91 protein-coding genes, 1 rRNA gene and 1 pseudogene are annotated in these 86,675 nt (G+C 70.2%); 44 read left to right on the top strand and 49 right to left on the bottom strand.

Annotated elements, in window-relative coordinates; all coding sequences use genetic code 11:
* Window positions 1-194 precede the first annotated feature (194 nt).
* Together ACFUO4_RS44875 and ACFUO4_RS44870 are read left to right on the top strand one after the other, a co-directional pair.
* Window positions 195-1,395, top strand: a pseudogene (locus tag ACFUO4_RS44875) (tyrosine-type recombinase/integrase).
* A 377-nt stretch (window positions 1,396-1,772) separates the two neighbouring features.
* Window positions 1,773-1,952 carry a hypothetical protein gene (locus tag ACFUO4_RS44870; protein WP_383496866.1) on the top strand — a complete coding sequence of 60 codons (180 nt, stop codon included), beginning with the start codon at window positions 1,773-1,775 and terminating at the stop codon, window positions 1,950-1,952.
* Between the two features lie 100 nt (window positions 1,953-2,052).
* Here the strand turns inward: ACFUO4_RS44870 and ACFUO4_RS44865 are convergent, their stop codons facing one another.
* Entirely contained in the window at window positions 2,053-2,814 is a 762-nt protein-coding gene (locus tag ACFUO4_RS44865) for a phosphoglyceromutase (protein ID WP_079308993.1), read from the bottom strand.
* Window positions 2,815-2,966: 152 nt separating this feature from the next.
* Here ACFUO4_RS44865 and ACFUO4_RS44860 point away from each other — a divergent pair, with 152 nt between their 5' ends.
* Window positions 2,967-4,226 (top strand): MDR family MFS transporter, encoded by a 1,260-nt coding sequence (locus ACFUO4_RS44860; protein WP_383496862.1) that lies wholly within the window; start codon window positions 2,967-2,969, stop codon window positions 4,224-4,226.
* 139 nt (window positions 4,227-4,365) lie between these two features.
* Here the strand turns inward: ACFUO4_RS44860 and ACFUO4_RS44855 are convergent, their stop codons facing one another.
* Both ACFUO4_RS44855 and ACFUO4_RS44850 read right to left on the bottom strand, forming a co-directional pair.
* The gene (locus ACFUO4_RS44855; protein WP_079308995.1) at window positions 4,366-4,590 is read right to left on the bottom strand and encodes a hypothetical protein; all 225 of its coding nucleotides are present in this window, start codon (window positions 4,588-4,590) and stop codon (window positions 4,366-4,368) included.
* A gap of 307 nt (window positions 4,591-4,897) precedes the next feature.
* Window positions 4,898-5,395, bottom strand: coding sequence for a DUF2000 family protein (locus ACFUO4_RS44850; protein WP_383496858.1), 498 nt, complete (start codon window positions 5,393-5,395; stop codon window positions 4,898-4,900).
* Window positions 5,396-5,444: 49 nt separating this feature from the next.
* Here ACFUO4_RS44850 and ACFUO4_RS44845 point away from each other — a divergent pair, with 49 nt between their 5' ends.
* Window positions 5,445-6,239 (top strand): AraC family transcriptional regulator, encoded by a 795-nt coding sequence (locus ACFUO4_RS44845; RefSeq protein WP_383496854.1) that lies wholly within the window; start codon window positions 5,445-5,447, stop codon window positions 6,237-6,239.
* Here ACFUO4_RS44845 and ACFUO4_RS44840 read toward each other — a convergent pair.
* Both ACFUO4_RS44840 and mshA read right to left on the bottom strand, forming a co-directional pair.
* Window positions 6,231-6,752 carry a YbjN domain-containing protein gene (locus ACFUO4_RS44840; RefSeq protein WP_383496851.1) on the bottom strand — a complete coding sequence of 174 codons (522 nt, stop codon included), beginning with the start codon at window positions 6,750-6,752 and terminating at the stop codon, window positions 6,231-6,233. The two genes, ACFUO4_RS44845 and ACFUO4_RS44840, sit on opposite strands and share 9 nt — an antisense overlap.
* Entirely contained in the window at window positions 6,745-8,082 is a 1,338-nt protein-coding gene (gene mshA, locus ACFUO4_RS44835) for a D-inositol-3-phosphate glycosyltransferase (protein WP_059195801.1), read from the bottom strand. Before mshA ends, ACFUO4_RS44840 begins: the two co-directional genes overlap by 8 nt.
* A gap of 198 nt (window positions 8,083-8,280) precedes the next feature.
* Between mshA and ACFUO4_RS44830 the strand changes: the two genes are divergently transcribed.
* The 3 genes from ACFUO4_RS44830 to ACFUO4_RS44820 all read left to right on the top strand — a co-directional run bounded on the left by ACFUO4_RS44830 (window position 8,281) and on the right by ACFUO4_RS44820 (window position 11,923).
* On the top strand, window positions 8,281-9,078 hold the full coding sequence (locus tag ACFUO4_RS44830) for a class I SAM-dependent methyltransferase (protein WP_079308998.1): 798 nt from the start codon (window positions 8,281-8,283) through the stop codon (window positions 9,076-9,078).
* 189 nt (window positions 9,079-9,267) lie between these two features.
* Window positions 9,268-10,347: a C40 family peptidase gene (locus tag ACFUO4_RS44825; protein ID WP_383496847.1), complete on the top strand. Its 1,080-nt coding sequence runs from the start codon at window positions 9,268-9,270 to the stop codon at window positions 10,345-10,347.
* A gap of 259 nt (window positions 10,348-10,606) precedes the next feature.
* Complete coding sequence (locus ACFUO4_RS44820; protein WP_079309000.1) at window positions 10,607-11,923, top strand: PP2C family protein-serine/threonine phosphatase; 1,317 nt, start codon at window positions 10,607-10,609, stop codon at window positions 11,921-11,923.
* Between the two features lie 112 nt (window positions 11,924-12,035).
* Here the strand turns inward: ACFUO4_RS44820 and ACFUO4_RS44815 are convergent, their stop codons facing one another.
* The 4 genes from ACFUO4_RS44815 to ACFUO4_RS44800 all read right to left on the bottom strand — a co-directional run bounded on the left by ACFUO4_RS44815 (window position 12,036) and on the right by ACFUO4_RS44800 (window position 14,695).
* Window positions 12,036-12,371, bottom strand: coding sequence for a DUF2516 family protein (locus tag ACFUO4_RS44815; protein ID WP_373559653.1), 336 nt, complete (start codon window positions 12,369-12,371; stop codon window positions 12,036-12,038).
* 131 nt (window positions 12,372-12,502) lie between these two features.
* Window positions 12,503-13,147 carry a hypothetical protein gene (locus ACFUO4_RS44810; protein ID WP_383496842.1) on the bottom strand — a complete coding sequence of 215 codons (645 nt, stop codon included), beginning with the start codon at window positions 13,145-13,147 and terminating at the stop codon, window positions 12,503-12,505.
* An 83-nt stretch (window positions 13,148-13,230) separates the two neighbouring features.
* Window positions 13,231-13,797, bottom strand: coding sequence for a helix-turn-helix domain-containing protein (locus tag ACFUO4_RS44805; protein WP_383496839.1), 567 nt, complete (start codon window positions 13,795-13,797; stop codon window positions 13,231-13,233).
* Between the two features lie 169 nt (window positions 13,798-13,966).
* Complete coding sequence (locus ACFUO4_RS44800; RefSeq protein WP_383496836.1) at window positions 13,967-14,695, bottom strand: class I SAM-dependent methyltransferase; 729 nt, start codon at window positions 14,693-14,695, stop codon at window positions 13,967-13,969.
* A gap of 224 nt (window positions 14,696-14,919) precedes the next feature.
* Here ACFUO4_RS44800 and ACFUO4_RS44795 point away from each other — a divergent pair, with 224 nt between their 5' ends.
* Entirely contained in the window at window positions 14,920-15,762 is an 843-nt protein-coding gene (locus ACFUO4_RS44795) for a nitroreductase/quinone reductase family protein (RefSeq protein ID WP_383496833.1), read from the top strand.
* Between the two features lie 24 nt (window positions 15,763-15,786).
* Here the strand turns inward: ACFUO4_RS44795 and ACFUO4_RS44790 are convergent, their stop codons facing one another.
* The 6 genes from ACFUO4_RS44790 to ACFUO4_RS44765 all read right to left on the bottom strand — a co-directional run bounded on the left by ACFUO4_RS44790 (window position 15,787) and on the right by ACFUO4_RS44765 (window position 23,619).
* On the bottom strand, window positions 15,787-17,814 hold the full coding sequence (locus tag ACFUO4_RS44790) for a HelD family protein (RefSeq protein WP_383496830.1): 2,028 nt from the start codon (window positions 17,812-17,814) through the stop codon (window positions 15,787-15,789).
* A gap of 58 nt (window positions 17,815-17,872) precedes the next feature.
* Window positions 17,873-18,481 (bottom strand): TetR/AcrR family transcriptional regulator, encoded by a 609-nt coding sequence (locus ACFUO4_RS44785; protein ID WP_383496827.1) that lies wholly within the window; start codon window positions 18,479-18,481, stop codon window positions 17,873-17,875.
* Complete coding sequence (locus ACFUO4_RS44780; protein ID WP_383496824.1) at window positions 18,478-20,610, bottom strand: phosphotransferase; 2,133 nt, start codon at window positions 20,608-20,610, stop codon at window positions 18,478-18,480. The genes ACFUO4_RS44785 and ACFUO4_RS44780 overlap by 4 nt, the downstream gene beginning before the upstream one ends.
* Window positions 20,611-20,908: 298 nt before the next feature.
* Window positions 20,909-21,781: a GntR family transcriptional regulator gene (locus ACFUO4_RS44775; protein WP_079309005.1), complete on the bottom strand. Its 873-nt coding sequence runs from the start codon at window positions 21,779-21,781 to the stop codon at window positions 20,909-20,911.
* Window positions 21,782-21,982: 201 nt separating this feature from the next.
* Entirely contained in the window at window positions 21,983-22,711 is a 729-nt protein-coding gene (locus ACFUO4_RS44770) for an HAD family hydrolase (protein ID WP_383496820.1), read from the bottom strand.
* Window positions 22,712-22,740: 29 nt separating this feature from the next.
* Window positions 22,741-23,619, bottom strand: a complete 879-nt coding sequence (locus ACFUO4_RS44765) for a winged helix-turn-helix domain-containing protein (RefSeq protein ID WP_079309007.1) — start codon at window positions 23,617-23,619, stop codon at window positions 22,741-22,743.
* 190 nt (window positions 23,620-23,809) lie between these two features.
* Here ACFUO4_RS44765 and ACFUO4_RS44760 point away from each other — a divergent pair, with 190 nt between their 5' ends.
* Window positions 23,810-23,998, top strand: a complete 189-nt coding sequence (locus ACFUO4_RS44760) for a hypothetical protein (protein WP_059195787.1) — start codon at window positions 23,810-23,812, stop codon at window positions 23,996-23,998.
* 35 nt (window positions 23,999-24,033) lie between these two features.
* Here the strand turns inward: ACFUO4_RS44760 and ACFUO4_RS44755 are convergent, their stop codons facing one another.
* Entirely contained in the window at window positions 24,034-24,942 is a 909-nt protein-coding gene (locus ACFUO4_RS44755) for a FadR/GntR family transcriptional regulator (RefSeq protein ID WP_079309008.1), read from the bottom strand.
* A 174-nt stretch (window positions 24,943-25,116) separates the two neighbouring features.
* Here ACFUO4_RS44755 and ACFUO4_RS44750 point away from each other — a divergent pair, with 174 nt between their 5' ends.
* Entirely contained in the window at window positions 25,117-25,299 is a 183-nt protein-coding gene (locus tag ACFUO4_RS44750) for a hypothetical protein (protein ID WP_079309009.1), read from the top strand.
* Window positions 25,300-25,524: 225 nt separating this feature from the next.
* On the opposite strand, the gene ACFUO4_RS44745 is transcribed toward ACFUO4_RS44750, so the two are convergent.
* Both ACFUO4_RS44745 and ACFUO4_RS44740 read right to left on the bottom strand, forming a co-directional pair.
* Complete coding sequence (locus ACFUO4_RS44745) at window positions 25,525-26,781, bottom strand: GNAT family N-acetyltransferase (protein WP_383496815.1); 1,257 nt, start codon at window positions 26,779-26,781, stop codon at window positions 25,525-25,527.
* A gap of 125 nt (window positions 26,782-26,906) precedes the next feature.
* Entirely contained in the window at window positions 26,907-27,560 is a 654-nt protein-coding gene (locus ACFUO4_RS44740) for an aerial mycelium formation protein (RefSeq protein ID WP_383496812.1), read from the bottom strand.
* A gap of 157 nt (window positions 27,561-27,717) precedes the next feature.
* On the opposite strand from ACFUO4_RS44740, the gene dtd reads away from it, so the two are divergent.
* Both dtd and ACFUO4_RS44730 read left to right on the top strand, forming a co-directional pair.
* Window positions 27,718-28,143, top strand: a complete 426-nt coding sequence (gene dtd / locus ACFUO4_RS44735) for a D-aminoacyl-tRNA deacylase (RefSeq protein WP_383496809.1) — start codon at window positions 27,718-27,720, stop codon at window positions 28,141-28,143.
* A gap of 479 nt (window positions 28,144-28,622) precedes the next feature.
* Window positions 28,623-28,844, top strand: a complete 222-nt coding sequence (locus ACFUO4_RS44730; RefSeq protein ID WP_079309012.1) for a hypothetical protein — start codon at window positions 28,623-28,625, stop codon at window positions 28,842-28,844.
* A 29-nt stretch (window positions 28,845-28,873) separates the two neighbouring features.
* Here the strand turns inward: ACFUO4_RS44730 and ACFUO4_RS44725 are convergent, their stop codons facing one another.
* The 6 genes from ACFUO4_RS44725 to ACFUO4_RS44700 all read right to left on the bottom strand — a co-directional run bounded on the left by ACFUO4_RS44725 (window position 28,874) and on the right by ACFUO4_RS44700 (window position 33,693).
* Window positions 28,874-29,839, bottom strand: coding sequence for a folate-binding protein YgfZ (locus ACFUO4_RS44725; RefSeq protein ID WP_079309013.1), 966 nt, complete (start codon window positions 29,837-29,839; stop codon window positions 28,874-28,876).
* Window positions 29,840-29,849: 10 nt separating this feature from the next.
* The gene (locus ACFUO4_RS44720; RefSeq protein ID WP_079309014.1) at window positions 29,850-30,296 is read right to left on the bottom strand and encodes a Fur family transcriptional regulator; all 447 of its coding nucleotides are present in this window, start codon (window positions 30,294-30,296) and stop codon (window positions 29,850-29,852) included.
* A gap of 32 nt (window positions 30,297-30,328) precedes the next feature.
* On the bottom strand, window positions 30,329-30,904 hold the full coding sequence (locus ACFUO4_RS44715) for an FABP family protein (RefSeq protein WP_079309015.1): 576 nt from the start codon (window positions 30,902-30,904) through the stop codon (window positions 30,329-30,331).
* 241 nt (window positions 30,905-31,145) lie between these two features.
* The gene (locus ACFUO4_RS44710; protein ID WP_079309016.1) at window positions 31,146-32,042 is read right to left on the bottom strand and encodes a hypothetical protein; all 897 of its coding nucleotides are present in this window, start codon (window positions 32,040-32,042) and stop codon (window positions 31,146-31,148) included.
* A complete protein-coding gene (locus ACFUO4_RS44705; RefSeq protein ID WP_383496803.1) occupies window positions 32,039-32,926 on the bottom strand; it encodes a hypothetical protein in 888 nt (295 codons plus the stop codon). Before ACFUO4_RS44705 ends, ACFUO4_RS44710 begins: the two co-directional genes overlap by 4 nt.
* A complete protein-coding gene (locus tag ACFUO4_RS44700; protein WP_383496800.1) occupies window positions 32,923-33,693 on the bottom strand; it encodes a hypothetical protein in 771 nt (256 codons plus the stop codon). The genes ACFUO4_RS44705 and ACFUO4_RS44700 overlap by 4 nt, the downstream gene beginning before the upstream one ends.
* Window positions 33,694-33,835: 142 nt before the next feature.
* Here ACFUO4_RS44700 and ACFUO4_RS44695 point away from each other — a divergent pair, with 142 nt between their 5' ends.
* Window positions 33,836-34,198 carry a DsrE family protein gene (locus tag ACFUO4_RS44695; RefSeq protein ID WP_079309019.1) on the top strand — a complete coding sequence of 121 codons (363 nt, stop codon included), beginning with the start codon at window positions 33,836-33,838 and terminating at the stop codon, window positions 34,196-34,198.
* Here the strand turns inward: ACFUO4_RS44695 and ACFUO4_RS44690 are convergent.
* The 9 genes from ACFUO4_RS44690 to ACFUO4_RS44650 all read right to left on the bottom strand — a co-directional run bounded on the left by ACFUO4_RS44690 (window position 34,192) and on the right by ACFUO4_RS44650 (window position 39,800).
* Complete coding sequence (locus ACFUO4_RS44690; RefSeq protein WP_383496796.1) at window positions 34,192-34,572, bottom strand: VOC family protein; 381 nt, start codon at window positions 34,570-34,572, stop codon at window positions 34,192-34,194. The two genes, ACFUO4_RS44695 and ACFUO4_RS44690, sit on opposite strands and share 7 nt — an antisense overlap.
* Window positions 34,573-34,582: 10 nt before the next feature.
* Window positions 34,583-34,843, bottom strand: coding sequence for a DUF3099 domain-containing protein (locus ACFUO4_RS44685; RefSeq protein WP_383496793.1), 261 nt, complete (start codon window positions 34,841-34,843; stop codon window positions 34,583-34,585).
* A gap of 74 nt (window positions 34,844-34,917) precedes the next feature.
* The gene (locus tag ACFUO4_RS44680) at window positions 34,918-35,205 is read right to left on the bottom strand and encodes a DUF1416 domain-containing protein (protein WP_007382995.1); all 288 of its coding nucleotides are present in this window, start codon (window positions 35,203-35,205) and stop codon (window positions 34,918-34,920) included.
* A 66-nt stretch (window positions 35,206-35,271) separates the two neighbouring features.
* On the bottom strand, window positions 35,272-36,111 hold the full coding sequence (locus ACFUO4_RS44675) for a sulfurtransferase (protein WP_383496789.1): 840 nt from the start codon (window positions 36,109-36,111) through the stop codon (window positions 35,272-35,274).
* A gap of 127 nt (window positions 36,112-36,238) precedes the next feature.
* The gene (locus ACFUO4_RS44670; protein WP_350310325.1) at window positions 36,239-36,319 is read right to left on the bottom strand and encodes a putative leader peptide; all 81 of its coding nucleotides are present in this window, start codon (window positions 36,317-36,319) and stop codon (window positions 36,239-36,241) included.
* Between the two features lie 198 nt (window positions 36,320-36,517).
* The gene (locus tag ACFUO4_RS44665) at window positions 36,518-37,246 is read right to left on the bottom strand and encodes a DUF2993 domain-containing protein (RefSeq protein WP_383496786.1); all 729 of its coding nucleotides are present in this window, start codon (window positions 37,244-37,246) and stop codon (window positions 36,518-36,520) included.
* 271 nt (window positions 37,247-37,517) lie between these two features.
* Window positions 37,518-38,624, bottom strand: coding sequence for a hypothetical protein (locus ACFUO4_RS44660; RefSeq protein ID WP_383496783.1), 1,107 nt, complete (start codon window positions 38,622-38,624; stop codon window positions 37,518-37,520).
* Between the two features lie 3 nt (window positions 38,625-38,627).
* Window positions 38,628-38,882, bottom strand: coding sequence for a MoaD/ThiS family protein (locus tag ACFUO4_RS44655; RefSeq protein ID WP_079309040.1), 255 nt, complete (start codon window positions 38,880-38,882; stop codon window positions 38,628-38,630).
* Between the two features lie 45 nt (window positions 38,883-38,927).
* Complete coding sequence (locus ACFUO4_RS44650) at window positions 38,928-39,800, bottom strand: alpha/beta hydrolase (protein ID WP_079309023.1); 873 nt, start codon at window positions 39,798-39,800, stop codon at window positions 38,928-38,930.
* A 127-nt stretch (window positions 39,801-39,927) separates the two neighbouring features.
* Here ACFUO4_RS44650 and ACFUO4_RS44645 point away from each other — a divergent pair, with 127 nt between their 5' ends.
* From ACFUO4_RS44645 to ACFUO4_RS44615, 7 genes are all read left to right on the top strand, one after another.
* Window positions 39,928-40,707 (top strand): response regulator transcription factor, encoded by a 780-nt coding sequence (locus tag ACFUO4_RS44645; RefSeq protein ID WP_079309024.1) that lies wholly within the window; start codon window positions 39,928-39,930, stop codon window positions 40,705-40,707.
* Window positions 40,708-40,801: 94 nt separating this feature from the next.
* A complete protein-coding gene (locus ACFUO4_RS44640) occupies window positions 40,802-41,824 on the top strand; it encodes a LacI family DNA-binding transcriptional regulator (RefSeq protein ID WP_383496778.1) in 1,023 nt (340 codons plus the stop codon).
* 182 nt (window positions 41,825-42,006) lie between these two features.
* Window positions 42,007-43,158 carry a S1C family serine protease gene (locus tag ACFUO4_RS44635; protein WP_079309026.1) on the top strand — a complete coding sequence of 384 codons (1,152 nt, stop codon included), beginning with the start codon at window positions 42,007-42,009 and terminating at the stop codon, window positions 43,156-43,158.
* 29 nt (window positions 43,159-43,187) lie between these two features.
* The gene (locus ACFUO4_RS44630) at window positions 43,188-43,358 is read left to right on the top strand and encodes a hypothetical protein (RefSeq protein WP_179143361.1); all 171 of its coding nucleotides are present in this window, start codon (window positions 43,188-43,190) and stop codon (window positions 43,356-43,358) included.
* 101 nt (window positions 43,359-43,459) lie between these two features.
* Window positions 43,460-44,200 (top strand): response regulator transcription factor, encoded by a 741-nt coding sequence (locus ACFUO4_RS44625; protein WP_383496773.1) that lies wholly within the window; start codon window positions 43,460-43,462, stop codon window positions 44,198-44,200.
* A complete protein-coding gene (locus tag ACFUO4_RS44620) occupies window positions 44,197-45,657 on the top strand; it encodes an ATP-binding protein (protein ID WP_383496770.1) in 1,461 nt (486 codons plus the stop codon). Before ACFUO4_RS44625 ends, ACFUO4_RS44620 begins: the two co-directional genes overlap by 4 nt.
* Before the next feature lie 106 nt (window positions 45,658-45,763).
* On the top strand, window positions 45,764-46,756 hold the full coding sequence (locus ACFUO4_RS44615; protein WP_383496767.1) for an immunity 49 family protein: 993 nt from the start codon (window positions 45,764-45,766) through the stop codon (window positions 46,754-46,756).
* A 71-nt stretch (window positions 46,757-46,827) separates the two neighbouring features.
* Here ACFUO4_RS44615 and ACFUO4_RS44610 read toward each other — a convergent pair whose 3' ends face one another.
* Window positions 46,828-48,630, bottom strand: coding sequence for a bifunctional metallophosphatase/5'-nucleotidase (locus ACFUO4_RS44610; protein ID WP_383496764.1), 1,803 nt, complete (start codon window positions 48,628-48,630; stop codon window positions 46,828-46,830).
* Window positions 48,631-48,812: 182 nt separating this feature from the next.
* On the opposite strand from ACFUO4_RS44610, the gene mshD reads away from it, so the two are divergent.
* The gene (mshD, locus tag ACFUO4_RS44605) at window positions 48,813-49,739 is read left to right on the top strand and encodes a mycothiol synthase (RefSeq protein WP_383496761.1); all 927 of its coding nucleotides are present in this window, start codon (window positions 48,813-48,815) and stop codon (window positions 49,737-49,739) included.
* Window positions 49,740-49,883: 144 nt separating this feature from the next.
* Here mshD and ACFUO4_RS44600 read toward each other — a convergent pair whose 3' ends face one another.
* The 5 genes from ACFUO4_RS44600 to ACFUO4_RS44580 form a co-directional block, all read right to left on the bottom strand.
* A complete protein-coding gene (locus ACFUO4_RS44600) occupies window positions 49,884-50,528 on the bottom strand; it encodes an ABC transporter (RefSeq protein WP_383496758.1) in 645 nt (214 codons plus the stop codon).
* Window positions 50,519-52,039, bottom strand: a complete 1,521-nt coding sequence (locus ACFUO4_RS44595) for an ABC transporter permease (protein WP_079309033.1) — start codon at window positions 52,037-52,039, stop codon at window positions 50,519-50,521. Before ACFUO4_RS44595 ends, ACFUO4_RS44600 begins: the two co-directional genes overlap by 10 nt.
* Window positions 52,036-52,899 (bottom strand): ABC transporter ATP-binding protein, encoded by an 864-nt coding sequence (locus ACFUO4_RS44590; RefSeq protein WP_383496754.1) that lies wholly within the window; start codon window positions 52,897-52,899, stop codon window positions 52,036-52,038. The genes ACFUO4_RS44595 and ACFUO4_RS44590 overlap by 4 nt, the downstream gene beginning before the upstream one ends.
* Window positions 52,896-53,714, bottom strand: a complete 819-nt coding sequence (locus ACFUO4_RS44585) for a zf-HC2 domain-containing protein (protein WP_383496752.1) — start codon at window positions 53,712-53,714, stop codon at window positions 52,896-52,898. Before ACFUO4_RS44585 ends, ACFUO4_RS44590 begins: the two co-directional genes overlap by 4 nt.
* Before the next feature lie 67 nt (window positions 53,715-53,781).
* Window positions 53,782-54,321, bottom strand: coding sequence for an RNA polymerase sigma factor (locus ACFUO4_RS44580; RefSeq protein WP_059195759.1), 540 nt, complete (start codon window positions 54,319-54,321; stop codon window positions 53,782-53,784).
* A gap of 144 nt (window positions 54,322-54,465) precedes the next feature.
* Here ACFUO4_RS44580 and ACFUO4_RS44575 point away from each other — a divergent pair, with 144 nt between their 5' ends.
* The 12 genes from ACFUO4_RS44575 to pstB all read left to right on the top strand — a co-directional run bounded on the left by ACFUO4_RS44575 (window position 54,466) and on the right by pstB (window position 67,045).
* Window positions 54,466-54,915 (top strand): GntR family transcriptional regulator, encoded by a 450-nt coding sequence (locus tag ACFUO4_RS44575; protein ID WP_079309034.1) that lies wholly within the window; start codon window positions 54,466-54,468, stop codon window positions 54,913-54,915.
* A complete protein-coding gene (locus ACFUO4_RS44570; RefSeq protein WP_383496747.1) occupies window positions 54,912-55,820 on the top strand; it encodes an ABC transporter ATP-binding protein in 909 nt (302 codons plus the stop codon). Before ACFUO4_RS44575 ends, ACFUO4_RS44570 begins: the two co-directional genes overlap by 4 nt.
* Complete coding sequence (locus ACFUO4_RS44565) at window positions 55,817-56,812, top strand: ABC transporter permease (RefSeq protein WP_383496745.1); 996 nt, start codon at window positions 55,817-55,819, stop codon at window positions 56,810-56,812. Before ACFUO4_RS44570 ends, ACFUO4_RS44565 begins: the two co-directional genes overlap by 4 nt.
* Entirely contained in the window at window positions 56,809-57,657 is an 849-nt protein-coding gene (locus ACFUO4_RS44560; protein ID WP_383496742.1) for a hypothetical protein, read from the top strand. The genes ACFUO4_RS44565 and ACFUO4_RS44560 overlap by 4 nt, the downstream gene beginning before the upstream one ends.
* Window positions 57,654-58,628, top strand: a complete 975-nt coding sequence (locus ACFUO4_RS44555) for a hypothetical protein (RefSeq protein WP_383496739.1) — start codon at window positions 57,654-57,656, stop codon at window positions 58,626-58,628. Before ACFUO4_RS44560 ends, ACFUO4_RS44555 begins: the two co-directional genes overlap by 4 nt.
* Window positions 58,629-58,789: 161 nt before the next feature.
* On the top strand, window positions 58,790-61,162 hold the full coding sequence (locus ACFUO4_RS44550) for an RNA degradosome polyphosphate kinase (protein ID WP_128112130.1): 2,373 nt from the start codon (window positions 58,790-58,792) through the stop codon (window positions 61,160-61,162).
* On the top strand, window positions 61,143-62,219 hold the full coding sequence (locus ACFUO4_RS44545) for a CHAD domain-containing protein (protein WP_383496735.1): 1,077 nt from the start codon (window positions 61,143-61,145) through the stop codon (window positions 62,217-62,219). The genes ACFUO4_RS44550 and ACFUO4_RS44545 overlap by 20 nt, the downstream gene beginning before the upstream one ends.
* Before the next feature lie 72 nt (window positions 62,220-62,291).
* Complete coding sequence (locus ACFUO4_RS44540) at window positions 62,292-62,714, top strand: NUDIX hydrolase (protein ID WP_079312969.1); 423 nt, start codon at window positions 62,292-62,294, stop codon at window positions 62,712-62,714.
* Between the two features lie 229 nt (window positions 62,715-62,943).
* Window positions 62,944-64,071 carry a phosphate ABC transporter substrate-binding protein PstS gene (gene pstS / locus ACFUO4_RS44535; RefSeq protein WP_079312967.1) on the top strand — a complete coding sequence of 376 codons (1,128 nt, stop codon included), beginning with the start codon at window positions 62,944-62,946 and terminating at the stop codon, window positions 64,069-64,071.
* Window positions 64,072-64,175: 104 nt separating this feature from the next.
* The gene (gene pstC, locus ACFUO4_RS44530; protein ID WP_079312965.1) at window positions 64,176-65,180 is read left to right on the top strand and encodes a phosphate ABC transporter permease subunit PstC; all 1,005 of its coding nucleotides are present in this window, start codon (window positions 64,176-64,178) and stop codon (window positions 65,178-65,180) included.
* Window positions 65,177-66,223: a phosphate ABC transporter permease PstA gene (gene pstA / locus ACFUO4_RS44525; protein ID WP_383496731.1), complete on the top strand. Its 1,047-nt coding sequence runs from the start codon at window positions 65,177-65,179 to the stop codon at window positions 66,221-66,223. The genes pstC and pstA overlap by 4 nt, the downstream gene beginning before the upstream one ends.
* Before the next feature lie 45 nt (window positions 66,224-66,268).
* Complete coding sequence (gene pstB, locus ACFUO4_RS44520; protein WP_079312961.1) at window positions 66,269-67,045, top strand: phosphate ABC transporter ATP-binding protein PstB; 777 nt, start codon at window positions 66,269-66,271, stop codon at window positions 67,043-67,045.
* Between the two features lie 128 nt (window positions 67,046-67,173).
* Here the strand turns inward: pstB and ACFUO4_RS44515 are convergent, their stop codons facing one another.
* From ACFUO4_RS44515 to ACFUO4_RS44505, 3 genes are all read right to left on the bottom strand, one after another.
* Entirely contained in the window at window positions 67,174-67,587 is a 414-nt protein-coding gene (locus tag ACFUO4_RS44515; protein ID WP_079312959.1) for a hypothetical protein, read from the bottom strand.
* A gap of 122 nt (window positions 67,588-67,709) precedes the next feature.
* Window positions 67,710-68,708 carry an inorganic phosphate transporter gene (locus tag ACFUO4_RS44510; RefSeq protein ID WP_079312957.1) on the bottom strand — a complete coding sequence of 333 codons (999 nt, stop codon included), beginning with the start codon at window positions 68,706-68,708 and terminating at the stop codon, window positions 67,710-67,712.
* A 7-nt stretch (window positions 68,709-68,715) separates the two neighbouring features.
* Window positions 68,716-69,336 (bottom strand): DUF47 domain-containing protein, encoded by a 621-nt coding sequence (locus ACFUO4_RS44505; RefSeq protein ID WP_015659485.1) that lies wholly within the window; start codon window positions 69,334-69,336, stop codon window positions 68,716-68,718.
* Window positions 69,337-69,548: 212 nt separating this feature from the next.
* Between ACFUO4_RS44505 and ACFUO4_RS44500 the strand changes: the two genes are divergently transcribed.
* A complete protein-coding gene (locus ACFUO4_RS44500) occupies window positions 69,549-69,875 on the top strand; it encodes a metal-sensitive transcriptional regulator (RefSeq protein WP_059196239.1) in 327 nt (108 codons plus the stop codon).
* Between the two features lie 33 nt (window positions 69,876-69,908).
* Here ACFUO4_RS44500 and ACFUO4_RS44495 read toward each other — a convergent pair whose 3' ends face one another.
* Window positions 69,909-70,088: a hypothetical protein gene (locus tag ACFUO4_RS44495; RefSeq protein ID WP_059195744.1), complete on the bottom strand. Its 180-nt coding sequence runs from the start codon at window positions 70,086-70,088 to the stop codon at window positions 69,909-69,911.
* 97 nt (window positions 70,089-70,185) lie between these two features.
* The gene (locus ACFUO4_RS44490) at window positions 70,186-71,010 is read right to left on the bottom strand and encodes a hypothetical protein (protein WP_383496724.1); all 825 of its coding nucleotides are present in this window, start codon (window positions 71,008-71,010) and stop codon (window positions 70,186-70,188) included.
* A 644-nt stretch (window positions 71,011-71,654) separates the two neighbouring features.
* Here ACFUO4_RS44490 and ACFUO4_RS44485 point away from each other — a divergent pair.
* Window positions 71,655-73,220 carry an FAD-binding oxidoreductase gene (locus ACFUO4_RS44485; protein WP_383496721.1) on the top strand — a complete coding sequence of 522 codons (1,566 nt, stop codon included), beginning with the start codon at window positions 71,655-71,657 and terminating at the stop codon, window positions 73,218-73,220.
* 16 nt (window positions 73,221-73,236) lie between these two features.
* Here ACFUO4_RS44485 and ACFUO4_RS44480 read toward each other — a convergent pair whose 3' ends face one another.
* The 3 genes from ACFUO4_RS44480 to ACFUO4_RS44470 all read right to left on the bottom strand — a co-directional run bounded on the left by ACFUO4_RS44480 (window position 73,237) and on the right by ACFUO4_RS44470 (window position 75,964).
* On the bottom strand, window positions 73,237-73,944 hold the full coding sequence (locus ACFUO4_RS44480; protein ID WP_079312637.1) for a phosphatase PAP2 family protein: 708 nt from the start codon (window positions 73,942-73,944) through the stop codon (window positions 73,237-73,239).
* Window positions 73,945-74,173: 229 nt separating this feature from the next.
* Entirely contained in the window at window positions 74,174-75,181 is a 1,008-nt protein-coding gene (locus ACFUO4_RS44475) for an NlpC/P60 family protein (protein WP_179143594.1), read from the bottom strand.
* A gap of 75 nt (window positions 75,182-75,256) precedes the next feature.
* A complete protein-coding gene (locus ACFUO4_RS44470) occupies window positions 75,257-75,964 on the bottom strand; it encodes a trypsin-like serine peptidase (protein ID WP_383496716.1) in 708 nt (235 codons plus the stop codon).
* 329 nt (window positions 75,965-76,293) lie between these two features.
* Between ACFUO4_RS44470 and ACFUO4_RS44465 the strand changes: the two genes are divergently transcribed.
* From ACFUO4_RS44465 to ACFUO4_RS44425, 9 genes are all read left to right on the top strand, one after another.
* A complete protein-coding gene (locus ACFUO4_RS44465; protein WP_383496713.1) occupies window positions 76,294-77,643 on the top strand; it encodes a peptidase S8 in 1,350 nt (449 codons plus the stop codon).
* A 171-nt stretch (window positions 77,644-77,814) separates the two neighbouring features.
* Complete coding sequence (locus tag ACFUO4_RS44460; protein ID WP_383496710.1) at window positions 77,815-78,099, top strand: hypothetical protein; 285 nt, start codon at window positions 77,815-77,817, stop codon at window positions 78,097-78,099.
* Between the two features lie 121 nt (window positions 78,100-78,220).
* The gene (locus ACFUO4_RS44455; protein WP_383496707.1) at window positions 78,221-78,412 is read left to right on the top strand and encodes a hypothetical protein; all 192 of its coding nucleotides are present in this window, start codon (window positions 78,221-78,223) and stop codon (window positions 78,410-78,412) included.
* A 405-nt stretch (window positions 78,413-78,817) separates the two neighbouring features.
* Entirely contained in the window at window positions 78,818-79,126 is a 309-nt protein-coding gene (locus ACFUO4_RS44450) for a hypothetical protein (protein ID WP_003991275.1), read from the top strand.
* A 196-nt stretch (window positions 79,127-79,322) separates the two neighbouring features.
* Window positions 79,323-80,135 carry a hypothetical protein gene (locus ACFUO4_RS44445; protein WP_079312629.1) on the top strand — a complete coding sequence of 271 codons (813 nt, stop codon included), beginning with the start codon at window positions 79,323-79,325 and terminating at the stop codon, window positions 80,133-80,135.
* Entirely contained in the window at window positions 80,125-81,471 is a 1,347-nt protein-coding gene (locus tag ACFUO4_RS44440) for a hypothetical protein (protein ID WP_383496702.1), read from the top strand. Before ACFUO4_RS44445 ends, ACFUO4_RS44440 begins: the two co-directional genes overlap by 11 nt.
* Complete coding sequence (locus ACFUO4_RS44435; protein WP_079312625.1) at window positions 81,468-83,027, top strand: SCO6880 family protein; 1,560 nt, start codon at window positions 81,468-81,470, stop codon at window positions 83,025-83,027. Before ACFUO4_RS44440 ends, ACFUO4_RS44435 begins: the two co-directional genes overlap by 4 nt.
* 14 nt (window positions 83,028-83,041) lie before the next feature.
* Window positions 83,042-84,472 (top strand): ATP-binding protein, encoded by a 1,431-nt coding sequence (locus ACFUO4_RS44430; protein WP_383496699.1) that lies wholly within the window; start codon window positions 83,042-83,044, stop codon window positions 84,470-84,472.
* Between the two features lie 18 nt (window positions 84,473-84,490).
* Window positions 84,491-85,945, top strand: coding sequence for a TraM recognition domain-containing protein (locus tag ACFUO4_RS44425; RefSeq protein ID WP_383496696.1), 1,455 nt, complete (start codon window positions 84,491-84,493; stop codon window positions 85,943-85,945).
* A 24-nt stretch (window positions 85,946-85,969) separates the two neighbouring features.
* On the opposite strand, the gene ACFUO4_RS44420 is transcribed toward ACFUO4_RS44425, so the two are convergent.
* Window positions 85,970-86,527: a GNAT family N-acetyltransferase gene (locus ACFUO4_RS44420; RefSeq protein ID WP_383496693.1), complete on the bottom strand. Its 558-nt coding sequence runs from the start codon at window positions 86,525-86,527 to the stop codon at window positions 85,970-85,972.
* 71 nt (window positions 86,528-86,598) lie between these two features.
* Window positions 86,599-86,675: ribosomal RNA gene (rrf, locus tag ACFUO4_RS44415) — 5S ribosomal RNA — on the bottom strand; the annotation flags it as partial.

Genomic DNA, 86,675 nt, shown 5'->3' with positions numbered 1-86,675 from the left:
CTGGGGCGGGACTGGGGAGTCTGCACTCATCCCGGCTCCGCGTTCGACGGTCGAGCCCGTTTTGAGCACGACGGTTGCGAGCTCTTCGCCATCCGAGAGGACGGTTCGTTCGGGTGAGTTCGCGCGGGTTCGGGCGATGCGCGGATCCGGCTTTTCGAACTCGTACGCCCCAACAGGCATACTCGTATAGACGAGTGGGCAAGTTAAGTGGCAGAGTGGTCCTCGCGAACCCGGAGATGGGGTTCGCAGGTTACGGCTCGGGCATGCGGTACCGGGCCCGGTACGTGGGGCCCGAGGGGACCGAAAAGTCGAAGAGCTTTCCGGACCGGCAAAAGCGGCTCGCTGGCGCACACCGAGGCGGACATGGCGCGGGGGCAGTACGTCGACCCGCGTGCGGCCAGGATCACCTTCCAGCAGTACGCGGAAGAGTGGGTCACTCACGCGCCCGACCCGAACACCCAGGCGTCGATGGAGTCGCAGCTTCGGTTGCACGCGTACCCGTACCTGGGTACGCGCCCTCTGGATTCCTTCCAGCCTGCGCATATCCGCGGCTGGCTGAGGCAGCTCAAGGAGAACGGGGTCCATGGGGCGTACGCCCGGACGATCTACTCCAACGTGCGAGCGGCGCTGAGTGCGGCTGTGGACGACGGGCACCTTTCCCGGAATCCGTGCGCCGCTCGGTCCGTACGGCCGCCGACCGTCGACGACAGACGGGTCACCCCGTGGACGCCGGAGCGCGTCTTCGCCGTCCGGGCCGGCATGCCTGAGCGCTTTCAGGCCATGGTCGACCTGAGCGCCGGATGCGGGCTGCGACAGGGCGAGATCCTCGGCGTCGCGGTCGACGCGATCGACTTTGAGGCGGGCACGCTGCACGTTGTCCAGCAACTGAAGCTGAGCCGAAGCAAGGCCGTCTTCGCGCCGCCGAAGGGTGGCAAGCTCCGAGACGTGCCACTTCCCGGGCCCGTCGCCGATGCGCTCCAGGCGCACATGAAGCGGTGCCCGCCAGTCGAGATCACCTTGCCCTGGAAAATCGCTGGCGGGCCTTCGGTGACCAAGCGGCTGATCTTCACCGGGCCTCGTGGCGGGCATGTCTGGCGTACATCCCTCAACGAGGAGGTATGGAAGCGGGCGCTTGCTGCGGCCGGGGTCATCCCCGAGCGGCAGCCAGGTGAGTCGTACGCCGAGTCTCGCGAGAACGGCATGCATGCCCTCCGCCACTTCTACGCCTCGGTGCTCCTGGACGCCGGAGAGAACATCAAGGCCCTCGCCGAGTACCTCGGCCACTCGGACCCGGGTCTGACCCTCCGTGTGTACGCACACCTCATGCCGTCCAGCCAGGAACGCACACGAAAGGCCGTCGCTCACACATACGAAGAATTTGGACGCAGAATCTGAGCGACTCGGCTTTCCTAGGCTCTAAAAGTGAGCCCAAAGCTCAGATTCCAAGCCCTAGTGCAATCTTGCACGCAAGCAAGGTTGGAAGGCTAAGACCAGGTGGAGTATTGCAATACAGGCACCCGAGAATCTCCCCCGCCAGGCAGAGTCTCCGCTGTTCAAGGCGCTGAACAAAGCGTCCAGCTCACAGAACGCAGCAGCCTTCTACTTTTCTACTGTAGAAGTAGAAAGCCTCCCCTAGCTGCGCGTTTGTCTCGCAACGCGCAGCTGTGAAAAAGTCTCACTACGTGCGAATGCCGCCCGAGCAGGGGCGGCATTCGCTTCCGTTTCTGTACTCAGAAACCCTTGCCAGGAACCCGACCACAGATGGAGGCCACATGGTCCCACGCGCAGGTGTCACCGTCGACATCTGTCCCCGCGACCTGCCGATCGCGCTCATCGGCACGGCCGGCGGTGCACTCGCCCTCTGGGCCAGCGCCCCCGCCGAGATCGTCATCCCGACGGCCTTGCTGATCGTCCTCGACGTCCGCATTCGCCGCTGGCGACGCCGCACCTGACGGCCCGATCCAGCAGCTGACGGCCCAGAGACGGCCCGAGGCCACGGAAAAGCCCCCCACCCGCAGGGAAACCGCAGGTGGGGGGCTTAATCGCGTCGAGTTACTTCTTCTTGCCCTGGTTCTTGACCGCCTCGATCGCCGCCGCTGCCGCCTCCGGGTCGAGGTAGCGGCCGCCCGGGGTCACCGGGTTGAAGTCGGCGTCGAGTTCGTAGTACAGGGGGATGCCCGTCGGGATGTTCAGGCCCGCGATGTCCGCGTCCGAGATGCCGTCCAGGTGCTTGACCAGGGCGCGGAGGCTGTTGCCGTGGGCGGCGACGAGGACCGTGCGGCCGGCCAGGAGGTCGGGGACGATGCCGTCGTACCAGTACGGGAGCATGCGGACCACGACGTCCTTCAGGCACTCCGTGCGGGGGCGCAGCTCCGGGGGGATGGAGGAGTAGCGGGGGTCCGCCGACTGGGAGAACTCCGTGCCGTCCTCGAGCGGGGGCGGCGGGGTGTCGTACGAGCGGCGCCACAGCATGAACTGCTCCTCGCCGAACTCCGCGAGGGTCTGCGCCTTGTCCTTGCCCTGGAGGGCGCCGTAGTGGCGCTCGTTCAGGCGCCAGCTGCGGTGGACCGGGATCCAGTGGCGGTCGGCGGCCTCGAGGGCCAGCTGCGCCGTGCGGATCGCTCGCTTCTGGAGGGACGTGTGGACCACGTCGGGCAGGAGATCGGCGTCCTTCAGGAGCTCGCCACCGCGGACCGCCTCCTTCTCGCCCTTCTCGTTGAGGTTGACGTCCACCCAGCCGGTGAACAGGTTCTTCGCGTTCCACTCGCTCTCGCCGTGGCGGAGGAGGATCAGCTTGTACGGTGCGTCGGCCATGCGTATGAGCGTAATCCAAGGGCTCGGCCGCTCGCGCCTGCGCTCGATGGGCGGACTCTTGACGGGATCTGTTAATTGAGTGGCCTCGCCGGAGCCCTGTTATGTAAGTTCTCATCGCCGCTTGGGACGCTTACATCACCGGGGGATTGGTCATGCCACTCGTCGCCGTCAGACGCGCCCTCCGGGAGACCGTCTCCGGGCTCCCCCGCGAGTTCTGGTGGCTGTGGACCAGCACCCTCGTCAACCGCCTCGGCGCCTTCGTCGCCACCTTCATGGCGCTCTACCTGACGCTGGACAGGGGGTACAGCGCCGCCTATGCCGGTCTCGTCGCCTCACTGCACGGGCTCGGCGGTGTCGTCTCCTCCATCGGGGCCGGCGTCATGACCGACCGGCTCGGGCGGCGGCCCACACTGCTCGCCGCGCAGGCCTCCACCGCCGCCTCCGTCGCCCTGCTCGGGTTCATGCACCACCCCGCCGCCATCGCCGCCGTCGCCTTCCTCGTCGGCCTGACCTCCAACGCCTCACGGCCGGCCGTGCAGGCGATGATGGCCGACATCGTGCGGCCCGAGGACCGGGTGCGGGCCTTCTCCCTCAACTACTGGGCCATCAACCTCGGCTTCGCCGTCTCCTCCATGGGCGCCGGGTTCATCGCCGAGTTCAGCTACCTCGCCGGCTTCCTCATCGAGGCCGCCATGACCGCCGTGTGCGCGGTCGTCGTCTTCCTGAAGCTGCCCGAGTCACGGCCCGAGCGCACGGCGAGCGAGGCGAAGGCGGACACCGAGGTCGGCCTCGGGACCGTGCTGCGCGACGGGCGGTACATGGGTGTCGTCGGGCTGTCCTTCCTCGTCGCCCTCGTCTTCCAGCAGGGCTCGGTCGGACTTCCGGTGGCGATGGGTGAGGCCGGGTTCACGCCCGCCGACTACGGCATGGCCATCGCCGTCAACGGCGTGCTGATCGTCGCGCTCCAGATCCCCGTCACCCGGTTCATCCAGCACCGCGACCCGCGCCGGCTGCTCGTCATCTCGTCCCTTCTCGCCGGGTACGGCTTCGGGCTGACCGCCTTCGCCGGGTCCATCGGCGTCTTCGCCCTCACCGTCTGCGTGTGGACCCTCGCCGAGATCGTCAACGCCCCGACCCAGACGAGCCTCGTCGTCCGCCTCTCCCCCGTCCACGGCCGCGGCCGCTACCAGGGCATGTACACCCTGTCCTGGGCCGTCGCCTCCCTCGTCGCCCCGCTGATGTCCGGTCTCGTCATCGACCACTACGGCGCCGAGTGGCTGTGGGGGATGTGCGCGGTCGTCGGGACGGTGGCCGGCGTCGGGTACGCGGCCCTGATGCGGCGGCTGCCGACCGAGGAGCCGGTCCTCGCGGAACCGCCGTCCCTGGCGAAGCCCGAGGTCAGCGCCGCCTGACAGGCAGACAGACACAGAGACACAGAGACACGGAACGGCGACGAGCCCCCTGCCCGGACGGATACGCGGGCAGGGGGCTCGGCTCGTCGTCACACGAGCAGCGGCCTGAGGCCGGAAACCTGACGTCGGAAGCCCTGGGTCAGAAGCTCGCCGTCACGCCGACCTCGTGCGGCAGCGCGCCCAGCGCACCGCCGACGGTGCCCAGGGCGGTGGCCTTCACCGAGTCGAGCTGGGCGAGGACGTCCGCGCTGCTGAGCGTGGTGTCACCGACAGTGGCGGTGATCTGGGGGGCCAGGCCACCGGAGACGGTGTCGAGGTCGGCGTCGGAGAGCTCGGCGGTCTGAACCTGGGGAGCGGAGTTCATGAGGAAACAGCCCTTCGCATGGGTGCACTTGGGGGGACCGCCCCGCGGGGGACAGCGGGCGGGGCGCGGTGCGCAGGATCAAACCACGGAGCGCGCCCGGCATCCAGCGCGTCCGCGCTCGTCGCAGTGCGGTTGAGCGCGGAGGTGACCCAACCATGAGGGCCTGTCCACGAATTGGGGGCAGGTTCTCTACACCCGGCACCCCACGGGCGGCCGACCGGGGCCGCGCTCACGCGCGCGAACGGGACAACTCCGCATCAACAGCGCCCGCCCGCGGCATGGTTGCGGACGGTCTGTGCAGATTCCGTCACGGATGCATCCGGGCGCCTTTCATGACCTTGTCGACGGCATTGCGGGGGCCGTGGACCGCGATCCCGACGAGGTCGAGGTCGGCCGTCCGTACGGCCCGTACCGCCGCCCGGTTGTCGCGGTCGTTGCCGGTGGCGAACAGGTCGCTCGTGAACACCGCGCGCGGCAGCGCGCGGGACAGCACGCGCGCGTGGGCCGCCTTCAGCGTCTCCTTGGCGCCCTCGAAGACCAGCACCGGCTGCCGGAACATCGGCAGACACCGCACCCCGTCCGCGTCCTCGTACGGCTCCCCGACCACCTCGGGGACCTCGGTGCCGAGGCCGCTGACGAGGAACGCGGTGACGTTCAGCCGCTGCCAGGACTCCAGGTCCTCGCGCAGCAGGACGGCGATCTTGGTGTCGAAACGGACCGGTTCAGCGCTGCGGGTCGGTTCAGTGCCACGGACCGGTTCAGTGCTGCGGACCGGTTCAGCGCTAGGGATCGGTTCAGTGCTCATGCAGGAAGCGTGCGGGCGGTCGTACGGTTTCGTCTTGTACGTTCTTTGCATGGCCACCCGGCAGGAAGTCACCGCCTGGCGCCCGGCCGTCCCGGGTGTCGTGGAGGTCTTCCACGCGCACTTCACGGGGTACGCCTACCCGATGCACGTCCACGAGGCGTGGACGCTGCTGATCGTGGACGACGGGGCCGTACGGTACGACCTCGACCGGCACGAGCACGGCACCCCGCACGACACCGTGTCGCTGCTGCCGCCGCACGTCCCGCACAACGGCTCCCCCGCCACGCCGGGCGGCTTCCGCAAACGGGTCGTCTACCTCGACACCTCACTGCTCGGCGCGGACCTCGTCGGGTCGGCCGTCGACACCCCCGACCTGCGGGACCCGGTGCTGCGGCGGCGCGTCGGGCAGCTGCACCACGCCCTCGACCATCCCGGCGACGAGCTGGAGGCGGCCAGCAGGCTGACGTTCATCGGCGAGCGGCTCACCGCCCATCTACGGCCGCGCCTGGTCACGGAGGTCCCGCGCGCCGACCCCGGACTCGCCCGGCGACTACGGGAGTTGCTGGACGCGCGGATCGTCGAGGGCGTCGCCCTGAAGGAGGCCGCCGCACTGCTGCACGCCCATCCCGCCCATCTCGTACGGGCGTTCAGCACCGCCTACGGCATCGCCCCGCACCAGTACCTCACCTCCCGCCGCGTCGACCGGGCCCGCCGGCTGCTGCTGGAGGGGCGGCGGCCCGGCGAGGTGGCCACGGCCACCGGGTTCTTCGACCAGGCCCATCTCACCCGGCACTTCCGGAAGTTGGTGGGGGTCACGCCGGGGCGGTACGCCAAGTCAGTCTGAGGGGCCGCCCGTCGGGCGTTGCGTGAGGTGGGCGAACGCGTCCAGGTTGCGGGTGGACTCGCCCCGGGAGACGCGCCACTCGTACTCCTTGCGGATCGCGCTCGCGAAGCCCAGTTCCAGGAGGGTGTTGAAGCTGTCGTCCGCCGCTTCCAGGGTCTGGCCGAGGAGACGGTCGATCTCGTCCGGGGTGACCGCGGCGAGCGGGAGCTTGGCGGTGACGTAGATGTCGCCGAGCTGGTCGACGGCGTAACTCACGCCGTACAGCTTGAGGTTGCGCTCCAGGAGCCAGCGGTGGACGCCCGGCTCGTTCTCGTCGGGGTGGCGGATGACGAAGGCGTTCAGGGAGAGGGAGTGCCGGCCGACGAGCAGGGAGACCGTCGTCTTCAGCTTGCGGGTGCCGGGGAGCTGGACGACGTAGGTGCCGGGGGCGGGGCTCTCCCAGTCGAGTTCGTTGTCCTTGAGGACGGTCTCGATGACCTGCGCCGCTTTCTCCGTTTTCGCCGTGTCAGCCATGGTGGGAGCGTACGTGACGGCGGTGGGCCTGGGTCGCTGCCGTGTAGACGTCGGCCGTCGCCGCCGCCGCGGTGTCCCAGCCGAAGGACTGCGCGTGCCGGGCCGCCGCGGCGCCCGCGCGGGGGGTGAGCTGCGGGTCGTCGGCGAAACGGGCGAGCACGCGCGCGTAGTCGGCGGGATTGTGGCCCCGTACGAGGAAACCGGTCTCGCCGTCGCGGACCGCCACCGGCAGGCCGCCGACCGCGGCCGCGAGGACCGGGGTGCCGGTCGCCTGCGCCTCTATGGCCACCAGGCCGAAGGACTCGCTGTACGACGGCATGACCAGCAGGGATGCCGCACGGAACCAGTCCGCGAGCTGGTCCTGGCCGACGGGCGGGCGGAAGCGTACGACGTCCGCGATGCCCAGGCGGGCGGCCAGCTTCTGCAGGCCCTCCGGCTTGGCCAGGCCGCTGCCGCTGGGGCCGCCGACCACGGGGACGACCAGGCGGGAGCGGAGTTCCGGGCGCTCGTCGAGGAGGACGGCGACGGCGCGCAGGAGGATGTCCGGGGCCTTCAGGGGCTGGATGCGGCCCGCGAAGAGGGGGATGAGGGCGTCCTGGGGGAGGCCGAGGCGGGCTCGGGCGGCCGCGCGGCCGTCGGCGGGACAGAAGCGGTCCAGGTTCACGCCGGGGTGGACGACGGCGACCTTGGCGGGGTCGGCGTCGTAGTGGTGGACGAGTTCGTCGCGTTCCTCGGTGGTGTTCGCGATGAGCCGGTCCGCCGCCTGCACGATCTGGGTCTCGCCGATGACACGGGCGGCGGGCTCGGGGGTGTCGCCGTCGGCGAGGTTGGCGTTCTTGACCTTGGCCATGGTGTGCATGGCGTGCACCAGGGGGACGCCCCAGCGCTGGGCGGCGAGCCAGCCGACGTGGCCGGAGAGCCAGTAGTGGGTGTGGACGAGGTCGTAGTACCCGGGGCGGTGGCCGGCCCAGGCCTGCATCACGCCGTGCGTGAAGGCGCACAGCTGGGCGGGGAGGTCCTCCTTGGCGAGGCCCTCGTAGGGGCCGGCGTCGACGTGCCGGACCAGGACCCCGGGGGACAGCTCGACCGTGGGCGGGAGGGAGGCCGTGGTCGCGCGCGTGAAGATCTCGACCTCGATGTTGATCGCGGCGAGGCGCTGCGCGAGCTCGACGATGTAGACGTTCATGCCGCCCGCGTCGCCGGTGCCGGGCTGGTGGAGGGGGGAGGTGTGCACGGAGAGCATCGCCACGCGGCGCGGGCGACGGTGCAGCCTCAGCCTGGGGGGCGTGGCCGGGGAACGACGCCCGAGCCTGCTGACGTACTGGCTCACGTGGCGTTTCCTCCTTGCTGCGGGCATGCCGGACGGAGGGTGTGGGGCGCCCTCCAAGGGGGTGCAACGTCGGAGGGGCTGGTTCCCATTCCGGGCGGGGCAGTTTTTGCCCTCGCATTACCGAAGGCGCTCAACTGTTCGGGCTTGCGTTGCGTTGTGCGTGAGGGCGGTGGCGAGTCGCCGCATACCCTCGTACGTATGACATCTCGTGCCAGTACCCGTCCCGTGGGCACTGTCACGCGCGGGACCACCAATCCCAATCGACTGCGGCGGATGGATCGCTGGATCGCCGCCACCCATGGGGCCGAGCTGCGGCGGGTCGAGGACCCCGTCGCCGTGGATCTCGGGTACGGGGCCGCCCCGTGGACCGCCGTCGAGTTGCTCGGCCGGCTGCGTACCGTCGCCCCGCGGGTGCGTGTGGTCGGGGTGGAGATCGAGCCCGCTCGGGTCGCCGCCGCCAAGCCCTATGAGCGGGAGGGGCTCGTTTTCCGGCACGGTGGGTTCGAGATCCCGATACCGCAGCGGCCGGTGCTGGTGCGGGCGGCGAATGTGCTGCGGCAGTACGACGAGGGCGAGGTCGCGGAGGTCTGGGGGCGGATCTGTGCGCGGCTCGCGCCCGGGGGGCTGCTCGTCGAGGGGACCTGTGACGAGATCGGGCGGCGGCATGTGTGGGTCGCGCTCGGGGCGGAAGGGGCGCGGACCGTCACGTTCGCTGCTCGGCTGGGGTCACTTGAGCGGCCGTCCGATCTCGCCGAGCGGCTACCGAAGGCTCTTATTCATCGCAACGTGCCGGGGGAACCCGTGCATGCCTTCCTGCGGGACTTCGACCGGGCCTGGGCCGCCGCCGCGCCCTATGCGTCGTACGGCGCCCGGCAGCGGTGGATGCGGGCCGTGCGGGAGATGCGGGCCGACTGGCCGGTGGTGGACGGGCCTGTGCGGTGGCGGCAGGGCGAAGTGACCCTGGCATGGGAGGCGTTGGCGCCCCGGGGCCGCTGAGCTGCGGGGAACGATCTCCGTGAGTCGTTCGTCACAAAGGCGGGGAGATCGTCGTCGGGGGTGGGAACGGGGGGCAGGAAGAGCGAAGCACCGCTGAAGCACGACCTCTGTCGCTTTTCGGTGGCACATGGCACGATCCCCCAAGCGTCCGTAAGTTACTGACGGTAAATCAGGTTTGGGGGCAGAGGTATGGGTGCGGGCAAGCGGGGGCTGTTGACGGCGGCCGTGACCGTGGTCTGTGCGGTCACCGTGCTGGCGGCTCCGGGTACGGCGTTCGCGGCACCGACTCCCACACCGACACCGACCCCCAGCGCCTCGCCCTCCGCGGCGCCCGGCAAGGACCTCGAGGCCGTACGCGAGAAGCTGGACGCCCTGTACCACGACGCCGCCGTGGCCACGGACCAGTACAACGCCGCCGAGGAGGCGGCCGACGAGCAGTCGGCCGCGATCGTGGCGCTGGCGAAGAAGATCGTCAAGGGGCAGGAGCGGCTCGCCGAGCTGAAGAAGCGGGCGGGTGCGGCGGCCGCCGCCCAGTACCGCAGCGGCGGACTGCCCGACGAGGCGCAGCTGATGCTCAGCGACGACCCGGAGGACTTCCTCAACGGGGCCGGACGGGTGCTCCAGGGACAGCGCGCCACCAAGGGGCTGCTGGAGGAATTGACCCGCACCCAGGAGGACTTGGAGCAGTACGCCGACGACGCCTCCGCGCAGTGGGAGAGGCTGGAGGCCAACCGGAAGGCCAAGGCCGCCGCCAAGAAGAAGGTCAAGCAGCAGATCGCCACCGCCGAGGAACTCGAGTCCAAGCTCGAGAAGAAGGAGAAGGAGCGGCTGGCGCGGCTGGAGCAGGAGGCCGCCTACAAGGCGCAGAGCACCTGGCTCGACTCCGGCATCCTCGACGAGATCAACGGCAAGGCCTCCGCGCAGGGCAAGAAGGCCGTGGAGTACGCGACCTCGCAGATCGGCAAGCCGTACGAGTGGGGCGCCGAGGGGCCGGGGTCCTACGACTGCTCGGGACTCACCTCGCAGGCCTGGGCCAGTGCCGGGCAGCCCATTCCGCGGACCTCGCAGGAGCAGTGGAAGCAGCTGAAGAAAATCGACATCAAGGACATGCGGCCCGGCGACCTCATCATCTACAACTCCGATGCCAGCCATGTCGCGATGTACATAGGCGACGGCGCGATCGTGCACGCCCCGCGCCCGGGGCGGACGGTGACGATCGCGGGGGCGGGGTCGATGCCGATCCTGGCGGTGGTGCGGCCGGACGCGTGAGGCCGCGTGGCGGGGGTCACGTGACGCAGGGCACCTCGGACGCCGCACAAACCCTTCCTGGACGTGACGTTCGTCATTCCCGCACTTCGGGCGGGGTGTCCAACTGCGGTAGGGAACGCGGCATATGACAGCGGCCGCCCGCCGAGCAGCGTGCCCCACGCCATTCCGTTGCGGCGCCGACTACCGCTATGGTCCCCGTCGGTGGGTCGAGGTCCCTCGCCCCACCATGCCCTCGGGGGGAGGGAAGGAACCCAAGACGATGCCCGTACCCGTACCGCGGCAGAGAGCGATCCCGGCCGTGGAAGGTGGTCAGGCGCAGGCCGCGACAGCACTCGGCGGCCCGGTCGGCGGCCCTCCGAAGGAGGAGACCCCGCGTAAGGACGGCACGGTCGAGAAGCACCACGGCACCCATCTGACGCTGCTGGTGATCGAGGACGATCCCGGCGGCTCCACGGTCGTGCCCGAGCTCCTGGACGCCGCCGGCAACCCCATCCGCGTCCGCACGGCCCGCAACCTCACCGAGGCCGAGCGCCTGCTCACCGACGACGTCCACTGCATCCTGCTCGACCTGGCGCTGCCCGCGCCGGTGCGCGCCGGAGAAGACGACGAGCTCGCCGTGCTCAAGCACGTGCTCCAGCTCGCCCCGCGGCACGCCGTGCTCGCCCTCACCGCCTCCGGCGACGCCGAGCGCGGCGCCGAGGCCGTGCGCGTGGGCGCCCAGGACTATCTCTTCCGGGACGAGCTGGACAGCCGGCTGCTGAGCCGCGCGATCCGCTACGCCGTGGAGCGGAAACGTTCCGACACCGCCGAGCGGCGGCTCGCGGAGGGCCGCGTACGGGCGCAGGAGAACCGGCGCCTGGAGCGCGGGCTGCTGCCCACGCCGCTCCTGGAGGGCTCCACGCTGCGCTTCGCCGCCCGCTACCGGCCGGGACGCTCGCGCGCGCTGCTCGGCGGTGACTTCTACGACGTCGTACGGACCTCCGACGGCACCGTGCACGCCATGATCGGCGACGTCTGCGGGCACGGGCCCGACGAGGCGGCGCTGGGTGTGGAGCTGCGGATCGCCTGGCGGGCGCTGACGCTGGCCGGGCTGTGCGGGGACGAGCTGCTGGGGACGCTCCAGCAGGTCCTGGAGCACGAGCGGGCCGACGACGAGATCTTCGCGACGCTGTGCACGGTCGACATCGCGCCGGACGGCCGCCGCGCCGGGCTGTGCCTGGCCGGGCATCCGGCTCCGCTGGTGGCCCGCCCGGGGCGGCCGGCGCGGCTGCTGCCGTACGACAACAACGGGCCCGCCCTCGGGCTGCTGCCCGGGGCCCGGTGGCCGCGGATGCAGGTGGAGCTGGGGCGGGAGTGGAGCCTGATGCTCTACACCGACGGGCTCATCGAGGGCCGCGTCGGTGCGGGACGGGAGCGGCTCGGGCAGGACGGCATGGTGGAGATGGTCCGGCGGCAGCTGGGTGAAGGGCTGCGCGGGGAGGCGTTGTTGCGGGCTGCCGTGAATGAGGTGCGGGAGCTCAACGGGGGCGAGTTGGCGGACGACGTGGCGGTTGTGCTGTTGGATCGGGCGGCCTAGGGCTACGCGCCGTTGCGGGGCCTGCGTGTGCCGCGCGCGCGTCCGTCGTGGCTGGTCACGCCCGCGCGGCCGAGCCGCACATCGAAACAGCCCCGCGCCTCTGAAGGCCTTTCTACCTGCCGCCGTTCCAAGGGCCGTAAGGGCCGTCGCTGCTCGAACCGCCGCCCCTGCGGCCCCGGCCGCCGCCGGACACCTGGCGCAGGGCCGGACGTACGTCGACGAAGAAGACGATCGACGCGACCAGGCCCGCGAGCTGGAGGAACAGCATCGGGACCAGCAGGTTCACGGCCACCGCGATGCCGAGGATGATCAGCCAGAAGCCCTTGCCCTGCTTGTCGGCCGCGCGGTACGCGTCCTCGCGGAAGAAGGCGGCCATCACGAAGGCCACCACCGCGAAGGCCAGCATCGCGAGGTAGAGCAGCCACATCAATCCCGCGAAACCCTGCATCAGCACAACGTCCACCACCTGACTCGGCTCGTCATTACGCGGTCACCGTACCCGTACAACGGGCCGGGCACCCCCGAGGTGCCCGGCCCACTGCCTGTTCCAGCTGTTCGTCTGTTCCGGCTGTCCGCCGACTACTTCGCGGGCGGCGTCGTCTTCTTGGCGGTGGTGGTCTTCTTCGCCGGGGCCTTCTTCGCGGCGGTCTTCTTCGCGGGGGCCGGAGCGGCGGCAGCGGCCGGCTTCGGCTCCTCCTTGACCTCGACGGGCTCGGCCTTCGGCTCGACGGCGATGGCCAGCTCCTCGATCTCCTCGGCGGCCTCGCCACGCCAGGTCTTGACGGCCTGCTCGCCGTGCTCGGCGACCTTCTCGTAGGTCTCACGCGCCTTCACGGCGTACTCGGCGGCGACGCCGACGCTGCGCAGGGCGAAGTCCTGGGCGCTCTCGCCGAACTTCTTCAGGTCGGCGTCGATCGTGCTGCCGAGCTTCTTGATGTCGCCGTCGAGGGTCGCGATGAACTCGCCGACCTTGGCCTGGATGCTCTCCTGGGCCTCCTTGGCCCGGGCACCGGCCTCCTTGGCGCGGGCGGCGGCCTTCTCCTGCACGGCCTTGGGGTCGGTGCCGCGGACGGCCTCGATCCGGGCCGGGGCCTCGGCGCGCAGCTGCTCGACGAGGCCGGGCACCTTCTTGGCCTCCTGGAAGGCCAGGTCGCCGGCGCCGGCGAGGAAGTAGAGCGGGGTCGGGTCGGTGACGGCCTTGCGGATGTCGTCGGTGATGGCCATGGTGATGGTCCTCCCGGGTCGCTTTCAGGTGAGGGTTTTGGGTCCCGCGGTCGGTCGGCTCTGACGTCCGTGGTGCATGGGCGTCAACTGGCCGTCTGCTGCCGGTCGGCATCGCTGCCGTCGGCCGTGCGGGGGGCCGTGGTCTCGGGCGCCGAGCTCTTCTTGCGGGTACGGCGCGTGGTAGTGCTGTTCCGAGTTCTCTGAGTGCTCTGAGTGCTCTGCGCGTCCTCGGCCGGGACATCGGCGGCGGGGGGCTCCGGCTCCTCGGAGCCGTCCTGCTTCCGCTCCCCGGCGTCGGTCCCGAATCCGTTCTCCTTGCGGAAGGACTCGTAGATCTGGAGCAGCACCTGCTTCTGCTGCTCGCTCAACGTGGGGTCGGCGAGGATGACGGCGCGCGTCTCCACCTCGTCCCGGTCCCGGTCCGCGTCGAGGATGCCGGCCCGGACGTACAGCGTCTCGGCGGAGATCCGCAGGGCCTTGGCGACCTGCTGGAGCACCTCCGCGCTCGGCTTGCGCAGCCCGCGCTCGATCTGGCTCAGATACGGATTGGACACCCCGGCGGCGTCGGCGAGCTGCCTGAGCGAGAGCTGGGCGTTTCGCCGCTGCTCGCGCAGGTACTCACCGAGATTGCCGACGTTGAGCGATGCCATGCCTCCACTGTGCCGCACTCTCGCTAACTATTGCAAGCACCCGCTTGCAAAAGTGCGCCACGCCACGTACGGGTTGGCCCGGGCGGGTGACGGCGATGTCCTCACCCGGGGAGCCGCGGAAGTCCGACTGCCCTGACCGGAGACCGGCGCCCGGGCCGCCCGCCCCTCGTCACCGCGGGCGCCGCGCCACGAAGACGAACTCCCGGCCCGGGCGGTCGGGGGCGTCGCGGACGGCGTCCAGGGCATAGCCCTCGGCGGCCAGCTGCTCTTCCACTTCCTCCCGTTCCCGGAACCGCAGCGTCGAGTCCGACGTCAGCACCTGCCCGTCCGCGGCGAACACGTAGGTCCACCGGAACGTCACCAACGGGCCCGACACGTCAAGAAGTTCGACCCAGCTCTCGACCGCCCCGGTGCCGGGTACGTCCGCCACGGTGTACGACGCCTCACGGTTCCACTCCTCCCACGCGCGCCGGGCCGGATCCCTGGTCTCGAAGACCAGACGGCCGCCGGGACGCAGTGCCGCATACGCCCCGCGCAGGGTCTCGCGCCAGGCCTTCGGCTCCACGACTTCCTGGGCGACGTTCGCCGTCATGGTGACGAGGTCCACGGCGAGCGGCGGCAGGTCCGTAGCGTCACCGCAGATCCAACGGACCCGGCCGGCACCGGGCTTGGCCCGGGCCACGTCCACCGACGCACCGGCAGGATCGACGGCCACGACCTCGATGCCGCGGTCCGCCAACCGGAGGGCGAGGACGCCGGTGCCGCAGCCGAGGTCCAGCACCCGGCGCGCCCCGAACTCCGCCGCGATGCGGACGTAGGCGTCGAGGTCGGCGCGGTCGGGGTCCAGGGGGTCGTAGAGCGCGGCCAGTCGCGGATGCTCGAAGCACTCGTCAGCCATGGGGCCAACGTACTCGCGGGAAATCCAGTGGCGGTCTTCCCGGGCCGCGACTACCGTCCCGCCCATGACTGCCGGGTTTGCGGCCACGCGCCGCGCGACAGTTGGGTACCCGGCCTCCGCGTGAGGCCCGTGCGGGCCAGAGGTCCGCCGCTTCCCTTCGCCATCGACTCCCCTCCAAGAGACCGACGAGATCGACGAGATCGACGACGAAGAGAAAGACGAGAATGCCCAACGACTTCAATCAACAGGTCATCGACGAGTTCCGTGCCAACAACGGCCGCGTCGGCGGCTGGTTGGAGGGTGGCCGGCTGCTCCTGCTGACCACGACCGGCGCCCGCACCGGCACCCGCCACACCACTCCCCTCGGCTATCTCCCCGACGGCGGCGACCGCGTCCTGGTCATCGCCTCGGCCGGCGGCTCGACCCGGCATCCGGACTGGTACCGCAATGTCCTCGCGCATCCCCAAGTGACGGTGGAGGCAGGCGCGTTCACGTACGAGGCGCAGGCCGTCGTGCTGGAGGGCGAGGAACGCGACCGGTCATTCGCGCGGGCCGTGGAGGCCGACCGGGGCTGGGCGGAGTACCAGGAGAAGGCTGGCGACCGGGTGCTCCCGGTGGTCGCCCTGTACGAGGTCGCCGCACCCGGCCCGCCGAACATCCGGGCCGGCTCGATGGGCGAGGCGATCAAGCTCGTCCACGACAACTTCCGCCATGAACTCGCCCGGATCCGCGACGAGATGAGGAAGAGCGGCGACGGTTCCCCGCTCGGCGCCCAGCTCCGCGTCAACTGCCTCACCTTCTGCCAGGGCGTGCACAACCACCACACCGGCGAGGACTCGGCCCTTTTCCCGTTCGTCGCCGCCCGGCATCCCGCCGCCGCCCCCGCGCTGGCCCGGCTGCGCGAGGAGCACGAGCGGATCGCCGAACTCGTGCTGGAGATGCGGCAGGTGGTGTGGACGGCCGGTGAACCCGGCACGGCCTTGGCCGAGTTCGAACGGCTGGCGACCGAGCTGAAGGCCCATCTGACGTTCGAGGAGGAGCAGTTGATCCCCTTGCTGGAAGGCTGACCCGGAACGGCATGGCCCCTCGGCTCAGAACGGCAACGGCCGTCCGTGCACCACCTCCAGCCCCGACACCGCCCGCGTGAGCACCACGTACAGCCGGTGCAGCCCTCGTTCCTCCGCCTCGGCGATCGCCGCGGGCTCGACGGCGACGACATGGTCGTACTCGAGTCCCTTGACCAGCGTGGCGGGGGTGAGGGTCACGCGGGCGGCCAGGTCGTCCGGCGCGGCCACCGGGACACCGGCCTTGTCGAGGGCGGCCCGCACCCGGGGCAGGTCCGCGTCGGCCGTGATCACGCCCACCGACCCCTCCCGGGCCAGGGCGTCGCGCACGGCGGCGACCACCGCGCCGGTGAGGTCCTCCCCCGCCTCCCGGATCCTCAACTCCCCGTCCCCGCGCAGGGATCGGGCCTCCGGTACGTCGACGTCCAGGTGCCGCAGCAGCCGGTTGGCGAGCCCCACGACGGCCTCCGGCACCCGGAACCCGGTGGTCAGCGGCACGACGGCGGCGTCGGCCCGACCCAGGTGCGTGAGCTGCTCGGCCCACGTCCGCGCGGCCCACGGCGTGGTGCCCTGCGCCAGATCCCCGAGCACGGTCAGCGAACCGAACACGGCCCGCCGCGCGATCGCCCGGCACTCCATCGGGGAGAGGTCCTGCGCCTCGTCGACGACGACATGGCCGTAACCCTCGGGATGCTCGATCAGCCCGCCGACCTCGTCGAGCAGCACGAGGTCGGCGGCCGACCAGCGCGCCGACTTCCACGACCGCGGCGGCTTGCGCCACAGCAACGCCTTCTGCTCGTCACCGTCGAGCAGGCCGCGCCCCGCAGCCTCCAACACCCTTGCGTCTGCCAGCAGTTCGGCGACGACCTCCTCCGCCCGCACCCGCGGCCACACGACATCGACGTACGGCCGGACCGCCGTCGCCATTTTCCGCACCCACGCGTTCGGCGGCGGACCCGCCCGCCGCTCGGCGAGCGCCTGGATGCAGGCGACCACCCGCGTCCGCACCCGCTCGCGCCCGACGGCGTACGGCGGCTCCTCCGCCCGCACCCCGGCCACGATCCGCGCGAACGCCTCCCCCGGCACCCGCCACCGGTAAGCCCCCTCGGGAATCGCGATCTCCCCGGCCCGCTCCGCCGACACGCGCGCGTACAGCGCCCGCCGCAGCACCTCGGCCATGCGCACGTCGTGCTTGAGCAAGGCGGCGGGTGGATCGTCGCGGCCCGTGACCGCATGCCGGCCGCCGATCTCCTCCGCCAGCGTGGACTGCCGTACGCCGGTCTCGCCGAGGGCGGGCAGGACCTGCGCGATGTAGGAGAGGAAGGTGCGGTTGGGGCCGAGGATCAGCATGCCGCCGCGCTGGACGCGCTGGGGGTGGGTGTAGAGGAGGTAGGCGGCCCGGTGCAGCCCGACGGCCGTCTTGCCCGTCCCCGGAGCACCCTGCACGCACACCGAGACGCCGAGATCACCTCGTACGAGATCGTCCTGCTCGGGCTGGATGGTCGCGGCGATGTCACGCATGGGGCCGACGCGGGGGCGTTCGATCTCGCGGACGAGGATGTCGCTGGCGCGGTCCTCGCCCCGGCTCAGATGCTCGTCCTCCAGGCTGGTGAGATCGTCCGAGGCTCCCCTGCTCCCCGGCGACCACCCGAACCGTCTCCGCACGGCGACGCCCTGCGGATCATGGGCACTCGCCTGGTAGAAGGCGCGGGAGACGGGGGCGCGCCAGTCGACGACGAGGGGTGGGGCGGCGGGGTGCTCGCTGATCCGGAGCCGCCCGACGTGGTAGCTCTGCCCGGCGTGCTCACTGCCGTCGAAGTCCAGCCGACCGAAGAACAACGGCCCCTCGGGCAGCTCCCGCATCTCCTTGGCCTTGCTGCGCAGCCGATAGCCGAGGACTTCGGCGTCGGCACCGGAGGCGGAGACGTCTTCACCGACGACGACCTGCTCCTGGGCGCCGTCGACCATGGCGGCGAGGGCGGCGCGGCAGGTGTCGTGGTGGGCGCGTTCGAGGTGGAGGGTGTGCGTGAGCGGGGTGGGGTCGGGTGACGTCATGGGACTGAGCGTACCTACATAACGTAACCGAGTTAAATTTTTTACCGGGCCTCAGCCGTCATGAGTACCGGGGCATGGCCGCCTCCAGCAGATCGAAGGCCCGCTCGGCATCACCGAGAGCTGCGTCCCTGACCTCGGCGACGGGCTCTCCCGCCCCGATCCGCCGCCAGTTCTCCTGAGCGAGGATGCGCCGCACGGCCACGATCTGCCCGGCGGCCAGCCGCGCGTCCAGATCACCGCCGAGGGCCGCGGCGAGGGCCTCCTCGGAACGTTCGAGGTGGAGATGCAGGCGGGCGACGAGGGCGGGCGTGCCGTAGAGGAGGTCGTAGAACGCACGGACGGCGGGGTGGTCACTGACCCCGGTGATGGGGTCGCCCTGCGCGATGCCCTCCAGGAAGTTCCGCCGCAGCACCTCGAGCGGCGCCCCCCGCCCTTCCCTCACCACCCGCGCGGCCTCGTCCTCGTGGTCGGCGATGCGGTGGAAGACGAGGTCCTCCTTCGCGGGGAAGTAACGGAAGAGGGTGGGTTTGGAGATGTCGGCGGCGGCGGCGATCTCGGCCACGGAGACTGCGTCGTAGCCCTTTTCCAGGAAGAGACGGATCGCGATCTCGGAGACGGTCTCGTACATCCGCTGTTTCTTGCGGGCGCGCAGGCCGGGGGTGGTCATGGGGTGAGGGTACGGGGGCCTCGCTTGACGAGCGTGCGGGCGAGATAGGGGTTGTGCATCCGGCGCAGCGGCATGCCGAGGGAGGCTGTTGCCGCCGTCAGGGTCATCGAGTAGGAGTCAAGCGCGCGGCGGACGTTCGGGGCGTCCAGGCTGGCGCCGGTCACCAGGCGGTCGAGGTCGATGTACGCCGAGCGCACGATCTCGATCCACCGGTACACGCCCCAATCACGCCGCCAGCCCTCGGTGTATTCGGGGGCTAGCCGGAGGGCCCAGCGGTTGAACATGCGGTCCCGGATCTCTGGCTTCGTGGGGGTGAGGTGCATATGCCGCACCAGGTCGTAGAGCGGATCGCCTACGACAGCCATCTCCCAGTCGATGATGGTCAGGGCCTGCCGGTCGGGGCGGCGCACCAGGTTCCACGGGTTGAGGTCGCCGTGCAGCAGGGCCGGCTTGCGATCGCCTACCTGGTGGCGGGCGAGGATCTGCCGGAGCCGCTCGGCATCCGGGAGCCCTAGCAGGCGGGCGAGCTGCTGGGACTCCTTCGGCAATTCGCTGACAAGAAGGACGAGTTGTTCGCTCAGGGCAGCGTAGAAGGACCCCTCCCCTGCGGCCGGGTCCAACACCTCGTAGTTCACCTGAGTAAGTGCGCACAGTTGATCGACGAGCGCGTTGGCTTCGTGCGGCAGCAGGCCCTGAACGGGGTGGCTGGGCGGTTGATCCGGGTCGGGGGAACCCTCATAGGTGTGAATGGCGAATGGTTCCCCCTGGTAACTCGTGCCCAGGGCCAGGAACCTCGGGGCTGCCACCATCGCCTTCGATTCCTCGATGGTGCGCAACACGGCGTGTTCGCTGAGAAAACCCCGCTCGCGCCGGTCGACGTTCGGCACCTTGCGCCGCACCACCACAGGGAAGTGGATGCCCGGCACATGCACGATCGTGTTGAGGTGCCCGGTGCCCTTGAGTACCCGGCTTGCGGGCGCCGCGCCTTCCGCACGCAGCGCCTCGTCCACGGCCGTATGCGGAAAGTCGGGGTGTTTGGGGAAGCGTGGGTCCCATGACCACTTGCCGATCTCGGCGATCGGGCCACGCCCGTCGTTCCGCGCAGCCAGCCACCTGAAGAGGATCCGCTCGATCTCCCGCGCGTCCGGAACGCTGCCGAGTCTCAGTGGGCCGGCGGCCGCCGTAAGCGCCCATGCCACCTTCACCTTGGCCTCGTCGAGGGTCTTCTGGTCGGGTGAGTTCTGCAGGGACTGCGCCGCCCGCATCACATCCGGATAGACCGACTGGGCTCGCTCGAAGTCGAGGTAATACTGAAGGTCCCTCGTCAGACCTTTCACCGCCGCAGGACGGACCCGGCGCATTGCGGCCGCCCAGGCATCGATGACCTCGTCCCACTGATAGGACGGGTACTGCATGCGAACCAGGTGCGTGGCGAGATCGTGCAGCGGGTCGCCGTAGGTCGCCAGTTCCCAGTCGACGCAGATAAGCGGTGGATCACCGGCGTACGACATGATCAGGTTGTCGCGGTGCAGATCGGCGTGGAGCAGACTGAACGGTCGACGGGACAGGACCGGCACCCGCTCGGCGAACCGCAGCATGGCGTCCTCGGGAATGCCCAGGGCGGCGAACAGGCCGCCGAAGGCAGCCCAATTGGGCTGCCTGATCTGCCGGTCCGCCATCAATGCCAACGCCCGCAAGAACGCTTGGCTGTCCGTGTGGTTACCGGGCCAGTCGGAGGGCAGATCCGGCAAGACCCCACTGCGCACCTGAGTCATCTGCGCGAGCAGCCCCGCCAGCGCCCGGATGATCATGGTGTCGACCGGCTTGCCGTTGCTGCATACCTTGGACAGCGGCACGCCCTCCACATAGCTGTGGATCGCGAAGCTGTCGCCCTTGTAGAGACACTGCGGAACGTGGGGCAGCACGCCTTGAATGGCATCGAGGATCTCCGCCTCGTCCGCCCAGGTTCTGATGACGACCGGCAGCGCCTCTTCGCGCCGGATACGCACGGTCACCGTCGTCCCGGCGTCCCGCCCGGCCAACCGTGCCGCGGGTTCCGTGAGAGGCAGGACGAAGTTCTTGTTGTGATGCCCGCTGGTCGCCTGCCCCAGCTGCTCGGCCAGACTCACGAACTCCTCGACCGTGCGTGCCCCGGGCGGGGTCTCTGGAAGAGGCGGTGCGCCCACAGGCCACACTCCGGATCGTTCGCGCGACAGACGGGAGGCACGGCAACACTAGGTGCCGTTTGTAGCAAGCACGACCAGAGCCCGGCTTGAGTAGCCATAACGAGTGGTTTTGCCACTCTTCGTTCGTCAGGCCGCGCGAGATTGGCTCTTTGCCACGTCCATACGGGCGAAACAGAGCGATTGCTCAGCGGTGCGGGAATGTTAGCGCACCGAACCATGTCCCCCGGTCACCGTTTGGCCGCTATTCCGAGAGCCGGGCCCAGACGGAGTCGAACCACGCCTGCATGTTGTCCACGAAGACAGATCCCGGCGAGTTCGCGTCGTCGTCTTTCACCTGATGGGTGAGTGTCGCGCCCAGCCCCAGGACGTCCAGCGCGGTGACCACATCGCCGTCGTCCAGCTCGATCTGACGCTCGATCACGTCGTACATGCCGTGCAGAGCTTCGGCGCGGTTGATGAGGTAGAGCTTGAACGGCGGGACCAGTGGCGTGTGGTGGATCTCGACGCCCACGGACGGAACCAGCCCCTCGGTCCGCAGATCTTTCAGCGACCCCTGCAACGACTCGGTATGACGATGACTAATGGCCCGCAGCCGATCCTGAAGACGCATGTCCTCCTTCTTGCCCTTCACCCGCGGATACGGCAGCGGCTGCGTGGTGTCCGGCAGCAGCAGCCGCAGAGCGATACGCTCGGGGGAGATCTCACCGGCGTGGATGCGCTCGGCCTGGACGCGGATGTGGGCGTCCAGTGACTCAGCGGTCAGCGTGTAGACGTCCAGGGTGACTTCGGGCGCTTCGAACGCCGATCCGATGATGTGGCTCAGCGTCGCCCCGTGCCGCGATCTGACCGCCTTGGGTGCCGCCGACTTGATCAGTTGGGTCTTGATCACCCGGGAACCGCTCCCCTGCCGGGAGGCGATCCAGCTCTCGTCTGCCAACTCCCGCAGAGCTCGCTGAACAGTGTCCCGCGACACTCCGAACTCCTCGGCGAGTTCCCGCTGCGGCGGCAGGAAGGACCCCACCGAGTAGGTGCCGTCCGTCATCCGGGTGCGCAGCGTCTCGGCGACCCGCTGGAACTCCTTGCCGCCGCTGTCGCCATTGCCCCGTGCGTCCACGCCTCGACCGTACCGCCTGCCGTCCACCGGCAAACCAATCTCCAGTCAATTCCACGAGTGGACTGCCCAGTTGGTTAAGGGATCAGTCAGGCCGGGCAGACCACCCACAAGTCAACCAGTCCAATTGGCCGGGCAGTTGAGGCCTTGGCGGTGAAGTGGAAGGGAGGTGGGCCAGAATGCCTCTGTTGCGGCGTCACCGGCTCAGACCCGCCCCAGCAGCACGTCCCGCACCACATCCAGCGAGTTGACCACCACCGAGGCCCCCGCCTCCCGCAACAACCGCTCCTTACGCCCGTTACGCGCGTAGCCCAGGAACGAGACGCCGGCGCTCTGCGCGGCCTCGTAGTCCGACGGGGTGTCGCCGATCATCAGGGCCGCCGAGGGGGCCGCGCCCATCGCGTTCAGGGCGTGGTTGAGGCAGTGGGGGTGGGGTTTGAGGTGGTGCAGGTTCTGGGTGCGGCCGTAGATGTGGGGATGGAAGCAAGCAGTCAGACCCCGTCCGGCCAAGTACTTGCGAACCACCCTCGGGGAGTTGTTCGTCGCTATCGCCAGACGTGAACCCACCGCGGCCCACGTCCGGATCAGCGGGTCGGCGTACATCGTCGGCATCGCCGACGTCGCAGCGTGCAGTTCCTCCTGGGTGAGACGTTCCTCCAACTCCGCCACCAGGTCACTGCCGGGGTGGCGGAGGTCGACGGCGCGCAGGACGACATGGGGGTCGAGGGACTTTCGTTCCTCGTCCGTCACCAGGCCGTGCAGGCCGCGGCTCTCCAGCCACTCGACCAGTTCCGCCGCCACCCGTTCCGCCGAGTGCCCCGCGAACAGCCGGCAGATCGGGCCGTCGAAGTCCCACAGCACGACTCGGGCGTGCCTGATCAGCTCCCGGAGGTCTTCCAGTGCTTCAGGATCGTTCTCTGTCTCTGCTGTCACCGAATCAGTCTGCGCCGTATCAGAAGTCACTAGGAGAGTGTCAGGTCCGTCGTGATGGTTTCCCAGAGGGCGTCGAACCACTTCTGGGATTCCTCCACGAACGCCGCGTCCCGCTGGCTCGCCGCCTTGACGAAGGAGAACAGGACAGACTGGGAGCCCAGGGCGTCGTACATCTCCAGGGTCCGGCTCTCGTACTCCTCCTCGCGCTTTTCGAGCATGTAGTAGCCGAGCAGCACTTCCTCGCCGTTGAGCAGGTACATCTTCACCGGCGGAGTGAAGGGCAGCGCGCGGAAGGTGATGCGGACGTCGATGCCGTGTGTGGAGCGGACGGCGTTGAGGTTGTACTTCAGAACGTGGGCCTGGGCGTTGCGCATCTCCAGCCAGCGCCGGTGGACCGGGTCCTCCTCGCCGTCGCGTTCGACCGAGATCGGGAAGGCGAGGTTGATGTCCCGGGACGGCAGCAGGACGCGGAACTCGATGGACTCGGGGTGGATCGTGCCCTCGTGGATGCGGCGGAGCGAGTCGCCGAGGGCCAGCATCAGGGTCTCGGAGGTGTGGCTGACGACGTCCACGCGCACGTGCGGCGCCGCGAACGCCTCCGTCAGCCGTGGGGCCAGCCCGACCATCGTCGGCTGCGGGGCCCCGCGCACCGGGGCAGGTTCCGCGATCCGCGGCGGGCTGCCCTTGCTCACGTTGCTGAGAAGGCCGTCCTCCTGGAGCGCGCGCAGGGCCTGGCGAACGGTGCCCCGTTCGACGTTGAACTCCTCGGCCAGTTCGGCCTGGGTGGGCAGGCGGTCGCCCGCCTTGAGGTCGCCGGAGCGGATTCGGTCCCGGAGGATGTCGGCGATCTCCTGGGGCGAGAGCTTTCTGCTGCCGTTCACTGCCACGTTCTCCTGGGTCACGACCAAACGGTACAACTCTGATCCATCTGGCGGGAGTTGTTGGAGAGTTGTTTCCGAGTTAGGACCAAGTGGGTACAAGTACAGCAGAGTTGGTTGCCAACTTAGACAAGTTGGCGGAAGTTTTGCCTCCTCATCGCCCAACCCCCCACATCCGCTCGCCCCGGATGCCCGCCTCACGCCCTAAGGGGGAATCACCGTGCCTGCCATCTATCTTCTCTCCGCCATCTTCGTCGTCGGCATCGAGCAGACCATCCAGTGGAAGTACGGCGCTGCCGGCATCCTCGGCCTGCTGCTCCTCAGTGTCGGCCTCAAGGCCAAGAGCCCGGCCCTGAGCTCCGTCGGTGCCGTGGTGCTCGCGCTCCTCGTCTCGGGGCAGGCCCTATGAAGAAGCACAGCCCGGATCCACCTCTGTGGGAGACCTCAGCTCGTGAGCGTCAGCTCCGAACTGATCGTCTCCCACAGTGCGTTGAACCACAGGTGCGACTGCTCGACGAAGGTGGTGTCCCGCAGCCCGGCCCCCTGCTCGAAGGCGAACAGCATCGACTGGGTGCCCTCCGCGTCGTACATCACCAGCTGCTCGTGGTCGATCTCCTCCTCGCGCTTGGAGAGCGTGTAGTAGGCGAAGAGCGCTTCCGTGTTGTTGAGCAGGTACAGCTTCACCGGCGGGGTGAAGGGCAGGGCGCGGAAGGTGACCTTGACGTCGATGCCGTGGGTGGCGCGCAGGGCGAGGAGGTTGTGCTGGAGCACCTGGCCCTGGGCGTTGCGCTGGGACAGCCAGCGGCGCTGCACCCTGCCGTCCGTCGAGGGGTCCACGGGGATCGGGAAGGCGAGGTCGATGTCCCGGCTCGGCAGCAGGACGCGGACGTCGACCTTGGCCGGTTTCAGTCGTCCGGCGTGGATCTGGCGCAGCGGTTCACCGAGGGCGAGGTTGAAGGAGACCGACGTCAGACACAGGGCGTCGATCTCCACGTGCGGGGCGGCGAAGGCGGCGGCGATGCGCGGCGCGAGGGCGACCATGGTCGGCAGCGGTGGGGCTCCGGGCCCGGTCAGCGCCCTGCCGAGGTCGGGGGCGACCGTCGCGGGGCTGCCCTTGGACACGTTGGTGAGCAGTCGCTCCGACTGCAGGATGCGCAGGGCCTGCCGTACGGCGCCACGCTCCACGCCGAACTCGTCCGCCAGCCGGGCCTGGGTGGGCATGCGCTGACCCGGCCGCAGCTCACCGGACCGGATACGGGAACGCAGCTCGTCCGCCACCTCGCGAGGAGACTTCTGTGACCGCTGCGCCTTCTCCAGCCCATTGACGGAGGCGGGTTTCGGGTCCACGACCAAACACTACAACTTCCCGCCATCTTTGGGCAGTTCAGTGAAAGGTGGTTATGAGACGCTTCCAAGCGGCATAACTACAGTGAAGTTGGTCGCCAACTTGCAGAACATGGTCAAGCTTCAAGGAGGTTGGCGCCAGCAGGCCGAGCACGAACCATGCTTCGCCCAGGGGGGATCGTCATGCCGTTCGCCATCGCAGTCGCCGCCATCGCCCTCGGATTCGAGCAGCTCGTCCAGTGGAAGTGGGGGCCGATGGGCATCATCGCCTTCCTCCTGCTCACGGTCGGCGTCAAGGCCAAGAACACCATGGTCGGCGGCCTAGGAGCGGCGATCCTCGTGATGCTGCTCGCCCAGTCCGGCTGACCGGACCGCCCACGTCCGAGGTCAGTCCGGCCGATCGGGCTCCCTTCCGGAGGGGAGCCGGGAGCCTGATCGGTCAGCAGAAGACAGCACAGTCACAACTGAACACCGACAACCGAACAGCGGCAGCGTTTGAAGCACAGCCACAACTGAACAGGCACCAGTGAACAGTCACAACGGAATACGCACAGCTACGGATTCGTCCTCGTCGCCCATCGGAAGGAGCGTTCAGAACATGTCCGGGCACCACGGTCGCCTGGACGTACGCAGCAGGGCGTCGGCCACTTGGGCGGCGCCCGCTCGTTCTTCCCGGACCCGGCCGAGCGCGGCCAGCCGTACGGCGGACTCGTCGCCCAGCCACAGGGCCGCCAAGTCGGCGATGTCCAGGGTGAGTTCGGGGCTCGCGCCGGTCGGCGCGCAGGACGCGCCGCCCGCCGCCGCCTCCAGCCGGTAACGCCCGCCGGCCAGCCCGGCCGCGTCGGCCACCTCCAGGACCAGGGCGCCCTCGCCGTCGTACGCACGCGCCTCCAGAGCCCGTACGACGTCCAGCAGCCGAACCCACAACCAGTCCGCCTGCGATGTGGTGGCCTTCGCGGCGCGCGGGTTGGGGAGGTGGAGGGGGAGCAGGTCGTCGGGGGCGCGCCAGCCGGTCTTCACCTGGGTGACCCAGTCGATGGAGCAGAGGTAGTGCCACAGGGCGCGCTCGGCGGCGGGGGTCGTCGCGATCAGCCACTTCACCTGGGCCGTGTCGTGCGGCTGCTTGTCGTGCCAGGTGTCGTCGCAGACGTACGACACCAGGCCCTGGGGCTCGCCGGACGGGGAGCGGTACAGGGCGTAGAAGGGCTCGGTCCAGGGGGTGCGGTCCAGGTGGACGACGCCCGTGTTGACCTGCCACCAGCGGTCGTCGCGGCTGACCGCGCCGGGCTGGGCGCGGCGCAGGCGGTCGTGCAGGTCGGGGCCGAGCTTGCGGACGTCCTCGCCGTCGACGAGGTCGATACGGCCGCCGTCGTCCGGGGCGGACCATCGGGGGTCGAGGCCGGTGCGCAGGACGTCGACCGTCCACTCGGTCATCGAGGTGGCGGGGCCGAAGCCGTAGCGGCCGTAGATCTGGTACTCGGCGGCGATGAGGGTGGCGGCGACGTCTCCGCGCTCCTTCGCGGCGGTGAGGTCCTGGTTCATCATGCGGGTCAGGAGGCCGCGGCGGCGGTGGGTGGCGGTGACGGCGACGTTCGAGATGGCGTCGGCGGGGACCTGGTGGCCGCCGGGGACGGTGAGCTCCTGGTCGAAGGAGCGGTACGTCGCCACGCAGCGGCCCGCGTCGAAGGCGCCCTGGGTGCGGTGGGCGAGGAGGTAGCCGGCGCGGGAGTCGATCTCCTCCTGGGTGGGGGTCGGGCTGCGGAGGAAGCCGGTGTGGAGGGCGCGGATCCAGTCGGGGATGTCGGCCTCGGTGATGGGGCGGACGTCGATGGCGGGGCGGGTGGTCATGGGGTCACGGTAGGGGGGTGATGGGTGCAGGTCACAACAAGTTTTCGCTCCCGCCGCCCCTACCCGCCCCTGCCCGTCCCTCCCCCACTCTCGGCTTCGCTCGAGCGGGGGGAACCCCGGGGCCTTCACATCAGCAGGTCATCCACCTGAGCCTCCCCCTCCCGGTACCGGCGCGCGATCTCCCCGCTGCACTCGTCCGTCGTGTGCTGAAGGCGCTGGCGGCGGCGGGAGACCTGCTGCTCGTAGCGGACGAGGCGGCCCATCGCGGCGTTCAGCTCGGCGTCCGTGCGGGCCGCGAGGTCGGACAGTTCGACCTCGGCGAGCATGTCGGCGGCCAGGCGGCGGTACTCCTCGTTGTGCGGGGTGCCCAGGGTGACGTGGCGGGCGGAGGAGCGCTGGCGGGCCGGGGCGTCGGTCAGGATCTCCGGGAGGCGCTCGACCACCGAGCGCTCCCCCGCGGGCGACCTGCGGGCCAGCTCCGCACGCAGGATGTCGATCCGGCCCTGCAGCAGGCGCCGTACGTAGCTGAGGTCCGCCTCGTCGCGCTGGGCGTCCCGGCGCACCGTGCGCAGCTCGGGCAGGCTCAGGACGGCCAGGTCGGGCTCGGGCGGGTCCGCGGCCAGGCGGTCCCCGGGCAGCCGGGACGCGGACAGCGGTGCCGGTGCCGGTGCCGGTGCTGGTCCTTGTGCCGGTGCCGGTGCCGGCCCGTCCGTCCGCTGCGTGGGCGGCCGGAACGCGGACCCGGGCGGCTGCGGCTGCTCGGTACTCGGTGTGCTCATGTGCCTCTACCGTCCCCTCGACCGGCGTGTGTGAGCATCGTGCCACCCCAAGTGGCCGCTATGTGACCGAGTGCCCCCGAACGGCCCAGATTGGGGGGTAAGGATCATTAAGAAGCCCCCGGTCCGTCGTCCTTTCCGCGCACGGCATCATGGGGCCATGCGTGCAGTGGTACAGCGGGTCGACGGCGCGAGTGTCGTGGTCGACGGCGAGACGGTCGGGGAGATCGCCGGTGAAGGGCTCTGTGTCCTCGTCGGGGTGACGCACGAGGACACCAAGGAGAAGGCGGCCCAACTCGCCCGCAAACTCTGGTCGATCCGCATGCTGCACGACGAGAAGTCCTGCAGCGACATCGACGCCCCGCTCCTCGTCATCAGCCAGTTCACGCTCTACGGCGACGCACGCAAGGGCCGCCGCCCCACCTGGAACGCCGCCGCCCCCGGCGACATCGCCGAGCCCCTGGTGGAAGAGGTCGTCGCCCAACTCCGCACCCTCGGCGCCACGGTGGCGACGGGCCGCTTCGGCGCCCAGATGAGAGTCACCCTGACCAACGACGGCCCGTTCACGGTCCTGCTGGAGATGTGAGCCGCCAACCAGTCCAGCACCGTCTGACTGCCGCTGCCGGGTTGAAGGGAAGGTGCCTGTTCGTTGTTTACGAGGAGGTGCCAGGTGGGCACAACTTGGGAGAGTTGGCAGTCCAATTGGGCTGTGTGACCGTTCAGCCACCCAGATGCCCTTCTCCCTGTCAGCCCAGGTGAGCCTGGTTCTCGGGGCAGCGGAAACCGACTCGCGGGGCTCGTGACAGCGGGCCCCCTCGACAGCGGTGGACCCCGCCGGGGCGAAGACCTCGGCGGGGTCCCCGTCGTACTTTCCCTACCGCATGCGCAGGAGCCGCGCCCCCTGCGCCTTCCTGTCCCAAATCCCGTATATCTGGGGTGTGTTGGCCTACCCGGCCGCTGGGAATCTCTCGGAGCACGGAACATCACGGAATATGCGGCTGTCACCGCGTCGTCCGTGGTCCGTCAATCACCTGGGCTGACGTGCTCGACGAAGGGAGAAGCGGCATGGAACACCACCCGCCCACAGGACAGGACCCGGGCGGCACCGGCATCGCACGGATCCCGATGTCGAACGCGATCACGGCGGTGATCATCGCGGTTGCGGCGCTGGCCGCCGGCATCACGGTGCTGATGCTGACGCCGGGGGTGCTGGAGGGTCTGGGCAGCGCCGTGACGATCACCGGCGGCGGCTTCACGCTCGCGGCGAAGATCGCCGTGCCGCGCTGAACCCATGCCGCCGGCTCCACGCGTCCCGCCTACGGCTCGACCACGACCTCCTGTGCCGCCGCCGTCTCCCCCGCCACCAGCGGCGCGTCCACCGACACGTTCCGCTTCACCAGCGCCAGGGCGACCGGGCCGAGTTCGTGGTGGCGTACCGAGGTCGTGATGAAGCCGATCTTGCGGCCGTCCGGGCCGTCGGAGGCGAGGCGGAGGTCCGTGCCGGCGGGTGGGAGGTGGACCTCGCTGCCGTCCAGGTGCAGGAAGACCAGGCGGCGCGGGGGCTTGCCGAGGTTCTGGACGCGGGCGACCGTCTCCTGGCCGCGGTAGCAGCCCTTCTGGAGGTGGACCGCGGTGCCGATCCAGCCCAGTTCGTGCGGGATGGTGCGGTGGTCGGTCTCGAAGCCGAGGCGGGGGCGGTGCTGTTCGACACGCAGGGCCTCGTAGGCGAGGAGGCCGGCCGCGGGGCCGGTTTTCTCGGCGTACGACTCCAGGTCCTCGCGGGGGAGGAACAGGTCGCGGCCGTACGCCGTCTCGCGGACCACCACGCCCTCGGGGACGTCGGCGATCGAGCCGGCCGGGAGGTGGACGACCGCGATGTCCGCGGTGCGGTCCGTGACCTCGACGCGGTAGAAGAACTTCATCGACTCCAGGTACGCCAGCAGCGCCTCCTGGGTGCCGGGCTCGACGTGGGCCCAGACCGTGGTGCCGTCGTCGACGAGGTACAGGGCGTGCTCGATGTGGCCGTTCGCGGAGAGGATCAGCGCCTCGGTGGCCTCGCCCGCCGGCAGCTCGCTGACGTGCTGGGTGAGCAGCAGATGCAGCCAGCTCAGCCGGTCCTCGCCGGTGACGGCGATGACCCCGCGGTGCGAGAGGTCGACGAATCCGGTGCCCTCGGCGAGGGCACGCTGCTCGCGGAACAGGTCGCCGTAGTGGGCGGCGACGTCTTCGTCCACGCCTTCGCCGGGGACGGCGCCGGGCAGGGACAGCAGAGGGCTCTTCATATGCACAAGCCTACGACTCGGTAGTTGAAGCCTTGAGGGCCTTTGCGGAGCAGTCCTTGCAGCGGCCGAAGATCGCGAAGTGCTTCATGTCCGTCTCGAAGCCGAAGGTCGAGCGCAGCTTCGCGGTGAACTCCGCCGCCACCTCGATGTCCGCCTCGATGACGTTCTGGCAGTCGCGGCAGACCAGGTGGATGTGGTGATGGCGGTCGGCCAGGTGGTACGTCGGCGCGCCGTGCCCGAGGTGCGCGTGGCTGACCAGGCCCAGCTCCTCCAGGAGCTCCAGGGTCCGGTAGACCGTGGAAATGTTGACCCCCGACGCGGTCTTCTTCACTTCCGTGAGGATGTCGTCGGGGGTCGCGTGCTCCAGGGTGTCCACGGCTTCGAGCACGAGTTGCCGCTGCGGCGTCAGCCGGTAGCCGCGCTGCCTGAGGTCGCTCTTCCAGTCGGTGCTCACCACACCGACGAGTGTATGACTACTTCAGCGGAGGCTTACTTGAAGAAGGCGATGCCGTCGTCGGGCATGTCATCCGGCAGGGCCTTCGCCCAGCGCTCGACATCCTCCGGGGTGACGACCTTCTTCAGGTGCGCCGACATGTAGGGGCGCAGCTCGACCTCGGGGGTCTGCTTCTCGCCGACCCACATCAGGTCGCTGTTGACGTAGCCGTACAGGCGCTTGCCGCCGCTGTACGGGCCAGAGGCCGCCGTGCGCGCGACCGCGTCCGTCACCAGGTCGATCTGCGGCTTCTGCTTGGCCAGCTCGCCGTACCAGATCTCGACGACACCGTCGTCGCGGACCATCGTGATCTCGACCTTGCGGTCGGCGTCGACGCGCCAGAAGCCGTGCTCGGACTCCAGCGGACGGACCTTGTTCCCGTCGTTGTCCAGGACCCAGGTGTGGGACTGGTACTCCAGGAAGTCACGGCCGTCGTGGCTGAAGGTGACCTCCTGCCCGAAGTTGCACTTCTCGGAGCCGGGGAAGTCGTGCACACCCGCGCCTGCCCAGTTGCCGAGCAGGAAGACGAGGGGGACGAGGTCCTTGTGAAGGTCGGACGGGATCTCGATCATGAGCTTCTACAGTTCCTGGTGTCGGGTCAGCGCTGGCCCTGGTACAGCTTCTTCACCGTCAGCCCGGCGAAGGCGAGGGTGCCGACGCAGACCAGGACGAGCAGGGCTTCGAAGAATGCCTCAAGCACGGGGTGCTCCTTGCTGAGCGGTTATGGGCGGTACTAGAGCCGGGCCCCAGCTTAGTCGGCCGGGGCCCGCCCTTCTCTGCGAGGTACGCCTCAGCGCCCGCGGGACCCGGATCTCAGCCCAGCAGCTGGCTCTGCAGCACCACCGTCTGCTGGAACGGCACGGCCGCCGCCCCGCCCTTCTTCGACTGCACGACCAGCCCCAGGACGTCGCCGGAGACCAGATACGCCTCCCGCACGTGCTCCGCCCCGTACGGCTCGGCCTCGCCGTACGCGTAGTGCCGTACGTTCTCCACGTCGGCCTTCTCCGGGAACTTCTCGTCGATGTGCACCTCGGAGGCGCCCTTCAGGGCGAACTGCGGGGCGTCGTAGCCGGTGAAGTTGTTCTCCTGGAGGGAGTCGACGACCCGCGCCGTCTCGAACTGCAGCAGGTAGATTCGGGTGTGCGTGCCGTCCGCCGCGGTCCAGCCGCGGGCGGCGACGTGCCGCAGCCCCTGGTCGGTCAGGAGCTGGTCGATGGCGTCCCGGTCGTCCTTGTCCTCGTAGACCGCGAGGAAGTCCTTCTTCGCCAGCCAGCCGTCCTGGCCGTCGAGCGCCTTGTCGGCCTTCACGCCCTCGGGCGCGGGCAGGAGCAGCTCGCGCAGGTCGGCGTAGTGGGAGTTGGCGGTGTTCGCCTTGTCGAAGGGCGCGGGGCTGCCGGCGGGCAGCGGCGGCTTGACGATCGCCGGGTACTCCCAGCGCCCGTCCGACTCGGTCGCGAGTCCCGGTACGTCCGTCCGCTCCATCCGCGTGATCCCGTACGCCGTCCCCGCTCCCGCGGCGGCGAACACCACGACGGCGGCGGTCCAGCGCAGGACGGCGCGCAGGACCCGGCGGTCCTTCTTGACGACGGCGACGGCGACCGGCTCCCCGGGCACCGTCGGCGGCTCCGCGGACACCGTCGGCGGCGCCTCGGGCATCGGCGGCGCCTCGGCCACGGGTGCCGTCGTCTCGGGCTGCTGCTCGGTGGTCATACGGCCTTCCCCGGGTCGTCGATGCGGTCGAGCTGGGCGGCGAGGAAGGTGGAGATCCCCTCCTTGTCCAGGGGGGCGACCCCGGACGCGTTGACGGCGACCAGGACGTCGCCCACATAGGCGGAGCAGAACATCCAGTCGATCTTCTCGTCCTTGTCCTTGGGCGACAGGAAGCACGTGGCGTTCTTGTGGCCGTCGATCTTCGGGCCCTTGCGCATGATGCCGAGGGCCTCGAAGAACTCGATCTCGGACGTCGAGCTGTTCCGCACGGCGGCCTGGCTCTCCATCTGCGTCAGGGTGACGCTGACGGCGGACACCTTGTCGGCGTAGGCCGCGTACCTGTCGTTGTTGAGGTAGCTGCGCATGACGACGCCCTTGATGTGCTGCCGGTCGAGCTGCTTCTCCAGCTTCCGCCGGTCGGCGGGCGGGAGGCCCTTGAGCGACTCCTTGCGCAGGGCGGTGGCCTGCCGGCCGCTGAGCTCCGCGTCCGCGCCGAACTCGTCGAGGTCGGGCCCCTGGGCGAACCCGTTCTCCTCGTACGGCATGAGCATCCCGCGCAGCCCCTTGGCCTTCGGGGCGTCCTGGTCCGCGGCGGCCTTCGGGAACTTCCAGCTCGGCTTCCCGGGGTCCCGGTCGGCGTCCTGGACGGTCACGACGGTGTAGCCGGTGCCGCCGACGACGGCGCCGAGGAGGAGGACGGCGCCGGTGAGGGTGGCGACACGGCGACGGGGGAAGCGTTTCTTCTTCGCGGGCGCGGGACTCTCAAGCACGGCGCTCCCGGGCGCGGCGCTCGCGGGCGCGGCGCTCTCGGGCGCGGCGCTCTCGGGAACCGCTGGAACCTCGGGGTGCTCCGCGCCTTCGACGCTCTCGGGGTTCTCGCTCACAGCCGCTCCATCTGCCGCTTGGCCAGGTCCATGATCTTCTTCTTGGGAATGGGCTTGGTGTCGTAGACCCAGACGGTCATGGCGATGTCGCCGCGCGTGGCCATGGCCTCGGCGGAGTACAGCGGCAGATAGCCGGGCTTCGTGTCGGGCCGGTTGTGGACGTACGCCCACCCGTCACCGGTCCCGGGGATCTCCCAGCTGTCGGTGTCGTCCTCGTCACCGGCGAAGCCCTGCTCGTTCGCGGTGTAGTCGGCGGCCGTCAGCCCCAGCTCCTGGCGGAACTGCGTGAGCACGATCTCCACGCTGTACGTGCCGCCCACCAGCCAGTCGGTGACGGCGGCCCGGCGGAACTCGTCGGTGGCGAGGTTGCCGAAGGCGTTCTGCGGCTTCTCGTAGAGGTCCGCGTACTCGGCGATGTCCATCCACCCGTCGACGCCCGCCGCGAACTTGGGCTCCCGGGCGCCCTTGGGCCGCTTCAGCAGCAGCTTGCGCAGATCGCCGTCCACCTTGACGTGCCGGTCCTGCGCGGCCGACAGCGGTTCGACCTCGCCCTCGGCCTGCTTGACGACCGGCTGCGACAGCGGCGGCAGCGCGGTGGGCTCACGGTTCGCCTGTACGACGAACCCGGTGCAGGTGCCGGCGACGACACCGAGCACGGCGGCTGCGGCGATGAGCAGCGTGGTGCGCCCGCGCCGGCGCGGCGCACGGGGCGTTTCCGACGCATCCGACGCATCCGGCGCTTCCGGTGCTTCCGACGCTTCCGGCACCTCGTCAGGTACCGGGTTTTCCTGAACTTCGGGTACTTCCAAGACGTCCCCCCACAGAACGTGAAGTGCACATTCCATATGTGCGCACAGGAGACTCACGGCCTGCGGCCTGGGTTGTAGCGGCGTTGATTACGATTCAGCCATGGCGAAGAAGCTCGTGATCAAGGTGACGGCGGGGGCCGATGCCCCCGAGCGCTGCTCGCAGGCGTTCACGGTGGCGGCGGTGGCCGTGGCCAGTGGTGTCGAGGTCTCCCTGTGGCTGACCGGCGAGTCCGCGTGGTTCGCGCTGCCGGGCCGGGCCGCCGAGTTCGAGCTGCCGCATGCGGCCCCCCTCCCCGACCTGATCGAGTCGATCCTGGCCGGCGGCACACTGACCCTGTGCACGCAGTGCGCGGCCCGCCGGGAGATCACGGAGAAGGACGTCATCGAGGGCGTACGGATCGCGGGCGCGCAGGTGTTCGTGCAGGAGGCACTCGCGGACGGCACGCAGGCGCTCGTCTACTGAGACCCGGGCGTCCACAGGCAGAACGGATGCCCCGCCGGATCGAGGAGCACCCGTACGTCGTCCTGGGGCTGGTGCTCGGCGAGCGTCGCCCCCTCGGCCACCGCCCTCGCCGTCTCCCCGTCCAGATCGTCGACCTCGATGTCGAGGTGCAGCATCATCTGCTGCTCGCCGGGCTTGCGCTCGGGCCACAGCGGCGGCACATACGCGGGTTCGGTCTGGAAGGCGAGCCCCACGCCTCCCCCGGGCGGCCCGATGACCAGCCAGTCGGGTTCCTCCTCGCGCACCACGTAACCGAGGAGGCGCTGATAGAAGTCGGCGAGCCGATGGGCGTCCGGTGCGTCGAGCACGACGGTCGACAGCTTCATGGGCGACATGGGCCCCTTCCTACTGCCGCCGCCTCTTCCCGTCCAGCTCGTCCCACCACTCGTCGGACTTGGGGTCGCCGGAGGGGTCGTCCCACCACCGGTCGTCGGGCCCGCGCCGGTTGGCCACCATGGCGGCGACGGGGGGAATCAGCATGGCGACCACGCACATCCCGACCGCGACCGGGACCGACCACAGCCGCACGACACCCCACGCCAGGACGAAGAGCCCGACACAGGTGCCCATCATGGCGAAATAAACGTGCCGTCGACGCGCCAGCATGTGTCCAGGGTAGGCCTGGACAGGACGAAGGGCCGTACCCGGAGAGGTACGGCCCTTCGTGCGACACAGCTCCGTCAGACGGCGATCGCGACCTCGGCGAGGCCGCCCTGCTGGGCGACGACGGTACGATCGGCGGTGCCGCCCGGCACCAGCGCGCGGACGGTCCAGGTGCCCTCGGCCGCGTAGAAGCGGAACTGGCCCGTCGCGGAGGTCGGGACCTCGGCGGTGAACTCGCCGGTCGAGTCCAGGAGGCGGACGTAGCCCACCACAGGCTCGCCGTCACGCGTCACCTGGCCCTGGATGGTGGTCTCACCGGGCTTGATCGTCGAGGCGTCGGGGCCGCCGGCCTTCGCTCCACACATGTCTTTCTCCAGATTCAGAGGGGTCTGACCGGAAGGAAGGCCGGTCGGGGTGGGACTTGGATCTGCTTACTTGTTGGCGCCGAGCTCGATCGGGACGCCGACGAGGCTGCCGTACTCGGTCCAGGAGCCGTCGTAGTTCTTGACGTTCTCGACACCGAGCAGCTCGTGCAGGACGAACCAGGTCAGCGCGGAGCGCTCACCGATACGGCAGTAGGCGATGGTGTCCTTGGACAGGTCGACCTGCTCCTCGGCGTAGAGCTCCTTGAGCTCCTCGTCCGACTTGAAGGTGCCGTCGTCGTTGGCGTTCTTGGACCACGGGATGTTGCGGGCGGACGGGACGTGGCCCGGACGCTGCGACTGCTCCTGCGGCAGGTGGGCCGGGGCGAGCAGCTTGCCGGAGAACTCGTCGGGCGAGCGCACGTCGACCAGGTTCTGCGAACCGATGGCCGCCACCACGTCGTCACGGAAGGCACGGATCGAGGTGTCCTGGGCCTTGGCCTTGTACTCGGTCGTCGGGCGCTCGGGCACCTCCTCGACCAGCTCGCGGACGTCGAGCTCCCACTTCTTGCGGCCGCCGTCGAGGAGCTTGACGTTCTCGTGGCCGTAGAGCTTGAAGTACCAGTACGCGTACGAGGCGAACCAGTTGTTGTTGCCGCCGTAGAGGATCACCAGCGTGTCGTTGGCGATGCCCTTCGCCGACAGGAGCTTCTCGAAGCCCTCCTGGTCGACGAAGTCACGGCGGACCGGGTCCTGCAGGTCCTTCGTCCAGTCGATGCGGATCGCGTTGCGGATGTGGTTCTTCTCGTAGGCGGACGTGTCTTCGTCCACCTCCACGATCGCGATGTTCGGGTTGTCGAGGTTGGCCTCGACCCAGTCGGCGTCGACCAGGACGTCGCTGCGGCTCATGCTCTTTCTCCTCCGGGGCAGTTACGGCGGGGCATACGGCTGTGAGGGTGCGCGGGCCGACGGGGCCGCGGCGCACGGGTGCCCAAGGTCAGGGCGGGGGGATGCGGACGGCGCTCGGCGCTTCCGCTCAGAAAGTGCGACAGAGCATGGCGGCAACGCGGCACAGGTCCACTGCCCGCCGCTTTGTGAGATCCGCCTGTCGCTTCATGCCGTCGATCGTAGGGACGGACTACCAGCCATGTCACCGGTGTGTCGTATTTTGAGACGCGATCGTCCGCGATGTGGGAAGGGAGCAGCGTCCGGCCCGCGTTCGCACGGGTTCCGGACGCTGACGGCCGTCACCGCACCCATGTCCACGGACGACCCGTCTCGCTCCTCGGACACTCCCCGTCCGCCGAACGCGGTCCTACCCGGCCAGCTCGACGTTCGAACCCTTCACCGTGACCTCCACCCCGTCCTGCGCGGCCTCGACCTTGTCCAGCTGGATACCGCCGGGCAGATCGTCGATCTTCTGCTCGAAGTCGGTGATCGACCGCACCTTGCCCTCGGCGACCTCGACGACCAGGTTCGGCAGGTTGTCGGCGTGCACCTTCACGGTGTCGCCGTCGACGGTGACCGTGCTGAGCACGGGATACGTGGTCGACTTGCCCAGGGCGGTGACCTTGACGTTCACCTTGATCTTCCCGTTGCCCCCGTCGGAGAGCCCGACGACCTCGGCGGTCACGCCGGTGAAGATCTCCGTCGGCTCCGACCGGGCGGCCTTGAGCAGCTCGTCGTAGGAGATGGACGCCGTACCCGTGGCCGTGGCGGCGGTCGCGGAGCTGTAGTCCCCGGAGAACGAGACGTCCTTGAAGTCGGCCTTGATGTCGTCGATCCGGATCTTCTCGCCCCCGGTCCCGGCGGCGGCCTCGTAGTCCTTGATCCCCACCTCCGCGTCGTCCAGCTCCCCGGACGCGACCTGCGTCAGAAACGGAAAGCCCTTGATCGACACATCGGGCGTACTGGCGAGGTTCTCACTGCTCCGCAGCTTGTCCGCGACCTCACCCTCGGCGAAATGCACGGCAACCCGGTCGGCGATGACGAAGAGCCCGCCCAGCACGACAACAACAATCAGCAGTATTCGCAGTGCGCGCATTCTTTGGTGTTCCCCCGACTAGGCGGTCTACGTCTCCGCCACCGTAGCGCCGCAGGCAGAGGCCCCCGCCAGATTGTCGATCACCTGTGACAGGACGCGCACCTCCACGCACCGGCAGCCGCGTACGGCGGGAAGGGGACGTGTCGGGGGGTGTCCGCCCGCAGCGGTTGACGCGTCAACACGGGCGCCTTTCATAGCTGACCGATTCCGCGCCGTTCCGAGGACGGACACCCCCCGGCGCGGCCCCGCCCCACAACGCACCGCCCGCGACCTACCCGAGCGCCCGCCCCAGCACATACACAGCCGGAGCAGCGGCGGCCAGTGGCAGTGCGACGCCCGCCGTGAAGTGCACGAACCGCGAGGGATAGTCGTAACTGGCCACCCGGTGGCCGATGAGCGCGCACACCCCCGCGCCCGCCCCGAGCAGCGCACCCTCCGTGCCCAGCCCGGTCATCCCGCCCACCGCGATACCGGCGCCCGCCGCGGCCAGCAGCGACACGACCACCGACGCCGGCGTCGGCAACGGCAACGCCCGCGCCAGCACCGCCACCGCGACCGACGCCGCGCCCACCGACACCGCGTCCGCCGACGCCGCGAAGTACCCCGCCGCGACGATCGCCAGCGCCGACGAGGTGACCGTCGCCATCAGGCCGTACATCCGCTCGTCGGGGTCGGCGTGCGAGCGCAGCTGCAGCACCAGGCACAGCAGCACCCACACCCCCAGCGTGCCGAGGATCGCCGACGGCGACCGGTCCGCGGCCAGCAGCGCCACGTCCGCGACGACCGCCCCGAGGAACGCCAGCGCGATGCCCTGCCGGGCGGGCCACATGCCGTTCAGCCGGAACCAGCCGGCGGCGGTGACGGCCTGGAGCAGAACGAGCGGCACGAGCAGCGCGTACGACCCGACGGCCGCCGCGCCCGAGAGCAGCAGTCCCAGCACCGCCGTGAGGGCGGCGGGCTGCATCCCGGGCTCGATGATCGGCGAACGCCCTTCGAGCCGGGCCCGCTGGGCGTCGGTGACACGGGCGTTGCCGCCGAGGGTGGCGGGACCGTAGTCACCGGAAGGAGCCGCGACCGGCTCGGGAGCCGGAGCGGGCTCCTGATACACGGGCTGCTGATACACCGGCGGCTCGTACCCCTGAGGGGCGTCGTACCCCTGCGAGGCGTCGTACCCCTGCGGCGGCAGATAGGCCGTCTCCGAGGGCGCCTGCGCGACCGGCGCCTGCATCTGCGTCTCCCAGGTCTGCCCCTGCCACTGCTGGGTGTACTGCTGGGCGGCGTGCGGATCGTCGTACGCCTGCTGCCAGTAGGGGTCGTACCCCTGCTGCCCCTGCTGTCCTTGCTGACCCTCGTACGGCTCGTACGGCTGGTTCGTCATCGCTCACCCTCCTGCGAACGGCGGGAGCACCTCGACCGTGCCGCCGTCGGCCAGCCGTACCGTCTCATGCCCGCGGGTGCCCACGGGGTCACCGTCGATGAGGAACGAGCATCGCTGCAGCACGCGCGTGAGTTCACCGGGGTGTCGCTCACGCACAGCGTCCAGCGCCTCGGCGAGGGTGTCGGCGTCGAACGCCTCCTCGGCGACCCCGGCCGCGGCCTTCGCGGCGGCCCAGTAGCGCACCGTGACCTTTGGCATCTGCTTCCGCTGCTTCCTCACTCGACCGTGTTGAACACCGTCAGGCTAGCTCTCCTGGGAGACGGCCCAAGCCCCGATGCGTCGCAGCAGTTCGTCCGGGGCCGCGTTCTCGGCGTGGCCCATGCCGTGCTCCAGCCAGAGTTCGGCGTGGCCGGGGGCGGCGTCGGCGAGCATGCGGGGGTGGTCGAGCGGGAAGTAGCCGTCACGGTCGCCGTGGACGATGAGGAGAGGGGTGGGGGCGATCTTCGGCACGGCCTCCACGGGGGACAGCGGGACCGGGTCCCACTCCTTGTGGTGGATGCGGGTACGGAATCCGTACCGGCCCACCAGCCGCCCCTCGGGCCGCGTTACCAGCCAGTGGAGCTTCCGCATAGGCGCCGTTCCCCGGTAGTACCACCGAGCCGGTGCACTCACCGAAACCACCGCGTCCGAGTGCGCATCCGTGCGCCCCTCACGCCCCGGCTCGTCCGCCCGGTACAGCGCCGCGTGCCGCAGCACCACGGAACCGCCCATCGAGAACCCCACCGTCACCACGCGCGTGTGCCCGAGCGAGCGCGCCCACCGCACCGCGGCGGCCAGATCCAGCACCTCGCGGTCTCCCACGGTCGAGGCCCCGCCGGACGCTCCGTGGCCGCGGAAGGAGAACGTGACCACGCCGCCGTACTGCGCGAACGTCTCCGCCACCCGGCGAACATGAGGACGATCCGCGTCGCCGGTGAAGCCGTGCGCGATGACGAACACGGGACCACGGGAAGGTGACGGGGAGGCGTCGTATACGGACGCCGGCGGATCGTATACGGAATCGATCGTCACCCCGTCGACAGTGTGCAGAAACGTCCGTATAGGTGTGCCTCTGTTCGTCTCAGAGTGCGGAATAGCCGTGGATCGCACCACACGACCTGCCGGATCAATGTGCATGTGGGCTATTCTCCTGAACAGAGGACTCGGGCAATGCAGCCCCCGGGTCCTTTTGTGCTTTCGGATCGTCTGTATACGAAAGATTCGAGAGCTACGACCTCGCCGGGACCGAGGAGGAACCAGCCGTATGAGTTCTCTGCTGCTCCTGACCAACGCCCTCCAGCCGTCGACGGAGGTGCTCCCCGCTCTCGGCCTGCTCCTGCACAACGTGCGAGTGGCTCCGGCGGAGGGCCCCGCCCTCGTCGACACCCCGGGCGCCGACATCATCCTGATCGACGGGCGCCGTGACCTGCCGCAGGTCCGCAGCCTGTGCCAGCTCCTGCGCTCCACGGGGCCGGGCTGTCCGCTCATCCTCGTCGTCACCGAGGGCGGCCTCGCCGCCGTCACCGCCGACTGGGGCATCGACGACGTCCTCCTGGACACCGCCGGACCGGCCGAGGTCGAGGCACGGCTGCGGCTCGCGATGGGCCGCCAGCAGATCGTCAACGACGACTCCCCGATGGAGATCCGCAACGGCGACCTGTCGGTCGACGAGGCGACGTACTCCGCCAAGCTCAAGGGCCGGGTCCTGGACCTGACCTTCAAGGAGTTCGAACTCCTCAAATACCTGGCCCAGCACCCGGGCCGCGTCTTCACGCGCGCCCAGCTGCTCCAGGAGGTCTGGGGCTACGACTACTTCGGTGGCACCCGGACCGTGGACGTGCACGTACGACGTCTGCGCGCCAAGCTCGGCCCCGAGCACGAGTCGCTGATCGGAACCGTCCGGAACGTCGGTTATCGATTCGTTACTCCGGAGAAGGGCGAGCGCGCCACCGACGACGCCAAGGCCAGGAGCGAGCGGCCAAAGGCGGAGGAGACGGACGAGACGGCCGCTCTGGACGCCGCTGAGGTCAGCGCCGAGGTCTGACGGGGTCCGACGCGCACAGGGGTCGCTCGGGCGGAGCACAGGCAAGACCGCTTACGCCCTGCCCAGAGCGGGTCCATCCGCGTAGACTCCGCGCGTGGCCAAGGTGACTCGAGATGACGTGGCGCGGCTGGCAGGGACGTCCACTGCCGTCGTCAGCTACGTCATCAACAACGGACCCCGGCCGGTCGCCCCGGCCACGCGCGAGCGCGTTCTCGCCGCGATCAAGGAGCTGGGGTACCGGCCCGACCGGGTCGCCCAGGCGATGGCGTCCCGGCGCACGGATCTCATAGGCCTGATCATCCCGGACGCCCGTCAGCCGTTCTTCGGCGAGATGGCGCACGCGGTGGAACAGGCCGCGGCCGAGCGCGGAAAAATGGTCCTGGTCGGCAACACCGACTATGTCGCCGAGCGCGAGACCCACTATCTGCGCGCCTTCCTCGGGATGCGGGTCTCCGGCCTGATCCTCGTCAGCCACGCCCTGAGCGACCTGGCCGCCGCCGAGATCGAGGCCTGGGACGCGCGCGTGGTGCTGCTGCACGAGCGGCCGGAGGCGATCGACGACGTCGCCGTCGTCCTCGACGACCTCGCCGGCGCGCAGACCGCCGTGGAACACCTGCTGGGCCACGGCTATCCGTACGTCGCCTGTATGGGCGGTACGGCGGACACCCCCGCCGTCGGCGACCCGGTCTCCGACCACGTCGAGGGCTGGCGGCGCGCGATGGAGGAGGCCGGCATCCCCACCGAGGGACGGCTCTTCGAGGCGCCGTACAACCGCTACGACGCCTACCAGGTGGCGCTCCAGCTGCTGTCGGGCCCGGACCGGCCGCCCGCGATCTTCTGCTCGACCGACGACCAGGCCATCGGCCTGCTGCGGGCGGCGCGCGAGCTGCGCATCGACGTGCCGGGCGAGCTGGCCGTCATCGGCTTCGACGACATCAAGGAAGCCGCGCTCGCCGATCCGCCGATGACAACGATCGCATCGGACCGCTCGGCGATGGCGCGGGCCGCGGTGGACCTCGTCCTCGACGACGGGCTGCGGGTGGCCGGGTCGCGGCGCGAGCGGTTGAAGGTGTTCCCGTCGAAGCTGGTCGTACGCCGGTCCTGCGGCTGCGAATGAGGCTCCGCGGGCCTTCATGAGGCTTGACGGGCCTTTATGAGGCTCGGCGGACCTTTATGAGGCTTGTCTGAGAGGGGCCCGGCCGGTCCCAGTACCGGCTTTATATCGGGCAAACGAGCTTCTGGCGGCGTTCTCAGGGAGCACTCAGGAAGCTCTCATGGTCGGGCGACAAGCTCAGTGTCATGACCGAGAGCTTCCGCCGCGACGGCGAGTACGAGCAGTACACGAACCCGTATCAGGGCGCCCAGCAGCACGCCTCCGCCACCCCCGCGCACTCCTCCCCGGTGAACCCGGAGTGGCCGCCCCCGCCGGCGCAGCCGCCCGCGCCGCAGCCGGTGACGGTGGAGCCGGGGACCACGGTGTGGCCGGCGCAGACTCAGGTCGCCGGCGGTGACGGCAACGACGGCGGTGGCGGTACCGCCGTCCTGACGGCGGCCCCGGAGGCCCCCGTACCGTCGCCGAAGAAGCGCGCCCGGGGCCCCTTCGCCCTCCTCGCCGCCGTCGCGATCGTCGCCGCGGCGATCGGTGGCGGCACGGCGTACGGCATCCAGGAACTGACCGGCAACGACACCGTCGCCTCCAGCAGCACCAGCACCAATGTGGTGCCGTCCTCCGCCAGGGGCACGGTCTCCGGGGTCGCCAAGGCCGTCAGCCCGAGCATCGTCGAGATCAACGCCACGCTCAGCAACGGCTCCTCCACCGGCTCCGGCGTGATCATCAGCAGCGACGGCGAGATCATCACCAACAACCACGTCATCGCCGGCGCCTCCTCGATCAAGGTCTCGACGAGCAACGGCAAGGAGTACACGGCGAAGGTCGTCGGCACCGACAGCAAGAAGGACCTCGCCCTGATCAAGCTGGAGAACGCCTCCGGCCTCACCCCCGCGACCCTCGGCAACTCCGACGGCGTCCAGGTCGGCGACGAGGTCGTGGCGATCGGCTCCCCCGAGGGCCTGACCGGCACGGTGACCAGCGGCATCGTCTCCGCCCTCAACCGCGACGTCACCGTCTCGACGGACGAGAGCCAGGGCCAGCAGCAACAGCAGGGCGGCGGCGGATGGCCGTTCGAGTTCGGCGGCCAGCAGTTCAACGGCGACACCGGCTCGTCCACGACGACGTACAAGGCGATCCAGACCGACGCGTCCCTGAACCCCGGCAACTCCGGCGGCGCGCTGATCGACATGAACGGCAACATCATCGGGATCAACTCGGCGATGTACTCCTCCAGCTCCGACTCCTCCAACGCCGGCAGCCAGGGCCTCGGGTTCTCCATCCCGATCAACACCGTCAAGTCCGACCTCGCGACGCTGCGGGCCGGCGGCACCGACAGCTGAACCACCTCTGAGCACCTAGGGAGTCCGTCATGATCCAGCAGGTTTCCCACACAGTGGCCGGTACCGACCCGGCGGGCCTCGCGCTGGCGCTGGAGGTGGCGCACGAGTTGCACGCGCCGACGGCGCCTTCGGTTCGCGCCCCCGAGATCTCGACCGTGGCCGCCCGCCGTACCGCCCGGCGCCGCAAGGTGCGCGCCTGACCTGGCCCGTGCCCACCCCGTCCGGTGCTTGACCCCACCGCCGACCGACGTGCGACGCTGAAGGCGCCCACGTCCCACCGCACCCCGAGGAACCGCGAGCGATGAGCCCCGCCGATGGCGACCGTGACCCCCAGCGCATCCTGATCGTCGACGACGAGCCGGCGGTGCGCGAAGCGCTCCAGCGCAGCCTCGCGTTCGAGGGCTACGACACGGAGGTCGCGGTCGACGGCGCGGACGCACTGGAGAAGGTGACCGCGTACCGGCCCGACCTGGTCGTCCTCGACATCCAGATGCCCCGCATGGACGGCCTCACCGCCGCCCGCCGGATGCGGGGCGCGGGCACGACGACGCCGATCCTGATGCTGACGGCCCGGGACACGGTGGGCGACCGGGTGACCGGCCTCGACGCCGGCGCCGACGACTACCTGGTCAAGCCGTTCGAGCTGGACGAGCTGTTCGCGCGCGTCCGTGCGCTGCTGCGGCGCAGCTCCTACGCGGCGGCCGCGGCCGGTGCGGGTGCGGTGGTGGAGGACGACGCGCTGACCTTCGCCGACCTCCGCATGGACCTGGCGACGCGGGAAGTCACTCGCGCCGGGCGGCCGGTGGAACTGACGCGCACCGAGTTCACGCTGCTGGAGATGTTCATGGCGCACCCGCGCCAGGTCCTGACCCGGGAGCAGATCCTGAAGGCGGTGTGGGGCTTCGACTTCGAGCCGTCGTCGAACTCGCTGGACGTGTATGTGATGTACCTGCGCCGCAAGACGGAGGCGGGCGGCGAGCCGCGGCTCGTGCACACCGTGCGCGGCGTGGGGTACGTGCTGCGACAGGGCGGCGCGGAGTGAGAAAGGTTCTGCGCCGGTTCCAGACGCTGCCGATCCGGGCACGGTTGTCGTTGCTGGTGGCGGCGGCGGTGGCGTTCGCGGTGGCGGCGGTTTCGGTGACGTGCTGGTTCATCGTGCAGGGGAAACTGTACGAGCAGCTGGACAACGACTTGCAACGGGGCATGAGCGACCCCGGTCCCGCGCAGCTCAAGCAGATCAACCAGGCCCAGACCGCGCTCAACAACTGCTCCAAGACTCCGCAGAGCACCCCCTTCTCCCGCGGTGACTACACCCAGGTGGTCACGGCGAGCGGCAAGGTCTGCGTGGTCAACGACTCGGCGGGCGCGATCGAGGTGACCCAGGCCGACAAGAACGTGATCGCGAAGGGCGAACCCAACCACGTCTACTTCCGCAACGGCAGCGCCGAGGACGGCACCGGGGTACGGGTGATGACGCGCTACCTGAGCGGCACCACGACCCCCACCGGAGAGGCCGGCCCCGACATCGGGATCATCGTCGCCGTCCCCCTGAAGGGCACCCAGAACACCCTCAACGACCTTTCCCTCGTCCTCCTCCTCGTCTCCGGCATCGGAGTCCTCGGCGCCGGTGCCGCCGGGCTCGCCGTCGCCCGCGCCGGCCTGCGCCCCGTCGACAAGCTCACCGAGGCCGTCGAACACGTGGCCCGTACCGAGGATCTGAGCGTGCGGATCCCCGTCGAGGACGACGCCGAGGACGAAGTGGCCCGGCTCTCGCGGTCCTTCAACTCGATGACCTCCTCCCTCGCCAGCTCCCGCGATCTCCAGCAGCAGTTGATCGCGGACGCCGGTCACGAGCTGCGCACTCCTCTCACCTCGCTCCGCACCAACATCGAGCTCCTCACCCGGAGCGAGGAGACCGGGCGGCCCATCCCGGAGGCCGACCGCAAGGCGCTGCTCGCCTCGGTCAAGGCGCAGATGACCGAACTGGCGGCGCTCATCGGCGACTTGCAGGAGCTGTCCAGGTCCGAGGGGCAGCGGGGTGAGCGCGTGCAGGTCGTGTCCCTCGAGGACACCGTCGAGTCGGCGCTCCGCAGGGCCCGGCTCCGTGGGCCGGAGCTGACGATCAACGCGCACCTGGAACCGTGGTTCAGCCGCGCGGAGCCCGCCGCACTGGAGCGGGCCGTCGTCAACATCCTCGACAACGCCGTGAAGTTCAGCCCGGAGGGCGGCACGATCGACGTACGGCTGAGCGAGGGCGTGCTGACCGTCCGGGACCACGGTCCCGGCATCCCCGCCGACGAACTCCCGCACGTCTTCGACCGCTTCTGGCGCTCCCCCAGCGCCCGCGCCCTGCCCGGCTCCGGCCTCGGCCTGTCCATCGTCGCCCGCACCGTGGAGCAGGCCGGCGGCCAGGTCACCCTCGGCCGCGCGGACGGCGGCGGCACGATCGCGACCGTACGCCTGCCGGGGGCGCCGACACCTCCCCCGGAGACGCCGTAGCCGGGCCACCGCGGTGAAGGGCCGCCGGCTCCTGGCGCCCTGCACTGTCCGAGCCCGTTGCTAATGTGCCTCGTCCAGTGATCACCTGCGGGAAGGGACGGGGCGCGTGCGGGACGTGACATGCCATCAGGTCGGTGAGCAGCGGTTGGCCGAGGCGCTCGACGACATCCGCGGGCGGGCCTACACGCGCTGGCACTCACTGCGCTACGGCAGCATCTCGCCGGCGCTGATACGGGCGATGGCGGACGAGCTCCTCGACCATGTCGCCGCGCGCGCGGTCACCCAGCCGGGGCTCGACGCCGCGGCCGCCACGGTCGCCGTCACCGCCGCGGAGTGTGTGCACGGAGTACTGAGCGTCATGTGCTACCCGAACGGGGACCAGGAGATCCGGTTGCCGCTCGTCGGGGAACGGCTCAGCACGGACCCCGACGACGACGAGTTCGGGGACGGGCCGATCACCTTCCGGGACGTCGTCAAGGAGGCGCCCACCGCGCGGACCTGGCTCGACATGTTCGAGGTGTGCGTGGTCAGCGGGCTGGTGTGGGACTGGGAGCGGGTTACCGGGCTGCTGCTGCGGGGCGACTACGCGCCCGCCATCCGCGACGGCGTGCCCTACAACCCGTACACCTCCGTCTCCGCGCCCGCCGACCTGGCCGCCATGGACGCGCTGTGCCTCTACCTGACCGAGGCGGCCGGGCATCTGCCCCGCGACTGGCCGACGGTTCCGCTGCGCAAGCCCGACGCCGGGGAGCGCGCGGAGGCCGTCCGGCGGCTCGAGGAGCTCGGCGACGCGCTGAGCGCCGACCAGCGGCTGCTCCGCGTGCTCCTCGACGACGACCAGGACGCCTTCGAGGCGGCGCTGGCCGCCCAGCTGGTGGCGTACCGGGAGGGCGTGGAGGCCGGCGCCGGTGATCCCGCGCCCCGTTCCCTCCTCCCCCTCGGCGCCCTCACCCTGGCCTGCCTCGCGGTGCAGGTGCACGGGTGGGAGCTCGGCGTCCGGTCCGGATATCTGCCGTACGGGCTGCTGGGGTCGACGGACGCACTGCGCCGGGCGGCCGACGGCAACCGGAACACCTTGGGTCTGTGGGCTGCCAAGTAGCGAGGCGGCCCCTACGCCAGGAGGCGGCCGCGTCCATGACGCGGCCGCCTCCTCCTGTCCGCCCCGAAGGGTTACTTCACGATCGTGATCCGGTTCGCGGCCGGAGGTGCGATCGGGCTCGCGGCCGAGGAGTTGGCCGTGAGGTACTGCTCCAGCGCCGCCAGGTCGTCCGTGCCGACGAGGTCGTTGGTGCCCTGGCCGAGCGTGGTGAAGCCGTCGCCGCCGCCCGCGAGGAAGCTGTTGGTGGCGACGCGGTAGGTGGCCGCCGGGTCGAGGGCGGCACCGTTGAGCTTGACGGAGTCGGCGACGATCCGGTCGGCACCGGTCTTCGTCAGGTCCAGGGTGTAGGTGAGGCCCGAGGACGGCTGGAGGATCTTCGGGGAGGCCGCGTTGCCGCCGCTGACCTGCTCCTTGAGGACCTGGATCAGCTGGGCGCCGGTGAAGTCCTGGAGGTTCACGGTGTTGGAGAACGGCTGGACCGTGAAGCCCTCGGCGTAGGTGACGACTCCGTCGCCTTCCGTGCCCTTCTGCGCGTAGGTCAGGCCCGCCCGCACACCGCCCGGGTTCATCAGCGCGAGGTCGGTCTCCGGGTCGAGCTGCTTGCCGTACGCCAGTTGCGCGTCCGCGATCAGGTCGCCCATCGGGGACTCGGTGCCGGTGTTCGGGATGTCGGCGGAGATGTAGCCGATCGCGCGGTTGCCGATGGGCGCCGCGAGGGTGTTCCACCGGCTGATCAGGTCGGTCATGTCCGGCGCCTTGGCGACGGTCCGGGTGACCACGTGGTTCGCCGACTTCACCGAGGTACGGGCGATGTCACCCGTCCAACGGTCGTACGTCAGCGTCGTGTCCGTGTACAGCCGGCCGAAGGAGGCCGCCGAGGTGACCGTGCGCGGGTGGCCCGCCGGGTCGTTGATGGTGCAGGCGTACGCGGCGTGGGTGTGACCCGTCACCAGCGCGTCGACCTGCGGGGTGATGTTCTTGGCGATGTCCACGATCGGGCCGGAGATGCCGTCGCCCGCGCCGGGGGAGTCGCAGTTGTAGTTGTACGCGCCCGAGGCCGGGGCGCCGCCCTCGTGGATGAGGGCCACGATCGACTTCACGCCCTGGGCCTGGAGCACCCGCGCGTACTTGTTGATCGTCTCGACCTCGTCCTTGAACTTCAGGCCCTTGACGCCCTCGGCGGAGACGACCCCGGGGGTGTCCTCCAGGGTGACGCCGATGAAGCCGACCTTGATGCCGTCCTTCTTCCACACCCAGTAGGGCTTGAGGATCGGCTTGCCGGTCTTCTCGTTCAGGACGTTGGCCGCCAGGTACGGGAAGTCCGCGCCCTCGAACTCCTCGTCCGTGTAGCAGCCGGCCGTCGGGTGGCAACCACCGTGCTGAAGCCGGGCCAGTTCCTTGGCGCCCTCGTCGAACTCGTGGTTGCCGACGGAGGTGACGTCCAGGTCCAGCTTGTTGAGCGCCTCGATGGTGGGCTCGTCGTGGAAGAGACCCGAGATCAGGGGCGAGGCGCCGACCATGTCGCCGCCGGCCGCGGTGATGGAGTACTTGTGGCCCGCGCGCGCGTCGCGCAGATGCGTGGCGAGGTACTCGACACCACCGGCGTCGATCGTCTTGGTGGTGCCGTCCGCCTGGAGCTCGGTGACGCGGCCGGAGGAACCGGACGGGGGCTCCAGGTTGCCGTGCAGGTCGTTGAAGGACAGCAGCTGCACGTCCTGGTAACGGCTGGGCAGCTTGCCCGGTTTGCCTGATTCAACCGGGGCGGCCGACGAGGGCAGCGCGGCGGCGAGAGCACCGGCGGTCGCGAGACCGGCGGCTGCGGCGAGCAGCCGGACGGTCCGTCTGCGGCGGTGCGGCTGGGATATGGCTGGCATACGCCCCCCTGTGGGTCGTCTGAGCAAGTGGGCCCCGTCCGGCGCAGCCTAAAGTCAACGCGCGTAGCGCGACAGGGGTTTCTTGGTTACATCCTGGTTTCCCTTTGCCCTCTCCTTTGCTGACGCTTTGCGGGGTTTACAGTGCCGCCACTTTGCTGGTCCTCCCCCGTACTCTCGTACGCATGACCAGCGACGACACCGTGCGGCCCGGCAGCACTCGCTCCATCCAGACCTGTTCGGCACTTTCCCCGGCCCAGACGGACGCCGTCCTCGCGCTCCTCGCGGCGGCCGCCGACAGTGACGGCCAGCAAGCCGTCTCGGAACAGGGCCGGTTGCAACTGCGCGGCGGCGCCCGCGAGGGGGTGGCCCATCTGCTGCTGACCGTCGACGACGAACTCGTCGGCTACGCCCAGCTGGAGGACACCGACCCCGTGGAGGCCCCGGCCGCCGAGCTGGTCGTCCACCCCGGGCACCGCGGTCGCGGCCACGGCCGGGCCCTCGGCTCGGCCCTCCTCGCCGCCTCCGGCAAACGGCTGCGGGTGTGGGCCCACGGCGGTCACGCCGCCGCCCGCCATCTCGCCCAGGTCCTCGGCCTGACCCTGTTCCGTGAGCTGCGGCAGATGCGGCGGCCGTTGACCGACCTGGACCTGCCCGACCCGGTCCTGCCGGACGGGGTGACGGTACGGTCCTTCGTCCCCGGCACCGACGACGCCGCCTGGCTCGCGGTGAACGCCGCCGCGTTCGCCCACCATCCCGAACAGGGCTCCCTCGTCCAGCGCGACCTCGACGACCGGATGGCCGAGCCCTGGTTCGACCCCGCCGGGTTCTTCCTCGCCTTCCGCGGCGACGAACTCGTCGGCTTCCACTGGACCAAGATCCATGCGGCGGAGGGGCTGGGCGAGGTGTACGTCCTCGGTGTGAAGCCGGGCGTCCAGGGCGGGGGGCTCGGCAAGTCCCTCACGACCATCGGGTTGCGGCACCTCGCCGCGCAGGGACTGCCGACCGCGATGCTCTATGTCGACGCGGACAACAAGGCGGCGGTGTCGGTGTACGAGCGGCTGGGGTTCGTCACGCATGAGACGGACCTGATGTACCGCACGGAGACGTGATGTGACGCCGGGGCCCCGGGCCCGTGGGGCTCAGGGTCCGGGGCTTGGGGCCCGGGGCTTGGGGCCCGGGGCTTGGGGCCCGGGGCTTGGGGCCCGGGGCTCACGTCCAGGCACCCACGTCCGGGGACCCCGGGCCCCGGCGACTCAGGCCCTGCTGGGCTTCAAGGCCACCCCGCGTCTGAGCGGCTCCGGCCCGCACACCCCCCACACCACCACCGCACCGGCCAGCACCATCCCCCACCGGTCATGCGCCTGCGCCCACCTCGGGTCCTGCGTGGCCACGAACAGTGCCCACCGCTCCGGCCACAGCAGCAGCCCCAGCACGGCCGTCGTCAGCACCGCGCCGGCCACCGCCTGCCCCGGTTCCGCCGCCTGGGTGAAGCGGACCGCCGCCGCCGACGCCGCGAGCGCCAGCGTGAACGCCGCGCCCGCCTCCAGGGTCACGTCGCCCACGGGCGGACGTATCCGGTCCGGCACGAGCAGCACCGCCGCCGTCCACCACACCGCGGTGACCGGCGCGACGAGCGCCACCCGCAGGGCATGACGGGCGGGCCGGCGGGTCGGCACCGGGGTCGTGGTGTGCCGGGCCGGGTCGTCCAGCACGAACGCCAGGCCCAGGGCGAAGGCGAGGACGGCGGCCCGCAGCAGGTTCAGCACCAGCGGCTCGTCGGCCGTGTCCGAAAGCCGCGCCGGCGAGACGATCAGCAGCCCCAGGACTCCGGCGGCACCGAGCGCCCGCCAGGGAAGGGTGCGCAGGACGGGAACCAACAGGGCACGCGTCACGTGCACTTGTCCGCCCCTACCTTCGCCTTGACCCCCAGCAGCTCCGCCACCCGTGCCGTCGTCACCTTCGGGGACGTCAGTTCCGTCCAGTTCGCCCGCACCTCGGCCGCCACCCGGTCCCGCGGCTGCTCCAGCAGCTTGCGCACGACCGTCGTCTGACCGGCCGTCATCGACAGCGGGTCGGTCTGGGACAGGACGATCGCCGAGCCGCTCGTGCTGTCGTCGAGGCGGACGTTCTTGAGGGAGCCGATCGGGTCGGGCTGCCCGGCCAGGGCCAGCCACATGACGGTGACCATCCGGCCGTCGCACAGCTCACCGGTCGTCTTCTCGTCGCCGGTGACCAGCACCCCCGCGACGGCGGCCGAGAACTCCGGGACGCGGTTACCGCCCCAGGCCGTGCCCACCGTCACCTGGTGCGGGGCCGTCGCGGGGTCGAGAGCGGCGTCGCCGTCGAGGCCGTAGCGCGCGTCGAGCCGCTGTCGGACGAGGAGACTCTGGTCGTGGGCGGTACCGCCGGCGAGGGACTGGACCTCGGCCACGGTCCGCGCCCAGTCCGCGGTCCGGCCCCGCCACTCGGGGAAGGCGCAGTAGCGCGACCCGTCCCGCTCCACGCATGTCTGCACCTGCTCGGGGTGGAGCGTGGCCCGCTCCCGCGCCGCCGTCACCTCGGGGGAGACGCCCTGGCCCTGCGCGACCGCGCCGAGGACCGTCAGCGCCAGCGCCCCGGCGAACCCGGCGTGCACGGACCGCGCGCGGTGGCCGCCGCCCGCCAGCACCGCGAGCAGCGCCACCGTCAGGCCGAGCGCGGCGAGATACAGCGCGTGCCAGGCGGCGGGGCGGCCGATCAGGTCGGAGGGCAGGGTGTTGCTGCTGGAGACGCCTATGACCGGGGTCAGCCAGCGCGTCCAGCCCTCGTCGATGCCGGCGCCGGTGCCGAGCAGGAAGAGGAACAGGAAGAAGACCACGACCAGCGGTGCCGTGAAGGCCGTCCTGATCACGCGGGCGATCAGCACCCCGGCCGCTCCGAACGCCAGCACCGTCAGCGGCCCGACCAGCAGTTCGCCCGGCGAACCGTGTCCGAGCGAGCCCGGCTTGAGCGCCTGCCAGCCGAACTGCCCGGCCACACACACCGCGGTGAGCAGGGCGGCGGGGACCACGGAGAGCAGATGTGCGGCCGTCCGGTGTGCCGTGCTCATCACCAGCACCGTGAAGTGCCGTTCGGTGTCGCGGCGGAGGGATCTCAGCACGGCCTGGTTCACGGCCAGCAGGACCGCGAGGCCGACGAGGAGAGGGCCGCCCTGGGTGGCGCGGTCGGCGTCCTGGAGGGCCGGGTAGCCGTCCGCGTAGTCCTGGGCGCGCCATGCGATCCAGGCCGCGTAGACGAGGAAGCCGAGGAGCACCGGGATGGTGACGAGGAGCCTGCGCGCCTCGAAAAGGGCCAGGGCGAACACGGCCGCCCAGGGGTTCTGCGCCTGCTTCTGCGTGGCGGCCGGGGCCGCCTCCATGACCGCGCTCATGCCGCCGCCACCTCCACGCCCGCGTCGTCCAGGGTCAGCAGGTAGCCGTCCTCCAGGGTGGGGTCGGTGAGGTCCGCGCCGGCGGGCGGATTGCCCACGTTGCGGAAGGAGCCGGTGCCGGTGCGCCAGCCCGCCTTCGCTCCCGGGTCGCGTTCCGCGCTGTTCCACACGCGGCCCGCGGCCACCGCGGTCAGCTCGGCGGGGGTGCCGTCGAAACGGATCCGGCCGCCGGCCATCACCACGACCCGGTGGCAGAGCATCGCCACGTCCTCGGTCTGGTGGGTGGACAGGAGCACGGTCCGGCCCTCGCCCGCCCGGGCGATCAACTCCCGGAAACGCATGCGCTGTTCGGGGTCCAGGCCGACCGTCGGCTCGTCGAGGACGAGGAAGCCGGGGTCGCCGACGAGCGCCGCCGCCAGCGCCACCCGCTGCCGCATCCCGCCGGACAGCTTCTTGATGCGCTTGCCGCGGACGTCGCCCAGGTCGACCTCGTCCAGCACCCGCCGCACCTCGCGATGGCGGGCGCCGCGGTCGGTGAGTTCCTTCAGGATCGCCACGTAGTCGACGAACTCGAAGGCGGTGAAGTCCGGGTGGAAGCCGGGGGTCTGCGGCAGATAGCCGAGCCGGCGCCGCACCTCCTGGCGGCCGCGCGCGGTGCCCGGGTCGTTCCCGAGCACCGTGAAGGCGCCGCGGTCGGCGGGGACGGCCGTGGCCAGCACCCGCAACAGGGTGGTCTTTCCGGCGCCGTTGGGGCCGAGCAGCCCGGTGACGCCTCGGGTCAGCCGCAGCGACACGTCGTCGAGGGCGCGGGTGCCGCCGTAATGGAGGCTGAGCCCCTCGGCGGAGACGGTGGGTGTCATACGGCACTCCTGTGGAAGACGTCGAAACGGTCACGTACGAGGAAGAGCAGGCCGACCGCGAGGGCGGCGACCGCCGCGGCGGCGCCCTGGCCGGCCGCGGTGAACGGCGCGAGCGGGCCGTCACCGGCCCGGTCGGCGGCGACGAGCAGCGCGACCCACGCGCCGCCCACCAGCGACGGCGCGAGCACCGGCCCCAGCCGGGGGGTGAGCGCGAGCCCGGTCGCGGTCAGGGCCAGCGCGGGCAGCAGCCAGGCCAGCGCCCGCAGGCCGTACGAGGGCAGCGCGAGGGTCGCCAGGCCGTTGAGGCCCAGTCCCGCGGCGAGCACCGCCACCGTGCGGATCATCAGCAGCCGGAAGCCGTGCACCGGGCTGACAACCGCCATCTCGTAGGTCGGGTCCAGCGCGGGGCCGTACGACAGCGCGACCCCGGCGAGCGGAAGGAGCGGGGCGAGGGCGAGGAAGAGGGTCGGCGAGTCGGCCGTGTAGACCACGCCCACGGTCGTCACCAGCAGGAACACCACCGCCGCGAGCCATGAGCGGCGCAGTACGGGGGTCGCCGTGAGCAGCCGGGCGACATGGTCGGCGACGCCGAGCCGCACGAGGAGCCCCTCCAGCAACCCCCTTCGGGGCACGTCGAGTTCGGCGTCGAGCCGCTCCCAGCCGGCGTCGAGGGCGACCGGGTCGCTCACCGAGGCGAGCGCCTCCCGGCAGTCCGCACAGGCCATCAGATGGGTGTCGGCGGACCAGAGCATGGGCGCCGCCAACTCGCCCCGGGCGTAGGCCCGTAGATCCTCGGCATCCACATGCCATGTCATGCCGTCACCTCCACTGTTCGCACCCGCACCCGCGGTCGCACCCACCGAGCCATCCCCATTCGCCCGCTCATGCCAGCGCCTCCCGCAGTTGCTTGCGGGCGCGTGAGGCCCGCGTCTTGACCGTCCCCGGCGGAATCCCCAGGACGACGGCGGCCTCGCGGGTGGTCAGCCCGTCGATGACCGTCGCCTGGAGGACCGCGCGGAGTTCGGGCGAGAGCCGGACCAGGGCGCCCGCGAGGTCTCCGTGCTCCACCCCCGCGAGCACGCGTTCCTCCGCGGACGCCTCGTCGCGGTGCCGCAGCCTGGCCAGGGCCTGCCGCAGCCGCCCCCGCGCCCCGTCCCCGCGCAGCGCGTCGACCAGCCGCCGCGACCCGATCCGCCACAGCCACCCGGCCACGTCGCCGTCCTCCCGGTAGCGGGCCTTGCCGCGCCAGATCGCGAGGAAGGTCTCCTGCACGACGTCGTCGACTATCCCGGCGTCGGCGCACCGGCCCCGCAGTCGCGCGGTCAGCCAGGGCGCGAACCGCCGGTACAGCTCCTCGAAGGCGCGCCGGTCCCCGTCTGCCGCGGCCCGCAGCAGCTCGCCGTCGCTTCTCGTCTCGCTCACAACCCCTCATCGCACGAGCCCCGCCGATCGGTTCACGGTTCGGCGAACGACTTTCCGCAGCCGTCCTCCCAAACCGCCGCTTGACTTTGCCACCCCCCTTCCACCACCCTTTCACTACTCAATTAGTGAAAGGGTGGTTCACGGGTGCTCGAGTACCGCATCGACCGGCACTCCGGGGTCGCCACGTACGTCCAGATCGTCCAGCAGACCAAGCAGGCCCTCCGGCTGGGCCACCTGGAGCCGGGCGACAAGCTCCCCACGGCTCGCGAGGTAGTGGAGGCCACCGCCATCAACCCCAACACCGTTCTCAAGGCCTACCGCGAGCTGGAGCGCGAGGGACTGGTCGAGGCCCGCCGCGGACTCGGCACCTTCGTGCGCCGCGGTCTCGGCGCCGCCCCGGCCGACTCCCCGCTCAACGCCGAGCTGGACGGCTGGACGGCCAGGGCCCGCGAGGCCGGCCTGGACCGGGACGACGTGGCCGCCCTCTTCACCGCCGTACTCGACAAGCACTTCTCGACGCCGTTCCCCGAACACTCGACGCCGTTCCCGGAACAGACCGCCGCGACCAAGCACAGCCAGGGAGACCCTTCATGACCGACACCGCCCTCGAGGCAGCCGCGCTGGGCAAGCGTTTCGGGCGGCTGCGGCGGAGCGCCGGATGGGCCCTGCGGGACTGCTCCTTCGCGCTCCCCGCCGGACGCGTGTGCGCCGTCGTCGGCCCCAACGGCGCGGGCAAGTCCACCCTGCTCACCCTCGCGGCGGGCCTCACGGCCCCGACCGAGGGCAGCCTCGCCGTCCTCGGCGGGCCCGCGGGCCGGGCACGCGCGCGGGTGGGCTTCGTCGCACAGGACAAGCCGCTCTACCCCCAGCTCACCGTCGCCGAGACGCTCCGCATGGGCGCCGACCTCAATCCCGGCCGCTGGGACGCGCGCGCCGCCGAGCGGATCGTGACGGACGGCGACCTGAACCCGAAGGCCCGCATCCGCTCCCTGTCCGGCGGTCAGCGCACCCGGGTCGCGCTCGCCCTCACCCTCGGCAAGCGGCCCGAGCTGCTGCTCCTGGACGAGCCGATGGCCGACCTCGACCCGCTGGCCCGGCACGAGCTGATGGGCGTCCTGATGTCCCAGGCGGCCCAGCACGGCACCACCATCGTCATGTCCTCGCACGTCGTGGCGGAGCTGGAGGACTCCTGCGACCATCTGCTGCTGATCGGCGGCGGACGGGTCCGGCTCGCCGGGGAGATCGACGAACTGCTGGAGACGCACGCGCGCGTGTCGGCCGACGCCGGCACCGACCTCACCCCGCACACGGTCGTCGAGTCCCGCACCACGGGCCGCCGGCTCACCGCCCTGATCCGCCCGGCCGCCCCGCTCCCCGCCGACTGGCGCACCGGCACGCCGTCCCTGGAGGAGCTGGTCCTGTCCTACCTGCGCAACCCCGAGGCGCAGGCGACCGCGACGGGCACCCCGGCGAAGTCCCGCGAGGAGTCCGTCGCATGACCACTCTCGCCCCGCCCGCCCCAGGCACCCCGCACCTCACCCGCTGGCTGATCCGCCTGCACCGCCCGGCCCTGCTGTTCTGGACGGCCGTGGTCGTCACCGTCTCCGGCGTCCTGTTGTGGCTGGGCGGTCCGCTCGCCGACGCGTCCGCGGCGGCCTGGCGGGCGTACGACGCCTGCCGGGCGTCCGGGTGCCGCTACGACCAGGCCGCGATCCTCCGCTACAAGGACGTCTACACGTACACGACGTACGCCGTGCTCGCCGCGCCCTTCCTGGTCGCCGCCTGGGCGGGCGCCGCCCTCACCGGCCGCGAGCTGGAGACCGGCACCGCGCGGCTGGCGTGGACGCAGAGCAGCTCCCCGCTGCGCTGGTTCGCCTCCCGGCTGGCGCTCCCGGCGGCCGTCGTCACCGCGGGCACCGGCCTGCTGGTCCTGCTGCACCACCTGGCGTGGTCGGCGGGCAAGGACCACATCGACAACCTCAAGAGCTGGTACGACCCGCCGACCTTCTACGCCAACGGCCCGGTCGTCGTCGCCCTGGCACTGGCCGGTCTGGTCGCGGGCGCCCTCGCGGGCCTGCTCCGGCGCGGTTCCCTGCCGGCGCTGGTCGCGGGCCTGGGCTTCACCGGCCTGCTCTGGTACGGCGTCCAGCTGGCCGTCCCCCACCTGTGGAGCACGTCCACCGCCGTGACCGGCCTGCGCCGCTTCGCCCCGGCCGGCGGCGGCCTCGGCGTCGACGAGGGCATCGTGACCGCCACCGGCGCCCACGTCTCCAACCTGACCTGCGGCAACTCGGAGAACGACGAATGCCTCGCGTTCTACGACAAGTTCGACGCCGTCGGCTGGTACCGCGACTACCACCCCGCCTCCCACTACTGGCCCCTCCAGCTCACGGCGACCGCCCTGGTCCTCGCCCTCACCGCGCTGCTGACCCTGCTGGCCTTCCGGCTGCTGCACCGCCAGACCGGCCTCCGCACGGGAAGGTCCGCATGAGCCCCTTCACGGCACAGCTCGCCACGGTCCTGCGCCTGCACCGCGCGGCCCTGATCGTGTGGACCGCCTTCGTCGCCGGCTGCGTCGGCTACCTGGTGTGGCTGACGCAGGTCACCGCCCCCTCCCTCCTCGGCCCCCGCGCGGGCTGCCCCGACGGCGGGACGGGCCAGTGCACGATCGGCCTGGACTACCTCGAGTACAGCAGCCCGATGGGCTGGGTCAGCACGTTCATGTACTACGGCTTCTGGGCCGTCGCCGCCTGGTCGGCCGCCGCGCTCGTCGGACGTGAACTGGAGTCCGGCACCGCCCGGTTGGCGTGGACGCAGGGCGTCACCCCGGCCCGCTGGCTGGTCACGAAGCTCACCGCTCCCGCCCTGGTCCTGATCGCCGGCGGCGCGGTGTTCGTGCCCGTCTACCGCTGGGCCTGGTCGGCGCATCGCGCCCTGATGGGCGACGACTGGACGTTCGCCGACGTGTTCGCCGCCCGCGGCCCGCTCGTCGTGGCGTACGGCCTGTGCGCGCTGGCCGTGGGAACGCTCACCGCGCTCGTCGTACGCCGCACGCTGCCCGCGGCCGCCCTCGCGGTCGCCGTGATGATCGTGCTCAACCGGTACGTCGAGAAGTACCGCGAGGACTACTGGCCCCCAGCTACCGGCACCCCGCACGGCGCGGTCATGCAGGTCGACTCGGCCTCGTACCACCCGCAGTCCCACTACTGGCCCCTGCACCTGGTCGAGACCGGCATCATCCTCACCGTCACGGCCCTGGCCACCACCGCCGCGTTCCTCCTGCTGGCCCACCGCACCGTCCCCGCCCGCACGCCCCGCCAGGAGTCCCCCGCATGACCGCGACCACCACCACCGCCCCGGCACCCGCCACGGGAAGACCCGCCGCCACCGGGCGGACCGTGCTGCGCCTGCACCGCGCCGCGCTGATCGTCTGGCTGGTCGCCGTGGCGGCCGCCGCGGGCAGCCTGCTGTGGGCGTACGGTCCCGGCGCCACCGAGGTCTATGCCAACTGGCGGCGGGGGTGCCCCGACGACATCGACGCCTGCATGTGGGACACCACGATCAACGGCTACTACCGGGCCGTACGCCTTCCCGAGCTGGTGATCTCCTGGCTGTGCCTGCCCGTCGCCGCCTGGGCGGGCGCCGCGCTGATCGGCCGCGAGCTGGAGAACGGCACCGCCAAGCTGGCCTGGACGCAGTCCGTGAGCCCCACCCGCTGGCTGGTCGGCAAGCTCGCCGTGCCGGCCGCCGTGCTCACCGCGGGCACGGCCGCGCTGGTGCTGGTGCACCGCCTGACCTTCGAGGCGAACCCGTTCCCGGTGTACCTGCGCTGGTCGGAACGGGAGACCTTCGTCGCCAACGGCTCCGTCGCCCTCGCCCTGCCCCTGTGCGCCCTCGCCCTCGGCGCCCTCACCGGCCTGCTGCTGCGCCGCACCCTGCCCGCACTGGCCCTCGGCACCGCGGTCACCTGGGGTGTCGTCCGCCTCGCCGCCCTGGTGAGCCCCGATCTGTGGCCGTGGAAGACCGCCACCGCGTCCCTGGAGTCCGAGTGGCCCAGCACGCGCGGCGACGTCCTGTTCGGCGACCAGGGCATGCTGACCGACGCCGGCGCCCGGATCCCCTATCCGAACTGCGACGACGACTTCGCACGGTGCATGGCCGACCACCACGCGGTCGCCTTCTACGCCGACTACCACCCCGCCTCCCACTTCTGGCCGCTCCAGCTCGTCGAGACCGGAATCCTGCTGGGCGTCGCCGCCGCGGCCGTCGCCGCCGCGTTCTGGGTGCTGCGCCGCCGTACCGCCTGACATCCGGCCGGCGACGGGCCACGACTTCCGGGCCGCACGTCCTCCCACGGGGGTGGGGGACGTGCGGCCCGGACCTGTGGATGCCCGGGAGCCGTCCCGCGATATCCCGCACGCCATGTCTCCGTAACCATTGGTTCAGACGGGCTTGCGACGCTCGGCGAATGAAGCCCGCCGTGCCAGAGCCTTCGCCGCCCTCCAGGGGGTCCGCGGGGAACGGGGACCTCCGCCTCGCCGCCGCGCTCCCGCCCGCGCTGTCCGACGCGCCTGTATCGCCCCTGGCGCGGAACAATGGGTCCATGAGCCAGCCCAACGCCCAGGCGTCCGCACAGGTCCAGCACGCGCAGCCCTCCGTGGGTTCCATAGCCGCGCACCGCCCGCACACCGTCGCGGCGGCCGTCTCGGATCTGGAACCCGACATCGACGCCGACCTCGACGCGTACGAGGAGGCGCCGTACGACGGCGTCGAGCTTCCGCAGGGTCGTTTCCTCGACCGGGAACGCAGCTGGCTCGCGTTCAACGAGCGCGTCCTGGAGCTCGCCGAGGACCCGAACACCCCGCTGCTCGAACGGGCGAACTTCCTCGCCATCTTCGCCAGCAATCTGGACGAGTTCTTCATGGTCCGGGTGGCCGGTCTCAAGCGCCGTATCGCCACCGGCGTCGCCACCCGCTCGGCCTCCGGCCTCCAGCCGCGCGAGGTGCTGGAGATGATCTGGGCCCGCTCCCGCGAGCTGATGGCCCGGCACGCCGCCTGCTACCACGAGGACGTCGCCCCCGCACTCGCGGAGGAGGGCATCCACCTGGTCCGCTGGAACGAGCTCCAGGAGAAGGAACAGGCCCGCCTCTTCACCCTGTTCCGGCACCAGATCTTCCCGGTCCTGACCCCGCTGGCGGTCGACCCGGCGCACCCCTTCCCGTACATCTCGGGCCTCTCCCTGAACCTGGCCGTGGTGGTACGCAACCCGGTCACCGGCCACCGCCACTTCGCCCGCGTCAAGGTCCCGCCGCTGCTGTCCCGCTTCCTGGAGAGCTCCCCCGGCCGTTACGTCCCCATCGAGGACGTCATCGCGGCCCACCTGGAGGAGCTGTTCCCGGGCATGGAGGTGCTGGAGCACCACGCCTTCCGCCTCACCAGGAACGAGGACCTGGAGGTGGAGGAGGACGACGCCGAGAACCTGCTCCAGGCCCTGGAGAAGGAGCTCATGCGGCGCCGCTTCGGCCCGCCGGTGCGCCTGGAGGTCGAGGAGTCCATCGACCGCGAGGTGCTCGACCTCCTGGTGCGCGAGCTGAAGATCTCCGAGGCCGAGGTGTACCCGCTCCCCGGCCCCCTGGACCTCACCGGCCTCTTCCGCATCGCCTCGCTCGACCGGCCCGAGCTCAAGTACAAGAAGTTCATCGCCGGCGTCCACCGCGACCTGGCCGAGGTCGAGTCGGCGTCCGCGCCGGACATCTTCGCGGCCCTGCGCGCCCGCGACGTCCTCCTGCACCACCCGTACGACAGCTTCTCCACCTCCGTACAGGCCTTCCTCCAGCAGGCGGCCGAGGACCCGGACGTCCTCGCCATCAAGCAGACCCTGTACCGGACCTCGGGCGACTCCCCCATAGTCGACGCCCTCATCGACGCCGCCGAGGCCGGCAAGCAGGTCCTCGTCCTGGTCGAGATCAAGGCCCGCTTCGACGAGCACGCCAACATCAAGTGGGCGCGCAAGCTGGAGGAGGCGGGCTGCCATGTGGTGTACGGCCTCGTCGGCCTGAAGACCCACTGCAAGCTGTCCCTGGTGGTCCGTCAGGAGGGCGACACGCTACGGCGGTACAGCCACGTCGGCACCGGCAACTACCACCCGAAGACGGCCCGCCTGTACGAGGACCTCGGCCTGCTCACCGCCGACCCCCAGGTCGGCGCGGACCTCTCCGACCTCTTCAACCGCCTCTCCGGCTACTCCCGCCGCGAGACGTACCGCCGCCTCCTGGTCGCCCCCAAGTCCCTGCGCGACGGCCTGATCTCACGGGTGAACAAGGAGGTCCAGCACCACCGTGCGGGCCGCCCCGCCTTCATCCGCATCAAGGTCAACTCGATGGTGGACGAGGCGCTCATCGACTCCCTCTACCGCGCGTCCCAGGCGGGCGTGCCGGTCGACGTCTGGGTGCGCGGCATCTGCGCGATCCGCCCGGGTGTGGAAGGCCTGTCGGACAACATCCGGGTCCGCTCGATCCTCGGCCGCTTCCTCGAACACTCCCGGGTCTTCGCCTTCGGCAACGGCGGCGAGCCCGAGGTGTGGATCGGCAGCGCCGACATGATGCACCGCAATCTCGACCGCCGTATCGAAGCGCTGGTGAGGGTCACCGACCCGGCCCACCGCGCATCCCTCAACCGCCTTCTGGAAACGGGCATGTCCGACACCACCGCCTCCTGGCACCTGGGCCCGGACGGCGACTGGGAGCGGCACGCCACCGACGCGGACGGCCAGCCCCTGCGCAACATCCAGGAGATGCTCATAGACGCCCGGAGGCGCCGGCGTGGCACAGCAACACCTTGAACCGACGGACGCCACGGCCGGGGCGGCCACGGCGGACGCCCTCGCGGGCTACCTCCGCGCCCAGGCCACGGAGTTCCTCCGAGCCCTGCGCCAGCACCGCGAGAACGGCGGTGCGGCGGCGGGCGGCTCGGAGGCGTCCGTCGCCGCGGCCCGGGCCCTGCGCCGTTCGGCCCGCCGCATCAGCGCCAGCCTCCACACCTTCCGCCCCCTCCTGGACCCGGACTGGTCAGAACGCATCCGCCCCGAACTTGCGTGGCTGTCAGGCACGTTGGCCTTGGAGCACGCGTACGAGGCCCGACTGGAACGCCTGTTGCTGGCGCTGCACAGGCTGTCGGGCGCGATGGTCCCCGCTCAAGCCGACCTGGTTGCGGGCAGTCGTGCCGGCAGTCATGCCGACCTGGTTGCGGGCAACCCCGGTACGCCAGCTCCAGACCGCGGCAACCTCACCGTCGGCGCAGCCAAAGCAGGTGCCCTGCTCGACCGCCAGCTGACCCTGGCCCGCACCCGCGCCCACAGCACCGCCCTCCAGGCCCTGGGCTCCAGCCGCTTCCACGCGGTCGCCGACAACATCGCCGTACTCGCCAGCGAAGTCCCCCTGTCCGCAACAGCCCAGGCCACCCCCCTCCACCCCCTCGCCGCCGCAGCCGAGGACCGCCTCAAAGACGCCGTCACCGCCCTCCCCCTCGTCACCGCAGGCCACCCCTACAACGCCGAGGCCCTCATCCACGGCCTCTCCCCGGACCCGTCCCCCCACCCCCAGGACGCCCCCTGGCACCAGGTCCGCCTCCTGCTGCGCCTGCACCGCTACGCCCGCGAGGTCCTCCAGGACGCCGAGATCGTCGACGTACGCCTGCTCGCGGCCGGCGAGGCCCTGGACCGGCACCGCGACGCGTCCGAGGCGGCGGCCGCCGCGGCACAGGCGGCGCGCACCCCGCGTATCGCCCCGGCCACGGCGTACGCCCTCGGCGTGCTCCATGCCGACCAGCGCCACGAGGTGGAGGCCGCGAGGTTCGCTTTCCAGCAGGCCTGGCAGAAGGAAACAGTCAGCACCCCCTAGCCGAGACAGCCGAGACTGCCGAGACGACAGCCGAAACAGCGGAAACAGCCGAGAAGGAACGGTGAGCACCCCGTGAGTTCTCCCGACACGACCACCGTCCACGCGGCCGGCTGCGTCCTGTGGCGCCGCTCCCCCGTCGACGGTGAGCTGGAGATCTGCCTCGTCCACCGGCCGAAATACGACGACTGGTCCCACCCGAAGGGCAAGCTGAAACGCGGCGAGGACGCGCTCGCCGGCGCGCTGCGCGAGGTGGAGGAGGAGACCGGTTACGAGGCGACCCCGGGCGCCAGGCTGTCCACCGTCCGCTACCTGGCGAACGCCCGCCCCAAGCAGGTCCGGTACTGGGCGGCGGAGGCCACGGCCGGGGCGTTCGCCCCGAATACCGAGGTGGACCGCATTCTCTGGCTCCCCCCGACGGCGGCCCGTAACCGTCTGACCCAGCTGCGGGACCGGTCACTGATCGACGATCTCCTGGCGGCGCTGCACCTCGCATGAGACCGGTGCGCCCCAGGGAATGCAACCGTTCCGTGACCTAACCGCACCTTCCGCAGGGGTTCACCCGGCGTTCATTTCCGCCAGTCGGCGCCTTCACCTGATCTGCCTAATTTCGGCCTTACGCGGTGCGGACCGCGCGTCGGAGGAACACCTCGAAGACGCATCCGCGCCACCCAGTCTTCGCACGCCGCCGAATTCAGGACGGCGGCTCTCGGAAGGAACTCCCTCAGTGAAGCTTCAGCGCAAGAACCGGCGGGCTCTCGCTCTCGGCGCGTTCGCCGTCTCCGGCGCCCTGGCCCTCACGGCGTGCGGCTCGGACGACACCGGCACCAGCAACGGCGGCGGCTCCTCCGCGAGCGCGCAGGCCGGCAACATCAAGTGCGACGACGCCAAGGGTCAGCTGCTCGCCGACGGCTCCTCCGCGCAGAAGAACGCGATCGACACCTGGGTGAAGTCGTTCACCGCGGCCTGCTCCGGTGTGCAGATCAACTACAAGGGCTCCGGCTCCGGCGCCGGTGTCACCGCCTTCACGCAGGGCCAGGTGGCCTTCGCCGGTTCCGACTCGGCGCTCAAGCCCGAAGAGGTCACCGCCTCCAAGTCCGTCTGCAAGGGCGGCGTGGGCATCGACCTGCCGATGGTCGGCGGCCCGATCGCGGTCGGCTTCAACGTTCCCGGTGTCGACAAGCTCGTCCTCGACGCCTCGACGATCGCCAAGATCTTCGACAGCAAGATCACCAACTGGAACGACGCGGCGATCAAGAAGCTCAACCCCGACGCCAAGCTCCCCGACCTGAAGATCCAGGCGTTCCACCGCTCGGACGAGTCCGGCACCACGGACAACTTCACCAAGTACCTGATCGCCGCCGCGCCGAACGACTGGAAGTACTCCGGCGGCAAGGCCTGGCAGGCCAAGGGCGGCCAGTCGGCGTCCGGCTCCTCCGGTGTCGCCCAGCAGGTCAAGCAGACCTCCGGCGCCATCTCCTACATGGAGCTGTCGTACGCCAAGGACGGCATCGTCCCGGTCACCGTCGACACGGGCGCCTCCGCCCCGGTCGAGGCCACCGTCGAGAACGCCACCAAGGCGATCGCCGCCGCCAAGGTCGTCGGCACGGGCAAGGACCTCTCGCTCGAGCTGGACCGCGCCACCAAGGCCGACGGCGCCTACCCGATCACCCTGGTCACGTACGAGATCGTCTGCGACAAGGGCAACAAGGCCGACACCCTGCCCGCCACCAAGGCGTTCCTGCGCTACATCGCCTCCGAGGACGGCCAGGGCCAGCTCTCCGCGGCCGGCTACGCCCCGATCCCCGACGACATCATCACCAAGGTCCGCTCCACCATCGAGGGCCTGAGCTGATCTGAGCGTGCGGCCCGTCCCCGCCCCGGGGCCGGGCCGCACCGTCCGGTGCACCGCCGCCAGGAGCCGCACAGACCGTGCGTCTCCGCAGACCGGAGAACCCGATGGACACCACACAGATAACCGACACACCTCCCCCGGCAGCCCAGCCCACCGCGACCGAGCAGAAGCGCGCCGCCCGTGGCGCGACCCGCCCCGGAGACCGGATCTTCCTCGGCCTCTCCCGTGGCTCGGGCATCTTCCTGCTGGTGATCATGGCCGCGATCGCGGTCTTCCTCACCTACCGCGCGTCCCTCGCCATCAGCAAGGACCACGGCAACTTCCTGACCACGTTCGAGTGGAACACGGGCCTTCAGGAGCCGGTCTTCGGCATCGCGGTCCTGGCGTTCGGCACGATCGTCTCCTCGATCGTCGCCATGGCCATCGCGGTCCCGATCGCGGTCGCCATCGCCCTGTTCCTCACCCACTACGCCCCACGCAAGCTGAGCGGCCCGATCGCCTACGTGATCGACCTGCTCGCCGCCGTGCCGTCCATCGTGTACGGCCTGTGGGGCGCCCTGGTCCTCGTACCGCACATGAACGGCCTGTTCGGCTGGCTGGACGACTACCTCGGCTGGACCGGCATCTTCTCCTGGCAGGGCGGCGCGCCCCGCTCGATGCTGACCGTCGGCATCCTGCTCGCGATCATGATCCTGCCGATCATCACCAACGTCAGCCGTGAGGTCTTCCGGCAGACGCCGCGGATGAACGAGGAGGCGGCCCTGGCGCTCGGCGCCACCCGCTGGGAGGTCATCCGCATGGCGGTGATCCCCTTCGGCCGCTCCGGCGTGATCTCCGCCTCGATGCTCGGCCTCGGCCGCGCGCTCGGCGAGACGATGGCCGTGGCCACCGTGCTCTCCCCGACCTTCGACATCCAGGCCAGCCTGCTCGACCCGGGCGGCGGCACCTTCGCGCAGAACATCGCCAGCAAGTTCGGCGAGGCCACGGAGTTCGGCCGGGACGCGCTGATCGCCTCCGGTCTGGTCCTGTTCGTCATCACGCTGCTGGTCAACGGCGCGGCCCGGGCCATCATCGCCCGCCGCGCGGAGTACTCGGGGGCCAACGCATGAGCACCGCAACCGTCAGCACCCTCAAGGGCGCCCGACTGCCCAAGTGGTCCCCGTACGCCATCGCGGGCGGCTCGGTCGGCCTCGCGATCGCCATCGGCCTGGGCGCCGGCCTCGACAGCCACGTCCAGTGGGGCCTGATCGCCGCGATCCTCTTCGTCGTCGGGACCTACGGCATCGCCGCCCGCGTCGAGGGCAAGCGCCAGGCCAAGGACCGGATCGCCACCTCGCTGGTCTGGGTCGCCTTCCTGCTCGCCGTGGTCCCGCTGGTCTCCCTGGTCTGGGTGACCGTCGTCCGCGGCATCAAGGTCCTCGACGTCTACTTCCTGACCCACTCCATGGGCGTGGTCGCCGACACCGAGCCCGGCGGCGGTATCTACCACGCCATCATCGGCAGCCTGGAGCAGGTCGGCCTCGCCACCCTGATCGCCGCCCCGGTCGGTGTGCTCACCGCGATCTACCTGGTCGAGTACGGGCGCGGCAGGCTCTCCAAGGCCATCACGTTCTTCGTGGACGTCATGACCGGCATCCCGTCGATCGTCGCGGGTCTGTTCATCCTCAGCCTCATGCTGCAGTTCGACATGCAGCCCTTCGGCTTCGCCGGTTCGCTGGCCCTGGCCATCCTGATGATGCCGGTGGTCGTCCGCTCCACCGAGGAGATGCTCAAGCTCGTCCCGAACGAGCTGCGCGAGGCCTCCCTCGCGCTGGGCGTCCCGAAGTGGCGCACGATCCTGAAGGTGGTCCTGCCGACCTCGATCGGCGGCATCACGACCGGCATCATGCTGGCGGTCGCCCGTATCGCGGGCGAGACGGCCCCGGTGCTGCTGCTCGTGTTCGGGAACCCGTTCATCAACACCAACCCCTTCGAAGGGGCGCAGTCGTCGCTGCCGCTGTACATCTACCAGCAGTACGCGAACAGCGCGGGTTCCGGAGCGGCGTACGACCGCGCCTGGGCGGCGTCGCTGACGCTGATCGCCTTCGTGATGATCCTGAACCTGGTGGCCCGCGGCATCGCCCGCTGGAAAGCACCCAAGACCGGTCGCTGACGCGGCCAACAGCGACCGATCTGAATCTCTGGAAGTGAAGTAGTCATGGCCAAGCGAATCGACGTGAGTGGGCTGACCGCCTACTACGGCTCCCACAAGGCGATCGAAGACATCTCGATGACCGTCGAGCCCCGCTCGGTGACGGCCTTCATCGGCCCCTCCGGCTGCGGCAAGTCGACGTTCCTGCGCACCCTGAACCGGATGCACGAGGTCACCCCCGGCGGTCGCGTCGAGGGCAAGGTCCTCCTCGACGACGAGGACCTGTACGGCAGCGGCATCGACCCGGTCTCCGTCCGCCGCGAGGTGGGCATGGTCTTCCAGCGCCCGAACCCGTTCCCCACCATGTCGATCTTCGACAACGTGGCGGCGGGCCTGCGGCTGAACGGCTCCTACAAGAAGTCCGAGCTCGCGGACGTCGTCGAGAAGTCCCTCAAGGGCGCGAACCTCTGGAACGAGGTCAAGGACCGCCTGAACAAGCCGGGCTCGGGCCTCTCCGGCGGCCAGCAGCAGCGGCTGTGCATCGCCCGCGCGATCGCGGTGGAACCCGACGTCCTGCTCATGGACGAGCCCTGCTCGGCCCTGGACCCGATCTCCACGCTCGCGATCGAGGACCTGATCGGCGAGCTGAAGGAGCGCTTCACGATCGTCATCGTGACGCACAACATGCAGCAGGCGGCCCGCGTCTCGGACCGCACCGCCTTCTTCAACCTGGCCGCCGTCGGCCAGCCCGGCAAGCTGATCGAGATCGACGAGACGGAGCGCATCTTCTCCAACCCGTCGGTCCAGGCGACGGAGGACTACATCTCGGGCCGCTTCGGCTGATCCCCGGGCCTCCCCCAGATCCCTCGCGGTGCTGCATGGCGGTGCCACCGCGAGGACGAAAAAGGGCCCGCCCTCTGGCTCATCAGAGGGCGGGCCCGTTTCCTACGGCTGGTGCCGCGGCGTCCGGTTTACGGAATGCCGTCGGCGTAGCCCTTCACCCAGTCGCTGCAGGTGCCTTCCTTGACGTCACCGTCGTCCCGGAGGCAGGCCTTGATGTAGATCGTGGCCGACTCGGCGAGGTCCTGGTTGGAGTGCGCACAGGTACCGATGCCATTGCCGTTGTAGAGCGAGTGGACCGTACCGCCGCTGCCGACCTTCCAGTAGCCGATGACGCCGGCACCGTCGGACCAGTTGTCGCAGGCGTAGAAGTGGTCGCCGGCGGAGTCGAACCTCATGGTTCCGGCCTGGTACAGGTAGTCGCCGGACGACCGGGTGTCCGCGTAGTAGCTGGTGTCGGCCGCCAGGGCCGGCGGGGCCGCGAGCACGATCGCCGCGGCCCCGGCACCGGCCGCGGTCAACAGCCGTTTGCCGAGAATGGACATGAAACACCCCTCCCGTTTCGTTGGTCGAACACACGTTCATAGAACGCGCGATCCATACGCTCTCACGGGAGGGGCGGGTGTTGCAGGTGTTTTGCGACAAGCGGGGCAGGCCTTGAAAAGCCTTACAGGAACGCCAGATTCACGATCCCGAACGAGCCCGCCGCCACCAGCGCCGCCGCCGGCATCGTGATGAACCAGCCGAGCACGATGTTCTTGGCGACACCCCACCGCACGGCGTTCACGCGCTTGGTCGCGCCGACGCCCATGATCGCGGAGGTGATGACATGGGTCGTGGAGATCGGCGCCTTGAAGAGGAACGCGGTGGTGAACATGATCGACGCACCGGTCGTCTCCGCGGCGAACCCCTGCGGCGGGTCCAGCTCGATGATCTTCCGTCCCAGCGTCCGCATGATCCGCCAGCCACCGGCGTACGTCCCCAGCGACAGCATCACGGCGCACACGATCTTCACCCACACCGGGATCGGATCGCCGTAGTCCTCGACATCGGCGATGACCAGCGCCATCACCACGATGCCCATGGTCTTCTGCGCGTCCTGGAGGCCGTGCCCGAGCGCCATCCCGGCCGCCGAGACGGTCTGCGCGATCCGGAAACCGCGCTTGGCCTTGTGCGGGTTGGCCCGCCGGAAGATCCACATGATCGCGGTCATCACCAGGTAACCGGCGATGAGGCCGACGAACGGCGACACGAACATCGGGATGACGACCTTCTCCAGCACCCCGTGCCAGTAGACCGTCGTACCGCCCGCGAGCGCCGCGCCCACCATGCCGCCGAACAGCGCGTGGGACGACGACGAGGGCAGCCCGAAGTACCAGGTGATGAGGTTCCAGGTGATCGCACCGACCAGCGCGGCGAAGAGGATGCCCATCCCCTTCGACCCCTCGGGCGTCTCGATCAGCCCCTCGCTGACGGTCTTGGCGACCCCGGAACCGAGGAACGCGCCGGCGAGGTTCATCACGGCGGCCATCGCCAGGGCCGCACGCGGGGTCAGCGCCCGCGTCGAGACCGACGTGGCGATCGCGTTCGCCGAGTCGTGGAAGCCGTTGGTGTAGGTGAATCCGAGCGCGACGCCGATGGTCACGATCAACGCGAAGGTGTCCATGAAGGGCTCAGGACTCCTTGACCGCGATGGTCTCCACCGTGTTGGCCACGTGCTCGAAGGCGTCCGCCGCCTCCTCCAGCACATCCACGATCTGCTTCAGCTTCAGCACCTCGATGGCGTCGTACTTGCCGTTGAAGAGGTGGGCGAGCAGCTTGCGGTGGATCTGGTCGGCCTGGTTCTCCAGCCGGTTGACCTCGATCCAGTACTCGGTGAGGTTGTCCATGGTCCGCAGGTTCGGCATGGCCTCCGCCGTGAGCTCCGCGGCCCGCGCCAGCACCTCGATCTGCTGCTCGACGCCCTTGGGCAGTTCCTCGACGTTGTAGAGGACGACCAGGTCGACGGCCTCCTCCATGAAGTCCATGATGTCGTCGAGGGAGGACGCCAGGGAGTAGATGTCCTCGCGGTCGAACGGCGTGATGAACGAGGAGTTCAGCTGATGGAAGATCGCGTGTGTGGCGTCGTCACCCGCATGTTCCGCGGCCCGCATACGCTCTGCGATCTCGGCCCGGCCGGCGGTGTCCGCCCCGAGCAGTTCCATGAGGAGCTTCGAGCCCGTGACGATGTTGTCCGCGGATGCGGCGAACATGTCGTAGAAGCTCGTCTCCCTGGGGGTCAGACGGAAGCGCACAAGGGGTCCTCGGGGTGCATCGGTTTCGGTCAGGCTGATGCTAAGTGCATCATCCGGCCACGGCTAATGGGCCGTCCCCCAGTGTCGCCCATCAGGCACAGTGGTCAGCACGGGGGCCTTCCGCAGGCCCTATACCCGCCAGAGTTCGGTACGATATACCCAGTAGGGGTATGTAACCGTCTAGGTCATGCCCAAGGGACATGGAGGACGCGATGACGACCACCGAGGCCGGCGCGGAAGCGCCCTCCGAGCACACCACCCACGGGTACCACAAGCAGAAGGACGAACACCTCAAGCGCCTGCGCCGCATCGAGGGCCAGATCCGTGGCCTGCAGCGGATGGTCGACGAGGACGTCTACTGCATCGACATACTCACGCAGGTCTCCGCCTCCACCAAGGCGCTCCAGTCCTTCGCCCTGCAGCTCCTGGAGGAACACCTGCGGCACTGCGTCGCCGACGCGGCCGTCAAGGGCGGCGACGAGATCGACGCGAAGGTCGAGGAGGCCACGCAGGCGATCGCCCGCATGCTGCGGACGTGACCGAAACCATGCCCCGTCAGGAGCGCCTCCGGCTCATTCGCCGGAGGCGTCCTCGCGTTCCTGGGCCACTTTCAGCACCTCGTCGATGCGTCCGAGGCTGAGCCGGTCCTCGTGCGCGGCCGACGCCGCGATGATCAGCTCTCCGCACAGCTCGATCTCGGCGAGGGCCACGTGGTCCTGAACTGCCGTACCGCCGACCGGAGCCACGTGCATCACCTCTTCTCTGCCGTCACCGCTTCCTAGAGTAGGGAGCGGTCTACGCACCGCGCATGGCACGGACGGGCTAGTTCTTGACGCCCGTCACGACCGCTCACCCCTCCGCGATCTTCCCGGCGTAGATGTCGCCGCGATGCGGCAGGCGTACGTCGACGGCGACGCCGAAGTCGAACAGCAAGGTCGTCGACGCGACGGCCACGGTGCCCTTCTGCTGCCCGTTGACGAAGCTGAACCGGTGCCGGATCTTGCGGATGCGCCCGTCGTCGTCGAGGTACACGTCGAAGGGGACGTGCGCCGTGGCGAACCCTTTCGCCGCCGCCCCCAGCGACGCCTTGTTCCCGTCGGTCGCGTCCCGCGCGGCCACGGCGAGATCGGCGGTACCGCGATAGTGCCGGACGGCGATCCCGGCGACGTCCGTCTTCCCCACGTACGTCGCCGTCCGCGCCCCGCGCAGCAACTCGGCGGCGGCGAACGGGTCGGTGGCACCGCCGGTGACCAGGTTCCCGTCGGAGAGGCTGGCGGTGTCGACGCGCACCCACTTGTCCGCGGGGACACCGGCCCCCCGGTTCTTCATGAACAGAGCGCCGGGAGCGAGCAGTTCGGTAATGGGCCGATGCTCACTCTCCCCGGCAGGGTCCTGCGGCAGCAGCACCTTCAGCTGCCCGATCTGCCGCCGGTAGTCATAGACGCCCTCGCCGCGGATGGTGACGCGGGTCCCACCGGTCGCCATCTCCATGGAGGTACGGGCCTTGGAACTCCCGGCCTCGACAAGCCTCTCCGCGGCGGCGTGCAGCGCAACGACAGGATCCCCGCCCCGTCCGTCCCCCTCACCCCCTCCCCCCGCACACCCACTGCTCCCGCACAGGACGACGACCCCCGCGACGATCGCCCCGCCGACCCTGTGCTGCCGCTCCGCCATCGCCTGCCTCCGTCACGGACCCCCTGTCGCTCCGCTTAACGACGGGTCGTTAGGGCCGTCACGCATACCGCCCCTTTACCCGGGCTCGGTAACGTTGTCGTCGTGGCGCAGCAGGACAGGGTCCCCCCACCTCACGAATCCCCCGAACACCAGACGACAACGGTCGACCAGGGCCGCTTCTGCACAGCCCGCTGCACCTGCGGCTGGCGAGGCCCGGCAAGAAGAGCAAGAAGCCAGGCAAGAACAGACGCCCAGAACCACGTGCCGACGTAGCCAGAGACGTCGGCTGCGGGCCGATGGGGGCGTGCCGACACAGGCGGGTCGTCGGCTGCGGGCCGGGGGGGGCTGGTCGCGCAGTTCCCCGCGCCCCTTGGGTCCGTACAGCCGACGCACGCAGCGACACCCGCGTCCTGCATAGCTGCGGGCAGTCGTGCCGCTGGGGCGGCACCCGGCCCAAAGAAGCGGCACCCCGCAAGCGCGGGCGAGCGAAACCCACCCCAGTCAGCAGCGGCACTCCGCAAACCCCGGCAAGCGAAACGCCCCCTGCCCCCAACCCCGTGCACCATGGAACCCCGGCCACCCCCACCCCGTCTCGTTCAACGACAGCCACAACGCCGACCCAAGGCCACGGAGGGCACCGCACCATGGAACGCCGTACGTTCATCGGAGGCACCGTCGCCGCCCTGGCCGCCGCCACCACCGCGGCCTGCACCGGCGACGACACCGCCACCGCGGCCCAGACCACCACCGCCTCCGGCGCGGCGACCTCCGCCACCGGCAAATCCGCCGCCCTCCCCTCCGCCCCCGCCAACTGGACCGCCCTCGCCCACGACCTCGACGGCCCCCTCCTCCGCCCCGGCGACACCAACTGGCCGGCCGCCCACCAGCTCTACAACACCCGCTTCGACAACCTGAAGCCCACCGCCGTCGCCTACGTCGCCCACGCCGACGACATCCGCACCACCCTCGCCTACGCCCGCGCCCACCACCTCAAGGTCGCGATCCGCAACGGCGGCCACTCCTACGCCGGTTGGTCCTCCGGCAACGGCCGGCTGATCATCGACGTATCGAAGCTCAACAAGATCAGGTCGAGCGGCGGCACCGCGGTCGTCGGCGCCGGTTCCAAGCTGATCGACGTCTACCGCGCCCTCACCGCGAAGGGCGTCACCATCCCCGCCGGCTCCTGCCCCACCGTCGGCGTCTCCGGCCTCACCCTCGGCGGCGGCCACGGAGTCGTCTCCCGCGCCTACGGCCTGACCTGCGACAGCCTCACCCAGGCCACGGTCATCACCGCCGACGGCAAGCAGCTCACCGCCAACGCCACCACCAACAAGGACCTGTTCTGGGCCCTGCGCGGCGCGGGCAACGGCAACTTCGGCGTCGTCACGGAACTCCAGTTCAAGACGCACCCGGCCCCGCAGGCGGTGACCGGCTATCTCTCCTGGCCCTGGTCGAAGGCCGCCGCGGTCGTCAAGGCATGGCAGGAGTGGGGCCCGGACCAGCCGGACGAGATCTGGTCGTCCCTGCACCTGGCGGGCACCACCGGCGGCTACACCACCATCAACGTCGCCGTCTTCTCCCTCGGCACCTACGGCGAACTCCAGAACGCCGTGGACCGCCTCGCCGACAAGGTCGGCGCCCCCGCGAGCAGCGTCTCCCTGCGTCGCCGCTCCTACGAGGAGGCGATGGAGATCTACGCCGGCTGCTCCTCGTTCGCCACCGACGCCCAGTGCCATCTCCCCGGCAAGACCCCCGGCCGCTCCCCGCAGGGCGCGCTGAACCGGGAGACATACGCGGCGAAGTCGGACTTCTTCGACCGGTCCCTCTCCACGGCCGGAATCAAGGCCCTGCTGAAGCAGATGGAGACGGTCCGCGGCGGCTCCGGCAGCATCGCCCTGACCGCGCTCGGCGGAGCGGTCAACCGCGTCTCCCCCACGGCCACGGCGTTCGTCCACCGCCGCTCGCGCATGCTGGCCCAGTACATCGTGTCCTGGCGGGCGGGCACCTCGGGCGCCACCGGCCAGTCCTGGCTGACCGCGGCGCACGACGCGATGAAGCCGTACGCGTCGGGGGCGGCGTACCAGAACTACACGGACCCGACGCTGACGGACTGGCGGAAGGCCTACTACGGGGACGCGGCGAACCGCCTGGCGACACTGAAGAAGCAGTACGACCCGAACGGCTTCTTCACGTTCCCGCAGGCGCTCTGAGCAGCCCTGTCAGCTGTCAGGCCGCGAGGTCCCGCTCCTCAGCGCCCGCTTCCTTGCGCGCCCCGGGCACGACGGCACCCTGCCCGTCGTACGCCGCGGCCTTCCGCGACCGGATCAGCCACCCGGCGCGCGGCGACCGCTCGATCGCCTTCGCCAGCGGCGTGAGCAGGGCCATGGCCAGCGGGGAGAGGAGGAGGGCGACGGCGGTGCCGAGGGCGAGGCCGCCGAGGACGTCGGTCGGGTAGTGGACGCCCATGTAGACCCGGCAGAAGCCTTCGAACAGGGCGAGCAGGATGCCGACCACGCCGAACTTCCGGTTGGCGAGGAACAGTCCGACGGCGAGCGCCATGGTGATCGTGGCGTGATCGCTCACGAACGAGTAGTCGGTCTTGCCGGAGACCAGGACCTCCAGGCCGTCGTGGTCGACGAACGGGCGGGGCCGCTCCACGAATCCTCGTATCGGCACGTTGATCAGCACGGCGACACCGGCGGCGAGCGGCGCCCACACGAGGGCCGCGACCGAGGGCGCGGCCTCCTCGCCGCCGCGCCTGCGCACGGACAGCCAGCACCACAGCACGAGCAGCACGGTGGCGAGCAGGATGCCGTACTCGCCGACGAACTCCATGACCCGGTCGAACCAGTGCGGTGCGTCCTTGGCCAGGCCGTTGATGTCGTAGAGCAGCTCGACGTCGGGGTTCGACCCGGATGCGGCGAGTCCAGCCATGGTGCTGTGGCCCCTTCGTCGTCTCTCCCGGCGCGCAAGGTTTCGCGCGCCGCTGTTCCACCCCCGTGGTGTGTAGATCGCCCTACGAGAATCGGCTCTACGGAATCGGCCTACGCCAACAGGAACGCACGGTCCCCGTTAATACGTTCCACACTCCACTGAATGATCACGCAGACGTTATCGAAGAGAGACACATCTCTGCAGCTCAGGGGGTAGGTTCACAGCCCGTTCAGACCGTCGTGGGGAGCGCTTTCGCGCCATCTTCGGTGACCCGGGTCGCGCCGAAGTAGTCGGGGGTGTCGATCGGGTCGAACCGGATCACAGCACCCGTTCTCGGGGCGTCGATCATGTATCCGCCGCCGACATAAATCCCCACATGCCGGATGGCACGGGAGTTGGTGAGGTCGTCCGAGAAGAAGACCAGATCCCCCGGCAGCAGCTCGTCCCTGGCCGGATGCGGCCCCGCGTTCCACTGGTCGTTGGCGACGCGCGGCAGCGTGACCCCGACACTCTCGTACGCGGCCTTCGTCAGCCCCGAGCAGTCGAACCGCCCACCGTCCTGAGCAGTACCGTCACCGCCCCAGAGGTAGGGCGTGCCGAGTTTGTTCTGCGCGTAGGTGATCGCGGCGGCGGCCTGCTCGGAGGGGTCGACGCGGGTGACGGGAGCGGCGAAGCTCTCCTCCAGCGTCGTGATCGTCTTCACGTAGTTCTGGGTCTCCTTGTACGGCGGCACGCCCCCGTACTTGATGACCGCGTAGGCGCCCGCGTTGTAGGACGCGAGCATGTTCCTCGTGGCGTCGCCGGGGACGTCCTTCACGTACGAGGCGAGCTTGCAGTCGTACGACGCGGCCGACGGAATCGCGTCATTCGGATCCCATACGTCGCGATCGCCGTCGCCGTCGCCGTCGATCCCGTGCGTGGCCCAGGTGCCGGGGATGAACTGCGCTATCCCCTGCGCGGCCGCCGCGCTCTGCGCCCTCGGGTTGAACCCGCTCTCCTGGTACAGCTGGGCGGCGAGCAGCGCGGGGTTGATGGCCGGGCACAGGTTGCCCCACTTCTGGACGAGGCCGGAATAGGCGGCCGGCACAGCGCCCTTGGCGAGCGCCTTGGTGGCTCCGCCGACCCCGCTCGCGAGGTTCCCGGCGACGACGTAGACCCCCACCACGAGCAGCATCACGAAGCTCAGCCCCGCCCCGAGGACGGCACCCGCCACGAGCCACGCCTTACGCACCGTCAACCGCCCCTCGCCGCCCGGGAGTCTGCCCGCGCCAGTTTAGGAGCTTCCCCGGTGGAACCCGTGGCAACCGAGGGATCAGCAGCGGGCCGCGCGCCGGTACAGCGTGGCGGCCTGCTCCCCGAGGACCACGCTGTACGAGATGTCGTCGGTCTCCCCGCCCTGCTCGTGTCCGCCGAGTACGCCGACGACCTGTCCGTCCCCGTTCACCCAGGGGCTCCCGCTGGTTCCGCCGCTGAGGTCGGGACAGTCGATGCGTTGCTGGGTGCGGCTGTGCGCGGTCGGCTTGTTGGTGCACCGCAGCGGGACGTCACGGGAGTTGGGGTACCCGGTGACGGTCACGGCGGTGGCGCCGGTGGCGGTGCCGGTGGTGAAGCGGTTCGCGCCGACGACGTCCTCGACGCCCTGGCCGTGCCGCTCGGCGACCTCCGCGAACGCCACGTCACTGTCCTCGTCCCACCCGTCGGGCAGGAAACGCCGCGTCACCCGCCACTTCCCGTACGGCGCCCGGCCGTCGCGGTACCCCGGCACGAACTCGAGAGCGTCCTCGGTGCCGTCGAGGCAGTGGGCGGCGGTGACGATGAGGTCCCGGCCCGGGCTGTGCACGACGGACGCCGTGCAGAAGTGTTCCCCGTCGTCGAACAGCGCCCCGACTCTCGCCGTCTCCGCGCTCGCCTGCGCGACGGCGGTGACACCGAACGGCCCGGGCCCGTCGTCGGCGGCCGCCTCGGAGGCGGAGGTGACGGCGAGCAGCACGAGGGCGACACAGAGGGGCGTGTGCTTCATCGAAGTCAGTGTGGCCGCCAAAGGTGAGAGAGGGGTCAAACGATTACGCCATCCGGGGGACGGCTCCTTACGGAGGAGGTTTCCCGGCCTGCCCCCTGTGAGCCCGCTGTGCGCACAGTCAAGCCACAGCCAACCCGCGGCCATCGGCCCGCCATTGATCGGTAAGCCCCCACGCCCCTGAGTCACGCGGAAGTCAGAATTCCGCAACCTGTCTTGTTGTCACGTACTCAACAAAGGGATGGTCTACGCGGGTCGCCGCCCCCACCGGGAACCTCACCGGTGGTCCCCCACCGCAGGCCTCTGCAACCCCACTTACAGGAGGCTGTACGTTGCGTACGCCCAACACTCCCCCCGTATCCGGTAGATGGCGCAAGACCGGCGCCGCCGCCGCGGCCACCACCGCGCTCCTCCTCGCCGGCCTGGGCACCGCCGCCCAGGCCCACGCCGACACCCACACGCCGCACAAGGCGAGCGCGAAGGCCATCGCGGCGCAGGTCGCCAAGGCCCATGTGCAGTACGAGAGTTCCTGCGCCACTGCCCCCAAGAAGGGCTACGCCGCCTGCAACGCGCTCCGCGTCACCTCGGGCACCACCGCGTTCATGGAGAAGCAGGCCGCGCTCAAGGGCACGACCCCCAAGTCCCTCAAGCCGAACGCCACGTCCGCCACCCCCACCGGCTACGGCCCCAGCGACCTCCAGGACGCCTACGGCCTGACCGACGCCGCCGCCTCCAACGGCTCGGGCCAGACGATCGCGATCGTCGACGCGTACGACGACCCCAACGCGGCCGCCGACCTGGCCACCTACCGCTCGTACTACGGCCTCCCGGCCTGCACCACCGCCAACGGCTGCTTCAAGAAGGTCAGCCAGACCGGCTCCACGACCTCGCTCCCCACCGCCGACAGCGGCTGGGCCGGTGAGATCTCCCTCGACCTCGACATGGTCTCCGCCATCGCCCCCAACGCCCACATCCTCCTCGTCGAGGCGAAGTCGTCGAGCATGGCCAACCTGGGCACGGCGGTGAACGAGGCGGTCAAGCTCGGCGCCAAGTTCGTCTCGAACTCCTACGGCGGCGGCGAGTCGTCGAGCGACACGAGCTACGACTCCTCCTACTTCAACCACCCGGGCGTCGCCATCACCGTCTCCGCGGGCGACGAGGGCTACGGCGCCGAGTACCCGGCCGCGTCGAAGTACGTGACGGCGGTCGGCGGCACGAAGCTCTCCACCGCCTCCAACAGCCGCGGCTGGACGGAGTCCGTCTGGAAGACCAGCAGCACCGAGGGCACCGGCTCCGGCTGCTCCTCGTACGACGCGAAGCCGTCCTGGCAGACCGACACGAGCTGCTCGAAGCGCATGATCGCCGACGTCTCCGCGGTCGCCGACCCGGCGACGGGTGTGTCCGTCTACGACTCCTACGGCTCCGACGGCACCGGCTGGAACACCTACGGCGGCACCAGCGCCTCGGCACCCATCATCGCGTCGGTGTACGCCCTGGCGGGCACCCCGGGCAGCAGCGACTACCCGGCCTCCTACCCCTACGCGGACACCTCCGCCCTGAACGACGTGACGAGCGGCAGCAACGGCTCCTGCACCACGAGCTACTTCTGCACGGCCAAGTCGGGCTACGACGGCCCGACGGGCTGGGGAACCCCGGCCGGGCTGGACGCCTTCACCGGCTGAGCCCCGACAGGAAGAGACTCCCCGTCGGGTCACGGGGAGCCGCCCTCAGAGGGGGGACGTGGGGTCCCCTTCGGCGGCACACACGGCAACGGGCCGCGGCACCCAGCCGCGGCCCGTTCCGCCGTCTGGCACCATCGAACGGCCGAACAAGCAGACACCCGGGGGAACCACATGAAGCGCGCTCTCGCGATCCTGGTCACAGCCGCCGCCCTCACCGCACCGCTGACGGCCTGCAGCAGCCAGTCCAAGCACGTCTCGGGCACCGTCATCGACAAGGAGACGGACCACGAGTGCAAGACGAAGAAGAAGAACGGCAAGAGGACCCGCAGCTGCCACACCGAGTACGAGCTGACGATCCGCACCACGAGCGGCGACAAGGAAGAGGTCGACGTCAGCAGCAGCGCCTACGACAACTGCGCGGAGGGCGCGAGCTACCCGAAGTGCAGCAAGGGCTAGCAACTCCGCGCCGGGGACATCAGACCCGCTCGGGCCCCGTGACGTCCTCCCCGATGACGAACCCCTTGACCGGACCCTCGGGGATGAGGGCATCCGTCCCGTCCGGAACGGGGAAGAGCCCGTGTACCGCGTCGAAGCCGTGGAGACGCCGCTCCAGCGCCTGCCCGGGGCCCACGTCACACGGATCGCGGAGGTGGTCGGCGAACTGCACATCCCCACCCCCCTCACCGACGCCTTCCGTGCACAGCTTCCTGCGGAGGAGTCGGCCTCGGGCACCCCGGGCTGGGAGGCATGGACCCGCCTGGGAGCGTGAAAGAAGCGCCCTGCCTGCCGCAGGCGATCGCAACCGAACTGCGGATCGCGCTTCACCGGTTGGACAGCGCCCCGGAAGCGCGACAGCGACAGCTGGGCTGGTGGTGGCACCGGCGGCCGGAGCCGCTGCCCTGGTGACCCGCAGGTAGCCTTCACCCACAGAACATGGGTCCAAGAAGAGGTCAACGACAGAACCACACGAAGGTTCCGCTCAGGCCTCATTGCCCGGCGTGACCAGCCGTGATACACAGAGTAACCGGACGAGTACCAGACAAGCATTCGTACGAAACCCGCCAATCAATGACGCCAAGTCGACATGCGACGGCGGATTTGTCGGCGACAATGAGGCCTGACCTCTGCGCACCCGCAGGGGAAGCGGAACTACCCACCAGGGGCGGTGACTTACATGCTCTTTGCGGCCGACAAGGGAGACATCAACACCATCATCGGCGGGATCGCTCCGGACTGGGGCCCCTTCGGCAGCCTGGGCAACGAAGCGAAGGTGATGATCGAGGTGGTGATGGCGGTGGCCATCCTGCTCTGCCTCGGCATCGCCATCTGGGGCGCCGCGAAGCAGCGCATCGGCGCGACCGCGCTCCGCGACACCTTCAGCGCCGAACAGGGCAAGGGCCTCATCATCGCCGGCCTCACCGGAGTCTTCATCATCGGCTCCCTCGGCACGCTGTTCACCATCGTGTACGGCATGGCGGTCTAGCAGGTCGGTCAGCCCATCCCTCCAGTCCCTCCGGGCACGCCCGGCTGTCCCCCACCACCCACCCGCCCGTCGTGCCCACCGGCTGAGGTTGCGTTTCCCTGATGTCCAGTCACCACACCGCGCCCGCGCGGGAACCAGCACGGCTACCGTCGTATGCCTACGAGTTTCCGCACGACGTCGAGGGGGCGTACGCGGCATGAGTCTCGGGGACGAACGCGAGGGGTCCGGCGGTTACGGAGGCACGGGCCAGACCCGCACGCGCCTGCCGGACAGCGGCGGCGACGTGTACGGCGGCGCCCGCAGAGGCGGCCGCTCGTCGTCCCGCAGCCTTGTCACGGTGGTCGGCGTGGTGGTGGTCCTCATCGCCGCGATCGCCTTCGCGAACCGCGGCGGAGACGATTCCTCACGGGAGAACGGCGCCAACGAGAAACCGGCGACCTCACCGACGGCGCCGACCGGGAAGACGCCGGTGGGGTCGGGGTTCGCGCATGATGCGCAGGGGGCGCAGAGTGCGGCGGCGAATTATGCGGTGTCGCTGGGGTCAGCAGAGATGTTCAACACGGACAGACGGCACGAGATCGTCAATGCTGTCTATGCCCCCGATGTGGCCGCCGCTCGGCAGGCGGATCTGGACAAGGCCTACTCCAGTGAGCAGTTCCTGACCAACATCGGCCTCAAGAGCGACGGCAGTGCGCCGAGCGGCCAGACCTTCGTGTCTCGAGTGATCCCGGTCGGCTCCAAGGCCACCTCGGCCAATGCGAGCACCGCCACCGTAGAGGTCTGGTACACGTCGCTCTTCGGCCTGTCCGGCAGTGGCTCGACCAACCCGGTGTCCGAGGCCTGGTACACCACCACCTACCAGCTCAGGTGGGTCGACAACGACTGGAAGGTCACCGACTTCCAGCAGAAGGACGGCCCCGTGCCCGTCGGGCGCGATCAGCGGGCCTCTACGGCCGACGACATGACGAAGGCCATCGAGGAGTACGGAGGTTTCACGTATGCGCGCTAACCACCGCATCCTCAAGGTCACCGGTGCTGTCGCAGCTGTCCAATCCGCCACCGTGCTGATGGCCGGCCGCGCCCTCGCCGCACCCACGCCCTCGCCGACCCCGTCACCCACGTCGAGCAACAATCCCTGCGATCTCATCCGCGGCCCCGCCAAGGACTACTGCGAACGAGGCAAAGGCACCGGCTCCGGCAACTCCACCACCCTCGACCCCACCTCCTCCCTCGACCCCCTCTCCTCCCTCGCCAAGGGCTGTGCCGACGCCGCCTCCTGGACCGTCGACAAGCTCAGCGAGGCCGTGAAGGACACCGCCAACGTCGACTTCACGAACCCCAAGTTCCTCCAGCAGTACGCGGTCGTCTTCGCCGCGTCGACCGTGCTGACCCTGCTCCTGTGGCTGCTCGCGGTCGCCAAGCGCGCGGTGCGGGGCGTCCCCCTCTCCACCGCCATCAGCGAAGCGATCGGGTTCCTCTGGCTCACCGTGCTGGCCTCCGCCTTCACCCCGCTGATCCTCTACACCGTCGTATCGGCGACCGACGGCATCACCGAGGTCCTCGCGAAGACGACCGGCGACCAGACCGACACGTTCTTCGGCACCTTCTCCGGCGCCCTGAACAAGGGCGAGGACATCGGCGGCGGCCCGATCATGCTGATCGTCGTCTCACTCGTCAGCATCCTCGCCGCCGGAATCCTCTGGCTGGAGCTCGTCATCAGGGCCGCCCTGCTCTACGTGGGCGCGCTGCTCGGCACCGTCGTCTACGCCGGCCTCGTCGACAAGAACCTCTGGGGCCACGTCCGCCGCTGGGCGGGCATCATGATCGCGGTCATCCTCGTGAAGCCGGTGATCGTCATCGTCCTGGGCCTCGCCGGCGCCCTGTCCACCGACGACGGCCCCGACGCCTTCTCGGCGGTCGTCTCCGGCCTCGCCATCATCCTGCTGGCGATCTTCGCGTCGGCGATGATCTACCGCTTCGTCCCCGGCTTCGGCGACGAGATCGCCGGCTCCCGCAACAACCGCATCATGCAAGGCGCGGAGGGGAAGGCCGCGGCGGTCATCAGCAGCCCCGCCACCCTCGTCGCCCAGGGCATCAAGACCCACAGCACCCGAGCCGACAACAACGGCGGCGGACAAGCCTCCGGCGGCGGTGCCCGCCCCTCCAACCCGGCCTCCGGCGGCGTCGCCGCCCACAGCACGCGCGGCTCGAACGGCGGCGGTGCCGGCGGCGGATCTGTCCCCTCCGCCGCCCCCTCGCCCCGCTCGAGCAGCCCGGTGAACACACCCCATGCCAGCAACACCCGCAACAGCAGTAACAACCGCACGGGAGGTGAAGGGCGTTGACGACCGAGTCCCACGTGTCCCATCCGGTCACGCCCCGCCGTACATATCTGATCGGCCGCGCCCGGCCGAACGCGATCGTCGGCAGGAATCGTGAGACCGGCGAGATCGCGCTCATCATCGGCGGCGCGTTCCTCGGCATGATGTGCGGGCTCCTCGTCCCGGTGCTGTCCCTGCGCATCGTGCTGCTGATGGGCTTCCCGCTGCTCGCGCTGGCCGCGGTCTACGTGCCGTACAAGCACCGCACGTTCTACAAGTGGTTCGAGATCAACCGCAGTTACAAGCGCACCCTCAAGCGGGGCACCGTCTACCGCTCCGGCGTCATGGAGGCCGGCACCCGCGTCGACGGCCGCGAGGTCGAGATCGGCCCGCCCCCCGGCATCGGCCGCATCACCTGGCTCGCCGCCCCCTTCGGCCCCGACGAGATCGCCGTACTCCTCCACGCGGACCGCAGGACCGTGACGGCCGCGATCGAGATCGAAGGTCCCGGCGTCGGCCTGCGCGACTCCGAGGACCAGGAGGCGCTGGTCGACCGTTTCGGCACGCTGCTCAAGCACGTGGCCAACGGCGACGGTTTCGTCACCCGGCTGCAAATGCTCGCGCGCACCCTTCCCGCCGACCCCGACGCCCACGCCAAGGACGTGGCCGTACGCGGCGACGACAAGGCACCGGGATGGCTGCAGCAGTCGTACGACCAGCTGCAGTCCATGGTCTCCACCAGCAGCGAGCAGCACCGCGCGTACCTCGTCGCCTGCATGCACTACACCCGCGAACTCTCCGCCGAGGCGCACGCGATGGCCCGCGCGGCGCGCCCCCAGTCGGGCCGCAAGCTGGACCGCGACGCGGGCCTGGCGGTCGTCATGGCACGCGAGCTGACCGACATCTGCTCCCGTCTCCAGGAGGCGGACATCAGGGTCCGCCAGCCGCTCGGCCAGGGGCGTCTCGCCTCCCTCATCCACTCCATGTACGACCCGGACCACCCCATCGACCACATCCAGGCGATGACGAAACGGAACGCCTGGCCGGCCGAGCTGGACGCCATGGAGCCGACGTTCCTGCAGGCCAAGACCCGTGAGTCGTCGACCCGCGCGCCCTGGTGCCATGCCACCGCCTGGGTGAAGGAGTGGCCGATGACCCCGGTGGGCGTGAACTTCCTGGCACCCCTCCTGGTCCACACCCCGGACGTCATCCGCACGGTCGCCGTGACCATGGACCTCGAACCCACCGAGGTCGCCATCGAGCGCATGCTGACGGAGAAGACGAACGACGAGGCGGAGGCCAGCCGGGCCGCCAAGATGAACCGGACCGTCGACCCCCGCGACATCGCCGCCCACAACCGCCTCGACCAGCGCGGCGAGGACCTGGCGAGCGGCGCGGCCGGCGTCAACCTGGTCGGCTACATCACCGTCTCCTCCCGCTCCCCCGAGGCGCTGGCCCGCGACAAGCGGACCATCCGGGCCTCGGCCGGAAAGTCGTACCTGAAGCTGGAGTGGTGCGACCGCGAGCACCACCGCGCCTTCGTCAACACCCTCCCGTTCGCCACCGGAATCCGAAGGTAGAGGCTGATGCGCTGATGCGGGACCCGCTCTCCGTCCTCACCGACGCCTTCACGTCCTTCCTCTTCGGGAAGGTCGAGACGACCCGCCTGCCCGTCCGCACCTCCACGGGCCAGGCCCAGGCGGTCTACCTGCCCACGGCCGCACCGGGGCTGGGCGACTCGGGCGTCATCATCGGCCGCGAGGTCTACTCCGGCAAGGGCTACATCTACGACCCCTTCCAGCTGTACGGCCAGCAACTCCCGGCCCCGCACTGGCTGGTCCTCGGCGAGTCCGGCAACGGCAAGTCGGCGCTGGAGAAGACGTACGTCCTACGGCAGTTGCGTTTCCGGGACCGGCAGGTCGTCGTCCTGGACGCCCAGGGCGAGGACGGCGTCGGTGAATGGAACCTCATCGCGCAGGAGTTGGGCATAACTCCCATCCGCCTGGACCCGATGGCCGCCCTGGACATGGGGATCCGCCTCAACCCGCTCGACCCCGCGATCACGACGACGGGCCAGCTCGCGCTGCTCCGGACCATCATCGAGGTCGCGATGGGCCACGGCCTGGACGAGCGCTCGGGCTTCGCCCTCAAGGTCGCGCACGCCTACGTCAACGAGACGATCGTCGAACGCCAGCCGGTCCTCACGGACATCGTCGAGCAGCTACGGCATCCCGAGCCGGAGTCCGCCGAGGCGATGAACGTCGACATAGACGATGTACGGGCGTGGGGTCTGGACGTCGCCCTGGTCCTGGACCGGCTCGTCGACGGTGACCTGCGGGGCATGTTCGACGGCCCGACGACGGTCGGCATCGACCTGGACGCCCCGCTGATCGTCTTCGACCTGTCCCACATCGACCGCAACTCCATCGCCATGCCCATCCTCATGGCGATCGTCGGCGTGTGGCTGGAGCACACCTGGATCCGGCCCGACCGGAAGAAGCGCATCTTCCTGGTCGAGGAGGCCTGGCACATCATCAACAGCCCCTTCGTGGCCCAGCTCTTCCAGCGCCTGCTGAAGTTCGGCCGACGGCTGGGTCTGTCGTTCGTGGCGGTGGTCCACCACCTGTCCGACGTCGTCGACGGAGCGGCGGCGAAAGAGGCCGCGGCGATCCTGAAGATGGCGTCGACCAGGACGATCTACGCCCAGAAGGCGGACGAGGCGAGGTCCACGGGACGGGTCCTGGGCCTCCCCCGCTGGGCAGTGGAGATCATCCCGTCCCTGACACCGGGCATCGCCGTCTGGGACGTCAACGGCAACGTCCAGGTGGTCAAACACCTGATCACCGAGACGGAACGCCCGCTGGTCTTCACGGACCGCGCGATGACCGAGTCCTCCGCCGACCGCGACCTGGCGGACGACGCCCTGCGCGCGGCCGAGCTGGAGGCGGAGGAGCGGGCGGCGGCCTTCGTGGAAGCGCACATGGAGCAGCAGCACCTGGGCGGCTCCGAGTCGACGGTGGCGTAGGCAGGGAGGCGGGCTGTGGTGAGACCTGACGACCGCCGGCAGCAGGAGGGCCAGGGCGGCATCCCGGACGGGCTGCTGGTCGGCATACTCGCCTTCCTCATCGGCATGACGCTGATGGTCTGGTCGGCCACCGGGCTGGCCGGCTGGTTCGCCCACGGCTCCTGGCCCGACGGCGTCACCTTCACCCGCACGCCCCTGGCCATGCGCCAACTCATCGGCCAGCCCCACGACATGCCGGGCGCCTGGCCGGAGACCCCGGCCGGCCAGCTCTCCGGCTACGGCCTCTTCTGGGGCCTGTTCATCGGCCAGCTGATGGTCCTGGTCGTGCTCACCGTGTTCGTGCTCGGGACGGTGGCCCGTTGGAGGGCGCTACGACGGACGCGGAAGGCGGCACCACGGGTGGCGCCGCAGGCCGTGCCGGTGGAGCAGCCACCGGCGGCTACCGTCTTCGAGGAACCCGTTGTCGAGAGGACCCCGCACCACGAGGTGCCCACACCGAGGGCGGAGCCGGTGCCCGTGCCCGTCGCCGCGACGACGGTCCCCCAGCGGGTGGAGAAGGTGCTGGTCGGTCCAAGAGAGACCCGCCAGACCACGGCGACCCAGGCGGTACGCGACGCGGAGGGCCCCACCCTGGTGGTCACCTCGAACCCCGCCATCTGGTCGGACACCAAGGACGCCCGCGCCAAACTGGGCCCGGTCCACCTCTACGACCCCACCCACCTCTGCGACACCCCGGCCCGGCTGCACTGGTCCCCCACGGCAGGCTGCGAGGACAAGCAGACGGCGAAGGCCAGAGCCACGGCGCTCCTCACCCCGGTCCGCCCGACCGCCCGTCTCGACCAGGCGGTCAGCGACACCGCGGAAACGCTCCTGCGGAGCTATCTGCACGCCGCCGCCATAGACGGCCGCACCATCCGCCACGTCCACCGCTGGTCCCAGGGCACCCAGATCCAGGACGCGGTACGCATCCTCCGTACGAACCCGAAGGCGGCCCCCGGCGCGGCGGGCGAGCTGGAAGCCACCCTCACCGCGCACCCGGAACGCCGGGACATCGCGCAGGAGTTGACCGGCCGAGCTCTCTCCGCACTCTTCACGGTCAACATCCGTGAGGCCTGCACTCCAAACCGAACTGATGCGCTCGCCTTGGATTCCTTTGTTGCTGAAGGGGGCACGCTTTACGTAGTGGGGGAGTCCATCGAGGACCCCAGGACGAATCCGGGCGCGATGCCCCTCCTGACGGCCCTCGTCTCCAGCGTGGTCGAGCGCGGCCGGCACATGGCCGAACGGTCATCCTCCGGTCGCCTCGACCCACCACTGACGCTCGTCCTGGACGACGTCGCCGCGGTGGCTCCGCTTCCCCAGCTTCCGGAGCTGCTGGCCACCGGAGCGGACCGGGGCCTGCCGACCCTGGCCCTGCTCCGGTCAAGGGAACAGGCAAGGGCCCGCTGGCCGCACGCCGAACTACCGGCCTGAACCCGAAGAATCGAAGAGCAAAGGTCAGCCGGTCTTCTCCAGCACGAACTCCAGCTCGTTCTCCCCTTCGTGCCCTGCCAACGGCACGACCTTGCCGCTCGGCACGAACCCGGCCTTGCGGTAGAACGCCTGGGCCCGCGGATTGTCCTCGTGCACGATGAGCCGTACGGCCTCCACGCCACGCCTCCAGGCCCACTCCAGAGCGGCGTCGAACAGCGCCCTGATCACCCCGCCGCCACGCCACTCGGGCAGCACGAACACACCGACGATGTGCCCTTGCCTCCGCTCCACAGGGAAGCCGGCCCAGTCCGTCGTCCCGGCATCCTCGATCAGCATGACGACGGACCCGACCCAGGTCCCGTCAGCGGCCTCGGCGACGAACTGAAGAACCCCACCCTCCGGATCCGATCCCCCCGCGGCCCGCTCCTGCCAGAAGGAGTCAGGCCGGCCGACGGCCTCTTCGTACGTCTCCAGGAAGGCGACGGGCGCGGCGGGGTCCTGCAACGAGACCAGCCGCAACTCCTTCACGGCGGGCCACTCGTCGGCGCGTATGGAACGGATCTCGACATTCGTGCTGCTCATGCCGGTAACGGTAGCCGAAACACAGAAAACCCCCGTACCGAATTAACGGTACGGGGGTTTTCTCAATATTTGTTCGGCGGCGTCCTACTCTCCCACAGGGTCCCCCCTGCAGTACCATCGGCGCTGTAAGGCTTAGCTTCCGGGTTCG

The organism is Streptomyces sp. NPDC057280 (assembly GCF_042668605.1).
GTDB lineage: Bacteria > Actinomycetota > Actinomycetes > Streptomycetales > Streptomycetaceae > Streptomyces.
The sequence above is the reverse complement of the archived record's forward strand: the minus strand, read 5'-3'. Positions and strand labels throughout refer to the sequence as shown.

Bases quoted from the DNA above. Each gene is read 5' to 3' on its own strand.
- ACFUO4_RS44870 (WP_383496866.1), top strand. From the start codon at position 1,773: ATGGTCCCACGCGCAGGTGTCACCGTCGACATCTGTCCCCGCGACCTG.
- ACFUO4_RS44865 (WP_079308993.1), bottom strand. From the start codon at position 2,814: ATGGCCGACGCACCGTACAAGCTGATCCTCCTCCGCCACGGCGAGAGC.
- ACFUO4_RS44860 (WP_383496862.1), top strand. From the start codon at position 2,967: ATGCCACTCGTCGCCGTCAGACGCGCCCTCCGGGAGACCGTCTCCGGG.
- ACFUO4_RS44855 (WP_079308995.1), bottom strand. From the start codon at position 4,590: ATGAACTCCGCTCCCCAGGTTCAGACCGCCGAGCTCTCCGACGCCGAC.
- ACFUO4_RS44850 (WP_383496858.1), bottom strand. From the start codon at position 5,395: ATGAGCACTGAACCGATCCCTAGCGCTGAACCGGTCCGCAGCACTGAA.
- ACFUO4_RS44845 (WP_383496854.1), top strand. From the start codon at position 5,445: ATGGCCACCCGGCAGGAAGTCACCGCCTGGCGCCCGGCCGTCCCGGGT.
- ACFUO4_RS44840 (WP_383496851.1), bottom strand. From the start codon at position 6,752: ATGGCTGACACGGCGAAAACGGAGAAAGCGGCGCAGGTCATCGAGACC.
- ACFUO4_RS44830 (WP_079308998.1), top strand. From the start codon at position 8,281: ATGACATCTCGTGCCAGTACCCGTCCCGTGGGCACTGTCACGCGCGGG.
- ACFUO4_RS44825 (WP_383496847.1), top strand. From the start codon at position 9,268: ATGGGTGCGGGCAAGCGGGGGCTGTTGACGGCGGCCGTGACCGTGGTC.
- ACFUO4_RS44820 (WP_079309000.1), top strand. From the start codon at position 10,607: ATGCCCGTACCCGTACCGCGGCAGAGAGCGATCCCGGCCGTGGAAGGT.
- ACFUO4_RS44815 (WP_373559653.1), bottom strand. From the start codon at position 12,371: ATGCAGGGTTTCGCGGGATTGATGTGGCTGCTCTACCTCGCGATGCTG.
- ACFUO4_RS44810 (WP_383496842.1), bottom strand. From the start codon at position 13,147: ATGGCCATCACCGACGACATCCGCAAGGCCGTCACCGACCCGACCCCG.
- ACFUO4_RS44805 (WP_383496839.1), bottom strand. From the start codon at position 13,797: ATGGCATCGCTCAACGTCGGCAATCTCGGTGAGTACCTGCGCGAGCAG.
- ACFUO4_RS44800 (WP_383496836.1), bottom strand. From the start codon at position 14,695: ATGGCTGACGAGTGCTTCGAGCATCCGCGACTGGCCGCGCTCTACGAC.
- ACFUO4_RS44795 (WP_383496833.1), top strand. From the start codon at position 14,920: ATGCCCAACGACTTCAATCAACAGGTCATCGACGAGTTCCGTGCCAAC.
- ACFUO4_RS44790 (WP_383496830.1), bottom strand. From the start codon at position 17,814: ATGACGTCACCCGACCCCACCCCGCTCACGCACACCCTCCACCTCGAA.
- ACFUO4_RS44785 (WP_383496827.1), bottom strand. From the start codon at position 18,481: ATGACCACCCCCGGCCTGCGCGCCCGCAAGAAACAGCGGATGTACGAG.
- ACFUO4_RS44750 (WP_079309009.1), top strand. From the start codon at position 25,117: ATGCCGTTCGCCATCGCAGTCGCCGCCATCGCCCTCGGATTCGAGCAG.
- ACFUO4_RS44745 (WP_383496815.1), bottom strand. From the start codon at position 26,781: ATGACCACCCGCCCCGCCATCGACGTCCGCCCCATCACCGAGGCCGAC.
- ACFUO4_RS44740 (WP_383496812.1), bottom strand. From the start codon at position 27,560: ATGAGCACACCGAGTACCGAGCAGCCGCAGCCGCCCGGGTCCGCGTTC.
- dtd (WP_383496809.1), top strand. From the start codon at position 27,718: ATGCGTGCAGTGGTACAGCGGGTCGACGGCGCGAGTGTCGTGGTCGAC.
- ACFUO4_RS44730 (WP_079309012.1), top strand. From the start codon at position 28,623: ATGGAACACCACCCGCCCACAGGACAGGACCCGGGCGGCACCGGCATC.
- ACFUO4_RS44725 (WP_079309013.1), bottom strand. From the start codon at position 29,839: ATGAAGAGCCCTCTGCTGTCCCTGCCCGGCGCCGTCCCCGGCGAAGGC.
- ACFUO4_RS44715 (WP_079309015.1), bottom strand. From the start codon at position 30,904: ATGATCGAGATCCCGTCCGACCTTCACAAGGACCTCGTCCCCCTCGTC.
- ACFUO4_RS44710 (WP_079309016.1), bottom strand. From the start codon at position 32,042: ATGACCACCGAGCAGCAGCCCGAGACGACGGCACCCGTGGCCGAGGCG.
- ACFUO4_RS44695 (WP_079309019.1), top strand. From the start codon at position 33,836: ATGGCGAAGAAGCTCGTGATCAAGGTGACGGCGGGGGCCGATGCCCCC.
- ACFUO4_RS44690 (WP_383496796.1), bottom strand. From the start codon at position 34,572: ATGTCGCCCATGAAGCTGTCGACCGTCGTGCTCGACGCACCGGACGCC.
- ACFUO4_RS44685 (WP_383496793.1), bottom strand. From the start codon at position 34,843: ATGCTGGCGCGTCGACGGCACGTTTATTTCGCCATGATGGGCACCTGT.
- ACFUO4_RS44680 (WP_007382995.1), bottom strand. From the start codon at position 35,205: ATGTGTGGAGCGAAGGCCGGCGGCCCCGACGCCTCGACGATCAAGCCC.
- ACFUO4_RS44675 (WP_383496789.1), bottom strand. From the start codon at position 36,111: ATGAGCCGCAGCGACGTCCTGGTCGACGCCGACTGGGTCGAGGCCAAC.
- ACFUO4_RS44670 (WP_350310325.1), bottom strand. From the start codon at position 36,319: ATGAAGCGACAGGCGGATCTCACAAAGCGGCGGGCAGTGGACCTGTGC.
- ACFUO4_RS44665 (WP_383496786.1), bottom strand. From the start codon at position 37,246: ATGCGCGCACTGCGAATACTGCTGATTGTTGTTGTCGTGCTGGGCGGG.
- ACFUO4_RS44660 (WP_383496783.1), bottom strand. From the start codon at position 38,624: ATGACGAACCAGCCGTACGAGCCGTACGAGGGTCAGCAAGGACAGCAG.
- ACFUO4_RS44655 (WP_079309040.1), bottom strand. From the start codon at position 38,882: ATGCCAAAGGTCACGGTGCGCTACTGGGCCGCCGCGAAGGCCGCGGCC.
- ACFUO4_RS44650 (WP_079309023.1), bottom strand. From the start codon at position 39,800: ATGCACATTGATCCGGCAGGTCGTGTGGTGCGATCCACGGCTATTCCG.
- ACFUO4_RS44645 (WP_079309024.1), top strand. From the start codon at position 39,928: ATGAGTTCTCTGCTGCTCCTGACCAACGCCCTCCAGCCGTCGACGGAG.
- ACFUO4_RS44635 (WP_079309026.1), top strand. From the start codon at position 42,007: ATGACCGAGAGCTTCCGCCGCGACGGCGAGTACGAGCAGTACACGAAC.
- ACFUO4_RS44630 (WP_179143361.1), top strand. From the start codon at position 43,188: ATGATCCAGCAGGTTTCCCACACAGTGGCCGGTACCGACCCGGCGGGC.
- ACFUO4_RS44625 (WP_383496773.1), top strand. From the start codon at position 43,460: ATGAGCCCCGCCGATGGCGACCGTGACCCCCAGCGCATCCTGATCGTC.
- ACFUO4_RS44610 (WP_383496764.1), bottom strand. From the start codon at position 48,630: ATGCCAGCCATATCCCAGCCGCACCGCCGCAGACGGACCGTCCGGCTG.
- mshD (WP_383496761.1), top strand. From the start codon at position 48,813: ATGACCAGCGACGACACCGTGCGGCCCGGCAGCACTCGCTCCATCCAG.
- ACFUO4_RS44595 (WP_079309033.1), bottom strand. From the start codon at position 52,039: ATGAGCGCGGTCATGGAGGCGGCCCCGGCCGCCACGCAGAAGCAGGCG.
- ACFUO4_RS44590 (WP_383496754.1), bottom strand. From the start codon at position 52,899: ATGACACCCACCGTCTCCGCCGAGGGGCTCAGCCTCCATTACGGCGGC.
- ACFUO4_RS44585 (WP_383496752.1), bottom strand. From the start codon at position 53,714: ATGACATGGCATGTGGATGCCGAGGATCTACGGGCCTACGCCCGGGGC.
- ACFUO4_RS44570 (WP_383496747.1), top strand. From the start codon at position 54,912: ATGACCGACACCGCCCTCGAGGCAGCCGCGCTGGGCAAGCGTTTCGGG.
- ACFUO4_RS44565 (WP_383496745.1), top strand. From the start codon at position 55,817: ATGACCACTCTCGCCCCGCCCGCCCCAGGCACCCCGCACCTCACCCGC.
- ACFUO4_RS44560 (WP_383496742.1), top strand. From the start codon at position 56,809: ATGAGCCCCTTCACGGCACAGCTCGCCACGGTCCTGCGCCTGCACCGC.
- ACFUO4_RS44555 (WP_383496739.1), top strand. From the start codon at position 57,654: ATGACCGCGACCACCACCACCGCCCCGGCACCCGCCACGGGAAGACCC.
- ACFUO4_RS44550 (WP_128112130.1), top strand. From the start codon at position 58,790: ATGAAGCCCGCCGTGCCAGAGCCTTCGCCGCCCTCCAGGGGGTCCGCG.
- pstC (WP_079312965.1), top strand. From the start codon at position 64,176: ATGGACACCACACAGATAACCGACACACCTCCCCCGGCAGCCCAGCCC.
- pstA (WP_383496731.1), top strand. From the start codon at position 65,177: ATGAGCACCGCAACCGTCAGCACCCTCAAGGGCGCCCGACTGCCCAAG.
- pstB (WP_079312961.1), top strand. From the start codon at position 66,269: ATGGCCAAGCGAATCGACGTGAGTGGGCTGACCGCCTACTACGGCTCC.
- ACFUO4_RS44515 (WP_079312959.1), bottom strand. From the start codon at position 67,587: ATGTCCATTCTCGGCAAACGGCTGTTGACCGCGGCCGGTGCCGGGGCC.
- ACFUO4_RS44510 (WP_079312957.1), bottom strand. From the start codon at position 68,708: ATGGACACCTTCGCGTTGATCGTGACCATCGGCGTCGCGCTCGGATTC.
- ACFUO4_RS44500 (WP_059196239.1), top strand. From the start codon at position 69,549: ATGACGACCACCGAGGCCGGCGCGGAAGCGCCCTCCGAGCACACCACC.
- ACFUO4_RS44495 (WP_059195744.1), bottom strand. From the start codon at position 70,088: ATGCACGTGGCTCCGGTCGGCGGTACGGCAGTTCAGGACCACGTGGCC.
- ACFUO4_RS44490 (WP_383496724.1), bottom strand. From the start codon at position 71,010: ATGGCGGAGCGGCAGCACAGGGTCGGCGGGGCGATCGTCGCGGGGGTC.
- ACFUO4_RS44485 (WP_383496721.1), top strand. From the start codon at position 71,655: ATGGAACGCCGTACGTTCATCGGAGGCACCGTCGCCGCCCTGGCCGCC.
- ACFUO4_RS44480 (WP_079312637.1), bottom strand. From the start codon at position 73,944: ATGGCTGGACTCGCCGCATCCGGGTCGAACCCCGACGTCGAGCTGCTC.
- ACFUO4_RS44470 (WP_383496716.1), bottom strand. From the start codon at position 75,964: ATGAAGCACACGCCCCTCTGTGTCGCCCTCGTGCTGCTCGCCGTCACC.
- ACFUO4_RS44460 (WP_383496710.1), top strand. From the start codon at position 77,815: ATGAAGCGCGCTCTCGCGATCCTGGTCACAGCCGCCGCCCTCACCGCA.
- ACFUO4_RS44450 (WP_003991275.1), top strand. From the start codon at position 78,818: ATGCTCTTTGCGGCCGACAAGGGAGACATCAACACCATCATCGGCGGG.
- ACFUO4_RS44445 (WP_079312629.1), top strand. From the start codon at position 79,323: ATGAGTCTCGGGGACGAACGCGAGGGGTCCGGCGGTTACGGAGGCACG.
- ACFUO4_RS44440 (WP_383496702.1), top strand. From the start codon at position 80,125: ATGCGCGCTAACCACCGCATCCTCAAGGTCACCGGTGCTGTCGCAGCT.
- ACFUO4_RS44430 (WP_383496699.1), top strand. From the start codon at position 83,042: ATGCGGGACCCGCTCTCCGTCCTCACCGACGCCTTCACGTCCTTCCTC.
- ACFUO4_RS44420 (WP_383496693.1), bottom strand. From the start codon at position 86,527: ATGAGCAGCACGAATGTCGAGATCCGTTCCATACGCGCCGACGAGTGG.